100 protein-coding genes, 4 tRNA genes, 1 riboswitch and 3 other annotated features (1 of these 108 only partly in view) are annotated in these 115,343 nt (G+C 30.9%); of the genes, 88 read left to right on the top strand and 16 right to left on the bottom strand.

The window, feature by feature from the left end; genetic code table 11:
- From I4V16_RS10075 to I4V16_RS10090, 4 genes are all read left to right on the top strand, one after another.
- Window positions 1-493, top strand: partial view of a peptidylprolyl isomerase gene (locus I4V16_RS10075; RefSeq protein WP_027098592.1) — the 3' portion only. It extends 29 nt beyond the left edge of the window; 493 of the gene's 522 nt are visible here — the last part of the coding sequence; the start codon falls outside the window, past its left edge; the stop codon is at window positions 491-493.
- 21 nt (window positions 494-514) lie between these two features.
- On the top strand, window positions 515-1,204 hold the full coding sequence (locus tag I4V16_RS10080; RefSeq protein WP_027098591.1) for a helix-turn-helix transcriptional regulator: 690 nt from the start codon (window positions 515-517) through the stop codon (window positions 1,202-1,204).
- 114 nt (window positions 1,205-1,318) lie between these two features.
- A complete protein-coding gene (locus I4V16_RS10085; RefSeq protein ID WP_271805949.1) occupies window positions 1,319-4,912 on the top strand; it encodes a S8 family peptidase in 3,594 nt (1,197 codons plus the stop codon).
- 63 nt (window positions 4,913-4,975) lie between these two features.
- Window positions 4,976-6,352 (top strand): peptidoglycan-binding domain-containing protein, encoded by a 1,377-nt coding sequence (locus I4V16_RS10090; protein ID WP_027098589.1) that lies wholly within the window; start codon window positions 4,976-4,978, stop codon window positions 6,350-6,352.
- A 167-nt stretch (window positions 6,353-6,519) separates the two neighbouring features.
- Here I4V16_RS10090 and I4V16_RS10095 read toward each other — a convergent pair whose 3' ends face one another.
- The gene (locus I4V16_RS10095) at window positions 6,520-7,437 is read right to left on the bottom strand and encodes a radical SAM protein (protein WP_027098588.1); all 918 of its coding nucleotides are present in this window, start codon (window positions 7,435-7,437) and stop codon (window positions 6,520-6,522) included.
- A 64-nt stretch (window positions 7,438-7,501) separates the two neighbouring features.
- Window positions 7,502-8,563, bottom strand: a complete 1,062-nt coding sequence (locus tag I4V16_RS10100; RefSeq protein ID WP_055184287.1) for a hypothetical protein — start codon at window positions 8,561-8,563, stop codon at window positions 7,502-7,504.
- Window positions 8,564-8,693: 130 nt separating this feature from the next.
- Here I4V16_RS10100 and I4V16_RS10105 point away from each other — a divergent pair, with 130 nt between their 5' ends.
- The 6 genes from I4V16_RS10105 (at window position 8,694) to I4V16_RS10130 (ending at window position 15,398) form a co-directional block, all read left to right on the top strand.
- Window positions 8,694-9,767, top strand: coding sequence for a hypothetical protein (locus tag I4V16_RS10105; RefSeq protein ID WP_153061844.1), 1,074 nt, complete (start codon window positions 8,694-8,696; stop codon window positions 9,765-9,767).
- A gap of 237 nt (window positions 9,768-10,004) precedes the next feature.
- Window positions 10,005-11,138 (top strand): ABC transporter ATP-binding protein, encoded by a 1,134-nt coding sequence (locus tag I4V16_RS10110; protein WP_049178100.1) that lies wholly within the window; start codon window positions 10,005-10,007, stop codon window positions 11,136-11,138.
- Window positions 11,131-12,684 (top strand): glycine betaine ABC transporter substrate-binding protein, encoded by a 1,554-nt coding sequence (locus I4V16_RS10115; RefSeq protein WP_111937714.1) that lies wholly within the window; start codon window positions 11,131-11,133, stop codon window positions 12,682-12,684. Before I4V16_RS10110 ends, I4V16_RS10115 begins: the two co-directional genes overlap by 8 nt.
- Window positions 12,685-12,804: 120 nt before the next feature.
- Window positions 12,805-13,731 carry a TIGR01212 family radical SAM protein gene (locus I4V16_RS10120; protein WP_049178102.1) on the top strand — a complete coding sequence of 309 codons (927 nt, stop codon included), beginning with the start codon at window positions 12,805-12,807 and terminating at the stop codon, window positions 13,729-13,731.
- A 21-nt stretch (window positions 13,732-13,752) separates the two neighbouring features.
- A complete protein-coding gene (locus I4V16_RS10125) occupies window positions 13,753-14,463 on the top strand; it encodes a 2-phosphosulfolactate phosphatase family protein (protein WP_099329215.1) in 711 nt (236 codons plus the stop codon).
- 338 nt (window positions 14,464-14,801) lie between these two features.
- A complete protein-coding gene (locus tag I4V16_RS10130) occupies window positions 14,802-15,398 on the top strand; it encodes a DUF1643 domain-containing protein (RefSeq protein WP_099329216.1) in 597 nt (198 codons plus the stop codon).
- A gap of 31 nt (window positions 15,399-15,429) precedes the next feature.
- Here the strand turns inward: I4V16_RS10130 and I4V16_RS10135 are convergent, their stop codons facing one another.
- Window positions 15,430-16,605, bottom strand: coding sequence for a class I SAM-dependent rRNA methyltransferase (locus I4V16_RS10135; protein WP_049178105.1), 1,176 nt, complete (start codon window positions 16,603-16,605; stop codon window positions 15,430-15,432).
- A 179-nt stretch (window positions 16,606-16,784) separates the two neighbouring features.
- Between I4V16_RS10135 and I4V16_RS10140 the strand changes: the two genes are divergently transcribed.
- Entirely contained in the window at window positions 16,785-18,095 is a 1,311-nt protein-coding gene (locus tag I4V16_RS10140) for an aspartate kinase (protein WP_049178106.1), read from the top strand.
- Window positions 18,096-18,235: 140 nt separating this feature from the next.
- Here the strand turns inward: I4V16_RS10140 and I4V16_RS10145 are convergent, their stop codons facing one another.
- Complete coding sequence (locus tag I4V16_RS10145; protein ID WP_049178107.1) at window positions 18,236-18,454, bottom strand: (2Fe-2S)-binding protein; 219 nt, start codon at window positions 18,452-18,454, stop codon at window positions 18,236-18,238.
- A 202-nt stretch (window positions 18,455-18,656) separates the two neighbouring features.
- Window positions 18,657-18,904, top strand: a binding site (T-box leader).
- A 100-nt stretch (window positions 18,905-19,004) separates the two neighbouring features.
- Between I4V16_RS10145 and ileS the strand changes: the two genes are divergently transcribed.
- The 4 genes from ileS to I4V16_RS10165 all read left to right on the top strand — a co-directional run bounded on the left by ileS (window position 19,005) and on the right by I4V16_RS10165 (window position 25,241).
- Window positions 19,005-22,118, top strand: a complete 3,114-nt coding sequence (gene ileS, locus I4V16_RS10150) for an isoleucine--tRNA ligase (protein ID WP_049178109.1) — start codon at window positions 19,005-19,007, stop codon at window positions 22,116-22,118.
- A 193-nt stretch (window positions 22,119-22,311) separates the two neighbouring features.
- Window positions 22,312-23,310 carry a LacI family DNA-binding transcriptional regulator gene (locus I4V16_RS10155; protein WP_049178110.1) on the top strand — a complete coding sequence of 333 codons (999 nt, stop codon included), beginning with the start codon at window positions 22,312-22,314 and terminating at the stop codon, window positions 23,308-23,310.
- Window positions 23,311-23,427: 117 nt separating this feature from the next.
- Complete coding sequence (locus I4V16_RS10160; RefSeq protein WP_049178111.1) at window positions 23,428-23,865, top strand: MarR family transcriptional regulator; 438 nt, start codon at window positions 23,428-23,430, stop codon at window positions 23,863-23,865.
- Between the two features lie 2 nt (window positions 23,866-23,867).
- On the top strand, window positions 23,868-25,241 hold the full coding sequence (locus I4V16_RS10165) for an MATE family efflux transporter (protein WP_049178112.1): 1,374 nt from the start codon (window positions 23,868-23,870) through the stop codon (window positions 25,239-25,241).
- 87 nt (window positions 25,242-25,328) lie between these two features.
- On the opposite strand, the gene I4V16_RS10170 is transcribed toward I4V16_RS10165, so the two are convergent.
- Window positions 25,329-25,514 (bottom strand): hypothetical protein, encoded by a 186-nt coding sequence (locus I4V16_RS10170; protein WP_027098573.1) that lies wholly within the window; start codon window positions 25,512-25,514, stop codon window positions 25,329-25,331.
- 111 nt (window positions 25,515-25,625) lie between these two features.
- Between I4V16_RS10170 and I4V16_RS10175 the strand changes: the two genes are divergently transcribed.
- The 8 genes from I4V16_RS10175 to I4V16_RS10210 all read left to right on the top strand — a co-directional run bounded on the left by I4V16_RS10175 (window position 25,626) and on the right by I4V16_RS10210 (window position 34,652).
- Window positions 25,626-26,201 carry a nucleoside recognition domain-containing protein gene (locus I4V16_RS10175; protein ID WP_049178113.1) on the top strand — a complete coding sequence of 192 codons (576 nt, stop codon included), beginning with the start codon at window positions 25,626-25,628 and terminating at the stop codon, window positions 26,199-26,201.
- 12 nt (window positions 26,202-26,213) lie between these two features.
- Window positions 26,214-26,738: a spore maturation protein gene (locus tag I4V16_RS10180; protein WP_195966674.1), complete on the top strand. Its 525-nt coding sequence runs from the start codon at window positions 26,214-26,216 to the stop codon at window positions 26,736-26,738.
- A gap of 55 nt (window positions 26,739-26,793) precedes the next feature.
- The gene (locus I4V16_RS10185) at window positions 26,794-27,519 is read left to right on the top strand and encodes an ABC transporter ATP-binding protein (RefSeq protein ID WP_049178115.1); all 726 of its coding nucleotides are present in this window, start codon (window positions 26,794-26,796) and stop codon (window positions 27,517-27,519) included.
- Complete coding sequence (locus I4V16_RS10190) at window positions 27,512-29,143, top strand: hypothetical protein (protein WP_049178117.1); 1,632 nt, start codon at window positions 27,512-27,514, stop codon at window positions 29,141-29,143. Before I4V16_RS10185 ends, I4V16_RS10190 begins: the two co-directional genes overlap by 8 nt.
- Before the next feature lie 91 nt (window positions 29,144-29,234).
- Window positions 29,235-30,482, top strand: a complete 1,248-nt coding sequence (locus tag I4V16_RS10195; protein WP_049178118.1) for an aminopeptidase P family protein — start codon at window positions 29,235-29,237, stop codon at window positions 30,480-30,482.
- A 69-nt stretch (window positions 30,483-30,551) separates the two neighbouring features.
- Window positions 30,552-30,878, top strand: coding sequence for a phasin family protein (locus I4V16_RS10200; protein ID WP_049178119.1), 327 nt, complete (start codon window positions 30,552-30,554; stop codon window positions 30,876-30,878).
- Between the two features lie 67 nt (window positions 30,879-30,945).
- Complete coding sequence (locus I4V16_RS10205; RefSeq protein ID WP_049178120.1) at window positions 30,946-32,559, top strand: AarF/ABC1/UbiB kinase family protein; 1,614 nt, start codon at window positions 30,946-30,948, stop codon at window positions 32,557-32,559.
- Window positions 32,560-32,651: 92 nt separating this feature from the next.
- Window positions 32,652-32,826, top strand: a riboswitch (Lysine riboswitch).
- 104 nt (window positions 32,827-32,930) lie between these two features.
- A complete protein-coding gene (locus I4V16_RS10210; RefSeq protein ID WP_049178121.1) occupies window positions 32,931-34,652 on the top strand; it encodes a Na+/H+ antiporter NhaC family protein in 1,722 nt (573 codons plus the stop codon).
- A gap of 105 nt (window positions 34,653-34,757) precedes the next feature.
- On the opposite strand, the gene I4V16_RS10215 is transcribed toward I4V16_RS10210, so the two are convergent.
- The gene (locus tag I4V16_RS10215) at window positions 34,758-35,213 is read right to left on the bottom strand and encodes a DUF5680 domain-containing protein (RefSeq protein ID WP_049178122.1); all 456 of its coding nucleotides are present in this window, start codon (window positions 35,211-35,213) and stop codon (window positions 34,758-34,760) included.
- 97 nt (window positions 35,214-35,310) lie between these two features.
- Window positions 35,311-35,808 carry an FUSC family protein gene (locus tag I4V16_RS10220; RefSeq protein WP_049178124.1) on the bottom strand — a complete coding sequence of 166 codons (498 nt, stop codon included), beginning with the start codon at window positions 35,806-35,808 and terminating at the stop codon, window positions 35,311-35,313.
- Between the two features lie 142 nt (window positions 35,809-35,950).
- Window positions 35,951-36,198 (top strand) — a binding site (T-box leader).
- A 62-nt stretch (window positions 36,199-36,260) separates the two neighbouring features.
- Between I4V16_RS10220 and metG (I4V16_RS10225) the strand changes: the two genes are divergently transcribed.
- The 13 genes from metG (I4V16_RS10225) to I4V16_RS10285 all read left to right on the top strand — a co-directional run bounded on the left by metG (I4V16_RS10225) (window position 36,261) and on the right by I4V16_RS10285 (window position 49,545).
- Entirely contained in the window at window positions 36,261-38,192 is a 1,932-nt protein-coding gene (metG, locus tag I4V16_RS10225; protein WP_049178125.1) for a methionine--tRNA ligase, read from the top strand.
- 149 nt (window positions 38,193-38,341) lie between these two features.
- The gene (gene metG, locus I4V16_RS10230) at window positions 38,342-39,970 is read left to right on the top strand and encodes a methionine--tRNA ligase (RefSeq protein ID WP_049178127.1); all 1,629 of its coding nucleotides are present in this window, start codon (window positions 38,342-38,344) and stop codon (window positions 39,968-39,970) included.
- Between the two features lie 586 nt (window positions 39,971-40,556).
- Window positions 40,557-41,000 (top strand): DUF2383 domain-containing protein, encoded by a 444-nt coding sequence (locus I4V16_RS10235; RefSeq protein ID WP_049178129.1) that lies wholly within the window; start codon window positions 40,557-40,559, stop codon window positions 40,998-41,000.
- A gap of 125 nt (window positions 41,001-41,125) precedes the next feature.
- Window positions 41,126-41,911: a TatD family hydrolase gene (locus tag I4V16_RS10240; RefSeq protein WP_049178130.1), complete on the top strand. Its 786-nt coding sequence runs from the start codon at window positions 41,126-41,128 to the stop codon at window positions 41,909-41,911.
- Window positions 41,912-42,166: 255 nt separating this feature from the next.
- Window positions 42,167-43,213: a 3D domain-containing protein gene (locus tag I4V16_RS10245; protein ID WP_049178131.1), complete on the top strand. Its 1,047-nt coding sequence runs from the start codon at window positions 42,167-42,169 to the stop codon at window positions 43,211-43,213.
- Window positions 43,214-43,321: 108 nt separating this feature from the next.
- Window positions 43,322-43,870 (top strand): ribonuclease M5, encoded by a 549-nt coding sequence (rnmV, locus tag I4V16_RS10250; protein WP_049178133.1) that lies wholly within the window; start codon window positions 43,322-43,324, stop codon window positions 43,868-43,870.
- 3 nt (window positions 43,871-43,873) lie between these two features.
- Complete coding sequence (gene rsmA / locus I4V16_RS10255; RefSeq protein WP_099329221.1) at window positions 43,874-44,722, top strand: 16S rRNA (adenine(1518)-N(6)/adenine(1519)-N(6))-dimethyltransferase RsmA; 849 nt, start codon at window positions 43,874-43,876, stop codon at window positions 44,720-44,722.
- A gap of 120 nt (window positions 44,723-44,842) precedes the next feature.
- Window positions 44,843-46,150, top strand: a complete 1,308-nt coding sequence (locus I4V16_RS10260) for a hypothetical protein (RefSeq protein WP_111938098.1) — start codon at window positions 44,843-44,845, stop codon at window positions 46,148-46,150.
- Between the two features lie 14 nt (window positions 46,151-46,164).
- Window positions 46,165-46,734 (top strand): hypothetical protein, encoded by a 570-nt coding sequence (locus I4V16_RS10265; RefSeq protein WP_049178136.1) that lies wholly within the window; start codon window positions 46,165-46,167, stop codon window positions 46,732-46,734.
- A gap of 97 nt (window positions 46,735-46,831) precedes the next feature.
- On the top strand, window positions 46,832-47,602 hold the full coding sequence (locus I4V16_RS10270) for a prolipoprotein diacylglyceryl transferase (RefSeq protein WP_049178138.1): 771 nt from the start codon (window positions 46,832-46,834) through the stop codon (window positions 47,600-47,602).
- On the top strand, window positions 47,589-48,422 hold the full coding sequence (locus tag I4V16_RS10275; protein ID WP_318552306.1) for a hypothetical protein: 834 nt from the start codon (window positions 47,589-47,591) through the stop codon (window positions 48,420-48,422). Before I4V16_RS10270 ends, I4V16_RS10275 begins: the two co-directional genes overlap by 14 nt.
- Window positions 48,423-48,447: 25 nt before the next feature.
- On the top strand, window positions 48,448-49,284 hold the full coding sequence (locus I4V16_RS10280; protein WP_049178186.1) for an Mrp/NBP35 family ATP-binding protein: 837 nt from the start codon (window positions 48,448-48,450) through the stop codon (window positions 49,282-49,284).
- A gap of 69 nt (window positions 49,285-49,353) precedes the next feature.
- Window positions 49,354-49,545: a ferredoxin gene (locus I4V16_RS10285; protein WP_049178139.1), complete on the top strand. Its 192-nt coding sequence runs from the start codon at window positions 49,354-49,356 to the stop codon at window positions 49,543-49,545.
- 236 nt (window positions 49,546-49,781) lie between these two features.
- Here I4V16_RS10285 and I4V16_RS10290 read toward each other — a convergent pair whose 3' ends face one another.
- The 3 genes from I4V16_RS10290 to I4V16_RS10300 all read right to left on the bottom strand — a co-directional run bounded on the left by I4V16_RS10290 (window position 49,782) and on the right by I4V16_RS10300 (window position 51,345).
- The gene (locus I4V16_RS10290; protein WP_049178140.1) at window positions 49,782-49,979 is read right to left on the bottom strand and encodes a hypothetical protein; all 198 of its coding nucleotides are present in this window, start codon (window positions 49,977-49,979) and stop codon (window positions 49,782-49,784) included.
- Window positions 49,980-50,042: 63 nt separating this feature from the next.
- Window positions 50,043-50,477 carry a PadR family transcriptional regulator gene (locus I4V16_RS10295; RefSeq protein WP_161799081.1) on the bottom strand — a complete coding sequence of 145 codons (435 nt, stop codon included), beginning with the start codon at window positions 50,475-50,477 and terminating at the stop codon, window positions 50,043-50,045.
- Window positions 50,478-50,499: 22 nt separating this feature from the next.
- On the bottom strand, window positions 50,500-51,345 hold the full coding sequence (locus I4V16_RS10300; RefSeq protein WP_049178142.1) for a DegV family protein: 846 nt from the start codon (window positions 51,343-51,345) through the stop codon (window positions 50,500-50,502).
- Window positions 51,346-51,529: 184 nt separating this feature from the next.
- Here I4V16_RS10300 and I4V16_RS10305 point away from each other — a divergent pair, with 184 nt between their 5' ends.
- The gene (locus tag I4V16_RS10305) at window positions 51,530-52,570 is read left to right on the top strand and encodes a diguanylate cyclase (protein ID WP_049178143.1); all 1,041 of its coding nucleotides are present in this window, start codon (window positions 51,530-51,532) and stop codon (window positions 52,568-52,570) included.
- Window positions 52,571-52,602: 32 nt separating this feature from the next.
- On the opposite strand, the gene I4V16_RS10310 is transcribed toward I4V16_RS10305, so the two are convergent.
- The gene (locus I4V16_RS10310; RefSeq protein ID WP_195616986.1) at window positions 52,603-53,589 is read right to left on the bottom strand and encodes a DUF3048 domain-containing protein; all 987 of its coding nucleotides are present in this window, start codon (window positions 53,587-53,589) and stop codon (window positions 52,603-52,605) included.
- A gap of 223 nt (window positions 53,590-53,812) precedes the next feature.
- Between I4V16_RS10310 and nrdD the strand changes: the two genes are divergently transcribed.
- From nrdD to I4V16_RS10370, 13 genes are all read left to right on the top strand, one after another.
- Window positions 53,813-55,924: an anaerobic ribonucleoside-triphosphate reductase gene (gene nrdD / locus I4V16_RS10315; protein ID WP_049178144.1), complete on the top strand. Its 2,112-nt coding sequence runs from the start codon at window positions 53,813-53,815 to the stop codon at window positions 55,922-55,924.
- Window positions 55,925-56,210: 286 nt separating this feature from the next.
- Window positions 56,211-57,374 carry a homocitrate synthase gene (gene nifV, locus I4V16_RS10320; protein WP_195966675.1) on the top strand — a complete coding sequence of 388 codons (1,164 nt, stop codon included), beginning with the start codon at window positions 56,211-56,213 and terminating at the stop codon, window positions 57,372-57,374.
- 29 nt (window positions 57,375-57,403) lie between these two features.
- Window positions 57,404-59,326, top strand: coding sequence for an aconitate hydratase (locus I4V16_RS10325; RefSeq protein ID WP_049178146.1), 1,923 nt, complete (start codon window positions 57,404-57,406; stop codon window positions 59,324-59,326).
- A gap of 70 nt (window positions 59,327-59,396) precedes the next feature.
- Window positions 59,397-59,573 carry a serine hydrolase gene (locus I4V16_RS17330; RefSeq protein ID WP_143759153.1) on the top strand — a complete coding sequence of 59 codons (177 nt, stop codon included), beginning with the start codon at window positions 59,397-59,399 and terminating at the stop codon, window positions 59,571-59,573.
- Between the two features lie 145 nt (window positions 59,574-59,718).
- Window positions 59,719-60,969: an NAD(P)-dependent oxidoreductase gene (locus I4V16_RS10330; protein ID WP_243282798.1), complete on the top strand. Its 1,251-nt coding sequence runs from the start codon at window positions 59,719-59,721 to the stop codon at window positions 60,967-60,969.
- A gap of 103 nt (window positions 60,970-61,072) precedes the next feature.
- Complete coding sequence (locus I4V16_RS10335; protein WP_049178148.1) at window positions 61,073-62,374, top strand: ATP-binding protein; 1,302 nt, start codon at window positions 61,073-61,075, stop codon at window positions 62,372-62,374.
- Window positions 62,375-62,439: 65 nt separating this feature from the next.
- Window positions 62,440-62,949: an anaerobic ribonucleoside-triphosphate reductase activating protein gene (nrdG, locus tag I4V16_RS10340; protein ID WP_099329227.1), complete on the top strand. Its 510-nt coding sequence runs from the start codon at window positions 62,440-62,442 to the stop codon at window positions 62,947-62,949.
- Between the two features lie 31 nt (window positions 62,950-62,980).
- A complete protein-coding gene (locus I4V16_RS10345; protein ID WP_099329228.1) occupies window positions 62,981-63,514 on the top strand; it encodes a carbohydrate-binding protein in 534 nt (177 codons plus the stop codon).
- A 268-nt stretch (window positions 63,515-63,782) separates the two neighbouring features.
- Window positions 63,783-65,522 carry a potassium-transporting ATPase subunit KdpA gene (gene kdpA / locus I4V16_RS10350; RefSeq protein ID WP_195966680.1) on the top strand — a complete coding sequence of 580 codons (1,740 nt, stop codon included), beginning with the start codon at window positions 63,783-63,785 and terminating at the stop codon, window positions 65,520-65,522.
- A gap of 16 nt (window positions 65,523-65,538) precedes the next feature.
- Window positions 65,539-67,602 carry a potassium-transporting ATPase subunit KdpB gene (kdpB, locus tag I4V16_RS10355; protein WP_049178152.1) on the top strand — a complete coding sequence of 688 codons (2,064 nt, stop codon included), beginning with the start codon at window positions 65,539-65,541 and terminating at the stop codon, window positions 67,600-67,602.
- Between the two features lie 12 nt (window positions 67,603-67,614).
- On the top strand, window positions 67,615-68,208 hold the full coding sequence (gene kdpC, locus I4V16_RS10360; protein WP_049178153.1) for a potassium-transporting ATPase subunit KdpC: 594 nt from the start codon (window positions 67,615-67,617) through the stop codon (window positions 68,206-68,208).
- A gap of 15 nt (window positions 68,209-68,223) precedes the next feature.
- Complete coding sequence (locus tag I4V16_RS10365; protein WP_195966677.1) at window positions 68,224-70,941, top strand: sensor histidine kinase KdpD; 2,718 nt, start codon at window positions 68,224-68,226, stop codon at window positions 70,939-70,941.
- Window positions 70,910-71,614 carry a response regulator transcription factor gene (locus I4V16_RS10370; protein WP_080351818.1) on the top strand — a complete coding sequence of 235 codons (705 nt, stop codon included), beginning with the start codon at window positions 70,910-70,912 and terminating at the stop codon, window positions 71,612-71,614. Before I4V16_RS10365 ends, I4V16_RS10370 begins: the two co-directional genes overlap by 32 nt.
- Window positions 71,615-71,774: 160 nt before the next feature.
- Here I4V16_RS10370 and asnS read toward each other — a convergent pair whose 3' ends face one another.
- Window positions 71,775-73,169, bottom strand: coding sequence for an asparagine--tRNA ligase (gene asnS, locus I4V16_RS10375; protein ID WP_111938096.1), 1,395 nt, complete (start codon window positions 73,167-73,169; stop codon window positions 71,775-71,777).
- A gap of 63 nt (window positions 73,170-73,232) precedes the next feature.
- Window positions 73,233-73,471, bottom strand: a binding site (T-box leader).
- An 88-nt stretch (window positions 73,472-73,559) separates the two neighbouring features.
- On the opposite strand from asnS, the gene I4V16_RS10380 reads away from it, so the two are divergent.
- Window positions 73,560-73,982, top strand: a complete 423-nt coding sequence (locus I4V16_RS10380) for a cytochrome b5 domain-containing protein (RefSeq protein WP_053089723.1) — start codon at window positions 73,560-73,562, stop codon at window positions 73,980-73,982.
- A 125-nt stretch (window positions 73,983-74,107) separates the two neighbouring features.
- On the top strand, window positions 74,108-75,058 hold the full coding sequence (locus I4V16_RS10385; RefSeq protein ID WP_207745427.1) for a DUF4178 domain-containing protein: 951 nt from the start codon (window positions 74,108-74,110) through the stop codon (window positions 75,056-75,058).
- 20 nt (window positions 75,059-75,078) lie between these two features.
- On the opposite strand, the gene I4V16_RS10390 is transcribed toward I4V16_RS10385, so the two are convergent.
- Complete coding sequence (locus I4V16_RS10390) at window positions 75,079-75,777, bottom strand: metallophosphoesterase family protein (RefSeq protein WP_111938094.1); 699 nt, start codon at window positions 75,775-75,777, stop codon at window positions 75,079-75,081.
- 115 nt (window positions 75,778-75,892) lie between these two features.
- Between I4V16_RS10390 and I4V16_RS10395 the strand changes: the two genes are divergently transcribed.
- The 4 genes from I4V16_RS10395 to I4V16_RS10410 all read left to right on the top strand — a co-directional run bounded on the left by I4V16_RS10395 (window position 75,893) and on the right by I4V16_RS10410 (window position 79,072).
- Entirely contained in the window at window positions 75,893-76,975 is a 1,083-nt protein-coding gene (locus I4V16_RS10395) for a Xaa-Pro peptidase family protein (protein ID WP_195631483.1), read from the top strand.
- A 101-nt stretch (window positions 76,976-77,076) separates the two neighbouring features.
- Window positions 77,077-77,466, top strand: coding sequence for a GntR family transcriptional regulator (locus I4V16_RS10400; RefSeq protein WP_243282799.1), 390 nt, complete (start codon window positions 77,077-77,079; stop codon window positions 77,464-77,466).
- On the top strand, window positions 77,459-78,331 hold the full coding sequence (locus I4V16_RS10405; protein WP_099330053.1) for an ABC transporter ATP-binding protein: 873 nt from the start codon (window positions 77,459-77,461) through the stop codon (window positions 78,329-78,331). Before I4V16_RS10400 ends, I4V16_RS10405 begins: the two co-directional genes overlap by 8 nt.
- Window positions 78,332-79,072 (top strand): hypothetical protein, encoded by a 741-nt coding sequence (locus tag I4V16_RS10410; protein WP_049178161.1) that lies wholly within the window; start codon window positions 78,332-78,334, stop codon window positions 79,070-79,072. It begins immediately after the preceding gene.
- 157 nt (window positions 79,073-79,229) lie between these two features.
- On the opposite strand, the gene I4V16_RS10415 is transcribed toward I4V16_RS10410, so the two are convergent.
- The 3 genes from I4V16_RS10415 to murC all read right to left on the bottom strand — a co-directional run bounded on the left by I4V16_RS10415 (window position 79,230) and on the right by murC (window position 82,901).
- Entirely contained in the window at window positions 79,230-80,450 is a 1,221-nt protein-coding gene (locus I4V16_RS10415; RefSeq protein WP_049178162.1) for a NupC/NupG family nucleoside CNT transporter, read from the bottom strand.
- A 49-nt stretch (window positions 80,451-80,499) separates the two neighbouring features.
- Entirely contained in the window at window positions 80,500-81,318 is an 819-nt protein-coding gene (locus I4V16_RS10420) for a purine-nucleoside phosphorylase (RefSeq protein WP_049178164.1), read from the bottom strand.
- Window positions 81,319-81,524: 206 nt separating this feature from the next.
- Entirely contained in the window at window positions 81,525-82,901 is a 1,377-nt protein-coding gene (gene murC, locus I4V16_RS10425) for a UDP-N-acetylmuramate--L-alanine ligase (protein ID WP_049178165.1), read from the bottom strand.
- Between the two features lie 204 nt (window positions 82,902-83,105).
- Between murC and purR the strand changes: the two genes are divergently transcribed.
- The 32 genes from purR to lysS all read left to right on the top strand — a co-directional run bounded on the left by purR (window position 83,106) and on the right by lysS (window position 115,303).
- The gene (purR, locus tag I4V16_RS10430; protein WP_099330054.1) at window positions 83,106-83,921 is read left to right on the top strand and encodes a pur operon repressor; all 816 of its coding nucleotides are present in this window, start codon (window positions 83,106-83,108) and stop codon (window positions 83,919-83,921) included.
- A gap of 126 nt (window positions 83,922-84,047) precedes the next feature.
- Window positions 84,048-84,335, top strand: a complete 288-nt coding sequence (gene spoVG / locus I4V16_RS10435; RefSeq protein ID WP_049178168.1) for a septation regulator SpoVG — start codon at window positions 84,048-84,050, stop codon at window positions 84,333-84,335.
- Between the two features lie 267 nt (window positions 84,336-84,602).
- Window positions 84,603-85,970: a bifunctional UDP-N-acetylglucosamine diphosphorylase/glucosamine-1-phosphate N-acetyltransferase GlmU gene (gene glmU / locus I4V16_RS10440; protein WP_049178169.1), complete on the top strand. Its 1,368-nt coding sequence runs from the start codon at window positions 84,603-84,605 to the stop codon at window positions 85,968-85,970.
- Window positions 85,971-86,024: 54 nt separating this feature from the next.
- A complete protein-coding gene (locus I4V16_RS10445) occupies window positions 86,025-86,984 on the top strand; it encodes a ribose-phosphate diphosphokinase (RefSeq protein WP_049178171.1) in 960 nt (319 codons plus the stop codon).
- 191 nt (window positions 86,985-87,175) lie between these two features.
- On the top strand, window positions 87,176-87,862 hold the full coding sequence (locus tag I4V16_RS10450; protein ID WP_049178173.1) for a response regulator transcription factor: 687 nt from the start codon (window positions 87,176-87,178) through the stop codon (window positions 87,860-87,862).
- The gene (locus I4V16_RS10455) at window positions 87,863-89,278 is read left to right on the top strand and encodes a HAMP domain-containing sensor histidine kinase (RefSeq protein WP_049178174.1); all 1,416 of its coding nucleotides are present in this window, start codon (window positions 87,863-87,865) and stop codon (window positions 89,276-89,278) included.
- Between the two features lie 16 nt (window positions 89,279-89,294).
- Window positions 89,295-90,416: a trypsin-like peptidase domain-containing protein gene (locus tag I4V16_RS10460; RefSeq protein WP_111938108.1), complete on the top strand. Its 1,122-nt coding sequence runs from the start codon at window positions 89,295-89,297 to the stop codon at window positions 90,414-90,416.
- Between the two features lie 162 nt (window positions 90,417-90,578).
- Window positions 90,579-91,154 (top strand): aminoacyl-tRNA hydrolase, encoded by a 576-nt coding sequence (gene pth, locus I4V16_RS10465; protein WP_049178176.1) that lies wholly within the window; start codon window positions 90,579-90,581, stop codon window positions 91,152-91,154.
- Between the two features lie 14 nt (window positions 91,155-91,168).
- A complete protein-coding gene (gene mfd / locus I4V16_RS10470) occupies window positions 91,169-94,675 on the top strand; it encodes a transcription-repair coupling factor (RefSeq protein ID WP_195617391.1) in 3,507 nt (1,168 codons plus the stop codon).
- 95 nt (window positions 94,676-94,770) lie between these two features.
- The gene (locus I4V16_RS10475; protein WP_099330055.1) at window positions 94,771-95,784 is read left to right on the top strand and encodes a peptidylprolyl isomerase; all 1,014 of its coding nucleotides are present in this window, start codon (window positions 94,771-94,773) and stop codon (window positions 95,782-95,784) included.
- Between the two features lie 140 nt (window positions 95,785-95,924).
- On the top strand, window positions 95,925-96,482 hold the full coding sequence (spoVT, locus tag I4V16_RS10480) for a stage V sporulation protein T (protein WP_027098509.1): 558 nt from the start codon (window positions 95,925-95,927) through the stop codon (window positions 96,480-96,482).
- A gap of 101 nt (window positions 96,483-96,583) precedes the next feature.
- Entirely contained in the window at window positions 96,584-98,122 is a 1,539-nt protein-coding gene (locus I4V16_RS10485) for a polysaccharide biosynthesis protein (RefSeq protein WP_195966678.1), read from the top strand.
- A gap of 25 nt (window positions 98,123-98,147) precedes the next feature.
- Window positions 98,148-99,599: a nucleoside triphosphate pyrophosphohydrolase gene (gene mazG / locus I4V16_RS10490; RefSeq protein ID WP_049178180.1), complete on the top strand. Its 1,452-nt coding sequence runs from the start codon at window positions 98,148-98,150 to the stop codon at window positions 99,597-99,599.
- Between the two features lie 217 nt (window positions 99,600-99,816).
- A complete protein-coding gene (locus tag I4V16_RS10495; protein WP_027098506.1) occupies window positions 99,817-100,092 on the top strand; it encodes an HU family DNA-binding protein in 276 nt (91 codons plus the stop codon).
- Between the two features lie 58 nt (window positions 100,093-100,150).
- On the top strand, window positions 100,151-100,411 hold the full coding sequence (locus I4V16_RS10500; RefSeq protein WP_027098505.1) for an RNA-binding S4 domain-containing protein: 261 nt from the start codon (window positions 100,151-100,153) through the stop codon (window positions 100,409-100,411).
- Between the two features lie 64 nt (window positions 100,412-100,475).
- On the top strand, window positions 100,476-100,748 hold the full coding sequence (gene yabP / locus I4V16_RS10505; RefSeq protein ID WP_049178181.1) for a sporulation protein YabP: 273 nt from the start codon (window positions 100,476-100,478) through the stop codon (window positions 100,746-100,748).
- Between the two features lie 5 nt (window positions 100,749-100,753).
- A complete protein-coding gene (yabQ, locus tag I4V16_RS10510; protein WP_049178182.1) occupies window positions 100,754-101,146 on the top strand; it encodes a spore cortex biosynthesis protein YabQ in 393 nt (130 codons plus the stop codon).
- Between the two features lie 75 nt (window positions 101,147-101,221).
- Window positions 101,222-101,515: a septum formation initiator family protein gene (locus tag I4V16_RS10515; RefSeq protein WP_049178183.1), complete on the top strand. Its 294-nt coding sequence runs from the start codon at window positions 101,222-101,224 to the stop codon at window positions 101,513-101,515.
- Between the two features lie 57 nt (window positions 101,516-101,572).
- Window positions 101,573-101,980, top strand: coding sequence for a S1 domain-containing RNA-binding protein (locus tag I4V16_RS10520; RefSeq protein WP_049178184.1), 408 nt, complete (start codon window positions 101,573-101,575; stop codon window positions 101,978-101,980).
- A 174-nt stretch (window positions 101,981-102,154) separates the two neighbouring features.
- A tRNA-Leu gene (locus tag I4V16_RS10525) sits at window positions 102,155-102,243 on the top strand.
- Between the two features lie 19 nt (window positions 102,244-102,262).
- A tRNA-Met gene (locus I4V16_RS10530) sits at window positions 102,263-102,338 on the top strand.
- Window positions 102,339-102,344: 6 nt separating this feature from the next.
- Window positions 102,345-102,421: transfer RNA gene (locus I4V16_RS10535), tRNA-Met, on the top strand.
- A gap of 5 nt (window positions 102,422-102,426) precedes the next feature.
- A tRNA-Leu gene (locus I4V16_RS10540) sits at window positions 102,427-102,515 on the top strand.
- A 421-nt stretch (window positions 102,516-102,936) separates the two neighbouring features.
- A complete protein-coding gene (spoIIE, locus tag I4V16_RS10545) occupies window positions 102,937-105,327 on the top strand; it encodes a stage II sporulation protein E (protein WP_049178891.1) in 2,391 nt (796 codons plus the stop codon).
- A gap of 102 nt (window positions 105,328-105,429) precedes the next feature.
- Window positions 105,430-106,824 carry a tRNA lysidine(34) synthetase TilS gene (gene tilS, locus I4V16_RS10550; protein ID WP_318552309.1) on the top strand — a complete coding sequence of 465 codons (1,395 nt, stop codon included), beginning with the start codon at window positions 105,430-105,432 and terminating at the stop codon, window positions 106,822-106,824.
- A 4-nt stretch (window positions 106,825-106,828) separates the two neighbouring features.
- Window positions 106,829-107,368: a hypoxanthine phosphoribosyltransferase gene (gene hpt, locus I4V16_RS10555; RefSeq protein ID WP_049178890.1), complete on the top strand. Its 540-nt coding sequence runs from the start codon at window positions 106,829-106,831 to the stop codon at window positions 107,366-107,368.
- A 73-nt stretch (window positions 107,369-107,441) separates the two neighbouring features.
- Window positions 107,442-109,271 carry an ATP-dependent zinc metalloprotease FtsH gene (ftsH, locus tag I4V16_RS10560; RefSeq protein WP_049178889.1) on the top strand — a complete coding sequence of 610 codons (1,830 nt, stop codon included), beginning with the start codon at window positions 107,442-107,444 and terminating at the stop codon, window positions 109,269-109,271.
- Between the two features lie 198 nt (window positions 109,272-109,469).
- Window positions 109,470-111,137, top strand: coding sequence for a formate--tetrahydrofolate ligase (locus I4V16_RS10565; RefSeq protein ID WP_195542268.1), 1,668 nt, complete (start codon window positions 109,470-109,472; stop codon window positions 111,135-111,137).
- A gap of 142 nt (window positions 111,138-111,279) precedes the next feature.
- The gene (locus I4V16_RS10570) at window positions 111,280-112,059 is read left to right on the top strand and encodes a type III pantothenate kinase (protein ID WP_195572879.1); all 780 of its coding nucleotides are present in this window, start codon (window positions 111,280-111,282) and stop codon (window positions 112,057-112,059) included.
- 5 nt (window positions 112,060-112,064) lie between these two features.
- Window positions 112,065-113,033 carry a tRNA dihydrouridine synthase DusB gene (gene dusB / locus I4V16_RS10575; protein WP_195542269.1) on the top strand — a complete coding sequence of 323 codons (969 nt, stop codon included), beginning with the start codon at window positions 112,065-112,067 and terminating at the stop codon, window positions 113,031-113,033.
- A gap of 262 nt (window positions 113,034-113,295) precedes the next feature.
- Complete coding sequence (greA, locus tag I4V16_RS10580) at window positions 113,296-113,778, top strand: transcription elongation factor GreA (RefSeq protein ID WP_027098493.1); 483 nt, start codon at window positions 113,296-113,298, stop codon at window positions 113,776-113,778.
- A 13-nt stretch (window positions 113,779-113,791) separates the two neighbouring features.
- Window positions 113,792-115,303 carry a lysine--tRNA ligase gene (gene lysS, locus I4V16_RS10585; protein ID WP_195966679.1) on the top strand — a complete coding sequence of 504 codons (1,512 nt, stop codon included), beginning with the start codon at window positions 113,792-113,794 and terminating at the stop codon, window positions 115,301-115,303.
- Window positions 115,304-115,343 lie beyond the last annotated feature (40 nt).

Here is a 115,343-nt window from a genome sequence, read left to right on the forward strand (position 1 = left end):
GGAAAATGGAGGAGTTATGAAGGCAGAACTTTATCCTGAAGTAGCTCCAAATACAGTAAAGAATTTTATAGATTTAATAAATAGAGGATTTTATGATGGCTTAATATTTCACAGAGTAATTCCAGGATTCATGATTCAAGGTGGATGCCCAGAAGGAAATGGTATGGGAGGACCTGGTTATGGAATAAAAGGAGAGTTTAACAGAAATGGATTTAAGAATGATTTAAAACATACTAAAGGTGTTTTATCAATGGCTAGAGCGATGCATCCAGATTCAGCAGGAAGCCAATTCTTTATAATGGTTGAAAATGCACCACACTTAGATGGACAATATGCTGCATTTGGTAAGGTTATAGAAGGTATAGAAGAAGCTGATAAAATTGTAATGACAAAGAGAGACTATAATGATAGACCTTATGAAGATCAAGTTATAAAAAGTATGACAGTTGATACATTTGGTGAAACTTATGGAGAACCTGAAATTATAGAATAAGCATTAGAAGGGAAGATAAAAGTGAGTAGAGTAGGGGAGAAGATCAAGGAAGCAAGAACAAAAGCTGGTCTTACTCAAAAGGCTTTAGGAAAAAAGTTAGGTGTATCTGATAAATTTATTAACGAAGTAGAAATGGGAAGAAGAGTTGCTCAAGAAGGATTCATAGAAAGAGCAGCAAAAATCCTTAATACAGATTTAAATGATATAAGTATGGTTGTAACAGATGAAGCATTAATGGAAGAAAGAAAGATAACAGAAGTTGCTAAAAAGGAGAAGAAGATTAATGCCAAAATACTTGGAGAAACTTCACCTGTGTGGACTGATGCTTTTTCATCTGTAATGAAAAAGGTAATAATATATGACTATAGCTTAAAAAAGGAGTTAGGAAGTAAAGAACTTCCTATATACTCAAATAAGGTAGAAGGATACCCTGCAGATAAAGTTTTATATATAAAAGTAGAAGATAATAGTATGTCTGGATTCAGAATGATGAAGGATGATATAGTATTTGGTCATTTAGTTAAAGAAGTGAGCAACAATGGAATGTTTCTTATAGAGTATGACAATAAAAGAGTTATAAGACAAATAAAGAGTTTAGGTGGGCAAAAGTTATTACTTATAGGTAATGATGGCTCAGCTAAGACAGAAACAATACAAGTGAAAGAAGCTAAAATTATAGCTAAGTTAGAAAGATTAGAAATACAACTTTAGCTTACTTAGATGATATATGTTGGTAACATATATCATCTTTTTTTATATATTGATAGTGGGATTTTATAAATAAAATTATCAGTAATTTTGTGGGGTTGATTTATTATAGAGAATATAAATAATGCAAGTAATTTACTTAAGAATGTGCCTTTAGAATTTTTAGCTAAATTAAATATAACACAAACATTAAATGAGAATCCTCAAGGAGAGGTTGAGGTGACCATTTTATACGGAGAACCATTTGAAGTGGTAAAAACAATAGTAGAGAATATAGGTGGTAGGATTGAAGATTTAGGATATGGGTATGCTATTGTAAATATACCAGCAACTAATGTTGTAAGTTTAGCACAAAATAATGCAATACAATATATAGAATTTCCTAAGAGTATGATTTTAACTGACCAGGGGAGTAATAGAGCAGCTTGCGTGGATAAGACTAGAAATACTTATTCCCTTAGTGGTGAAGGAATAATAATAGGTTTTATTGACTCCGGAATAGACTTTACTCATCCGGGATTTCTAAATGAAGACGGAACTACAAGAATAGAGTATATATATGATTTAACTCAAGACTCAAGTAAGGTTTATGATAAGGCAACTATAAATACTGCATTAAAGTCACAAGATCCATATTCAGTAGTACCTGTAGAAGATTTAACTGGTCACGGTACACATGTAGCTGGTATTGCCTGCGCTGGAGGAAAAATTGATAAAAGATATTATGGTGTTGCGCCCAAAAGTTCAATCATGATGGTGAAAACAGGTAGAGGGTATTTTTCTCTAAGTACAAGTATAATGAGAGGTTTGAAGTTTCTGACTGATAAAAGTAAAGAGTTGAATATGCCTTTGGTTGTTAATATGAGTTTAAGTACAAATGATGGAGCACATGATGGGAGTAGCTTATTAGAATTATATATAGCAACTATAGCTAACCATGAGAAAGTGACTATAATAGTTGCAGCAGGAAATGAAGGGGATGCAGCACATCATGTTGGTGGGATTCTAAAAAGAAGTAATGATATTAATTTTGAAGTTGATGCAGGTGAAATAGCAGTATTTTTAAATTTATATAAGTCTATATTACCAGCGGTGTCAATAGAGATTATAGCACCAACAGGAGTATCATCTGGAGAAATAGTAATAGAAGAAGGATATAAGGAAGGTGTAATTTCCGGAAATAGGTATAGGGTATTCACAACTGGACCTAAACCATTTGATATGACAGGAGAGATATCGGTTTCTTTATATACGGATGCTCAGTATATTATTGAAGGGGTATGGAAAATTGTTTTAAGAGTATTAAATGAATACAATGGAATATTTGATGTATGGCTACCTGTATCAGAGGGATTAAATATAAATACAAAGTTTCTACAACCTAGTATAGATAATACATTAGGTATACCCGCTACAGTAGATAGTGTAATTTCAGTAGGAAGTTATAATTATTTAACAAATAATATTTCTCCGTTTAGTGGCAGAGGAAGAGCTAACATGTATTTTGAAGCAAAACCAGAAATAGTTGCGCCAGGTGAAGGGATTACATCAACAATTCCTAATAGGTCATATGATACAAAGTCAGGAACTTCTATGGCAGCTCCCCACGTTTCAGGAATATGTGCATTAATAATGGAATGGGGAATTGTTAAAGGGAATGATCCTTATTTATTTGGGAACAGAGTAAAATACTTTTTGGTAACTGGAGCAAAGAGAGAAAGAAGAGATGTAGATTATCCAAATACAAGTTGGGGGTATGGGGAGGTTTGTGCATATAATAGTTTGCAACAGATATTGGATGTTTTAAATGTTATTAATGTAAGTAGTTTTAGGGAGAGTAAAATGAATAGGCAACAAGGAAGGTTTGATACTATAGAAGAATATTTGAATTCATATGCGAATTCAGATGAAATAGTTGGTACCTTGGTAGAGTTTGCAAATGAGGAACGTTTTAAAGAGCTTAATAATATGCCAAATACAGAAGTAACAACCATATCGGAAAGTTATGGAATAGTATATACCCCTACAAGTAACATTAAGAATATATATCCGTATATATTTGGAGTTGTAGATGATATAAATCCTCAAATTTTTACGTTAACTGATGAAACTCCAGCTGAGGCAAGTAATGCGTTAAATTATCATACTAATCCATACTTAAGTTTAAATGGAAAAGGCGTATTAATTGGAGTAATAGATACGGGAATAGATTATTTAAACACTGAATTTCAAAAAGAAGATGACACCACTAGAATAGTAAGGATATGGGATCAGACATTAGATAATATAGGGCAAGAGATAAATGGTTTAAAGATGGGTGTAGAGTATACAGAAGAACAAATAAATCAGGCTATAGCTCTTAAAAAGTCTGGAGGTGATCCATATAGTATAGTTGCTACTAAGGATACAAATGGTCATGGAACTATGGTAGCAGGACTTGCAGCAGCAAGAGGTAAAAATCCAGATTTAATAGGTATAGCTCCTAATTCGAGTATAGCAGTTGTTAAGTTAAAGGAAGCAGCTGATATAACACTTGTATCTGCTGGATTAACAACAGAAGGAAGTAATAGATATGGATATGTTAGTATATTGCTTGCATTAAGGTATCTAACTTCTATATCTAGTGAGTTAAATATGCCAACAGTTATGATAATTCCATTAGGAACAAATTATGGTGAACATAGTGGTAGAACTATAGTTAGTGGTGTTATTGATAGGATAGCTGGCACTTTGGGAAATGTCGTTGTTGTAGGAACTGGAAATGAAGGAGATACTGATACCCATACAGAAGGTAATATAAAAAGTTCTGGGAGTACAGAGGTAATTGAATTAAGGGTTGGAAAGAACCAAAATACATTGAATTTTGAAATATGGATAAGGCAACCTAATAGTGCATCAATATCCGTAACATCACCCTCAGGTGAAGTTATAGATAGAATATCTCCAAAGTCTGGAGGTAGAAGAAATATCAAGTTCTTATATGAAGGAACTATAATGTCTATAGATATAGATATGCCTAATGAGGCTACTGGTGATGAAAGAATAGTAATAAGGAGTATATATTTAAAAGAAGGCATATGGAAATTTACCTTATATGGAGAATATGTAGTTGATGGTATGTATTGGGCTTGGTTACCACAAAGAGTTTTATTAGATTCAGACACAAGATTTTTAAAGCCATCTCAGTATACTACTTTAATGTTACCTTCAACAGCTAATTCAGTAATATCTGTAGGTTATTATAACCAAAATAATAATGCTACAGTGGGAGCTTCAGGTAGAGGTTATACTACAGATGGAAGAATAAAGCCAGATGTTGTAGCAGGAGGAATTAATGCACCAATAGTAAGGCCAGGTGGAAGTGTAGGGGTAGCAAGTGGATCTTCAGTTGCTACAGCAATAGTTGGAGGAATATGTGCTTTAATATTGCAGTGGGCTGTAGTCGATAGAAATAAACCTGAAATATATGCTACACAGGTGAAGTCTTATATTATTAGGGGTACACGTATGAGAGGTGGAGATGTTTATCCAAATAGAGAATGGGGATATGGAATTATAGATATGACTGGAATATTGAATGCTATGAGAGGAAATTATGGCGAAAATGTTACTTCAAGGTCATATAGAGAAATATCTTATGGCAATGATATTGTTGATAATAGGTATGAAGAATTTAATATAGGAGGGCTATTTATAAGAAAACCATTATAGCTGTATCACAGATGATTAGTACTAAGCATAATATATGATGAAACAATTTTATAGGAGATATTAATGGCTGATATAGGTCAATTAAAAGTTCAATGCTTTAGAGGAGAAAGCGCAGTACCAATAGATAACTGTAGAGTAACTATAAATCCAACAACTAGTGACCAAGTCCAAAATATAAATGCTCTTGGTAACAAAACTACATCCCCTAACAATCCAAGTGCAAGTAATATCAATACAACATTACTTACAGATTCTTCAGGTTTAACTCAAGTAATAGATTTATCAGCACCACCACTAGATTATTCTCAAGAACCTACTAATAATGTACCTTATAGTCTTTATGATGTTTTGGTAGAAAGGGATGGGTTTAGTCCTGTATCAATAAGAGGGGTACAAGTGTTTCCGCAATCAACAGCCTTACAGAAAGTAAGTCTTCAAGAAAATGCAAATAGATCAAGTAGAGCAGAAATAATTATAATTCAACCCAATACATTAATTGGTAATTTCCCGGCAAAGATACCAGAATCTCCAGATAAACCTCTTCCACCACCTACAGGAGGAGTTGTATTACCAAAACCTGTAGTTCCAGAATTTATAACAGTTCATCAGGGAAGTCCTAATGATGCCTCTGCGCCTAATTATAGAGTTCCGTATAAAGATTATATAAAGAATGTAGCTTCATGTGAAATATACTCTACATGGCCAGAGAGTACAATAAGGGCAAATGTATTTTGTATTATATCATTTACATTAAATAGAATTTATACAGAATGGTATAGAGGAAAAGGGAAGAATTTTGATATAACAAGCTCTACAGCTTATGATCATGCATTTAATTATGGAAGAAATATTTATGATAGTATAAGTGCTATTGTTGATGAAATATTCTCCACTTATATTAGGAGATTTGGAAGAAAACAACCACTATTAACACAGTATTGTGATGGGAAGAATGTAACTTGTCCTCAATGGCTAAGTCAATGGGGTAGTAAGTATCTTGGGGATCAAGGTTATATACCTTATGATATATTAACTTATTATTATGGAAATGATATTGAACTAACAACAGCTGAACAGGTTAGTGGTAGTCCATCTTCATATCCAGGATTTGATTTAACAGTAGGTTCAAATGGGGAGTCTGTTAGACAGATACAAGAATTTTTAAATAGAATTGCACAAAATTATCCTTTAATTCCTAAGGTGGCAGTTGATGGTACTTATGGTGAAGCTACTGCAGAAGCAGTTAGAGTATTTCAAGGAATATTTAATTTACCTAAAACAGGAGTTGTGGATTATGCAACATGGTACAGGATATCTGACATTTATGTAGGCGTAACGAGAATAGCAGAATTAAGAAGTGAAAATATATTTTATCCACCTAACTCCAGAGAAATGATCAGGGGAGGTAATTCTGCACCTTTCTTTAATTATCCAAATTAATAGATATAAAAAAGAAACTCTTACTGTTATGTATGAGTTTCTTTTTCACTGTCTAGAAAATTATAAGATTTTAATTAGCTATAAATCAAGGGAATAGATATTTGTTTTTCTGTGACTTGGAGCTTGCGACGGAACAAGCAAAATAAATATCCATCCAACCTTTCTTATTATTTATCGGATAAGACCCCTTGAAAGTTAAAGTTAGGAACGTATTCAGTTGTATTTGAACCTTCATCTTGAATAAATCCATTAATTACTCCCAATTCACTAGCGTAATTAATTAGTGAATTGTAATGTTTTGGATTTAAAAATTTATTTATTTCTGGATATTTAGATGAGTTATGCATTGGTGTGTATTGATTCATTATGCTTATATAAACATCATCACCAAAAGTAGAATATATTTTATCTATAACTTTCTTAGAATCAAATAATAAGCCAGGAAGCATTAAATGTCTTATAATAACTCCTTTAAGAATTCTACCTTTATCATCAAAGGATGGCTTACCAGTTTGCCTAACCATTTCTTTTAATATGGGAATTATTTCAGATGAATAATCTTTTGCCTTTGAATATTTTATAGAATATTTATCATCAAAATACTTAAAATCTGGAAGATAAACATCTATATATCCATCTAATAACTTGATAGTTTCTAATGTATCATAACCATTAGTATTATAAAGGATAGGTAGTTTTAATCCTTTATATTTAGCTATTTCTATGGCTTCTATTATTTGTGGTACATAGTGGGTAGGCGTAACAAGATTTATATTATTTGCGCCTTTATTTTGAAGTTCTAAGAAAATATCACTAAGTCTATTTATGGTTATTTCAGCACCCTTATATTCTTGACTTATTTCATGGTTCTGACAAAATACACATTTTAAATTACAATGTGAAAAAAATACTGTACCTGAACCATTTTCACAAGATATAGGTGGTTCTTCCCAAAGGTGTAATTCTGCTCTAGCTACAATTAGATTATCATTAGCAGTGCATATACCTAGTTCACCATTTAGTCTATTAACACCACAATGCCTTCGGCATAAATCACATTTTTTTAATAGGTAATCATACTTCATTTAATATCACCTCATAATTTATACTTATTAAATTATAAGACTGATATTAAATACTATCAACTATCTAGTTAGTCATTTCTTTTCTATGTTTAAAATAAAAAATAATACATTGTGTTATGAATATTAAGCTTAAGCATCCAAACATTGGATAAAGAGTAGATATTAAGGCTCCAAATCCAATTTGAGATATTGGTAATGCTATGGCTAAAACTATAACTATACCTAAGTTGAACTTAATTTTAAATGTTTGTTCTAATGTTTTTCCTATAGAGTATACGTCCGAAACTTCTGTTGAGAACATTTCTAATAAAATAATCATTGATAATATAGCTTGTACGATTGGACCAAAGCGTTGAGCTATGAATAATAGTGGTATTTCATACTCGTATATATATGGTTGATTTATTAAAAGCAATGAGTTTATTGCAAGGGATAAGAAAGTTAGTCCTAATGCACCTAATACTATACCTATAATCATAGTTTTTGACTTTTTCATTTTTGTACTAAGAGGAACAAGAACACCTGAACTACATAATATGTTATAGCCTGAATATAGTAATGTAGATATAAAAACACCACTTTTTTTTGCTGGAGCATGAATAATATTATCAATTGTCATTACATCATTACCAAATGCAATATACAAAGTAGTTATTAGGGAAATTGTTAGTATTAAGCCAGGAACTATAAAACTATTTACTTCAATTAATCCCTCAGTTCCTCTAAGTAAAAAGAATAAGGATATACAAAGCATGATTAAAGTTCCTATAATTTTTGGAATACCAAAAAATTGATGTATTAAGGCTCCGCTTCCAGCTAGTATAATTGATGCGCTTGAAATAAAGTATAGCGTAGTAATAATTCCAGTAAGCTTTCCAAAGATATTAGGGCTAATTACTTGCATTACTTCGCTATATGAATTTAATTTATATAAAAGGCTTATTTTTGATATTATAATTCCCATTACTATATACAAAGCTCCACATATAAAAATTCCAATAAAACTTTTGGGCCCAAAGGAAGTGAAAAAGTTAGAGATTTCCTTTCCAGAGGCAAGTCCAGCACCTACGATTGTTCCAATGAATACAACAGCTACTTGAAATATTTTAAGCAATTCTTTTTTCAATTAAAAACCTCCTTTCAAACTTGTTCCTATACTTAATATATAATGTGGAATATTCAAATATTCTTTAGTAAATGTATAAGGGAATTTTTCTTAGGAAAACTAAGAAGGTATAATGAAGGGAGTAATTATTATGAAAAGAATCGTTTCATGTTTTTTATCTAGTGTTTTAATGTTTTCTTTTATAGGATGCTTTGGGAAAAATTTTGATGTAAATTCAGATGTTTTCAATATTAAGAAGGCTGGGGAAATAGCAAGTAATTATATGGAGAATGTAACTAGGGGAAATTTTGATGAAAGCAATAAGATAAGTACAGAAGTAATAAAAGATAATGAAGAAATAAGAAAAATACAAAATGACAATATAAATGGATATAAATTAGATAAGCTTTCAGAAGGAGCAGATCATGCATACTTCACTTATATTGTGGTTAAAGAAGAAAAAGATGAAAGCAGAATTGATTTAGATACAGTTGTAATAAAGGTTGTAAAGAAAGATAAAGAATATTTAGTAGATGAAATTAAATCAACAAATGAAAAACAGGTATATAAAGTTGGAAGTACTTTAAGACTAAGGGATTATGAAATAGGAAAGAGCCAGTTATTATTAAGAATGAAGGACTTACCAAAAGAGGTATATCCTAATAGAGATAATGTAGTAGTAGATAAAGAGAGTGTTCCAGAAGGATCATTTAATAAGATGGGGATAGGCTTTTTGGGAAATAAAGTTGCATTTACAACAACGAACGGTTTAAGAACATTTATAGGTCTAGCCATTGTTGAGGATACTAAGCCTACAGTTGGAGATAATCAAGGTGGAGGAGACGCACCATCCCAAAGTGGTGGAAATGTTGATGAAGCAATTCAAGATGCCTTAGAGATGCCAATATTAAATAAGTTAGTACCCTACGATGTAGTAGATGGATCTATAGTGGAAAAGTTACTTTTTTCAAATGATGATGGAGAACTAATAGTTCAAATTAAAGAAGAGGGTAAAGGAAGTGGAATTAGAATATATAAAAATCCAACAGGAGAATTATTAAAATTAAACTTAAATGAATATTTTCCTGTAGAAAAGTATTCATCAGATGTAGTAAGAATTGATGATAATGGTGTTTTTATTACAGTGAAAGCTATAGGAAGTGATAAGGAGAATGAAGGTACATATAAAATAGATGTGGAAGATTTAAAAGTATTTAAGGAATAGAAGGTAGAAAGTTAATCAATATATTGGTTAACTTTCTTATTTTTTAGCAATCAAGAGTTAAGTTAAAGATTACGTAGGAATACATAGAAGTTTAAGCCCTAATTACAGTAGAAGATGATAAAGATGCATAAAATGGAAGATTAATGGAAATACAAAGGTTTATAAAAAATGGAAAGTATAATATAATTATACTAACAACTTGTTTTTTTTGTATAAGTTGTTAGAGGGAGGGGAAATATGATAGAGTTTAAAGGTATAACTAAGCAGATAGGTGATAAAGTTATATTACATGATATAAATCTTCATATTAAAGATGGTGAATTAGTAGTATTAATTGGGCCAAGTGGCTGTGGTAAAACAACAACATTAAGGATGATTAATAAGTTAATAAAGCCTACAGAAGGATCTATATTCATAAATGGAAATTCAATTGCAAGTGAAGATACTATTCAGCTAAGAAGGCAAATAGGATATGTAATTCAAAATGTAGGATTATTCCCACACATGACAATAAAAGAAAATATAGAATTAATACCTAAGTTAAAAAAGGAGCCATTAGAAAAAATAAATAAAAAGACAATTGAATTATTAGATATGGTTGGACTTAATTCAGATGAGTATATGAATAAGTACCCTGCTCAGTTAAGTGGTGGTCAGCAACAAAGAGTTGGTGTTGCAAGAGCATTTGCGACTGATGCTAACATAATATTAATGGACGAGCCTTTTAGTGCATTAGATCCAATTACACGTAGTTCTTTGCAAGATGAATTACTTACTCTTCATCAAGAATTAAAGAAAACAATAATATTTGTAACTCATGATATGGATGAAGCTATAAAGATAGCAGATAAGATATGTATTATGAATGGAGGAAAGATACAACAGTATGATACTCCTGAAAATATATTAAGAAGACCAGCAAATGAATTTATTAAAGAATTTATAGGAAGTAAGAAAATTTGGGATACGCCTGAATTTATAAAGACAAGGGATATTATGATACAAGACCCTATTAAGGTAAAGCCATTTAGAACTATAGTTCAATCTATTGAAATGATGAAATCGAATAAAGTTGATAGCTTACTTGTAGTAAATAAAGAAAATCAGCTTATAGGTCTTGTTACATTAAAACAAATAAGAAGAGAGATACCATTAGATACAAAGATTGAAAATGTAATGGAAAAAGAGTTGTTATATGTAAAAGATGATGACAACCTAGTAGATGTATTAACAATAATGAATGAAAACTCTGTAGGGTATTTACCTGTAGTTAACGAGAGTAAGGTATTAGTTGGTTTGGTTACTAAGAGTAGCTTGATTTCTGTTTTAAGTCAGCAATACTTAGAAGAGGAGGTAGAAGCTAATGAGTAACTTTTTTAGTTTTATTTTAGAAAGAAAAGAGCAAATATTATCACTATTAGTAGAGCATACGTTTTTAACTATGTTAGCAATTGCTTTAGCTATATTAATAGGAATTCCTTTAGGTATACTTATTACAAATATTAAGCCTCTAAGAAAACCTATATTAGGATTAATAAATACATTGCAAGCAGTACCATCTATGGCTTTATTAGGATTACTTATTCCATTACTTGGAATAGGAACTGTTCCTGCTGTAACTACTGTTGTTTTATATTCTCTTTTGCCAATAGTAAAAAATACTTTTACTGCACTAACTAATATAGATGAAAATATGTTAGAAGCTGCAAGAGGAATGGGATTAACAAAAAGACAAACATTAATTAAGATAAAGATACCAGTCTCTTTGCCGTTAATTATGTCTGGAGTAAGAATATCTGCGGTAACATCAGTTGGGTTAATGACTTTAGCTGCTTTTATAGGGGCTGGAGGGCTAGGATATCTGGTATTTACAGGCGTACAAACAGTAAATAATAATATGATTTTAGCAGGAGCTATACCAGCTTGTATTCTAGCTTTAATTATAGATTTTATATTTGGAAAGATTGAGGTTGCAGTAACTCCTGTTGGACTTTTATCCGATGGAAAGAAAAATAATAATAAGGTTCTTAAGGTAATTGGAGTTATACTAGCTATTTTATTAGTGTTTACAGGTATATCTAATATATTTAGTGGAAAAAAAGGCGATACAATTGTAGTAGGATCAAAAAATTATTCAGAACAATTGATTTTAGCAAATATGGTTGCAGATTTAATAGAAGAAAAAACTGACCTTAATGTAGAAAGAAAGTTAAATTTAGGAGGAAGCTCTGTTGTATCATCAGCTATACAAAAAGGAGAGATTGATATGTATGTTGACTATACAGGATGTTTACTCTTAAATATATTAGGCGAACCATTAATAAGAGATAAAGATGAAATTTATAATAGAAGTAAGGAGTTAATGGAGGAGCGATATAATTTAACATTATTAAATCCTCTTGGTTTTAATAATACTTACACAGTAGCAACAACTAAAGAAATTGCAGATAAATATAATATAAAAAAAATATCTGATTTAGCTAAATATAATAATCAATTTATAATCAGTCCTACAATGGAGTTCGTTAATAGAGATGATGGATTAAATGAATTAAGTAAATTATATGGATTAAAGTTTAAAAGTGTAAAGGCCATGGATGGAAGTCTTAGATATTCAGCCTTAAAAAATGGTGATTGTCAATTTATTGATGCATTCTCTACAGAAGGATTATTAAAGGCTTTTGACTTACAGGTTTTAGAGGATGATAGAGAATTCTTTCCCCCATATAATGCAGTTCCTGTTATAAGAATGGATACTTTAGAAAAATATCCAGAGTTAAAAGAAGTTTTATCTGTATTAGATGAAAAAATAGATGAAGAAACAATGATAGATTTAAATTATAAAGTTGATAAATTAAGTAAGTCTCCTGAAGAGGTAGCTAGGGAGTTTTTGATATCTGAAAACTTAATAGAATAATATATAAATAGCATCAAGTATATTGGTGCTATATTTTTTTGGAAACACTAGGATTTTAAATTTTAAGTTTAATTTGTTATTATAGAAGATGATATGTTATCAAAAGAGGAGGAGATTTCCATGGTGAAAGACTGGGGAGGAAAGAGATATAATAATTTAAATTATTTCCTAAGAAATAAATTTGGGGAGAAAGTATTCAAGATTTCACTTGATGGGGGATTTTCTTGTCCTAATAGAGATGGAACTATTAGCAAAGGTGGATGTTTATTCTGTAGTGAAAGAGGATCGGGAGACTTTGCAGGGGATAGGGACTTTTCTATTGAGAAGCAATTTATAGAGATTAAGGACATGATGAACAAGAAGTGGAAGCAAGGAAAGTATATCGCCTATTTCCAAGCATATACTAATACCTATGCACCTGTAGATGTCCTAAAGAAAAAGTATGAAGAAGCTTTAAGCCAAGAAGGTGTAGTAGCTTTAGCTATAGCTACAAGACCTGATTGTTTAGGAGAAGATGTATTAGATCTTTTGGAAGAGATAAATAAAAAGTATTATGTTTGGGTAGAACTTGGTTTACAGACGTCTAATGATGACGCAGCTAGAAAGATAAATAGAGGATATAATTTAGATGTTTTTGAAGAGGCTATCACTAGATTAAAAAAGAGAAATATAGATTTTGTAGTTCATGCTATATTTGGATTGCCAGGGGAAACGAAGGAAGATATGTTAAAGACAGTGGATTATATTGCTCATAGTGGTGCTCAAGGGATTAAGTTTCATTTATTGCATTTAATGAAAAATACACCTTTAGTTAAAGTTTATGAAGCTGGAGGGTTAGAATTCTTATCTCAAGAGGACTATATTGATTTATTATGTAAATCAGTTTGTATGTTACCACAGGATATGGTTATACATAGACTTACAGGTGATGCACCTAGAGATTTATTAATAGGTCCAATGTGGAGTTTAAAAAAGTGGGAAATTTTAAATGCTATAGATAAAGCATTTATAGATAATGATATTTATCAAGGGAAGACATTTAAATAATTAATTTTTGGGGATGAGATTATGAAAGTAGATATTATTATTTCAGCTGATTATATTAGAAAAGATCTAATTGAAAATAAGGTGGTAGTAGTAATTGATATGCTTAGAGCAACTTCAGTAATTACTACTGCATTAATGAATGGGTGTAAGAAAGTAATTCCAACATTAACAATAGAAGAAGCTCTAAAGTTGAAAGCTTCCATAGGAGAGAAAGAATGTATATTAGGTGGAGAAAGGAAAGCAGTAAAAATAGATGGTTTTGACTTATCTAATTCACCATTAGAATATACAAAAGAAATAGTGGAAGGAAAAACTATAGTAATTACAACTACTAATGGAACAAGAACATTAACTAGCTGTTTAGAAGCTAAAAAGATATTTGTTGCTTGCATGTTAAATGCATCAGCTGTTGCTGAAAAGTTACTTTCATTAAATGAAGATGTTGTGATACTTAATGCAGGCACTAATGGTCAGTTTTCAATGGATGATTTTATTTGTTCAGGCTCTATTATAAAAGATCTTATAGAGAAATGCGATAAGTTAGAGTTAACAGATTTATCAAAGACAGCACTACTTTCTTTTGAAGGTAATCCTAATATTATTGATTTTATTAAAGAAGCAAGGCACTATAATGTGATGATGGGTCTAGGCTTAGAGAATGATATAGGCTATTGTATAAAAAAGGATCTAACAACTATAGTTCCTGAATATAAGGATGGAGAAATAATTTAGCTTAAAAATATAAAGAACTAAAAAGCCCTGGAAACAGGGCTTTTTAAACGTCTAGATCAGTTTAAAAAATTTGGGGTAGAAAAGCCTTATGAATACAGTGCTTGAGTGGTGAAAATATATTAAGACGTTAAAAATAAAAATTATAGTGCCACCACAGAACACCAAAAGCAAGTTTTGGAACCTGTGGCATGGCTGAAAAAAGTGACTTCTTCGCTAAAGCGTGGCGCGTGGCGAAGCCACTTTTTTATTTCACTGAATTTATAAAAACTCATATTATAGGAATAAGTTAAACATTTACAAAGTAATTATTAGTAATATACGATCAAAGGGGAGTAGTAATGTGTAGATGTAAATATCCTAAAATTATAAGTAAAAAAAATATTAATTTAGTTGAGGATGAGCTTGGAGATAGATGTTATAAGACATCATTTACACTTGATAGTGATGGAAAGAATGTTTTAATAATATCAAGAGCACCTAAAGGCATAGAGAGTGATAGTTGTAATAGTGAGTATAGAAGAATAATAAAATATTTAAGCGGCAAAAGTTCAGAGCTTAAAGGTATTAAGAAAATAACAATAGTAAATTTATTTGTATTTTATGAAGTTAATAAAGAGGATTTATTTAGAGAATATTTATTAGAGGGAAAAGAATATGTGGAAGGTAATGATAATGAAGTTATCAATGATAGAATTATACGAGATGAAATAAAGGAAGCAGATTATATATTCTGTGCATGGGGTGAGCCGCCAGAAGGAATGTATGATTTGTATTCAAGTAGGGTAGAAACAGTTTTGAGGATATTAAGGGAAGAAATAATGTCTAGTAAAAATAAGAAGTATGCATTAAAAGTTGGAGAAATTAGTAAAAAAGGATATCCTAAGCACTGCTTAGCATGGTCTTATAAAGATGAGATAAAGAATTTATTAGAGTGAGAGTTTATTTTTAAACTCTCACCCTGAAAAGTTATACAACTTGGAATATAAAGAATTTTAAGTAGTAGCTTTCATCAGAATTCCAAAGTATTGGGTGGTCGGCTGACTGTGTTCTAAATTCTACTTGTCTTAAGATTCTATGGGCATCATGAGCAGCTTCATTTATTGTGGATTTTAACAAATCTTCACTCATGTAGTGAGAACATGAGCAAGTAATGAAGTATCCACCTGGTTTAACCATTTTTAAGCCTCTAAGATTAATTTCTTTGTATCCTCTTTTTGCCCCATTAATTGTATTTCTTGATTTAGTGAATGCTGGAGGATCTAGTATAACAACGTCAAATTGTTTTCCTTCTTTTGACCAAGATGATAAGACATCAAAGGCATTGTGGCATTCAAATTTAACTATATCTTGTAGGTTATTAAGTTCAGAATTTCTAGTTGCACAATCAACAGCATGCTGAGATACATCAATACCTAAAACTGATTTAGCGCCAGCGATACCAGCATTAAGAGCAAATGAACCAGTATGAGTAAAGCAGTCTAGTACATCCTTATCTTTACAGATTCTATGTATTGCAGCCCTATTTTCTTTTTGGTCTAAGAAGAAACCTGTTTTTTGTCCGTTTTCTAAGTCAACTATATATTTAACTCCATTTTCAATAATTTGAACATTAGTATCAAATGGTTCTGTTAAAAATCCTTTAGTTTGTTCTAATCCTTCTATTTCTCTTGTAGCCAAATCGCTTCTTTCATAAACTCCTTTAGCTCCAAAGTCATTTACTAAGATATCAACAATTATATCCCTATATTTATCCATACCTAAAGTTGAAATTTGAATTACATAATAATCTTCAAATTTATCAACAGTAAGACCAGGTAATAAATCAGCCTCTCCAAAGATAAATCTACAAGAGGAGGTATCTATTACAGTTTTTCTGTATTCCCAGGCAGAATCAAATCTCTTTTTAAAGAATTCCCTATTTATTACTTCATCTTTATCTCTTGTCATTATTCTTATAGTTATCTTGCTTCTGTCGTTGATATAACCTTTGCCTATGAAATATCCTTTATGATTATAGACTTCAACTATATCACCATTCTCATAGTCACCATCATATTCATTAATTTCATCTATATATATCCAAGGACGACCATTTTCAGCTTTTTTGTTTTTACCTTTATGTAAATAGAATTTACTATTCATATAAAAAACTCCCTTCATTAAACTCTTTTCGATTATACCAGTAATATTATTATTTTTATAGGGAGTTAAAATAGAAAATAAAAATTTGTTTGCATTACTATTGAAAAGTATGAAAAATTTGGTAGAATAGATTTAAAAATATTTTAAAGTATATTAATAAAAATTGGGGGCAATAAAAAATGAATAAGGTGGTTACAAAGTTTGGTGGAAGTTCTTTAGCAGATGCTTCACAGTTCAAGAAGGTAAAGGAAGTTATCCTTGCAGATGATGCTAGAAGGTATGTAATACCATCAGCACCAGGAAAGAGACATGGGAAAGATACAAAGATAACAGATCTTCTTTATCTTTGTCACATGCATGTTGAGACAGGTATTTCTTTAGAGGATGTATTTAAGCATATAGAGGAGAGATATACTGGAATAGTTAATGATTTGGGGTTAGATCTAGATATAAGCACTTATCTAGATGTAGTAAAAAAAGATATTGAAGACGGTGCATCTAAGGATTATGCAGCTAGTAGAGGAGAATACTTAAATGGTATTATCTTAGCTAATTATTTAGGATATGATTTTGTAGATGCAAAAGAAGTTATATTATTTCATGAAGATGGAACATTAAACAGTGAAGAAACTAATAAAAGATTAAAAGATAAGTTATGCAAAATCGAAAGAGCTGTTATTCCAGGATTTTATGGAGCAGATGAACAAGGTGAAATAATAACCTTTAGCAGAGGTGGATCTGATGTAACAGGTTCTTTAGTTGCTGCAAGTATAAATGCGGATTTATATGAAAATTGGACTGATGTTTCTGGATTTTTAATGGCTGATCCAAGAATAGTTGAAAATCCTAAGACTATAGGTAAAATTACATACAAGGAATTAAGAGAATTATCATATATGGGTGCTTCAGTGCTTCATGAAGAAGCAATATTTCCTGTAAAGGAAGCTGGAATACCAATTAACATAAAAAATACTAATTCACCTGAAGATAAGGGCACTATAATAGTTCAAGATACTGAAAATGAAAAGTGTAAAACTATTACAGGTATTGCAGGTAAGAAGAACTTTACTGTTATATCAATAGAAAAGGCAATGATGAATAATGAATTAGGATTTTGTAGAAAGGTATTATCAATATTAGAAATGAATAATATATCTTTTGAAAATATGCCTGCAGGAATAGACACAGTATGTTTAGTAATAGCAGATTCAGAGCTTAAGAAAAAGAAAGATATAGTTATTGAAGAGATAAGAAGAAGTTGTGATCCGGATTCTATAGTTGTACATCCTAATATGGCTATGATAGCTACAGTTGGTAAAGGTATGGCTAAAAACAAGGGGGTAGCAGCTAAGGTATTTGGAGCCTTAGCAAAAGCTAACATAAACATTAGAATGATTGACCAAGGATCATCAGAGATGAATATATTAGTTGGAATTGAAAATGAAGATTTTGAAAGGGCTATAAAGTCTATATATAGTGCATTTAATTAAATAGTAACATGAGGGACTTCTTAACAGTTGGTTAAGAGGTCTTTTTTAGTTAAAAAACATATAAAAAATAAGCCAATCTGTGGGGAACAGATTGGCTTGGGGAGATATAATCAGTCAACCAATAATATTTGGGGAAATATCTATTGATCGATTGAATGTGCTTCGATTAACTCTTGAATTTTAGGGATACATCTACATCCTTTGCAACCACCTTTTGTAGCACCAGTAGCTTTAGCTACATCATCTACAGTTTTTGCTCCAGATTCTATAGATTCTTTAATTTTGGATCTTGGTATCGCCTTGCAAACACATACTTTTGTGATTTTATCAAGGATTTTCTCATTTATATTATTTTCCATTTAGTTACCTCCTAAGTTGATGACTAAGGAAAATAAGGGGATTAGATAACTTGTTGTTATCTTGACTATATTAAAACATATCAATGGATGAAAGTCAATACTAATTAATAAAAATTATTAGCTAGTAAGAATAAAAAGCGTATAGAAGTAAGTATATTGTAGTAATTGACATTTATTTCAGGAATGGTATATAATAAATAATATAAAAACTGTGATTAGGAAAAGTAATTAAGGTTTCTACTTTCAGAGAGTAACTGGTTGGTGTGAAGTTATATAGTGTCTTAGTGAAAATCACCTAGGAGTTGGAAATTGAACAGCTTTGCTTAGTAGGTATTCCCGTTAGCCAGCGTTAATGGATAGAGCATGATTGTGCTTGAGATAAGTACCCTGAATTTATCATAGGGTATACTTTGCCATAGGTGGTATAGCGAATTCAACTTCGTCCTTTTGGATGGAGTTTTTTTATTTATTAAAAATTAGATATGACTAGATATCTAATAAAAGAGAATAATTAAAATATCTGATTATACACGAGAAAGGAGCAAATAAGATGTACAAAAAAGTTGAACTTTCAAAAGGCTTTGTTGGTATGGAAGAAGAAGTAGCAAGCCTTTGGAAAGAAAAGGATGTTATCAAAAAGAATTTTGATATGAATCAAGATGGTGAATACTTCACTTTCTATGATGGACCTCCAACAGCTAATGGTAAGCCACACGTAGGTCACGTTTTAACAAGAGTTATGAAGGACATAATTCCAAGATATAAGGTAATGAAGGGGTATAAGGTAATTAGAAAAGCCGGTTGGGATACTCACGGGTTACCTGTAGAACTTGAAATAGAAAAGAAACTTGGAATATCAGGTAAGGAACAAATTGAAGAATACGGTGTTGAAAAATTCGTAACAGAATGTAAGGAAAGCGTATTTAAATATGTTTCTATGTGGGAAGAAATGACTAATAAGATTGGTTATTGGGTAGATATGGATGATCCATATGTAACATACCACAATCCATATATAGAATCAGTATGGTGGGCTTTAAAACAAATGTGGGATAAAGGTCTTTTATATGAAGGTCATAAGGTAATGCCTTATTGCCCAAGATGTGGTACTGCATTGTCTTCACACGAAGTTGCTCAAGGATACAAAGATGTTAAGGATTTAACTTGTATTGCTAAATTTAAGGTTGAGGGAGAAGAAAACAAGTACATATTAGCTTGGACAACAACTCCTTGGACATTGCCATCAAACTTAGCTCTATGTATAAATAAGGCTTACACTTATATAGAAGCAAAGGTTGGAGATGAAGTATATATCTTAGCTAAGGATCTTGCTGGTAAGGTTCTTGGAGAAGAATTTGAAATAGTTAGAGAATTTAATGGATCAGAATTACTAGGAACTAAGTATGAACAATTAATGCCGTTTGGAAAAGTTGAAGGTAAAGCTTTTGAAGTTATTCATGGTGATTACGTAACATTAACAGATGGTACTGGTATAGTTCATATTGCTCCAGCTTATGGTGAAGATGATAATCTTGTTGCGAAGGCTAATGGAATCACTTTCATTAACTTAGTTGATAAAGAGGGTAAATTCGTAGAAGAAGTTACTCCATGGGCAGGTAAGTTTGTTAAGAAGTGTGATGAAAGCATTTGTAAGTGGCTTGAAGAAAATAATAAGTTATTTAAGGCGGAAAAGCACCTTCATTCATATCCACACTGCTGGAGATGTGACACTCCACTTCTTTACTATCCAAAGGAGAGCTGGTTCGTTGCAATGAGCACTCTAAGAGATAAGTTATTAGAAAACAATAATAAGATTAACTGGTATCCTGATAACATAAGAACAGGAAGATTCGGTAAATTCTTAGAAAATGTTATTGACTGGGGTATCTCGAGAGATAGATACTGGGGAACTCCGCTTCCAATCTGGGAATGTGAATGTGGTCACAAAGAATGTATAGGAAGCATTGAAGAGTTGAAGAAGAAGGGTATAAATGTACCTGATGGTATAGAATTACACAAACCATATATAGATAATGTTCATTTAAAATGTGAAAAGTGTGGTAAGGAAATGGAAAGAACTAAGGAAGTTATAGATTGTTGGTTCGATTCAGGATCAATGCCATTTGCTCAACTACACTATCCATTTGAAAACAAAGAGTTATTTGAGCAAAACTTCCCGGCTCAATTTATATCAGAAGCTGTTGACCAAACAAGAGGATGGTTCTATACATTATTAGCTATTTCAACTGCTATATTTGATAGAAATCCATTTGAAAATTGTATTGTTTTAGGTCATGTTCTTGATAAGAAGGGATTAAAGATGTCTAAGTCTAAGGGTAACGTTGTTGCTCCTATGGAGGTTTTAGAAAGTCAAGGTGCAGATGCTACAAGATGGCATTTCTACACTGCAAGTGCTCCATGGCTACCAACTAGATTCTCAACTGATGATGTTGGAGAGGCATCAAGAAAGTTCTTAAGTACATTGTGGAATGTATATTCATTCTATGTTTTATATGCAGATATAGATGGATTCAATCCGTTAGAGTACAAAGATTTTGTTTCTGATAATGTTATGGATAAGTGGATAATGTCTAAGTTAAACACTTTAGTTAAGGATGTTGATGCTAAATTAAACTCTTATGACATTACAAATGCTGCTCTTCAAATTGAAGAGTTCACAGATAACTTATCTAACTGGTATGTAAGAAGAAACAGAGCAAGATATTGGTCAGAAGAATTAACTGATGATAAGATTGGTGCATATGTAACTCTATATAGAGTTCTAGTAACTTTATCACAAGTTGCAGCTCCATTTGTACCATTTATCACAGAAGAGATATATCAAAACTTAGTTGTTAATTTAGATTCTTCAGCTGAAGAAAGTATTCACTTATGTAAGTGGCCAACAGTTGATGAAGAAGCTATTAACAGTGAGTTAGAAAAGGAAATGGATTTAGCTTACACAATAGTTAAGTTAGGAAGAAGTGCAAGAAATGGTGCTAATATTAAGAATAGACAGCCACTTTCTCAAATGTTAGTTTCAGTAGCATCACTTCCAGAATACTATGGAGATATTATTAAGGATGAATTAAACATCAAGTCAATTGAATTTGGTGCAGATCTTTCTGAACATGTTAACTTTGAAATAAAGCCTAACTTACCTGTTTTAGGAAGAGCTTATGGAAAAATGATTCCTGCAATAAGAAAAGAAATAGCTTCTAGAAATCAAATGGAATTAGCTCAAAAGATAAATAATGGTGGAGTAGAAGTTATAAATGTAGATGGAACAGAAATAGAACTTAACAAAGAAAACCTACTTGTAACAATGCAAGGTCTTGATGGATATGCCTTTGCAGGTGAAGGTGAAATTGGTGTGGTTCTTGATACTCATATATCAGAAGAATTAAGAGAAGAGGGACACGTAAGAGAAATCATCTCTAAGATTCAAAATATGAGAAAAGAAAGTGGATTCGAAGTTGCTGATAAGATTACATTATATGTAGCTAATAATGATATGTTATTAGATGTTATTAAGAAGTTCGAAGATACAATTAAAAAAGAAACATTAACAGTAGACGTTGTATGCAACGAACAAAACATAGAGTATACTGAATCTACTATTAATGGAGAAAAGCTTAATATGTCTGTTAAAGTAGTAAAATAGAGTAATAAATATTGAAAAGGTTACTATAGAATTTATAGTAACCTTTTGATTTGTTCAAAATTTGTTTTTAAAAAGGGTATTTTAAAAGATTTTTAACAAAAACTATAAATAAAGCAGGGATTTGCTTGTTTTTGGGAGAATATATAGGTTATAATTAAATAATTAAAATATAAGAAATGGGAGTGATGAGTTAATGGCAACTTCTATTAAAGATGTAGCTAAGGAAGCTGGCGTTTCGATTGCAACAGTTTCAAGAGTGCTTAATGATATCGATGTCGTAAATGAAGACACTAAGAAAAAGGTTCTAGATGCCATTAAAAAGTTAGGTTATAGACCGAATATAGTAGCTAGAAGTTTAAAGACTCAAAGAACAAAGACTATAGGAATACTAGTACCAGATATATCAAGTCAGTTTTATCCTGAAATCGTAAGAGGAGCGGAAGACGTTGCTAATATCTATGATTACAATGTTATCTTATGTAATTCAGACTTTGATGTAGAAAAAGAAAAAGAATATTTAAGAGTACTTAAGGAAAAGATGGTTGATGGAGTAATATATATGAGTAGTTCATTAAGTGAAGAAATGCTTGATTTAATTAATGAACTAGACTTAAAAACCATCCTAGTTGAAACTAAGGATAAAGATGGAGTTTTACCAAGTGTAACTATAGATAACATAAATGCATCATATGAGGGTACAAAGTATTTATTAGATAAAGGATTGTCTAAACCAGCATTTATAGGAGTAAAACAAGATACAATGAATGCTTGGGGAGATAGATTTGTAGGGTTTGAAAAAGCATTAGAAGAAGCAGGTATAAATGTTGATGAGGAATTAGTTTACTTCGATAACTTAAAGGTTAAAACTGGTTATGAAGCAGTTGAAAAGTTTATTGGAAGTAATAAGAAGTTTGATTCAATAGTATGTGCATCAGATGAAATAGCAATTGGAGCAATAAATAGGTTAAGAGAAAATGGATATAATGTTCCAGAGGATATAAGTATTATTGGATTTAATAATAACCATGTTTCCTCATATTTTTATCCAAGAATAACTACTATATCTCAACCTAGTTATGACATGGGATCAGTAGCTATGAGAATGTTAATAAAACTTCTAAATAAGAAGGAACTAGAACAAGGTCATTATGTTTTAGACTATCAACTAATACAAAGGGAAAGTACTAAGTAGAAAAGGAAGTAGTGGAAAACACTACTTCTTTTATTTTGAAAAAATAGTTGCTAATACAACTAATTAGTAGTAAAATAGTTGCTGTTGCAACTATTTATAATAAAGTTAGGTGATAATATGGGGAATAAAGAATACGATTCTATAGGGAAATTTGTTTCCCAAATATATAGAAGCGGAAATAGTTTTTTTTCAAAGGCATATGCAAAATATAATATTGGAGCAGGACAATATCAATTTTTAAGAGTTTTATATAAAAAAGAAAGATTAACTCAAGAAGATTTAAGTAATATTTTGAATATAGATAAAGCTACCACAGCTAGAGCTTTGAAGAAACTTGAAGAAGAAGGATACATATATAGAAATAAAAGTTCAGTTGATAAAAGAGCTAATATAATAGTACTTACTGATAAAGCTTTAAGTATAAAAGAAGATTTTTTTGAAGTACATAGACAGTGGGAAGAAAAGATTACTTCAATTTTAACAGAGAATGAAAGAGAATTAACTCTTATATTACTAAAAAAAATAGCATCTAGTGAGACACTAAGGAGGAATTAAGCATGAGAGGACAAGCTAGACTTGGAGAAGAAAAAATATCAAAGTTACTTATGGAGTTTTCCATTCCAGCTATAATAGGTATGGTAGTAAATACCTTATATAATATTGTAGATAGAATGTACATAGGAAACATAAAAGATATTGGTGGATTAGCTTTAACTGGAGTTGGTATAACAATGCCAATAATGACTATAATAATGGCATTTGGAATGTTAATTGGAATAGGAACAAGTGCCAGAATATCTTTAAAACTTGGAGAACATAAAAGAGAAGAGGCTGAAAAGCACTTAGGAAATGCATTTACTTTAATTATTATAGCTAGTGTTTTAATAACTATAATAGGACTTGTATTTATGCATAAAATACTTGGATTATTTGGAGCGAGTGCAGATACTGAAGTTTATGCAAGAGAATATATGCAAATAATATTCTTTGGAACTATATTTAATATGCTAAGTTTTGGATTAAATCATTCAATTAGAAGTGATGGAAGTCCTAAGATAGCTATGTTATCAATGTTAATAGGTGCAGGTACTAATATTATATTAGACCCTATATTTATATTTGTATTTGGAATGGGAGTTAGAGGAGCAGCTATTGCAACTGTAATATCTCAAATAGTTTCAACTATATGGATTTTATATTATTTTACAAAAGGTAAGAGTAATTTAAAAATTAAAAGAGAATATTTATCTTTAGATAAAGCTATAGTTTTGAGTATTTTTTCTATTGGAGTAAGTCCATTTAGTATGCAAATAGCTCAAAGTATAGTTCAAGTGTTGGCTAACAATGCATTAAAGACTTATGGTGGAGATTTAGCTATAGGTGCTATGACTATAATAAATAGTGTAGCTATGATATTTATGATGCCTATATTTGGCTTAAACCAAGGTTCACAACCTATAATAGGATATAATTATGGTGCAGAAAAATATAAGAGAGTTAAGCAGGCTGTAAAGTCCGCAACTATAGTTGCTACTATAATAGTTTCAATTGGATGGATAATTACTCAAGCTGCTCCACACTTATTAATATCAATATTTAATAGAGATGAGCAGTTAGTAGGCATAGCAAGCACAGGTATGAGAATATTCTTATTTATGTTGCCTGTAGTAGGAGCGCAAGTAATAAGTTCTAATTACTTCCAATCTATAGGAAAAGCTAAGATATCTATGTTCTTAAGTTTATTAAGACAAGTAATATTATTAATACCTTGTTTAATAATACTACCAAAGATTTTTGGGTTAACAGGAGTATGGCTTGCAGGAGCTGTTGCTGATGGATTATCATCATTAATCACTTTGATAATCTTCTTTATGTCAGTTAGAAAACTTAAAGATAAAGAAGGAATAGTAGCAAAAGAAGCAGTAATTTAAGTAAATAGAAATAAAATAAAGGATGAAACTTTAGAGTTTCATCCTTTTATTGTACTATAATCATTATTCCTATTAACTATCTTAACCTTATATGATACCTTCACTCTTTAATATATCTTCTAACTTTTTAACCTTCTCGTTTAAAGATTCGAATTTTTCTTTAATGATATCTTTAGATGATCCATCTTCATTAATTACTTTTTCTATATCCTCAACAGTTTTTAAAGCATCTTCTATATCTTGTTGAGCTATCTTTAAGTTAGTTTCTTTCATAAATTAATCTCCTTTAAGCAAAAAAATAGATTGTATATATTAATCCTATCACTACTAAATATTAAGTGCAAGGCATATATTTAATAGAAAACTTAACGTTAGGAGGATAATATGATTAATTATATTTGGTTTATATTAATATTCTTCGGTATACTGGTAGCTATATTTACTGGTAATGGTGCAGAAATATCAACAACTATTGTTGGGTCTGCAGATAGCACGGTGAAATTTATTATTGGGTTAGTTGGAATAATGTGTTTTTGGTGTGGAGTTATGAAGATAGCAGAAAAAAGTGGCTTAACCCAGAAGCTAGCAAGATTAATGAAACCATTATTAAAGTTTTTATTTAAGGATGCAGGAAAGGATGAAAAGGCTCTTGGAGCAATAGTTATGAACTTAACAGCTAATATGATGGGATTGTCAAATGCTGCAACTCCATTTGGAATAAAAGCTATGGAAGAAATGGATAGATTAAATCCTGAAAAAGGTAGGGCTAGCAATGATATGGCTCTTTTTTTAGTTATGAATGCTGCCTGTATTCAGCTTGTACCTTCCACAATAATATCAATAAGAGCAGCAGCAGGTTCTTCAAATCCTGGAGCAATTATTTTGCCTGCAATATTATCAACAGCATCAGCAGCTATTGTTGGTGTAATATGTTGTAAGATTTTGCAGAGATACTTTTAAGGAGGATTATAAATGAGCGATTATATAACAAAAAGTATAATAGGAATTATAGTTCTACTTATTATAGGTTATGGAATGATAAAGGGTGGAAAGGTATATGAATGGTTTGTAGAAGGGGCAAAGGAAGGGCTTCAAGTATGTATGAGAATATTTCCTTACCTTTTGGCTATGATTGTAGCAGTGAATATATTTAAAGCAGCTAATTTATTAGATATATTAAATAAATTATTATCACCCTTAACTAATCTTATAGGATTACCCCAAGAAGTAACACCATTGGTACTAATTAAACCACTATCAGGAAGTGGTGCACAGGGCATATTTGCAAATTTACTTCAGACATATGGACCAGATACACGAATAGGATTAATAGCTTCTGTAATTATGGGAACTACAGAGACTATATTCTATACAGTTACAGTTTATTTTGGGGCAGTAAAGGTGAAGAAAGTAAGACATACTGTATGGGCAGCTGTTTTTGCGGACATGATTGCTATAATTAGTGCTATATTTTTAGTAAATATATTTTTCTTCTAAAATTATGGAAGATATGTAATAAAATTGATAAAATTATTTCTAAGGGGGAGAGATAATGATAAATATTAATCAGATAACTAAGTCTTACAATGGAAAGAACAAAGCTGTAGATAGTTTAAATTTAGAAATAAAAGATGGGGAGATTTACGGGCTACTAGGTCCAAATGGAGCAGGAAAAACTACAACTATTAAGATGATAACAGGTATTATTGCACCTACATCAGGAAATATAACCATAAATAATATTGATATTGTTGAAAATCCTGTTTTGGCAAAAGAGCAGTTTGGTTATGTGCCAGATAGCCCAGATATGTTTTTAAGGTTAACTGGAATGGAATATTTGAATCTTATGGGAGATATATATGGTGTATCAAGTGAAGAGAGAAAATTAAGAATAAAAGATATGTCTGAAAGATTTGAAATGAATTCTGCATTAGGGGATAAGATTCAATCTTACTCACATGGTATGAGACAAAAGATAATAATAATGGGGGTATTACTTCATAGGCCAAAGGTATGGATATTAGATGAACCCATGACAGGGTTAGACCCAAAGTCATCTTTTATATTAAAAGAAATGATGAGAGAGCATGCTGATGAAGGAAATACTGTTCTTTTCTCCACTCATGTATTAGAAGTTGCGGAAAAGATATGTGATAAGGTTGCAATAATTAATAAAGGGCAATTAATTTTCAATGGAACCTTAGAAGATATGAGAGAAGAGTTTAAGGCAAGTGAATCACTAGAAGAAATGTTCTTGGAGCTAACAAGCAATGAATAGACTTAAGGTACTTACAAAATACTTTGTAAGAGATGCCATTCAAGATATGTTTAATGGTTCAAAAATGAAGTCTGGATTTATGGTTTTATTAATGATATTGTTAATTGCCTTTATGTCATTACCACTGATAATTATTGTAGATGTATTATATGAGCCTTTTGTAATAATAGGACAAGAGGGAATGTTGTTATCACTAATATTGCTTATAGGAGCTGTTATAAATTTCTTTTTAGGAATATTTACTATAATGAATACATACTACTTTTCCAATGACATAGAGAACTTTTTACCTATGCCATTTAAGAGTAGTGAAATAGTGTTGAGCAAGTTTATAGCTGTATTAATAAATATGATTTTATATTCCACAATAATAGTAGTTCCTTTATTAGTTTTTGCTCAAAAGTCATCGGCAAGTCCAATGTTTTTTGTTTATATTGTACTTACAGTGATTATTTGTCCTATTTTACCAATGATAATTGCTGCTTTAGTATGTATGCTTTTAATGAGATTTACTAATTTATCTAAGCATAAAGATGCTTTTAGAGCTATATCAGGTAGTCTATCTCTAGTTTTGGTGGTTTTAATAAATATCCTTTCACAAAGAAGTTCAACTTTATTTGAAAGTTCCTCGTCACTTGTTAATATCATTCAAGAAAAAAATAGTCTTATAGGTGCTTTATCTGGAATGTTTATAACAAATAAGTATGCTGCGTACGGTTTGTTATATAATGGTGAGGCTAAGGGGATTTTTTATATGGGTATTTCCATAGCTATTTGTATATTACTGTGTATAGTATATTACGTAGTAGGAGGAAAACTATATTTAAAAGGTATAATAGGAATATCTGAAACTTATAGTAAGAGGGTAGATATATTAAAAGAAAAAAATATAGATAGTATAGTTTCAAAGAAATCTCCAATAAAGTCTCTTGTAATTAGAGATATAAAAATAGTATTTAGAACACCGCAGTTTTTTATAAATTCAATTGTAATGATGTTATATATGCCTATTTTTCTAACTATAATTTATGTGGTTAATGGAAGCTTTACTGATGTTAAAGGTATGATATTGAGTGGTAAATATAACTCTGTCATAATTGCGGGGGCATTTTTATTAGCGGCTTTTTCAATTTGTTCATCTGGTGGAGGTAGAAAGTGTTTGTCCAGAGAAGGAAGCGATTTTGTATTTTCAAAGATAATTCCTATATCTTATAAGGATCAGGCAAAGTCTAAGATAATATCATCTCTGTGTATAAATTCTTTAGTTCCTATACTTATTTGTACACTTTTAGTGTCGTTAAGAGTAGCTTTATCAATAATTTTATTAGGGGTACTATCATCAGTATTTGGAGTTGCAGTAGTAACTTTAATACAGATATTATTTGATTTTATTAATCCTAGTTTGAAGTGGAATGATGAAAAAAATTTATATAAGGATGATGTTGTATCAGTAGTTATGGTATTTGTAATACTGCTTTTAGGAATTGGACTAGTAGCAATGGCTATGAAGGTTGAAAGTTATATAGGCATGTTTTCAATGATTATAGTATTCTCTTTAATATTGATTTGGGGACTTTATAATAAAATAATTAACATGTCAGATGAAGTTTATAAACAAAATTAAATTTGATGGAAGCTTTCTTATGAAAGCTTCTTTTTTTGGCTAATATTAGTAGTATACTATTAATAGATTAGAAGAAAGAAAGGTGACTTATATGATAAAAGAGGTATTCAAAAGAAATAGAGAAAGACTTATGGAAAAGGTAAGTGATAATTCAATAATAATTCTTTTTGCAGGTAATGCACCAAGAAAAAGTGCTGATGAGCAATATCAATTTACTCCTAATAGGAACTTTTACTATTTCACAGGAATTGATGAAGAGGAACATATTTTAGTTTTAACAAAAATAAATGGAGAAATAACTGAAAAATTATTTATTAAAGATATAGATGAGGAAATGGAAAAGTGGGTTGGTAAGAGTATAAGACCTGAAGAGGGAAAACAAATATCAGGAGTTGAAGATGTAGCATTTATAAGTACTTTTAATTTGTTTTTGAATAAGACATTCAATAATTTAGTTGAAGTAAATCTATATTTAGATATAGATAGGGAAGATTTTAATAGTCTAAAAAATATTGTTGGAGAATTTGCAAATGAAGTTAAAGGAAAGTATCCATTTGCAAATATAAGAAATTTAGCACCATTAATTGCACCCTTAAGGTTAATCAAGAGTAAGGAAGAGATTGAAGAGATAAAAAAGGCAATAAATATAACTATTGAAGGTGTAAACAGTTTAATGAAAAACTGTAAAGAAGGAATGAAGGAATATGAATTAGAAGCATATTTTGATTTTGTTTGTAAGAGTAATGGAGTAAAGGATTTTGCATTTAAAACAATAGCTGCTGCAGGTAAAAATGCAACTATATTACATTATGTTGATAATAATTGTGACATAAAAGATGGAGATTTAATTCTATTTGATTTAGGAGCGCAATATAATTATTATAACGGTGATATTTCAAGGACATTCCCTGTAAGTGGAAAATTTAGTGATAGGCAAAAAGAAGTTTATAATGCAGTATTAAGGGTTAACGAGAAGGTTATTAATGAAATAAAACCAGGAGTAGGTTTCCTTGAGTTAAATAAAAAAGCAAAAGAATGGATTGCAGAAGAGTGCATAGCTTTAGGTTTAATAAAGGATGAAGCAGATGTGTCTAATTACTATTGGCATAGTATAGGCCATAGTCTAGGGTTAGATACTCATGATATTGAAGGAAATAATAGAGATGTTATTTTACAAGAAGGAATGGTTTGGACTGTTGAACCTGGAATTTATATAGAAGAAGAAGGTATTGGAATAAGAATAGAAGATGATGTGGTGGTTACATCAGAAGGTGTTGAAGTCTTAACAAAAGATATGATTAAGACTGTAGAAGAAATAGAAGAATTTATGAATAAATAGAGTATATAATTTGGTATTTTAGGGTAAATATAACTTATGGATAATTAAGAAGAAGTTGGAGGTGGTTTTATGGTAAGTGACGCAAAGAATATCTTTTTAGCTGGAGTTGGTGCTGCTGCTTTAACATATGAAAAAGCAACAGATGTAATTTCTCAGTTAGTTGAGAGAGGAAAGCTAACTTTAGAAGAAGGAAAAGAATTATCAGAAGAATTAAAAAGGGATGTAAAAAGTACAGCTAACGGTGCAAAGGAATCTATGTTAGAAAAGGTAAATAATATAAAGCCATTAACTAAAGAAGAATTAAGTGATATCTTAGAAGAAAAAAATTATGCTACAAAGGCTGATGTATTAGAATTGAAAAGAATTATAGAAAAACTAGAGGAAAAGATTAATTAGGAATTTTAAATCCCTTGCTTAATAGATTGTTAAGTAAGGGATTTTATTTAGGGAGTTGAGTTTTTATATGAAATCTAAAGAAAGGTTTCAAGAGATTATAAAGGTTTTTATTTCATATGGTTTTGGATATTTAATTGATAGTAAATTTAATAGTAGTAAAAAATCTCCTGGAAATTTAAGAATGGCATTTGAAGAATTAGGCCCCACCTTTATAAAAATTGGTCAAATATTAAGTACAAGGCCAGATTTGTTACCAGAGGAATATATAAATGAGTTAATAAAGTTACAAGACTCGGCTCCAAAAGAAAGTTATGAGAATATTAGGAGTGTATTTGAAGCGTCCCTTAATAAAAGCATTGAAGAGTGTTTTATATATTTTAGTAAGGAGCCAACAGCATCTGCGTCTATAGCTCAGGTTCATGAAGCCATATTAAATGATGGAAGAGCAGTTATTGTAAAGATTCAAAGACCTGATATATATAATATTATGAAGACTGATATAGATATACTGAAAAAGATAATAAAGTTATCTAAAGGCAGGATTGATATTAATATAGTTGATCCTCTTGCTGTTATAGAGGAATTAGAATCAACTACTGAAAAAGAACTAGATTTTATAGATGAAAGTAAGAGCATAGTTAAGTTTAAAAAAAATAATGAAAATATTACGTCTATATATGCTCCAGATGTTATATTCAGTTTGTGTAGCGAAAAGGTATTAACATTAGAGTATATTAATGGTTTTAAGATAAATAATATGCAAATGATAGAAAAAGAAGGGTATAGCAGCAAAGAAGTTGCAAAGAAATTGGCATTATCATATTGTAAGCAAATATTTGATGATGGCTTTTTTCACGGGGATCCTCATCCAGGAAACTTATTAATATCAAATGGGAAGATATGCTTTATTGATTTTGGTATAGTTGGAGAGCTACATGAAAGTCTAAAAGAATGGCTAAATAAGGCCATGATAGCTGTAGCTACAGGAGATAAGAGTAAGATAGTAGATTTTATTTTAGCAATTGGAATAAAAAGAGGAAAGGTAAATAAAGGGAAATTATATGAAGACGTATCTTATTTGTTTACAACATATTTAAATACATCTCTTAAAAACATAAAGGTAGCTGTATTATTAGAAGAAATGTTTTCTATAGTTCAGAATAACAATATACAGTTTCCTAAGGAGCTTGCAATACTCTTTAGAGGCTTAATAATACTAGAGGGAGTAATTGCAGAAGTGGATCCACAATTAGATGTAATATCGGTGATAACATCCTTTGTTAAAGGAAAAAATAAGATGCTTTTGATTAAAGATATAAATGAAGAAGAGTTAGTATTATCTGCATATTCTTTTTTTAGAGATGCTTCTAGAATTCCTAATAAAGCTGTTGAGGCATTAAGCAGTATATCAGATGGTAGAGCTAAGATTAATTTTAATATTACAGATTTAGAGAATTCGGTAGATCATATAAGTAATATGGTGAACAGATTAGTTGGAGCATTACTTATTTCATCATTAATAATAGCGTCATCTTTAATAATAAGTAATAATGTAGGACCTATATATAAAGGGATATCTTTAATAGGGATAGCAGGATACATTATATCAGCTATATTTGCTATAATTTTATTAATAGCAGTAGTTAGAGAGGGCGGTTTTAGAAGTAAGAAAAAGAAATGAAAAAGTTAATAATTGCTAAAAAATATTAAAAAGACCTTGCAAGTCATTAAGAAGTTATGTATAATTAACCTAAATTATTACAAGTGAATAAGAGAAGAGGTAGAGGCGCGATACTTAATAGTACTGTTGTGGACGTAAGCAGAATGAAGCAATAGGAAAGGAATTATCGCCGAAGTATAGAATTAAAGCTTTAATATTCTAATACTGGGCTTATGCAGAATATGTATAAGACTGTCACAAATATTTTTGTGGTGAGCTATCATTCAGGATTTTTAATGTGTGTGTTTTAAGCCTTGAGTGTTATCTCAAGGCTTTTCCTATTTTTACCTCTAAATCTTTTCACAATTAAAAAAATTTTAGGGGGAATAATTATGAAAAACAGAAGTAGAAACTTAGTACTATTTATGTCTACATTGATATTGGTTTTATTATCATCAACTGTAGCATTTGCAGCAGAGGTTGAACCTGCTGTAGTAAATTCAGAAAGGTTTGGAGTATTAACACTTATACCGCCATTGGTTGCTATAATATTAGCATTTATAACAAAAAACGTTGTCATATCATTATTTATAGGAACACTTTCAGGATGTTTTATGGTACAGCTTGCAGGATATAATGTATTTGGAGCTTTTATACAAGCGTTCTTAGATTTTGTACAAAGAGCATTAAATTCACTTGCTGACCCATGGAATGCAGGTATTGTATTACAGGTATTGGTTATTGGAGGCGTTATTAATTTAATTTCTAAGATGGGTGGAGCTAGAGCTGTAGCTGAAGCACTTGCTAAAATGGCAAAGACACCTAGAAGTACACAAATTGTTACTTGGCTATTAGGGCTATTTGTTTTCTTTGATGATTATGCAAATGCATTAATTGTTGGACCAATAATGAAGCCAGTAGCAGATAAGATGAAGGTATCAAGAGAAAAGTTATCTTTTATAATAGATGCAACAGCTGCACCTATTGCAGGTCTTGCAATAATATCAACATGGATAGGCCTTGAAGTAGGATTAATAGGAGATGCATTTGCTGGAATAGGGCAAAATGTAGATTCATTTGGAGTGTTCTTACAAACTATTCCCTATAGATTCTATAACATTTTAATACTTGCATTTGTAGTTATCTCAGCTATACTTTTAAGAGATTTTGGACCAATGAGAAAGGCTGAAATAAAGGCAAGAAGAGGAGAGCAAGAATTAAAGGATATTGCAATAGATGAAGATACTGCTGAAGAATTTGAAGCAAAGAGTGGAATTAAATTAAGTATATGGAATGCTATAATTCCAATAGGAACATTAATAGTGGCAGCTTTAGCAAGTTTCTATTATAGTGGGTATACTGCAATTATGGCTGGAGAAGATATAGCATTAAAAACTGTGTTAACAGAATCCCCATTTTCATTTACAGCAATACAACAAACTTTCAGTAATGCAGATGCTTCTATAGCATTATTCCAAGCAGCATTATTTGCAAGTATCGTAGCATTAATTTTAGGTGTTTGTAAGAAGATATTTACTATATCAGAAGGTATAGAAATCTGGATAGATGGAATGAAGGGATTAATTATAACTGGGGTTATATTAATACTTGCTTGGTCTTTAAGTTCAGTAATTAAAGAATTAGGTACAGCACAATATCTAGTAACATTACTATCAGATTCATTACCACAATTCTTGTTACCAAGTGTAATATTTATATTTGGAGCTGTAATTTCATTTGCAACAGGAACTGCTTATGGAACAATGGGTATATTAATGCCACTTGCTATTCCTCTAGCACATGCAATTTCACCAGATATGACTTATATTATTATGAGTACAAGTGCTGTATTAACAGGAGCAATATTTGGAGATCATTGTTCACCTATATCAGATACAACAATAATGTCATCAATGGGAGCGGGATGTGATCATATTGCTCACGTTAAGACTCAAATGTGGTATTCATTATTTGTAGCAGTACTTACAATATTATTTGGTTATATTCCAGTTGGTTTAGGGTTACCAGTGTACATTGTATTACCATTATCTATTATAGGGCTTGGCTTATTAATATATTTCATAGGAAGACCTGTAGATGAGGTTGAAGCATAAGTAAAAACATAAAAATATATAAATATAAGAATATATAAATATAAAAATATAAAAAAGAGCGATATTAAGATAATGCTTACCTTAGTATCGCTCTAATTTTATTTACTATCTTATTGTTCCACCATGAAAATCTAATTTAAATATTGGAGTCCCTTTATAAGATATAAACTCTTCACCTTTAAAAGAATCAACCTCTCCGTTCCAAAGACATTGATATTCAAAGTCAGATTTTCTAAAACTCTTTGGTCCTCTATAAGGAGCATCTTCAGAAACTCTAGATAAAGCTTCTGATAAAAAGTCTGAAAAACCACGTGGAATATCATTAGTTAATAATTTTCCAGCATAGTTCATTCCCCAAAAAGACCTTTCATCTTTCCAAATAACTTCTTGACCAATAAACCTTTGTTTACCTATGTGGCTATCTAGGTAGTAATAATCGTATTTTTTGAAAGTAAAATCATCTGAGTTTGGTTTAGAAGATTGAACTTTTTTATTTCGACCATTATAAGAATTTTTCTTTGCTTCTACCAAGAATGCTTTAAATAATGATAAATCACTCATCCCAATACCCCCTAAAAATAAAACCTCTTTTTTCGACTGTTATTTTTATTATATATAAGAAAATATTTACAATCAAGAATATTCTGATAACTATTTGTTAATCTTTAATTTTCTCTACAGGAGGATTTATATATTTATTTATAAATATTGCTATTATTATTCCAATAGAAGTATCAATACTTCTACCTATGGCATAAGAATATGAGGCTGGTCCATCGTAGTTAATCATAATTCCTATAAAAACAATGCAGCAAATGGTAACAGAACCAGGTTTTTTTATTATATTACATAAATAAATTGCTCCAATTACACCTACAGCAGTAACAAGAGAATTTATAGATTGTAGAAATAATATGTTGTCTACTATAAATATAAAAAGCACTCCTATAAGACCTCCAAGAAGAGTACCTATAAGCCTATTTTTACCCATACTAAAAGTACTTTCAACAGTATCTTTCATACATATAACTGCTGCGATACAAGCATAAAAAGGATTCTTATCTCCTGCTAGTTCAAATAAAACCATACATATAAACACTGCTAAAGCAGTTTTAAGGTTTCTATAGCCAACCTTAGGAAATTCAAACCTATTCAATTTATATCTCCCCTTTACTGTTTTAGAATATTATACCATAGTATTAATTTATTTCTTTGACAATTTAGAAAGGAATTTATTGATGTTGGTAACTTTAAAATTATTTGACAGATATTTTTTTTTGATTTATCATAAAATATAAGTAAATACAATGAAGAGAAGAGTAGTAAAGTAGAAAGTCTAAAGAGAGTTAACGTGTGGTGAAAGTTAATGTCAGAGAAGCTTTATGAAGATGGTCTTGGAGTAGAACCTTCGAGCTTAGTTAAGTTAGATGGTTACGGTAGCAACCGTTATATTGCAGAGTGATGATAGTCACTTAGTGAGTTTTTTATCGTGAGATAAAAAAGAAATAGAGTGGTAACACGTAAATAAGTTTATTACGTCTCTATATAGGCAAAATACCTATATAGGGACTTTTTTATTATCAAAAAACAAAAGGAGGAATTTAAAAAATGTGTAAAAAACCATATTATATAACTACACCAATTTACTATCCATCAACTAACCTACATATAGGAAATACCTATACTACAGTTGCTGCAGATGCAATTGCTAGATTTAAAAGATTAACAGGTTATGATGTAATGTTCTTAACAGGAACTGATGAACATGGTCAAAAAATTCAAAGAATAGCTGAAGAAAAGGGAATAACACCTATTGAGCATGTTGATGAAATAGTTGCAGGTATTAAGGACCTTTGGGAAATGATGAATATTAGCTATGATAAGTTCATTAGAACAACTGATGATTATCATGTTAAAGCTGTTCAAGATATCTTTAAAAAGCTATATGACAAAGGTGATATTTATAAGAGTTCTTATGAGGGATTATATTGTACACCATGTGAATCTTTCTGGACTGAAACTCAATTAGTAAATGGAAATTGTCCTGATTGTGGAAGACCAGTAGAAAAATCAAAAGAAGAAGCTTACTTCTTCCAAATGAGTAAGTATGCAGAAAGATTAATAAAGTATATAGAAGAACATCCAGATTTTATTCAACCAGAATCAAGAAAGAATGAAATGTTAAATAACTTCTTAAAGCCAGGATTACAAGATCTTTGTGTGTCAAGAACAAGCTTTGACTGGGGTGTCCCAGTAACATTTGATGAAGATCACGTTGTTTATGTTTGGATAGATGCACTATCTAACTATATTACTGCATTAGGATATGGAAGTGATAACGACGAATTATATAAAAAGTATTGGCCTGCAGATGTACATTTAATAGGTAAGGATATATTAAGATTCCATACTATTTATTGGCCAATTATGTTAATGGCATTAGATTTACCATTACCAAAACAAGTATTTGGACACGGATGGTTACTCGTTGATGGAGGAAAGATGTCTAAATCTAAAGGAAATGTTGTAGATCCAGTAGTTTTAGTTGAAAACTTTGGAGTAGATCCAGTAAGATACTACCTTTTAAGAGAAATTCCGTTTGGATCAGATGGATTATTTAATAATGAAATATTCATAAAGAAGATAAATTCAGACTTATGTAATGATTTAGGAAATCTTTTATCTAGAACTGTTGCAATGGTAGAAAAGTACTTTGATGGCGTAATACCTGCTCCAACAGCTAAGGAAGATATTGATAATGAATTAATAAACTTAGCCCTAGAGACTCCTAAGTTAGTAGAAAAGGCTATTGATGAATTAAGAATTCCAGAAGCTTTAGAAGCTATATTTAACTTAATAGGAAGAGCTAATAAATATATTGATGAAACAACTCCTTGGATATTGGCAAAGCATGAAGACAAGAAAGAAAGACTAGGAACTGTATTATACAACCTAGCTGAAAGCTTAAGATTCTCATCTGTATTATTATCGGCATTCTTACCTGATACAGCTAAGAAGATTAATGAACAATTAAATACTACAGTGGTTGAATGGTCAACACTATCAAGCTTTGATGGAACTGTTGCAGGAACTAAGGTTCATAAAGGTGAAAACTTATTCCCAAGAATAGACATAGATGCAAAACTTGCTGAATTAGAAGCTATTCAAGCAGCTCAAAAGAAAGAAGTGAAAAGAGAAATCCAACCTATTAAAGAAGAAATAACTATAGAGGATTTTGAAAAGTTAGATTTAAGAGTAGTAAAAGTTCTTGCTTGTGAACCAATTAAGGGAGCTAAGAAGTTACTTAAATTAAAAGTTGATTTAGGTGGAGAGGAAAGACAAGTGGTTTCTGGTATAGCAAAATACTATAAGCCAGAAGAATTAGTCGGAAAGTATGTAGTGCTTGTAGCTAATTTAAAACCAGTTAAGTTAAGAGGAGAGCTATCACAAGGAATGATTCTTGCAGCATCTACTGATGATGATAGTTTATTAACACTTGTTAATCCAGGAGAATTGCCAACAGGAAGTGTAGTTAGATAAGAGGGATAATAGAGTAAAAAAGATAATAGAGTTAAGGATAAAACCCAGCCTTTGCTGGGTTTTTAATTAAGGAAATTCTCTTTATGGAATTTCAGTGCTAACCTTTTTATCCATATTATATTTATTATTCTAAGAAGGGGGTTATATTATTGAATGTAATTATAGGGAATGCATGGCCGTATGCTAATGGTCCATTGCACTTAGGAAGAATAGCAGTATTATTACCAGGGGATATCTTGGCTAGATATCATAGGTTAATGGGGGATGAAGTAGTATTTGTATCTGGATGTGACTCCCATGGAACTCCTGTAACAATGAAAGCAAAGGAAGAAGGAATAACACCCTTAGAAGCTTCTAAAAAGTATTATAATGAGTTCTTAAGTTGTTTTAAAAAGCTGAATTTTTCTTTTGATTTATTCACTCAAACTCATACAGAATATCATAGTAGTAGCGTTAAAGATTTTATATTAGAACTATATAATAAAGGATATATATATGAAAAAGATATTGAACAGGTATATTGTGAAGAGTGTGGTGAATTTTTATCTGATAGATATATAGAGGGAAAATGTCCAATTTGCGGAGGAGAGGCGTTAGGCGATCAATGTCTAGAATGCTCTGAGATATTTGAAGCATCAGAAATTTTGAATAAAAAGTGTAAGATATGTGGTTCTGAACCAGTAATTAAAGATACAAGTCATTTGTTTTTTGCATTGTCTAAGTTTGAAAATGATGTGAGAAGATTATATATAAAGCAACAAGGCTGGAGAAAAAATGCTGAAGTAATTACTAAGAGATATCTTGATGAAGGCCTAAGAGATAGGGCTGTAACAAGAGATTTTAATTGGGGAATAGATGTACCATTAAGTGGTTATGAAGATAAGAAAATATATGTTTGGATTGAAGCTGTAATGGGATATTTAACAGCAAGTATGCAAGTTCTTGAAGAACGTGGGGAAGATTATAAGGAATATTGGGACGGTGAAGATAGTAGGGTTTACTTTGTTCATGGTAAAGATAATATTCCATTCCATACAGTTATTTTCCCGGCAATATTATCTGGATTAGGAATAAAAAATCCATCAATTAGAGAGGTTTCTGGAGAGTATTTAAAGCTTGAAGGAAAGAGATTTTCAGCAGCAAAAAATTGGGCAATATGGGTAGATCACATAATTGATAGATATAATTCAGATGCAGTGAGATATTATCTAATATTAAATGGCCCAGAAAATAAAGATTCTGATTTTACATGGAGAGATTTTATAAATACTACTAATAATGACTTAGTAGGGTTATATGGAAATCTTGTAAATAGAACTTTAACCTTTATTAAAAGGAACTTTGGAGGGGAAATTCCAAGTGGAGAAGTACCTAAATCATTGAAAAATGAGATACTTCAGTTATATTTTAGTGTTGGAGATAAAATAGAAGATGGAGAATTTAAAGATGGTTTACAGCAAATAGTTAAAATGATAAGAAAAGCAAATAAAATGTTTGATGAATTTGAACCATGGGTAAAAGTCAAAAAAGATAAGGTGACATGTGGTCAAGATTTGTATGTATGCATACAGTTGATTGCAAATTTATCTAATTTATTAGAACCTTTTATGCCTGAGTCCTCTTCTAAAATAAGGAGCTTTATAGGGTTAAACGAAGCAACTTGGAGTTATGTAGAAATAAAGTCAGGTGAAATAGATGATATTAGTATACTATTTGAAAAAATAGATAAAAAGAATGCAATTGAAGAACTGAACCTGATGAAAGAAGAGAAAAATTAAACAAAAAAATAGGACATCCACAATAGGGGTTTGGGATGTCCTACAAACCAATCTATTTAAGATGGTTATAAGGGGTAAATAATAATGCTTTAACTACTTTACAAGTTATATATTACATTATGAATATGACAAAATAGTGTCAAAAAGAAATATGTTTTGGAAACAAGGTGTTAACAAATATTAATAATTGAAAAGGCCCAGAGTATTTATATAAAGGGGGATAAATACTCTAGGCCTTTTTCAATGGCTAGGAAAATATAAAGTTTTAATTAGCTATAAATCAAAGGCATTATCACAATTTCGTATTAAAAAATATAAAATCAAGGATAATAATTTTATAATTTCCTCACCTTTAGTAGGAGTGGGGTAGATGTTTGTTTCGATGTGACTTGGAGCGTAGTGACGGAACAAGCAGAACAAACATCTACCCCGCCTTTTTCATACATTAAAAATAAGAGAACATAAACTTATATGTCTTAGCTACTATGTATTTAAATATAAACTCAGGATATGACAGTTGTGTGACATAAATAAAAAGTAGTATAAAAGTTTATATTTATATGAAACTATACTTGAGGTGATATTTATGGATAACGATAATGCTAAAGTAATAAAAGAAATGAATAAGTTTTTGAAGGGAATCCACATGGGAGGCAGTACTTTTAAGGATTATATTGAAAGAGCAGAGTCTAAAGAGCTAAAAGATTCTTTAGTGGAAGTTACAGAAACATTTAAGAGACATGAAGAAGCAATAACACATAGAATAGAGCAACTTGGTGGGGATGCCAATGATTCATTAGGAGTAATGGGAATAATGAGCGAGTTTTTTCAAAAGGTTAAACTACTTTCTGCCAATAGCGATAAGGAAATATTAGATAATGCAATAGAAGCAATGAAAGTTGGGATTGATAATGCTAATAAGTTTATCGATGAACATAGTAATCTAGAAAACAGTTTGAAAAGTGATATAGAAGGTGTAGTTAAGGATTATGATAACAGTTTAAGAAAGCTAGAATCTATATCTCTTTAATAAGTTGAAATTGATGAAAATTAGTCTATATAGTAGAGACTTATGAAATAGAGTCAGCTATATAGGCTATTTTTTTGTCAATGGTGTATAATATATAAATAAATTACTAGATAGGATGTGTTTATGTGGAAAATAAATATAGAATTTTTGATAGTCATGCTCATTATGATGATGATTCATTTGACAATGATAGAGAAGAGGTTTTTGCAGAGTTAGTAGAAAATGGGGTTATTGGAATACTAAATTGTTCCTCAACATATGATAGTGTTGGTAAAACTTGTAGGCTTATAGAAGAAAATAATTTTATTTATGGGGCTATAGGTATACATCCAGAGAACGCTAATGAGCTTACAGAAGATAGATTAGAAGAGTTTAGAAGAATTATTAATAAGAATGATAAGATAGTTGCAGTGGGTGAAATTGGATTAGATTACTATTGGGATGAAAATCCACCAAGAGATGTTCAAAAAGATGCATTTAGGGCTCAAATGAAGTTGGCAGAAGATATGAATCTTCCTGTGGTAATACATGATAGGGATGCCCACGCAGATACATTAGAAATTATTAAGGAGTTTCCTAATGTGGTAGGGGTAGTACACTGTTTTTCAGGAAGCGTAGAGTTTGCTAAGGAATGTGTAAAAAGAGGATATTATATTGGAGTTACAGGAGTGATAACATTTAAGAATGCTAAAAAGCTGGTAGAGGTGGTTAAAGAAATACCATTAGATAGGTTATTTGTAGAGACAGATTGTCCTTATATGTCACCTGAGCCTAATAGGGGAAAAAGAAATAGATCAGATTATATAAAATATGTAATAGAAAAGATTGCATTAATAAAAGAAGTAGACCCTATTACAGTTAATGAGACTGTTAATAAAAACTTTTTTAATTTGATAAAATTAAGGAAATAATGTAAAATGAATCTATAATTGAATAAAAATCCAATATAAGGTAATAATTCAAAAAGAGGCTATGTATAATTTAGTAATATCATTTATTTTTAGGAGCCCAATAAGAACAAAAAAGCTATTATAATTATTTTATTATTCTTTTATGCACAAGGTGCATTTTATGTATGTTCATTAGTAGCAAGAGTATGAAATTTGACAATTAGTGCAAATTTGATATATAATTCAAAAGACGCTCTTGCCAAGGGAGGGAAATAAATGGTAGAAAAATTTAAGGAACACTTAAAGAAAAGTTTTTCTAACGGTCCGAAGGCAAAGATTTTGTTAGGATTAACTGCTTTAGCAGTAATTTTAACTATGACAGTTGTCAGCATGAGAAAGACAGTAAATATAAGTATAGACGGAAGTAATGAAACATTTGTCACATATAAAGGGACTGTTAAAGATGTGTTGGAAAATCAAGGCATCGAATTAGGTGCTAAGGATAAAGTACAACCATCCTTAGAATCCAAGGTATCAGAAAACCAAGAAATTACTATTAAGAAAGCTGTACCAGTAAAAGTTGTTATAGCTGGCCAAGAATTAGAGCTAGAAACAGCTGAGGATACAATAGGAGAGATGCTAGTAGCAGAAACAGATATGCTTAAAGAAAAAGGCATAGAATATCAAGAGGGTTATGATATAGTAACACCTTCTGTAGATACTCCAATTAAATCCGACTTAGATGTTCAAGTAGTACAGGTAACAGTAGAGGAAGTTGTTGAGACACAAGTAATTCCATATAGCATTAAGACTACAGTAGATTATACTAAAGACGTATCTGATAAGGTAGTTACTCGTAAGGGCGTTAATGGTGAAAAGGAAGTAACATATAAGATTGTAAAGCATGATGGTGAAGTTGTTTCTAAAGAAGCAGTTAGCCAAAAGCCAATCAAGGCTGCCGAAGATCAATTAGTAGTTAAAGGTGGAGCGTACATTACAGCTAATAGAGGCGGTAATATAGTAGGAAAGAAAAGATTATTTATGGAATCAACAGCATACTCTGGACATGGAAAAACAGCTACAGGAAGAACACCAGTATATAATCCAGGAGGATTAAGTACAATTGCAGTAGACCCAAGAGTTATTCCACTTGGAAGTAAGGTTTGGGTAAAAGGTTATGGCTATGCTATAGCTGCAGATACTGGTGGTGCGATTAAAGGAAATATTATTGATGTTTACTTTAATTCTTCAAGTCAATGTAAAACTTGGGGAAGGAAGTATAACGTTGAAGTATTAGTAATTGCTTATCCAGGTGAATGGTAATTAATTTTAAGAGATAACGGAAAGTTATCTCTTATTTTTTTAGAAATTTGACATAATACATATATATATGTAAATTAAATATAGGTTTAAGTGAAAGGAAGAAACAATTTGATTAAAGAAGTTATAGTTGTAGAAGGAAGAGACGATATAACAGCAGTGAAAAAGGCTGTAGATGCAGAAATTATTGCAACTAGTGGGTTTGGTATAAATGCAAAGATTATAGAAAGAATAAGAGAAGCTCAAAAGAGGAAAGGGGTAATAGTACTTACAGACCCTGACTTTGCTGGAGAAAAGATTAGAAGTATAATATCAAAAAGAGTAAAAGGGGTAAAACATGCATATATTGCCCAAGAAGATGGACTTAAAGATGGGGATATTGGTGTGGAAAATGCTAGTCCAGAAACTATAATCAAAGCACTTGAAAATGCAAAAGTTACACTAGAGGAAAAAAGAGAATTTTTCGATATGAAAGATATGTTTAGATTTAAATTAACAGGAGTTGGAGACTCTAAAAAGAGAAGAATAATACTTGGTAAAGAGTTGGGCATAGGATATGGAAATGCAAATCAAATGATTTCTAGATTAAATAACTATGGCATAACTCCAGAAGAATTTATGGACGCTATTAAAAAAATAGAAGAACAATTAGGAGAATAGTAAATGGATATAAAAGATTATAAAACACAAGACTTAGTAAAGAAATATAATTTTAAGTTCTCAAAAAGTCTAGGTCAAAACTTTTTAATAGATGATTCGGTATTAACTGATATAGTAGAGGGTGCAGAAGTAAATAAAGATGATTTAATAATAGAAATAGGTCCAGGGGTAGGTTCATTAACTGCACAGTTAATAGGTAAGGCAAAGAAAGTTGTGTCAATTGAGTTAGATAATGACTTAATTCCCATACTTCAAGAAGAACTTGGACAGTATGAAAATTTTACACTTATTCATAAGGATGCATTAAAAGTTGATTTTAATGAGATTATTGGTGATGAGAAGAGTGTTAAGTTAGTTGCAAACTTACCTTATTATGTTACTACTCCAATAATAGTTAAATTACTTAAGGATAATTATAATTTTAAGTCTTTAACTATAATGATTCAAAAGGAAGTTGCAGAGAGAATAAATGCAGAGCCTAATTGTAAAGAATATGGTGCCCTATCATTACTTGTTCAATATTATTGTGATACTAAAATAGTAAGAAAGGTATCTCCGGGAAGCTTCATACCAAGACCAAAAGTAGATTCAATAGTAATAAGATTAGATAGGTTATCTGAAAAGAGAGTAGAAGTTAAAGATGAAAAACTTATGTTTGAAATAATTAGAAATGCATTCAATATGAGAAGAAAGACTATGTGGAATGCTGTTAAGTTTTTAGGAATGAAAAAGGAAGATATAGAGAAGGCTTTTGAATTATCGGGTATAGATCAAAAGAGAAGAGGAGAAACTTTATCATTACATGAATTTGCTATATTATCTGATAATATAATTAATATAAGAAATAGTTAATGCTTTATAAGGTAGATGAATACATCTACCTTTATTTTTTTAAGGAATACTTACAAAGGAATAATAAGGACCACTAAGCATATAATGTATTGAAGTAATATATGTGGAGGGAATAGGCGTTTGGCACATAATAAATTGTATAGAAACTTTATAATTTTACAGGAGGATGAGAAAACTCATGCTGCTTCAGGTGAAAAAGCCTTGTCAGGTTATGCAAAAATAGAGGCTAAAGGAGATAAATGCAAGATCTCTTTCTATGCACAAAACTTAAAGAGAGAAGAAAAGTATTCTATTTTACTTATATGTTATAAGAAAGACATGAAGCAAATAGTAGATTTAGGAGTATTGGAGATTAGTGATATAGGAAAAGGAGAAGCCTCTAAAGAGTATTATGTAAATAATATAGCAGGCTTAGATTTTTCTTATGATAAGATTTCTGGTGCAGCAATATGTAAGTATGTAGGCGGAGAACTTACATATTTAATGTATGGATTTATGAATGGCGAGAATGTAGGCGATAGTTGGAAAAAGTGCAAGGTGTTAAAGCATATTGACAAGAACAAAGAGGTTATAGAAGTAAAAGAAGTTAAGGAAGTAAAAAAGGTTGAAGAAGTTAAGTGTGTAGAGCCTGAACATAAAGAGCATCATGAAGAAAAAGAACATAAAGACCATCATGAAGATAAGTGCAAGGACGAAATGAAGGATAAATGCAAGGATGAAGTGAAAGATAAGTGTAAGGATGAAGTGAAAGATAAATGCAAGGATGATGATAAAGACTATCATGAAGAAATTAAAAAGAAAGATAAACATGATGAATGCAAAGAGGATCATCATAAAGAAGAAAAAGAAGAAAAGTGTGAAAATATAAATTATAGTAAACAAAAGTATACAGAAAATATGGGATGTATGGGAGCTTGTAAAAAGAGAGATGCAGTAGAATCAGAAGAGTATAGATTCGATGAGTACGAAGCACAAATAGTAGAAGAAAAGGAATTAGATCCTTATGATTTTGAAATGAGAGGTTCACTAGGTGAATTCTTTGAGAATATTATTAAGGACTTCGAAGAGGTTAAAAATAAGTTTAAGGAAATTAAGTATTGTAAATGGTATAAAGTTAATATTAAGAGTCTAGATGATATGTGCAATATATCTAATTATAATAAATATACAATAGCATATTATCCAATGTTAAACTACTATCCATATATCAAGAAGTATGGCTATTTCATGCTTGGCTATAAATGTGATGAAAAAGGAAACCTAAAGTATATAGTTTATGGGGTTCCTGGAAAGAAGGATAAAGATGAACAACCTTACGCTGGAAAGACAGGTTTTGTTACTTGGATGAGTGGTGACAAAGATAAAGAAGGTTGTTGGTTAATGTTCTACGATTATAAGAATTCAACAGTTGTAGTTCCAATGAAGTAGGATAACCTGATTAAATGAAGAAAAAGCAATTATTAATGACTGCTGTATTGGTAATTCTAGTAATAATATTAATTTTTTCTCAAAGATTCTTTAATAATAATTTTAAACAGGTAGCTTTATTAGATAATGATATAAGCTCCCTAGAGGAATTTTCAATGAAGAATCAGGGATATTCATATTCTATACCAGAAACTTGGGTGGTCAAAGAAAAAGCGGAAAACTCATATAAACTTTATCAAGCAGAGTTTAATAGCGAAGAAAAAAATATAATGGGATATGTAGAATTATTGAGTACTGAAGAAGATGTGAAGGTATTAGCACAAAAAGATATAGACAACCTTGCCCTTAAGCATAGTAATGAGAATATTGAAAATTATAGTTGTAATGGTTACAAAGGAATTAAATTAGAATATACAACTAAGGTAGAGAATGGGTATTCTTTTATAAATACAAATTATTACTTAAGGTTAGGTGATACAAAGGTTGGTAAGTTTGCTTTTACAGCAAAGAAGGGATCATATAAAGATAATATGAATGCTATATATGATGTAATAGTATCAAGCATTAGTGCACAAAAGAAATAAGAATTTGCCATTAATAACTTAAAGTATTATAATTTAAATATTAGGAGAAGCTATTAAGCTTCTCCTAATTTATTAGATTATAAAGTAAGGAGGAGTCATGAGGTTAGTTTTATTTGAAATTTTTGGACATAATGTCTACAGTTATGGTCTTATGATTGCCATAGGTGTAATTGTGGCTGGATATATGTTTACAAAGAGAGCCGAAAAGTTAGGTTATGATGAAGATAAAGTATTTAACTTAATTGTAATAGCTGTTATATGTGGTGTCCTAGGTGGTAAGTTATTATTTATAATAACTGAATTTAAAAATATAATTAAAAATCCGTCTATTTTATTAAATTTTGGTGAGGGCTTTGTTATATATGGAGCTATTATATTAGGGGCATTATCTATATACATTTATTGTAGAAAGAATAAGTGGAATACTGTGAAGATATTTGATTGTGTTGTTCCAGGAGTAGCATTAGCACAAGGATTTGGAAGAATAGGATGTTTTCTAGCAGGATGTTGTTATGGGGCTGAAACCACAGGCAAGTTTGGCGTAATATTCCCAGAAGGAGCTTTAGCGCCAGCAGGGGTATCCTTATATCCAACACAAATATATTCTGCTATTTTTGATTTTGCCTTAGCAGCTTTTCTTATATGGTACTCTAAAAGGAATAGGGTAGACGGACATATTTTCTCCTTATATGTTATTATATATAGTGTAGGAAGATTCCTAGTAGAATTTTTACGAAATGATCCAAGAGGAAATGTTGGAGTTTTATCCACATCACAATTTATAGCTATCTTTACATTTATATTTGGATTAGCTGTATATTTTATTCAAAAACAAAAGGAGAGAAAAAAGGAAAGTGAAGAAGTATAGATTTACTCTAGTGTCCGTATTTATATTTATATGTATGTCTTTAACGGGTTGTGGTCTAATAGATACTGCTTTAGTAAAGGTTGGCTTTAAAAATACTGATTTTGATTATTTACTTCAAAATAAGGTGGATAAAATAATTATTCAAAGCTCAAGAGATGCTGGGTTTAGATTTATTGTAAATGATCAGAGTGCAATACAAAATATATATAAGATACTTTCAAAGGGAAATATTAAGGATGAAAAAACATCCCTTGATCCGGACTATGTATTTGAAATATATATGGGAGATGAAGTTAAGTCCTATAACTATGTAGTTAGCGTAGATGAAAGAGGTGTAGGAAACTTTTATGATGAAAATAACTCTTATCTTGTTTCAAAAAGTCTAGATGATAGTATAACTCAAAATTTATCCTTTATAAGAAAACCAAGAGAATTTGAAGATATTTACTATAATTCTATATTGCAGGTATTAGAATTAAAAAAGGATGAATTATCAAAAGGTGATAATAAGGTAGGTATAGATATAACTGGAGACGTAGATTGTTTAAAATATATGTTTTCTGTTGATTTAAAAAAGTTTGAAAAAAACTTAGATAAAGTTGTTGCTGGTACAAAGTTGATTAATAATAATTCGGAAGAATTTGATACTGTTATAACTGTAAAGAATAAGGGTTATAGTTCAAAGAAATTTAGAACTGTAATAACTGTAGATAATAAAAAGGATAAAGTTTATGAAACCTATTATGTAGTAGGAAATTATGAATATAAGAGCTGGGATATATACATAGGAAACCCAGGAGAAAAACCAGATGAATGGTAATTAATATACAATGGAGGAAGAGGAAATGAGTAGTTGTGATAATTGTCCAAGTAAAGGAACATGTTCTTCACAAGGTACATCAACATGTTCAATTAAAGTTTTACCTAAGTATGGTAATGTAAAGAATGTTATAGGAGTAATTAGCGGTAAAGGTGGAGTTGGTAAATCTACTGTTACAGGAATAATGGCTTCAATGCTTAGAAAGAAAGGTTATTCTGTTGGTGTATTAGATGCAGATATAACAGGACCTTCCATGCCAAGGTTCTTTGGAATAAACCAAAAGAGAGGGCAAATAGTTCCTATTGATGAGAATACAGTTAAGTTTATACCTGTAGAAACTAATTCGGGTATAAAAGTTATGTCTATGAATTTAGTTACACAAGTTGAAGATCAACCTGTTATTTGGAGAGGTCCAGTAATAACTGGGGTTTTAAACCAAATGTATGTAGATACTGAGTGGGGAGATTTAGATTACTTATTAATAGATATGCCTCCAGGAACAGGGGATATAGCTTTAACAGTAATGCAAGATTTCCCTATAAAGGAATTAGTAATTGTATCTACACCTCAAGATATGGTGTCAATGATAGTTAAAAAAGTTGTAATAATGGCCGAGAAGATAGGTATAAAAATAAAAGGTGTAGTTGAAAACATGTCTTACATTACATGTACAGATTGTGATAAAAAAATAAGAGTGTTTAGTAAGAAGTCAGCAGAAGAACATGCTGAATATCTAGGGTTACCATTATTAGGTGAATTGCCAATAGATTTAGACTTTACAGAAGCCTTAGAAGAAGGTAAAGCAGAAGAATATGTAATAGATAGTCCATTATACTCTTTAATTTTTGAAGGATTATATTAGATAAAGTAATAATTTTTTCTTCCTTGGGTAAGCTATGTATGTAAATTCCTATAGGAAGGAGAATGAATAATGAAAGCAGTAGTAGATCAAGATACTTGTATAGGATGTGGATTATGCCCATCTATTTGTGAAGAGGTGTTTGAATTACAAGATGATGGAAAGGCTCATGTAATTGTTGATGAGGTTCCTTCAAATTGTGAAGATGCAGCTGTAGATGCTCAAGCAAGTTGCCCTGTAAGTGCAATTACTTGTGGTGATTAATCAATAAAAAGATGCCAAGAGGCATCTTTTTTTATGTTTAGGAAATTATAAAATTTTAATTCGCTATAAATCAAAGGTATTATTAAAATTCCATATTAAAAAATATAAAATCAAGGATAATAATTTTATAATTTCCTTACCTTCAGTATGAGTGGGGTAGCTATTTATTTTGATGTGACTTGGAGCGTAGCTACGGAACAAGCAAAATAAATAGCCACTCCACCTTTTTATTTTAACTAAAAGAAATCTAGTAATTTTTCATTTGTTAGATTAGTGTTAGAATTATAATTTGTAGGAATTGATATATTAGATAGTGTAATCATATCTCCTACGTTGGAATCCGTAACTTCAGATGATGGAATCGAAATAGTTTCACCATCTTCAAGGCATACAAAAGCTTCTGAAAAGTTCTTATCAATTATTATTCCTCTCATTTTACTACCTCCTTATATTTAGCATGGCAATAAAAAGAAAAGATATACTCATAAAAAGTATATCTAATAAATATCTCGATAAATTATTTTAAAGACTTTTAATGCTTCTTCAATTTTAGGCTTTAAAAGTTGTTTTTTATTTTCAAACTCTAACATTCCTGCTGGGGTTAAAGTATATATCTTTTGAAATTTTTTGTCTAGATCATCCCATTCTCCAATAATTAAATCCTGCTTCTCTAATTTTTTTAGAAGAGGGTAGATACCTCCTGTACTAGGAATCCATAAACCACCAGTTCTTTGACCTATTTTGTGTGATATATCATTTCCGTTTGAAGGGCCAAGACTTAAGATGTAAAGAACATATATAGGGAGAAGTCCTTTTGTAAAGACCTGACCTACAGCTTCCTTTTCTTTCTGAACCTTCTTTAGTTGAGCAACCTTTTGTTTATATTCTTCATACAGTTGTTTTTCTGCAGCTTTTATTTCTTGAGGACTCATAGAGGATAAATCATTCATTAATTTATTCTACCTCTTGAACTATAAAACCTACTAGACCAGGACCAGTATGAACTCCAAGAGCAGGACCAATTGAACCAGTTTCTATATTATTTATATTATCTAAGTCCTTAAAGGAATTGTAAAGATCCTTGCAGTCTTCCTCGGAATGACCATGAAGAACCCAAACATTACATTTACCTTTCTCTAAGTAACTATCTAAGATCTTACGTAACTTTGTAAGAGATTGTTTTCTTCCTCTTACTTTTGCATAAGTATTATAAATACCATCATCACCAACTTCTATAATTGGTTTAAGGCTTAATATTTCTCCTATTGTTCCTGATACCTTACCAATTCTTCCACCTTTTTTTAAGTATTCTAATGTATTAAGTGTAAAATAGCATTGAACCTTAGGTCTTAGGGTTGGTAATATAGATACGATTTCTTCAAATGTTTTTCCTTCTTCAACTAGTTTTGCAGCCTCAATAACTAAGCAACCTTCTGCCATTGTTAAAGTTTTTGTATCAAATACAAATGAAGTTAATTTAGGATGGTCTTCAAGTACTAACCTAATAGAATTACTAGTACCAGAAAGGGCACTAGAAATATTTATGGATATAACATGAGTGTATCCTTCCTTTTCAAATTCATCTAATATCTCATTTATTCTTTCTACATTTGGTAAAGAAGTTGTAGGAATCTCCTTGTGTAAAGAAGAGTATACTTCTTCAGGACTTATATCAACTTTATCCTCATATTCTTTACCTGAATATATTATTCTAAAAGGTGCAACTTTTATATTATATTTTTCTATAATGTCATTTGTTATATCTGAAGCACTATCTGTAATTATACCTATCTTTTGCATATAAAAACCTCCTAATATTTATATAGATAATATATGTAATTTTCTTAAACCTTATCACTATTGATATAGTTAACTATATCAAAAGTGATAAGGTTATTCAATAATAAAATAGGAATTAAAAAACTGTACCAGCATAATAAAAAGTAATATAATTTATATAATACGCTACATAAGTGGAGGAGCTATGAAAAGTGATTTTTTTGTTACTATTTATCTCATTACAGTATTTAGTATTCTAATAGTACAAGCGTTAAAGATAAAAGAGTTAAGGAATAGAATAAATGAATCAGATAGAATAAGAAAAGAAATGTGTATATTAGGTGATAAGATTCAATTAATAAAAACTAAGCAAGAGGTTTATGATTTAATTTTAACAACAGCACTCAATGTTATTCAAAAAGGAAATAAGGGTAGCATATTGATTCAGGAAGAAGATAGATTATTTCATTATAAGACTATAAGGGGATTTAATAGTGATATTAGTTTGAGTCCTTTACCTAAGGAAGAGTTAGCTTTATACAAATATAATGGTTGCAAAGATACTGCTATTTTAAAGTCAAGTTTAGGGCATAAGAACGAGTATATATTAGTTTCTCCAATAAGCTCTGATGGTAAGCTTATAGGGGTTATAAATATATATTCTGGTGAGGGAAGCCATAAATTTACAGAGGAAGATATAAAATTATTAAGATATATAAAGCGTGAGTTCGAAGCAGAAATTAAAAACTTTTTAACGCAAGATAAATTAAAACATATGGCAACTCATGATGAACTAACAGGACTTTATAACAGAAGAAGTTTTAATCAAATATTTGAAGATGAATTAAATGAGGTTAGGAAGAATGGTATAGAAAGTGTTCTTGCAATTATTGACTTAGATAATTTTAAAGTTATAAATGATACATTTGGACACAGAGCTGGTGATGCAGCTTTAGTTAAAATGGCATCTGCAATGAGAAAGTGTCTTGGAGAAAATGATACTTATGCAAGAATGTCAGGGGATGAGTTTGTAATAATATTTAGGAAATCAACTATTGAAGATGTAAAAGAAAAGCTATCTAGAATAAATGATATTCTAGCCATGAGTTCAGAAAATATAAAAATAGGATTTACATATGGATTAGCAACAATAAGTATTGATTCAACTATGAAAAAGAATGAAATATTTTCTTGTGCAGATAGGATGCTATTTATAGAAAAGAGAAAGAAAAAGGTAGGAAGATAGGAAGAATCTCGCAAAAGCGAGATTCTTTTATTTTAATATTTAATGCTAGTTTTATTATCTACAATATGCCAAATAGTTTTACCAGCGGAAAGAGGAAGTTCATTTCCGTTCATATCATATAATTTTGTTTCAGATAGTTCGCTATATTTTCTCCATTTGATATCTAAGATTTTTCCATTACTTAATAGAAGACCATCCCCTTCACCAATTAGGTTTATATCAAGATGCAATCCATCTTCCCCCAACTTTATATCAGTCTTTTGTATTATTACATTGGAGAACTCAAGTGGAGATTCATATGCCATATCCCATGCTTTTTCACCATCCATGTACTTAGTGTAAACATTATTGTTATAAGTGTAGGAAGTATTGTAATGATTATTAATAGTTATTAAAATGTTATCGCATGCTTTATAATCATCCTTCTTGTAATATTCATTGTCAAAGTTAGAGAAGCTTTTAGGTTTTACATTCCAATCATTAGTAGATATAAAACTGCGTATTTTCTCAGATGAGGTATATAGGTTGTGAGGAGCTTTTCTTGTAGAATCTCTCCAAAAGTAATGCTCTTTAGATATCTCGTTTATACTCATTATAGAATTATCTTGTTTAATTTCATTTAATGCATCTAAGGAACCTCCGCAATGGGCAAAAGGTAGCGAGTTTTCTCTAGAAAGTGTTATATAGTAAGGTCTAACACTTCTAACCGGTCCAATTGTAGAGGGTGATTGGCTATGGAATAAAGCCATAAATCTTGGTATACCACCTTCAGCAGAGGTTTCATAAATAATATCTGCTTGTGATAAACCGCTTTGTGGACGAGCAGCTGGTGAGTTTTCTACCATAACCATAAAAGGAGTATTGTTTATAGAAGTTTGATCACATTCTTCTCCTGTATAAGGAAAAGAATATTTGGTTTCCACTACATTAGTAGTATTAACTGCTTCTTTTTTATTGCAACCATAAAGGCAGCTTCCTAGTAAAGTTGTTATTATTATTATAGCTAATCTTTTTCTCATCATTCTCTCCTTAACAAAAATAAAAATAGGTATAGTACTAGTTTATTCATTTATTAGAAAAATAATACAAACAAATAAAAAGTGAAGATAAGTGGACAAATAGTATAGTAAATGAAGGTATTTTGATAAAATTGAAAATTGTGGAATATTGAAGTGTGAGATTTAATAAAGTATAATTATAAAGGTGACAGGCACAATATATTGTATGGAAGGGGAATTGCTAATGCTATATGTAGTTAAGAGAGATGGCAGAACAGTTGAGTTTAATATCGATAAGATATCTAACGCTATAAAGAAGGCAGCTACTGAAGAGGGGGTAAGTTTAAAGACTAGTCAGGTGTTTGACTGTGTGCAAAAGGTTATAAATTACATAGAAATGACAGAGAAAGAAAATATATCTGTAGAAGAAGTTCAAAACTTAGTTGAAAAGGCATTAAGAGATAGTGGCCATGAAAACATTGCTATATCATATTCAACTTATAGAAAAGAGAGAACAAAGGTTAGAGAAATTAAGTCTGATTTAATGAAAGCAATTCAACAAATAGGGTATGAAACAGATAGAGATAATGCCAATGTAGGAAATAATTTTAGTTCTAAACTTTTAAGGATAGCATCTGAATCAAATAAATGGCATACATTAGCTAGTATGCCTAAGAAATTAGCAAAGGCTCATGAAACAGGAGATTTATATTATCACGATTTAGATAGTTATAATTTAACTACAAATTGTCTTCATATTCCTACTAGAGAGGTGTTAGAAAAAGGTTTTAACACAGGATATGGAACAATAAATTCACCTAAAAGAATAGAAACAGCAGCAGAGTTATCATGTATACTTCTACAATCAACGCAAAATGATATGTTTGGAGGTCAATCTCATCCAGATTTTGATAACGATTTAGGTATATTTGTTGAACCAACAAGAAAAGAAATAAAAAAGGAATTAGAGGAATTAGGAGTTCCAAGTGAAAGAATAGAGGGTATATTAGAGAAAAAAGTTACAGAAAGAATACATCAAGCAATGCAAGGTGTTGTGTTTAACCTAAATACTATGCATTCTAGAGCTGGTTCTCAAGTTCCATTTAGTTCTGTTAATATAGGTATTCCTAACAGTGATGATGCAGCTTTAGTGTGTGAAATATTTTTAGAAGAATATGAAAAGGGATTAGGAAAGGGTGAGCAACCTATATTCCCTAATATTATATTTAGAGTAAAAGAGGGAGTTAATAGGGAAGAAGGAGATCCATATTACTATTTATATGAATTAGCTTGCAGAGTAGCAGCTAAAAGGATGAATCCTACTTTTATGAATATTGATGCTGATTTTAATAAGGAATATTATGATAAGGGATATATGCCAGCTACTATGGGATGTAGAACATATCTGATGAAAAATGTTAATGGGGAACCAGGATGTAAAGGAAGAGGAAATATAGCTCCAACAACAATAAACTTACCTAGAATAGGGCTTCAAGCAAAGGGTGATATTGATAAATTCTTTGAATTATTCCAACAGAGAATTGATTTGGCTGAAGAAGCATTAATGCATAGATATGGAATATTAAAGAATCTAAGAGTTAAAGATTTACCTTTTGTTGCAGGACAGCATCTAATGAAAGGTTCAGAAGGGCTTAATGAAGAAGATTCTATAGAGCCAATATTAAAACAAGGAACTTGGGGAATTGGATTTATAGGTTTAGCAGAGACTTTAGTAGCTTTAACAGGAAAACATCATGGGGAAGACCCAACTTCGAGGGAACTTGGTGAGAAGATAATTACATTCCTTAGAAGTAATATAGATAGATTAACTGAAAAAACTCATCTTAACTGGAGTTGTTATGCTACACCAGCAGAAGGACTTTCAGGAAAGTTTATAAAACAAGACCAAAAGATGTTTGGGATTTTAAAGGGAATTACAGATAAAGAATATTATACAAATAGTTATCATATACCTGTTGGTTTCCCAATATCAATTAAAGATAAAATTGATATTGAAGCACCTTACCATAAGCTTTGTAATGGAGGCCATATCAGTTATATAGAGGTAGATGATAATCCCACAGGAGATACAATAAAAGATATAATTGATTATGCATATAAAAATACTAATATAAGTTATCTTGGTGTTAATTTTCATATAAGGTATTGCAAGGATTGTGGAGAAACTTTGCATAACCACGAGTGTGCATGTCCTAAATGTGGAAGTAATGACATACAAGGAATTTCAAGAGTAACAGGATATCTAAGCTTAGATGAAAGATTTGGATCTGGAAAGTCGCATGAAAGAGATGATAGAATAACCCATACAGAATCACACGAGTCCACATATAAGTAGGAAAAGGATGCAATTAAGTTGCATCCTTTTTTATTTGCATAGTGCAATTTTTATAATAAATCTTGCAATAATTAGTAGTATTTTAGTGATAATTTAAAAATATATATAAAATATTGAATTGAAACTATACAAAACTTGCAAAAATCTTTGTTTTTCTATTGTTAATAATAATTTGGTGTGATAGAATAAAATGGTAAAATAGTAAATTGCTATATCCACTGATTTTTTGGGGCTTCATATAGATAATCGAAAGGATATAACAAAGAAATAAGAAAAGGGGGATATTATGCCAGTAAAAGATTTAAAAAATGGAAGACAAATTTATGTGGTAGATACAACTCTTAGAGATGGAGAGCAAACTGCCGGTGTTGTATTTGCTAATGAAGAAAAGTTAGCAATAGCAACAATGTTAAGCGACTTAGGAGTAGACCAATTAGAAGTAGGTATACCAACTATGGGTGGAGATGAAAAAGACGCAATTAAATCCATAGTAAAGAGAAATCTAAAAAGCAGTATAATGGCTTGGAATAGAGCTGTCATATCTGATATAAAAGAGTCTATAGATTGTGGAGTAGATGCTGTAGCTATATCAATATCAGTTTCAGATATTCATATTAAGAATAAGTTAAAGACATCAAGAGAATGGGTACTTGAAAATATGGTTAAGTCTGTAGAATATGCTAAGAAAAATGGATTGTATGTATCCGTTAATGGTGAAGATGCATCAAGAGCTGATAGAGAGTTTTTAATTAAGTTTATGAAGGCTGCAAAGGAAGTTGGTGCAGATAGATTTAGATATTGTGATACAGTTGGGGTAATGGGGCCATTCCAAATAGAAGAAGAAATTAAAGCGCTATATGACAATGCTAAGCTAGATATTGAGATGCATACTCATAATGATTTTGGTATGGCAACTGCAAATGCCATAGCAGGATTAAGAGGTGGCGCTAATCATGTAGGCGTAACAGTTAATGGATTAGGAGAAAGAGCAGGAAATGCAGCTCTTGAAGAAGTGGTTATGGCATTGAAGTTTGTTTATGGCTGCGATGTGGACATGGATACTACAATGTTTAGGGAAATCTCTGAATATGTTTCTAAGGCATCAGGTAGGGTATTACCTATTTGGAAGGCTATAGTAGGAACAAATATGTTTGCTCATGAATCAGGTATTCATGCAGATGGGGCACTAAAGAATCCTAAGAATTATGAAGCTTTTGATCCAAGTGTAGTTGGTCTTGAAAGACAAATAGTAATAGGAAAACATTCAGGTAAGGCAGCTATAGTAAATAAGTTTAAAGAATATAATATAGAACTTACTAATGAAGAAGCTTCAGCTATATTAGAAATGGTTAGATCAACTTCTGTTAGATTAAAGAGAAGTTTATTTGATAAAGAGATTGTTGGGTTATATAAAGAATATAAAAGGCAATTAACAGAAAAAGCTAACTAAATTGCAATAAGCACTAAGGGGGAATTAAGATGGGCGATAATTTAGTATATAAAATATTAAAAAGTCATATTGTTGAAGGTGAGTTAAAGGCAGGAGAACCAATAGCAATTAAAATAGATCAAACTTTAACTCAAGATTCAACAGGAACAATGGCATACTTACAATTAGAAGCAATGGGGATTGATAGAGTAAAAACTAAGAGATCAGTAGCTTTTGTAGATCATAATATGTTACAACAAGGATTTGAAAATGCTGATGATCACAAGTTTATACAAACAGTAGCTTCAAAATATGGTGTGTATTTTTCTAAACCAGGTAATGGAATATGTCACCAAGTATTTTTAGAAAGATTTTCAACACCATCAGAGACGTTAATTGGATCTGATAGCCATACTCCAACCGCTGGTGGAGTTGGTATGCTAGCTATGGGTGCTGGTGGATTAGATGTTGCTTTAGCTATGGGGGGAGGAGCTTATAATATAAATACTCCTAAAGTAGTTAAGGTTAATTTAGAAGGTAAATTAAATAAGATGGTAGCATCTAAGGATATAATATTAGAAGTATTAAGAAAGTTAACTGTAAAAGGTGGAGTTGGAAAGGTATTTGAATATGCTGGTGAAGGTGTTAAGTCACTATCAGTTCCACAAAGAGCTACTATAACAAATATGGGAGCTGAATTAGGAGCAACAACTTCTATTTTCCCAAGTGATGAAAGAACTTTAGAGTTTTTTAAGGCTCAAGGAAGAGAAGAGGATTGGATAGAATTCAAGCCTGATGCAGATGCATTATATGATGAGGAAATAACTATAAACTTAGATGAATTAGTACCGCTAGCTGCAGGTCCTCATAGTCCAGATAATGTTAAAGAAGTAAAAGAATTTGGAAAGATAAAGGTGGACCAAGTAGCAATTGGTAGCTGTACAAATTCCTCATATGAGGATTTAATGAAGGTTGCTAAAATACTAAAGGGAAGAAAGGTTAATCCTAATGTAAGTTTGGTAATAGCTCCTGGATCAAGACAAGTTATGGAGATGATAGCTAGAAATGGGGCATTAGCTGATATTATTAGTGCAGGTGCAAGAATATTAGAAAACTCTTGTGGTCCTTGCATAGGTATGGGACAAGCGCCATCAACAAATGCAGTCTCTTTAAGAACTTTTAATAGAAACTTCTATGGTAGAAGTGGAACCCTATCTGCCAAGGTGTTTTTAGTAAGTCCTGAAACAGCAGCAGTATCTGCAATAACAGGAGTTTTAACAGATCCAACTGAATTAGATGTAGATTTAACAATAGATATGCCTGAAAGATTTTTAATAGATGATTCAATGATATTAGCGCCTGCACCAACAAATGCAGAGGTTGATGTTGTAAGAGGACCAAATATAAAACCATTCCCAGTAAATAAGCAATTAGGGGATAGTATTGAAGGTAAGGTATTAATAAAGGTTGAGGATAATATAACAACAGATCATATAATGCCTTCAAATGCAAAGCTTCTTCCATTTAGATCTAATATTCCATATCTTTCAGAATTTTGTTTTAACACAGTAGATATAGAGTTCCCTAAGAGGGCTAAGGAATATAACGGTGGTTTCATAATTGCAGGTGATAATTATGGACAAGGTTCTTCTAGAGAACATGCTGCATTAGCTCCATTATATCTTGGAGTAAAAGCTGTAATTGCTAAATCATTTGCTAGAATTCATAAAGCTAACTTAATTAATAATGGTATAATTCCTATGGAATTTAAAGAAGAAAGTGATTATAATAGCATAGATTTAGTTGATGATTTAGTTATTGATAATGTAAAGCGCTCTTTAGAAACTGGAACTGTTAAGGTTAAAAATGTTACTAAAGGAATAGAATTTGAAGTTACAGTTAATTTAACAGAAAAAGAAATTGATGTAATTAATGTAGGTGGAAGACTTAATTACGTAAAACATAGCAATTAGTATAATTTTTAATGACTATTGATATTGATACATCCCTTCTCAAATAGACAAGGGATGTATCATATATTCAATGGTCTTTTATTTTTATATAGTTGATAGAGGGAGTCTTCAACAAACAAGTTGGGATAAGGTTATAATATCAAAATATATTTCCGTGAAGGTGGCACATAAGATAGGTATAAATGGTGCATATAATCATGATGTAACTGTTGTATATGCGAACAGACCATATATAAATCTATTATGACCAAGGGAGGGGAGTGATGAGTTCATTCCGCAATTATCTAAGAAAATCTATGATCAAGTAATTAGCTTATAAATATAGTGAAATTTTTACTCTTGTCTTTATTTGTAATATTATATATGATGAAATAACAAACTATTAGATAAGAATGAAGAGAGGTACAAGAGAAATGTTATATTTAGATGAGGCAAATAGATGCTTGTCATGCAAGAATCCAAGATGTAAGCAACATTGTCCTATAAGCACACCAATTCCAGAAGTAATAGGGCTTTATAAGGAAGGAAAGTTAAAGGAAGCAGGAGAAGTTCTATTTAAAAATAATCCATTATCTTTAGTATGTTCAATAGTATGTCCTCATGAAGATCAGTGTAGAGGATATTGTATAAAAGGTATTAAAGATGAACCAGTAAGATTTCATGATATAGAAACAGAAATTTCTACTAAATATTTAGAAGAAATGGAGATAGAAAATACTCCTAAGACAAAGGATAGAGTTGCTATAGTCGGTGGAGGTCCTGCTGGAATAACAATAGCATTTATACTTTCGCAAAAAGGATATAAAGTAACTTTATTTGATGCTCATGAAAAGATTGGTGGAGTTTTAAGGTATGGAATTCCTGAATATAGATTGCCAAATAAAATGATAGATAAAATTGAAGAGAGACTTTTAGATTCAGGTGTAGTAATAAGACCAAATACTTTAATTGGTCCTGTTATAACTATTGATAAACTATTTAGTGATGGATATAAAGCTATATTTATTGGAACAGGAGTATGGAACCCAAAAACTTTAAATATAAAAGGTGAAACATTAGGAAATGTTCATTATGCAATAGATTATTTAAAGTCTCCAAATGTATATAGGCTAGGAAAAAGAGTAGCTGTAATAGGGGCAGGAAATGTAGCTATGGATGCTGCTAGAGTTGCCAAAAGAAATGGTGCTGATGAAGTATATATCCTTTATAGAAAAGGTGAAGAGGATATGCCAGCAACAGGTGATGAAATAAGAGAAGCTAAAGAAGATGATATTAAGTTTAAACATTTTGTAGCTCCTTTAGAGATAACTGAAGAAGGAGTTAAATTAGTTAGAACTGAAAATGTTAAAGGTGAAGATGGAAGAGTACAAACTAAGATATTGGAAGATGAAGAGGAATTCTTTGAGTGTGACTCCACAATAATAGCTGTAAGTCAAGCACCTAAGAATAATATAGTTCCTCATACAGAAAGCTTAGAGACAAATAAATGGGGACTATTAGTAACTGATGAACAAGGGCACACAACTAGAGAGGGTGTATTTGGATCAGGAGATGTAGTAACTGGAGCTAAAACTGTTGTTGAAGCTGTAGCAAATGCAAAGATTGTTGCTAATGCTATAGAAGAGTATTGTACAAAAAATTAGTTTTATAAAAGATTAGAAGGAATTTTACATATGTAAGATTTCCTTCTTTTTTTGTTGTGATAAAATAGTAGTGTATACAAAAAATAGAAAATGGGGGCTGAAAATGAATAAGGAAGAAATTATTAAATTAAATTTAAATTCTCTTTGTGTGTATAAGGGGATATTTGAAGAGAAAGTTGGGGATAAATTTAGGAAGCTTGTTGATAAGTTGTGTGATAACTCTAAGATTGAGGAGTGTGTAAAGGCATATAATGAATTTACATTTGAGTTATTTAAGGTTAATAGGACATTATCATTTAAGGAAGTTATAATAGATGAAATGTTATTAAGCTCAAATCCATTTAATCAATCCTTAAGTAATTTTGGAGAGGTACCTAGTTTTACTGAAGATGGCATATTTAATGAACTGAATTTGTTGTGTGACATAGCAAAGGTTACTAGCAATGATATTAAGAGTATCTTATTAAATAAATTTGATTCAGTAAGTACTATAAATTCGCTTATAGGATGGAATTTAAATGAAGATAAGTACATAGCAAAAACAGAAATGGATATAGAAAGATTAAAGCATATTCTAATGTGTGAAAATAATTGGGGTAATAAAATAGATAAGATAAAAAACTTTCATATAAAGAATGGAACAGGAAGAAGCACAGCTTATAAAGCCTTTGTTTGGGAAAGGTTTAATGATGATAATGAAGGGCACTTAAGAGAAATTTTAGAGCCTGACCCAATAAATATATCTGATTTAATAGGTTATGAAACTCAAAAGAAGGAAATAATCGATAATACAAAGAGTTTTTTAAAGGGTCTTCCTGCAAATAATTTATTATTGTATGGAGCTAGGGGAACCGGAAAATCATCCACAGTAAAAGCTGTACTTAACGAATTTTATATGGATGGATTAAGGTTAATAGAAGTTGATAAAGATCAATTAAGAGATTTTACTAGAATCATTAGGTTGTTAAAAGATAAGAAGCAAAAGTTTATTATTTTTGTTGATGATTTAGTTTTTGATGAAAATGAAGATAGCTACTCTGCTTTAAAGACAATATTAGAAGGAAGAGTAGAAAATAAACCTGATAATATAATAATTTATGCTACAACTAATAGGAGACATTTAATTGTTGAAAAGTTTGCTGATAGGGAAGAGATAAACTCAAAGGATACTATGGAAGAAAAGTTATCTCTATCAGATAGATTTGGTATTACAATTAGTTTCTTTACTCCTGACCAAAAAGAGTTTTTAAAGATTATAGATGGTCTAGTAGCTCTTAGAGGATTGGATGTAGATAAGGAATATGTACATAGAGAAGCCCTAAAGTGGGAAAAGTGGCACAATGGTAGGTCACCAAGATCCGCTACACAATTTATAGATTGGCTAGAAGGATATTTATTTAAATAGATATTGTATGACTATAATTGGTGATATAATATATGTAGAAATATCTATAGAGAGAAGGGGTTTCAGTGGGCAATACCATAAGATTAGCTGGGATAGCATATGAAAGTTTGGTAAATGGGCCTGGAATGAGGAGAGTATTCTTTTCCCAAGGATGTAAGCATAATTGTAAGGGATGTTTCAATCCTGATACTCATAGCTTTGATGGTGGAGAAGAAAAAGACATGGATGAATTAATAAAAGATGTTCTAAGTAATCCAATGATAAAAGGTGTTACATTTAGTGGTGGAGATCCTTTTGAAAGACCAGGAGAGTTTGCATACATGGGTGAAGCTTTTAAGAAGAATGGTCTAAATATATGGAGCTATACAGGATATACCTATGAGTTCATAGTAAGCCATTTTAATGAAAAGCCAGAATGGAGAAGGTTAATTAATACTTTAGATGTATTAGTTGATGGAGAATTTCAGCAAGATAAAAAAGAGGAAGGGTTATTGTTTAAGGGGTCTTCAAATCAAAGAATTATAGATGTTAAAGAGAGCTTAAAGAGAAATCAGGTAGTAATTTGGGAATCATAAAGGTATAGTACTAGAGAGGAGATAGTGGTCAATGAAAAAGAAATTAATAAGTATGATATTAGTGGGATTATCATTAACATTAGTAGGATGTGGGGATAAAAGTACACTTACAGAGGATAAGGTAAATATATCTGCGGATAAAGAAGTAAGTGAAGATGGGAATTATGTAGTTGTAGTAGAATTATGTGAGGGAGTAAAATCTGTAGACTATACACTAACAGAAAATGGTCAGTTAGTATCTTCTAAAGAGGATGTTGATGAAGGGTTAAAAGAAAATATAATGTCAAACAAGGTAAAGGGTGAGTATGAATATGTACTAACAGTTAAAGACGATGAAGGAAATACTGTTACAAAGGAGTTAGCTGTTAAGGTAGATGATAGTTTAGCTGCATCAGCTACTTTGTCAGATAGTAGTATAGTTGAATGGTCTGGAGATGGTATAGAATATGCTGTGGGTGATAAAGTAAGCTATAGTGATAAAAAGTATAAATGCTTACAAGGACATACATCTCAAGATGATTGGAATCCAGTAAGTGCAGCTAGTCTTTGGAAGGAAATAAAATAGTAAATTATACATATTATGAGGATACTAAAAGTATCCTCTTTTTTATTGTCTAGATTAGTTGGAAAAATTTAATTTGCTATAATTTTATCTTTATACAATCTTAATGCTAGTGCTAATAACTCTAACACTATCTTTATATCTTTTTATCTATAATTAACCTCGTAAGAGAGGAGGATGATCTCGTGGGAATTATTATTAACTTTATAGGTATAGTAGCTTTAGTGCTATTTATATATCTTTTTTACATTTTATTAAAGGGGGATAATGAATAATGAACGCAGTATTACAATATGGCCTATACTTAGTTATTCTAATGGTATTAGCAATTCCACTTGGAAAATATATAAGCAAAGTTATGGATGGAGAAAAAGTATTTTTATCTAAAGTATTAGTACCTGTAGAAAATTTTATATATAAAATAATGAGAATAGATAAGAAAGAAGATATGACATGGAAGAAGTATGCTGTATCAGTAGTTTCATTTAGTATATTTGGATTTATAATTTTATTCTTATTAAATATGTTACAGGGAGTTTTGCCACTTAATCCAGAAGGCGTTGATGGCACAACAGCTCACTTGGCATTTAATACAACATCAAGCTTTGTAACTAATACAAACTGGCAAGCCTATTCAGGTGAAAGTGGGTTAAGTTATCTAACTCAAATGCTAGGCTTAACTGTTCAAAACTTTGTATCAGCAGCAACTGGTATTGCAGTACTATTTGCTTTAATTAGAGGTTTTACAAGAGTTAAAGAAAAGGGAATCGGAAGTTTCTGGGTGGACCTAACTAGAAGTATACTATATGTTTTAATACCGCTTTCGATAGTTGTTACCCTTGGATTAGCATCCCAAGGAGTAGTTCAAAATCTTAATTCTTATGAAGAGGTACAATTAGTACAACCAATAGAGTTAGAAGATGGAACTGTAATTACTAAGCAAGTAATACCACAAGGTCCTGCAGCTAGCCAAATAGCTATAAAACAATTGGGTACAAATGGAGGAGGATTCTTTGGAGTTAACTCAGCACATCCATTAGAAAATCCAACAATATTTTCTAATATGTTAGAGATGATTTCATTGCTTCTAATACCAGCAGCTTTATGTTTTTCATTTGGTAGAAGTATAAAAGATAAAAAACAAGGAAGAGCAATATTTTTAGCAATGTTTATTATGTTGGTTGCAGCACTTTCTATTGTTGCGGTAAGTGAAGCCAACGCAACACCTCAGCTTGCTCAATCGGGGAAGGTTGACGTTTCAACGGTAGGACAAGCTGGTGGAAATATGGAAGGAAAAGAAAGCAGGTTTGGTATTGTAACTTCAAGTACTTGGGCTACATTTACTACAGCTGCTTCAAATGGATCAGTTAATTCAATGCATGATAGTTATACTCCGTTAGGAGGTATGATAACAATGCTTCAAATGCAACTTGGAGAAGTTATATTTGGAGGAGTTGGATGTGGTTTATATGGTATGCTTGCATTTGCTATAGTAGCAGTATTTATTGCAGGTCTTATGGTAGGTAGGACACCAGAGTATCTAGGAAAGAAGATAGAGCCTTATGAAATGAAGATGGCAATGTTAGTTTGCCTTGCTACACCAATAGCGATACTTGTTAGTAGTGGAATAGCTTCATTAATTCCTGAAGTAGCAGAAAGTTTGAATAATGGAGGAGCTCATGGATTTTCTGAGATGCTTTATGCTTATTCATCTGCAGGAGGAAATAATGGATCAGCATTTGCTGGATTTGGGGCTAATACACCATTTATAAATATAACAATAGGTATTGTAATGTTATTTGCTAGATTTGTACCATTAATTGGGACACTTGCAATTGCAGGTTCATTGGTTCAAAAGAAGAAAGTAGCAGTTAGTGTAGGAACATTATCAACTCATAATGCTTTGTTTATAGGATTATTAATATTTGTAGTTCTTTTAGTTGGAGCATTAAGTTTTTTCCCTGCGCTTGCGTTAGGTCCAATAGCAGAGTTCTTTCAAATGATTGCGTAGAAGGAGGGAGTAAGATATGAAGAAAGAAAAATCCCTAGTTAATAAAAGTATGATGAAAAGAGCTATTAAGGATTCATTTATTAAGTTAAATCCTAAAGTTCAAATTCAAAATCCAGTAATGTTTATAGTTTATATAGCTTCAATATTATCATCAATATTATATATTATATCTTTATTTGGAATAAAAGATAATTCGCCTAGTTTTATATTAGGAATTGCAATATTACTTTGGTTTACTGTTATCTTTGCTAACTTTGCAGAAGCTATAGCAGAAGGTAGGGGGAAGGCTCAAGCAGATTCCTTACGTGCTTCAAAAAAGGATGTTGTAGCTAGTAAGATAGCTTCTATTACTGATAAATCTAAAGTTACTAAAGTTAATTCATCAGAATTAAGAAAAGGTGATTTAATTATTGTTCATGCTGGAGAACAAATTCCAGCAGATGGTGATGTTATAGAAGGAGCAGCATCAGTAGATGAAAGTGCAATTACAGGTGAATCTGCACCAGTAATTCGTGAAAGTGGAGGGGATAGAAGTGCAGTAACTGGCGGTACGACTGTTACATCAGATTGGATTGTTATTAAGGTTAGTAATGATCCAGGTGAAAGTTTTATGGATAAAATGATAGCTATGGTGGAAGGAGCAGCTAGAAAGAAAACTCCTAATGAAATAGCCCTTCAAATATTACTTGTTGCATTAACAATTATATTTTTAACTGTAACTGTTTCGTTATATTCTTATTCAAAGTTCTCCTTTGTTCAAGCAGGTGTAGAAAATAATACTTCTGTAACAGTGTTACTAGCATTATTAGTATGTTTAGCACCAACAACAATAGGGGCATTGCTATCAGCTATAGGTATTGCAGGAATGAGTAGATTAAATCAAGCCAATGTTTTAGCTATGAGTGGGAGAGCAATAGAGGCTGCTGGAGATGTTGATATTTTAATGTTAGATAAGACAGGAACTATTACATTAGGTAATAGGCAAGCTAGTGAGTTTGTACCTGTTGATGGTATTGATAAAAGAGAATTAGCTGATGCAGCTCAATTAGCATCATTAGCAGATGAAACACCAGAAGGAAGAAGTATAGTTATATTAGCTAAAGAAAAATTTGGAATTAGAGAACGTAATATGACTGAATTAAAAGCTACATTCATACCATTTACAGCTAAAACAAGAATGAGTGGAGTAGATTTCTCTGGAAATGAAGTAAGAAAAGGTGCTGCAGATGCAATTAAGAGATATGTAGAAGAAAAAGGCGGATCATTCTCTAAGGAATGTGATGAAGAAGTAAGAAAAATAGCTAATGTTGGAGGTACTCCATTAGTTGTAGCTAAAAATGGTAGGGTATTAGGAATAGTACATTTAAAAGATATAGTTAAGAAGGGGGTTAAAGAAAAGTTTGCAGATTTAAGAAAGATGGGAATTAAAACAATAATGATTACAGGTGATAACCCCCTTACAGCGGCAGCAATAGCAGCTGAGGCAGGAGTTGATGATTTTTTAGCTGAAGCTACTCCAGAAGGAAAACTTAATATGATTAAAGATTTCCAAAAGCAAGGTCATTTAGTAGCCATGACTGGTGATGGAACAAATGATGCACCAGCATTAGCACAAGCTGATGTGGCAGTTGCTATGAATACTGGTACTCAAGCTGCTAAAGAAGCAGGAAATATGGTGGATTTGGACTCATCTCCAACTAAGCTAATTGATATTGTTCGTATAGGTAAGCAGTTACTTATGACTAGAGGTGCTCTAACTACTTTTAGTATTGCAAATGATATTGCTAAATACTTTGCAATAATACCACCGTTATTTATTGGACTTTATCCTCAATTAGATAAATTAAACATAATGAGATTAGCAAGTCCAGAAAGTGCAATCTTCTCTGCTGTTATATATAATGCTTTAATTATAGTAGCCTTAATACCTCTTGCATTAAAGGGTGTTAAATATAGAGAAGTTCCAGCGAGTAAGCTTTTATCAAGAAATTTATTGGTTTATGGAGTTGGAGGAATTATAGCTCCATTTATTGCAATTAAGATTATTGATGTAATTATTACAGTCCTTGGAATAGTATAGGAGGTAGTTATAATGAAGGTAGCAAAAAAGGCTTTTATTTGCATAATAGTGTTTACGGTAATTTGTGGGTTAGTATACCCTTTAGTAATGACAGGAATCTCACAAGTATTATTTAAAGATAAAGCAAATGGTAGTATTATAGAAGTTGATGGAAAGAAGTATGGTAGTGTTTTATTAGCGCAACAATTTACAGGTGATGAATATTTATGGGGGCGTATAATGAATATTGATACAGAAACTTTTACTGATGATGATGGAAACGCGTTAATGTATGCAACTCCATCAAATTTAAGTCCAGCAAGTGAAGAATATGAAGCGCTTGTAAAAGAAAGAGTTGAAAGGATTAGAAAGACTAATCCAACTGTGAAAGAAGAGGCTATTCCTGTTGATTTAGTAACATGTTCAGGTAGTGGATTAGATCCTCATATATCAGTTGCTGCTGCTCAATATCAAGTTGAGAGAATAGCTAAAGCACGTAATTTAGATACTGAAGAAGTAGAAGAAATAATTGATAAATATACTAAAGGAAGAATGCTTGGGATATTTGGTGAAGAAGTGGTTAATGTTTTAGAAGTTAATCTTGCTTTAGATGGAATATTAGAATAGAGAGGTATAGATTATATGGGAGAAGTTCGGCCAAATCCTGAAACCTTATTAAGGAAGGTTAATAACTCTGAGCTACAAGATAAAAGAGGAAAGTTAAAAATATTTTTTGGTTATGCAGCAGGTGTTGGAAAAACATATGCAATGCTAGATTCTGCTCATGCAGCTAAAAAATCAGGTATAGATGTAGTTGTTGGGTATGTTGAACCTCATACTAGGCCTGAGACATTGGCTTTATTAGAAGGGTTGGAATTACTTCCAACCCTAAAAGTTGATTATAGAAATATAAAGTTGAATGAGTTTGATTTAGACGGAGCATTAAAAAGAAATCCTAAGCTTGTTATTGTTGATGAGTTAGCGCATACAAATGCAAAAGGATTAAGGCATAAAAAAAGATATAGTGATATTGAAGAATTATTGGATGCAGGAATTGATGTTTATACTACAGTTAACGTTCAACATATAGAAAGTCTAAATGATATAGTTGCATCAATTACTCACATAACAGTGAAAGAAAGAGTCCCAGATAGAATATTTAATGAGGCATTTCAGGTAGAACTTATAGATATAGATCCTTCAGATTTAATAAATAGATTAAATGAAGGAAAAATATATAGCAATATGCAAGCAAAAAGAGCTTTAAATAACTTTTTTATTAGAGAGAATTTAGCTGCCCTTCGTGAGATAGCATTAAGGCAAACAGCAGATAGAGTTAATAAAGAGGTAAGTATAAATAAGGTTTGTGGAGAAAATGTTTATCATACAAATGAACATATATTAGTATGTTTAAGTTCCTCTCCATCTAATTCAAAAGTTATTAGAACAGCTGCAAGAATGGCAGAAGCTTTTCATGGGAAATTTACAGCTTTGTTTGTAGAAACCACTTATTCAAAAGAGTTAGGTTCAAAGAATATAGAGAGACTTAGAAATAATTTAAAATTAGCAGAAGATTTAGGAGCAGTTATAGAAACTGTTTATGGAGATGATGTTCCTTATCAAGTTGCAGAATTCTCTAAAGTAAGTGGAATATCAAAAATTATTATTGGGAGAAGCGAAAGAAGAAGAAATATATTCGCAAGTAAAATTGGAGTTGTAGATAGGCTTATAGAATTAGCTCCAGATATAGATATATATGTGATTCCAGATAAAGAATCCCGTCTATATAATCCAAAAAGAAAATATATAAAGCAGATAGAATTATCAGCAATAGATACGTTAAAGACTGCAGTAGTATTAACATTCTGTGCAATGTTAGGACAGTTGTTTTTTAAAGCAGGATTTGGAGAAGCCAATATTATTACAATATTTATACTTGGTGTTCTTGTTATTTCTAATCAAACAAGAGGAAGATTTTATGGTGCTATTTCATCATTTATAGGAGTAATGAGTTTTAACTTTTTATTTACAGAACCAAGATTTACTTTTAATGCCGATGATCCAGGTTATATAGTTACATTCTTTATAATGCTTATAGCGGCATTTGTTACGAGTACATTGACGACTAAAGTAAAATCTCAAGCTAATTTATCTGCAATAATAGCATACAGGACTAATGTATTATTGGATTTAAGTAGAGATTTAGAAAGGTGCAATGATATAGATAGCATTATATTATGTGCGCAAGAGAAGATATATAAGTTACTTAAAGAACCAGTAGTTATTTATACAGTAGAGGATGAAAAAATAAGTAAAGTTTATAATTATAAAGATGAAGATGGAATAGAATTAGAAGAAAAGTTTATAGGGGTAGATGAACAAGCTGTTGTTAGTTGGGTAATAAAGAATAAGAGAAGAGCAGGAGCTAATACAGATACTCTTCCAGGAGCAAAGCTAATGTATACTCCCTTAGTTGGAGAGAAAAAAGTAATGGCAGTTGTAGGAATTGTTATTAACTCAGATAAGAGAATAGACAGTGGTGAAAAATCATTGTTTGCTGCATTATTAAATCAGATATCATTTGCGATAGAAAAGTTTTTATTAAATGAATCACAAAAAAAAGTGTTGATGCAAGCAGAAAATGAGAGATTTAGAGCAAATCTTTTAAGAGCAGTATCTCATGATTTAAGAACACCTCTCACAAGTATATCAGGAAGTGCAAATTCCATATTATCTAACAGTTTTGATGAAGAAACAAAGAGAAAATTAATTTTGGATATATATGATGACTCTTTATGGTTAATTAATTTAGTAGAAAATTTATTGTCAGTATCAAGAATAGATAATGGAAATGTAAATTTACGAACTGAGCCTCAACTTGTGGAGGAAATAATAAATGAGGCATTACAACATGCTAATAGAAGGTTAGTTGAATATAAGATTAATGTAAATTTACAAAATGAACTATTAATGGTTAATGTAGATGTTAGATTAATAGTTCAAGTTGTAATAAATATAGTAGATAATGCTATAAAGTACACAGATGAAGGTTCAGAAATAACTATAAATGCATTTGTAAGAGGTAAAAAGGTAGTAATAGAAGTAGCTGATAATGGAAGTGGAATAAGTGAGCAAGATAAGAAATGTATCTTTGATATGTTCTTTACTGTGAATGGAAATAGAGGAGATAGCAGAAGGGGCTTAGGTTTAGGGTTAGCACTGTGTAAATCTATAATAAATGCACATGGAGGAAAAATATATGTTAAGGATAATAAACCGAAAGGAACGATAATGGGGTTCACATTAGATTTAGTGGAGGTAAGGAATAATGAAGACATCAATTTTAGTAGTAGAGGATGATAAGGCAATAAGAAACTTTATTAGTGCTACACTAGAAGTACATTCTTATGATTGCTATACAGCAGAAAATGGCGAACAAGCTATTTTGTTAGCTACATCTAAAAGGCCAGATATAATAATTTTAGATTTAGGATTACCTGATATCGATGGAGGAGAGATTATAAAAAAGGTTAGAATGTGGTCAAACTGTCCAATAATTGTAGTAAGTGCTAGAAGCGAGGATAAAGATAAGATTGAGGCATTAGACTCAGGTGCTGATGATTACCTAACTAAGCCTTTTAGTGTTGATGAACTTTTAGCAAGAATTAGAGTTGCTATAAGAAAAATGAATTATGATAATACAAAAAATAACGAAAGTACAGAATTTATTAATGGAGGATTAAAAGTAGATTATGTATCAGGCTGTGTTTTTGTAGATGGAGAGGAGACTCATTTAACGCCTATAGAATTTAAGCTTATCTGTTTATTAGCTAAAAATGTAGGAAAAGTTCTTACTCATAAATACATATTAAAAGAGATATGGCAAAGTTCATTAGATAGTGATATACCGTCATTAAGAGTTTTTATGGCTACATTAAGAAAGAAGATTGAGAAAGGCAAAGAAACAGGAAGCTATATCCAGACTCATATTGGAGTAGGTTACAGATTAGTAAGACTTCAGGATGGGGAATAAATTAGAGGATGAAAAGTATAAAATCAAAAATATATTTAATTTTAGTTGGGTTTATTTTTTAACTATTATAAATAGTCTTGTACTTATTAATTATTATAATAAGATTTAAAAGTTGATTTGGGATAATAAAAAGGTACCTATATAAGGTACCTTTTCTATATTAGAAATCAGATTGTCCTGTAGTTCTTGGGAATGGTATAACGTCTCTTATATTGCTCATACCAGTGATGTACATGATTAGTCTTTCAAATCCAAGACCAAAACCAGCATGTTTAGTTTCTCCATATTTTCTAAGTTCTAAATACCACCAGTAATCTTCTTCATTAAGACCTAATTCAGCCATTCTGCTCTTTAAAACATCAAGTCTTTCTTCTCTTTGACTTCCTCCAATGATTTCACCTATTCCAGGAACTAAACAGTCAGTTGCTGCAACAGTTTTTCCATCATCATTTAATCTCATGTAGAATGCTTTAATGTCTTTTGGGTAATCAGTAACGAATACTGGCTTCTTAAAGTATTCTTCAGTTAAATATCTTTCATGTTCAGTTTGAAGGTCTATACCCCATTCTACGTCATATTCAAAAGCTTTGCCGCAGCTTTTTAATATTTCAACAGCTTCTGTATAAGTAACTTTACCGAAGTCTGAAGAAACTACATGGTTAAGTCTTTCTAATAATCCCTTATCAACAAATTGATTAAAGAATGCCATTTCTTCTGGACATTCATCCATAACATACTTGATTACATACTTTAACATATCTTCTGCAAGTTCCATATCATCTTGTAAATCTGCAAAAGCTATTTCAGGTTCTACCATCCAGAATTCAGCAGCATGTCTTGCTGTGTTTGAGTTTTCAGCTCTAAATGTAGGACCAAAAGTATAAACATTTCTAAATGCAAGAGCAAAAGTTTCAGCATTTAATTGTCCTGAAACTGTAAGGTTAGTTTCTTTACCAAAGAAATCTTCCTTAAAGTCTATAGCACCTTCTTCAGTTTTTGGGATGTTGTGTAAGTCAAGAGTAGTTACTCTAAACATTTCACCAGCACCTTCACAGTCACTACCTGTTAATATTGGAGTGTTAGTGTAAACAAAACCTTGTTCTTGGAAGAACTTATGAATAGCATAAGCTGCAACTGAACGAACTCTGAATACTGCTGAGAAAGCGTTACTTCTTGGTCTTAAGTGAGCTATTGTTCTTAAATACTCAAAAGTATGTCTTTTCTTTTGTAGTGGGTAATCAGAGTCTGATAAACCTTCAATAATAACTTCCTTTGCATGAATTTCAAATGGTTGCTTAGCTTCAGGAGTTTCAACTAGAGTACCTATAACAGTTATTGATGAACTAATAGGTAACTTAGAAACTTCCTTAAAGTTTTCTAGTTTGTTATCAAAAACTACTTGAATGTTTTTAAAGAATGATCCATCATTAACTTCTATAAAACCAAAAGCATTTGAAGCTCTTAAAGTTCTAATCCATCCTGAAATTGTAATGTCTTTTGATAAATATTCACTTGTGTTTCTATAAAGTGATTTTACTAATGTTGATTTGTTCATTTCATACCTCCCGTTAATATTAATAGTTATTTTATCCTAAAAATAAAAAAACTTTCATCCTATTATCAGGACGAAAGTAAAATTCGCGGTACCACCTAATTTGCTATAAATAGCCACCTCAATAGACACTATATAATGTCTTCCAACTGTAACGTGTTGGCTACGTCTAAGTCTACTTGTTATAAAACTTTCGGTTAGAAACTCGGAGATGTTCTTCATCATTAGGCTTCGTATAAGGCTTACACCATCCCTTATTCGCTAAGACTACTTCCTAAGATTACTCTTCTCGTCATAGTTAATAAAATATAATAACTAGATTTTACAATACTTTTCTAACAAATGCAACTTATCTATCATACATTATTATAGATTATGATTTTGGAGGAATATATGAACCAAGAAAAATTGTTATTAAAGAAGTTTAATAGACTAAATTACTTAAAGGGGGTATTAGTGTCCAGAAGTGAAGAAGACAGAGAAGCTATAATAGAGGAAATAAAAGATATTATAGATGATATTGAGTTAATTATTAATGATTCTAATGAATCTGAAAATAATGAAGAAGTAGCTGGATATAGATCAGGTAAAGAATTTACTCTAGAAGAGTTAGAAGGATTTAATGGAAGGAATGGAAATAGTGCATATGTAGCTGTAGATGGAACTATATATGATGTTACTGAAAGTTCTTTTTGGAGGAGTGGTAATCATTTTGGAGTGCAAGCCGGAAAGGATTTAACTGAGCAGTTCTATTCATGTCACTCCAACAATTTAGAGTCTATGAGAGGTATAAAGATAGTTGGCATACTTAAGTAATAACTAGAGTATAAAAAAGAGTAGTGAACAAAAATTAGATTCATTGCTCTTTTTTGTGTGCTTATTATCCGTTATGGTAAAATATAGGAGAGGTGAGTGGGGTGTTCTTTAGAACTGATTCTAAATTGAAAATTGATGATGATAATTATAGAGTTATTGGGGCAACTACATTTTCAAATATGAATGCTAAAGAAAAATGGGCAGAATATATATTGGAAAATGTAGATGATAATAAAGTATGTTGGCTAGAAGTAAATGAGGATTATAAAGAATACATATTATTTCAAAATAGAGAGTTTTTTAATAAAATTGACCATGATAAATTATTTAGTAATAATTTTATTTTATATAGCTCAGGGACAGCAGAAATAGTGGTTAATACGGGACTTTCTAATAGAAGTAATGGAGATGAAATAAAGTATAGAAGGTTTCAAAATGAGTTTATAGGAAGAGTTATAGAATATAAGGGATGGAATGATGAAGAAGAATATTCAATAGGAGAATTTATAAATGAAAATAGAATAAGTGCACCAACTAATAATGTAAAAACAGATTTTGATGGTTTAAAAGATGAAGATGGAATGTATGATAATATATATGAATTAAATGTTGTAGAAAACTCTGGTGAAGAAAGATTTAGAAAAACTTCATATTTTATCTTTGCTATTTGCCTAGTGCTTATTTTAATATTTCTAGGGATTAAGTTTATTGGAGTAATGAGGGGAGAAACCCTTGATAATGTAGTTAGGTTTGATGAAAGTTTTACCTACAAGACATCCTTAAGTGATGGAGATAACTTAGCTAATGTATATAGGTCATCAGAGATATTAGAAAAAACAAAAGATATTATATTAAATAAGGCTAGTGTAAATTATAAAACTAAAGACATAGAAACTGGCACTATAGTACTTATGAATGATAAAGAATTTTGTATTATTTATACTGGTACCTTAGGAGAGGTATTAATACAAGTAAGCAGTAGAAAATACGATATTAATGCAGGAATCTATGATTCATCTAAAGAAGTTTCTAATTACTATGAAACAATATATTATACAGTAGTTAATGAAGAATAAAGGAAGGTAATTACCTTCCTTTATTCTCGTCCTTCTTCAAAACTTCTTACTAACTCAGCAGGGAAGTTTAACATTTGCATATCTTTTACGATTCTTTTATATTCATAAGAAACGTGTCTTATTTTTCCTTTTATATTACCATCTTTATCGACGTCTAAAATACAATATGTTGAGTCAGGTGACCCTATTTTGGGTTTTCCTACGCTACCGTCATTAACAAATAACTTGCTATTGTATTCCTTTATTGATGGAAGATGTGTATGTGCACAAACTAAAACATCTTCTTCTAAAGAGTTCATAATATTAATTGTGTTATCTGAATCCTCTAAAAGATATTCATTAATAGAATTGTTACTTCCGTGAACAAATTTTATTCTCTTACCATTAAAATCTAGAGTAATATTCGTAGGAAGATTATCTAGATAATATCTATTTTCTGCTCTTAATTCTTCAACAGTCCAAGGAAGAGAGAAAGAGTTAATTGCTGTGTCTCTAATATAAGTGTATGCTCCATCTACTACAGAAGCGTCATAATTACCTTTTATACATAGTATGTTTTTTCTTCTAATCATAGAAACAACTTCATTTGGATGAGGTCCATATCCAACTAAATCTCCAAGGCATATAATAGTGTCTACCTTTTGATCATCTAAGTCCTCCAAAACTCTCATAAGTGCATAAATGTTTCCGTGTATATCTGATATAATTCCTATCTTCATTTAAATTCCTCCAATACACTTTATATATAAGTAATTATAGCATAAAGAAATAGATATTATAATTAATGTGATGTAATATAAGAATAAAGTAATTAATATTTTAGGAGTGAAACAAATGAAAGAAAATAGAGTAAATAAAGTGCTAGAAAAAATGAAAAATGAGGGATTAAAACAAATTTTAGTTTCAGCACCTCCAGCAATGTTTTATTTGACAGGGAAATGGTTTCATCCGGGAGAGAGAATGGTTACTCTTTTACTAAAGACAAATGGAGAACATAAGCTTATAGTTAATAAGTTATTTCCTGTAGAAGAGGAGTTAGGTGTAGATTTAGTTTGGTATGAGGATACAGATAAGCCAGTAGAAATATTAGCATCATTCTTAGATAAAAGTGAAAAGATTGGTGTAGATAAGAACTGGCCAGCTCATTTCTTAATTTCTTTAATGGATATGAATGCTGCAAGTGGATATGTAAATGCCTCTCCAATTATTGATAGATTAAGGATGATTAAAGATGAGGAAGAAAAAGAGTTAATGTTCATATCTTCTGAAAAAAATGATAGAGTAATTGAAAAGTTAATAAGTGAATTAGAAGAAGGAAAAACTGAGAAGTATTATGCAGAACGTGTAAAAGAACTTTATGAAGATGAAGGTGTATTTGAATTCTCCTTTTCACCTATAGTTGCATTTAGTCCTAATGGAGCAGATCCTCATCATGGAACAGATAATACTGTATTGAAAAAAGGTCAAAGTGTAGTAATTGATATTGGGGGAGTATATAAATCTTATTGCTCAGATATGACTAGGACAGTATTCTTTGGATGTGAACCAAGTGAAGAAGATAGAGAAGTTTATGAAGTGGTTAAAAATGCCAATATAAATGCAATATCTATAGTTAAGGAAGGAGTAAAATTTTCTGATATAGATAAAGCTGCGAGAGATTATATAGAATCAAAAGGGTATGGAAAGTATTTTACTCATAGAACTGGTCATAGTATAGGAATAGAGGATCATGATTTTGGTGATGTTAGCTCAGTCAACCATGAAGAAGTAAAAGAGGGAATGATTTTTTCTATAGAACCAGGAATATATATTCCTGGAAGAATAGGAGTAAGAATAGAGGACTTAGTTATGGTTACTAAGGATGGATGTAAAGTTTTAAACTCTGTAACAAAAGATTTATTAGTAATAGAAAAATAGGCTTAAAAGAACTGTATTTACACAGTTCTTTTATTTTATGGAAAAAATGCTTGATAATAAAATTAGGAAGTGTTATGGTTAATTACATAAGCAACTAACCAATGAAGTGCGGAGGTGAAAATATGTTTGAGTTTAATGATGAATTTCCGATTTATATACAAATAGCTAATACCATAGAAGATGGAATTCTAAATGGGATATATGAAGAAGAGGAACAAGTCCCTTCTACAACAGAAATATCTGTGACATATAAAATAAACCCAGCAACTGTAGGAAAGGGATACAACCTATTAGTTGGAGAGAATATTATTTATAAAAAGAGAGGTGTAGGTATGTTTGTTTGTAGTGGGGCAAAAGAGAAGTTAAAGGAAAAAAGAAGAGCAACTTTTTTTGATAATTATGTATCTAAGTTAATAGAAGAAGGAAAAAGATTGGGAATAACAAGTGATGAGGTAATAGAAATGATAAAAGGGGGGCTAAGAAATGAGTAATATTAAAATATCAGGCTTAGTAAAGAAATATGGATCAAATAAGGTCTTAGATAATATAGCTTTAGAATTTGAAGAAGGAAAGATTTATGGGCTTCTAGGGAGAAATGGAGCTGGAAAAACAACCCTTTTAAATTGTATAACAAATAGGGTTTTTTATAATTCCGGGGAAATAATTGTAGACGGAGAAAGCACTATAGAAAATGATGTGGCACTTTCTAAGATATATTTTATGACAGAACGAAATTTATTACCCACTGAATATAAGGTTAAAGATATATTTAAGTGGACAAAAGAATTTTACAAAAACTTTGATATGGATTATGCAAAGGAGTTGAGCAAACTATTTGAGCTAAATATAAATATGAAGTTGAGAAGTTTATCTACAGGATATAATTCAATCTGTAAGATTATTATAACCTTAGCATCTAATGCAGAAGTGCTTATATTTGATGAGCCAGTTTTAGGTTTGGATGCAAATCATAGAGAATTATTTTACTCAGAGTTATTAAAGGTTTATGAAAAAAATGAAAGTACTATAATTATTTCAACTCATATAATTGAAGAAATATCTGACCTTATAGAGGATGTAGTTATTATTAAGGACGGAAAGGTATTAAAGAGTAATTCTGTAGAATCATTAATTTCTGAATGTTATGCGGTATCAGGGAAGAGTGATAAGATTGATGAGTATGTAAAAGATAAAAAGATAATAGCAGAAGAGGTTCTTGGTGGCTTTAAAAAAGTTACTATAGAAGGCAAGAGAAGTGATGAAGATAGTATAAAAGTTAAGGAATTAGATTTAGAAATATCAAAAGTTGAGCTTCAAAAGCTATTTGTAAATTTAACAAGTAAGGGGGAAGTATAGGTGGATAAAGCAAAAAAGGTATGCAAGTATCAAATAGAAACATTTATTAAACCAACTATAATATATTATTTAATATTTATAGCAGTAATAGTTGTATTATCTATATTAGCTAGAAGTAGTGAAGGGAATTTTATGTCCTCAGGTTTAGAATTAAGTACGTGGATTTTTATTTTTGTAATGGCTTTAAATTCATTTAAAAGTCCTTTCTACTTTTCACAGGCTAATAATGTTTCTAGAAAAAGTTTTTATTTAGGAACACTTTTTTACTCCGTTGTAGTTTCATTGGTGATTCCTGTGATAGATATTATAATCAACAGGATCTATAATTTATTTGTAGAGTGTCCAATGAACTATGATATGATTTATGGGAAAGTTAGAGCTACAGCTTTTTTAGAAGGTGTAACATTTAAGGTTGATAATAGCGTTAAATCTCTTTTAGAAAATTATTTGTTTTTAGTTGGAGTATTATTAGTTATATTTTCTATAGGGTTATTAATTACTACAGTATTATTTAGATTAAACAAGATTGGTAAATATATTGCAGGAGGAAGCCTAGCAACTTTTGCAATAGCATCTAGTTTTATTCCAGAAGCTTTTTGGATTAATGTAGGAGAGATACTTTCAAAGATATTTGGATATGAAAGTAGAAATGTTTATCTTGGAGTAACTACTCTTATTGTAATATCTTCAATCTGTTTTATGATTAATTATATTCTACAAAGAAAAGCTGAAGCACAATAATGCCAAATATATAAATATAACAATATATAAATATGACAATAAAAAAATATATAAATATAACAATAAAAAAATATATAAATATGTAGGTAAAATCAGAGTTGATGAAGTTGGAATAAATAACAAAGCGAGTATTAGTAAAATAATACTCGCTTTGTTATTAGAATAATATTCCTGCTATTGTAGCTGTTAAACAAGTTGCTAATGCACCACCAAGTAATGCCTTAAAACCTAGTTTAGCAATTGTTCCTTTTTTGTTTGGTGCCATAGCTCCTATACCACCAATTTGAATTGCAACTGAACTAATGTTAGCAAATCCGCAAAGTGCATAAGTCATAATTAAAATTGTTTTTTCTTGTAGTACTCCGCTTGCTGATAGAGCTGAAAGATCAGAGTAAGCAACGAATTCATTAATCATAACCTTTTGACCTAATAAGCTACCAGCTGCTGATAAATCTCCAGTTGGTACCCCCATTACAAATGCTAGTGGGGAGAAAAGTTTACCTAAGATCCAGTTTAAACTTAATTCAGGGAAACCAAATAATCCACCAACTAAACCAATTAAGTAATTAAATAGAGCAATAAGTGCAACGAAGGCTAATAGCATTGCAGCAACATTAAGAGCTAACATTAAACCATCACTAGCACCATTTGCAGCAGCTTCAACCACATTTGAAGCAGTCTTTTCAACTTCAATATTAGTTATATCCTTTGTTTCAGGTTCTTCCGTTTCTGGAACTAGCATTTTTGCTAAAACAAGTCCAGCTGGTGCTGCCATTATACTAGCAGCTAGAAGGTGACCTGCATTAATCCCCATTGCTACATATCCAGCCATAACACCACCGGCAACAGTTGCCATACCACCAACCATAATAGCCGTCATTTCTGATTTAGTCATAGAGCTTATATAAGGTCTAACTAATAAAGGTGCTTCTGTTTGACCTAAGAATATATTACCAACTGCACTAAGTGTTTCTGCTCCTGATGTACCAAGTAATTTACATATTCCCTTAGCTATAAACTTAACTATAGCTTGCATTATTCCTAAGTAATAAAGAATTCCCATTAAAGCTGAAAAGAATATAATTGTAGGTAATACATTTAAAGCAAATATTGAACCAAAAGTAGCTTGATCTGTAAGGTTACCAAATAAGAATGTAGTACCTTCAGCTGTAAAATCAAGAATTCTTGTTATAAATCCACTAGCAGCTTCAAATGCTTTTCTACCAAATGGAACTTTTAATATAATTAAAGCAAATATTATTTGTAGTCCTAATCCTGTAGCTACAAGTCTCCAATTAATCTTTTTCTTATTTTCTGAAAATAAATAAGCTATTCCTAAAATAACTATAACGCCTAAAATTCCAATAAATCTGTCCAATTTAATTTCTCCTTTGTTATGCTAAAATTTTATCATTTGTTTGTGTTTTTTATAATCTTTCGATTAAAGATGTCATAAGATTTATAAAATTATTTTTTGCCATATTTGAAGTTTCTATAACTTCTTCATGATTTAAAGGTTGATCTAAAATTCCTGCAGCCATATTTGTTAAACAAGATATTCCTACAACATTCATACCAGAATGTTTAGCAATTATAACTTCTGGAACTGTAGACATACCAACAGCATCAGCCCCCATAACCCTAACCATTCTTATTTCTGCAGGAGTCTCATAGGTAGGACCACTCATCATGGCATATACTCCTTCTTTAATATCAAGACCTTGAGATGACGCAACGTCTTTTACTAATGATACTAGATTTTTATTATAAGCTTCTGACATATCAGGGAACCTAACTCCAAATGAATCAAGATTTCTACCTATTAGTGGATTTGAACCAGAAAGATTTATATGATCAGTTATTATCATAAGGTCTCCTGGATTAAATGATGTATTTACGGCACCTGCTGCATTAGTAACAACTAATGTTTTTACGCCAAGAAGCTTCATAACTCTTACTGGAAAAGTGACGTCAGTCATGCTATATCCTTCATAAAAGTGAAATCTTCCTTGCATGGCAACAACTATTTTTCCTTTAAGTTTACCAATAACTAGACGTCCTGCATGCCCTTCAACAGTTGAAACTGGGAAGTTTGGTAAGCTACTATAATCATAGTATTCAGCGTCTTCAATACTATCAGCCAATGAACCTAATCCAGAGCCAAGTATTAGCCCTATTTCAGGGGTATATTTACTCTTTTTTTGGATAAATTCTACGGCGGTTTTGATATTGTTTAATAAATCCATAAAAATCACTCCTACTTATATTTTGTTATAAATTATTAATTTTATAAGTCTAATTTTAAATAACTACTATAGCTTATAAAAAAGATGAAGATTTTTCAATGATAAATAAAGGATTTTTATATAAATTATGAGAGGAAAATTTAGGGTATAACAAAAGACATTATCTAAAATAATAATATTTCAGATAATGTCTTTAAATTTTTGATCTATTTTGCTAGCAATTTATCTCCAACAATAACTACATCTCCTGCACCTACTGTTAAGATAATGTCTCCACTTTTTGCTTTTGACTTTAATATATTAGCAGCTTCTTCATGAGAGTGAGCATTAGTACATTTAATTCCTCTAGCTCTTATTGCATCACCTAGTTCATCTGATGAGACTAGGCCTGTATCTGCTTCTCTTGCAGCATATATATCCATTAGAATAAGCTCGTCACAATTATCGAAAGCTGTTGTAAATTCATCAAATAAAGTTTTTGTTCTAGTATATGTGTGTGGTTGGAATACACAATAAACTTTATTATGATCAACTTTTTGAGCTGTATTTAATGTGGCTTTTATTTCAACTGGATGATGTGCATAGTCATCTATAATTGTTATGCCATTAACTTCGCCCTTATATTCGAATCTTTTATGAGCACCCTTGCATTTCTTTAGGCCAGATATTATTTTATCACTTGGAATGTTAAATATTAAGCCTGTAGATATAGCTGAAAGAGCATTTAATACATTGTGTTTTCCTGGGTTTGATAAGGAAACTTCGAATAACTCCGTATCTTTTTCATAGACAGTAAATGTTGCACAACCTTTATTATCATAAGAAATGTTCTTAGCAACGATATCTTCATTATCAAAGCCATAGCTTATAGTATTACATTCTGCTTTATCTAATATAGCTTTTACTCTTTCGTCTCCCCCGTATCCTATTAAGTATCCATCTTTAGGTATTAGATGAGAGAATTTTTCAAATGTTTCTGCTATATGATTTATATCTTTGTAGTAATCTAAGTGGTCTGCATCTATGTTAAGAATTATTCCTACGTATGGAAAGAATCTTAAAAATGAAGCTTTATATTCACATGCTTCAGTAATAAAATACTCACTTTGACCAATTCTATAATTACCATTAATGATATCTAAATCTCCACCTACTAAAATAGTAGGGTCTAGATCTCCTTCAAGGGTTATATGTGAAATCATAGATGTACATGTAGTTTTGCCATGAGTACCAGCAACAGCTACATTATATTTATGACCCTTCATTATTAATCCCAAAAATTCTGCCCTATCCATTAATATTAAGTTTTGCTTCTTAGCCTCTATAATTTCAGGATTGCTGTCAGGAATTGCTGCTGTATATACTACTAAGTCAACGTCAACTAAGTTCTTACTATCATGACCTATGTATATTTGTGCACCTTTTTTTCTAAGTTTATCAAGAATTGCAGACTCCTTAGAATCAGAACCTGAAACCTTATATCCGTTATTTAATAAAACAGCGGCTAACCCACTCATACTGATTCCACCAATTCCAATGAAGTGGATTTTCATATGTTTATCTTTTATAAAATCAAATGACAAGTTATCATCCCCTTTTTCTTAGTACATTTATAATTATATACAAATTTTATAAAATGAACACACATTAGGGTAAAAAAATACCATTCTACAAAATTAGTGTTTAAAAGCTATTGATATTGGTAAAGATATGGAATAGAATATGAATATTAGGAGTTGTTTATAATTGGATAATTCGTGTAATTATGAAAAATGTAGGTGATATAAATGGAAAAGTTAAGCAGAAATAGTAGGGTTGTAGCTATTACAAAGTTATTATTAGAAAACCCTAATAAAATCTTAGGATTAAATCAATTTTCGGATTTATTAAATGCAGCAAAATCAACAATAAGTGAAGATATAGTTATAATAAGAGAGTTACTAGAAAAACTTGAAATGGGAAAAGTTGAAACAATTTCTGGAGCAGCTGGTGGAATAAAGTTTATTCCTATTATAGGGTATGAAAAAGGAAACAAATTTGCTTTAGAATTATGTGATTTACTTAAGGATGACGGAAGAGTTATTGCAGGTAACTTTATATATGTTACTGATGTTATGTACAATCCTCAAATTATAGGTAAAGCAGGAGTAATATTATCATCATGTTTCAAAAACATGGATATAGATTACGTAATAACAGTGGAAACAAAGGGGATACCTCTTGCATATGAAGTTGCTAGGAACTTAGGAGTTCAACTTGTTATAGCAAGAAGAGATACTCAAGTTACTGAAGGCCCTACAGTAACTATAAACTATGTATCTGGAACAAGTGGAAGACTACAACAAATGTCCCTATCTAAGAGATCTATGAAGCCATCAAGTAAGTGTATTTTTATTGATGACTTTATGAAGGGTGGAGGAACTGCTCAAGGAATTAAAGACTTACTAAAAGAATTTGACAGTGAATTAGTTGGAATAGGAGTTCTTATAGACAATAAGCAAGTAGAGAAAAAATTAGTTGATGATTATGTTTCTATTGTAGAACTAAATTCAGTAGATAAATCTTCAATAATAGAAGTACAACCATCAGAAATGTTTTCTTAATAAATCAATGTTTTAGTGGAAATATAATGCAAAACTAAATTTTCTAAATTTATTTTGAATAAAAAGAGGAATTTGGGAGGAAATGGAGAATTATATTACCATTAAGGCAACTGGAGGTGTAGTGCAGTGCAAATCACAGATGTTAGAATCAGAAAGATTACTACTGACGGGAAAATGAAAGCTATAGTTTCCGTTACTTTTGATAATGAATTCGTTGTACACGATATTAAGATTATTGAAGGTCAAAATGGATTATTTATTGCTATGCCAAGTAGGAAGACACCAGATGGGGAGTTTAAGGATATAGCGCATCCTATAAACACAGACACTAGAGAGAAGATTCAAGGTTCTATATTAGATGCTTATGAAAAGGCGCTTAATGAAGAAACAACTGAAGAATCAGTGAGTGAATAATTTATTTACTAAAATAAAAGGAAGTAGTACTTCCTTTTATTTTTTTTACTATCTAGGAAAGTAAAAGAATTTAATTTGCTTTTCTGTCACTTGGAGCTTGCGACGGAACAAGCAAAATAAATATCAACCCATCTTTTTTTGATTTTATAGAATTGTGCAAAAATTTGCGAAAGGTTGAAATGATATAGTTATTCAAATATAATAAAGTAAGTATATATAGTTTACTTAGTTATTTTATAGAATAAAAGAAAGTTTTGAGGTGGTATTGTGTATAAATGTGCTCTTATTCTAGCAGCTGGTCAAGGAAAGAGAATTAAATCAGATATTCCAAAGGTATTACACAAAGTTTGTGGAAAAGAAATGGTGAATCATGTTATAGACAACATGAGGAAAGCTTGCATACAAGATGTTAATGTAATTGTAGGAAAAGGTGCAGAGCTAGTAAAAGAAGGCACAAAAAGTAGATGTGTATCTTACTCATTACAAGAAGAGCAATTAGGAACTGGTCATGCTGTAAAGTGTGCTAAGAGTTTCTTAGAAGGAAAAGATGGTGTTGTTGCAATATTTGCAGGAGATGCACCGCTAACTAAGGTAGAGACTATAGAAAGATTAATGAATGAACATATAGAGAAAAACAATTCTGCAACTTTATTATCTGCTTTTGTAGATGATCCTACTGGATACGGTAGAATTATAAGAAATGGAGACGAAGTTGTAAAAATTGTAGAACATAAAGACTGTAACGAAGAAGAGCTAAAGGTTAATGAAATGAATGCAGCAATGTACTGCTTTGATATAAAAGAACTTTTATCTTCATTAGATAAGCTTTCTAACAATAATTCACAAGGTGAATATTATTTAACTGATGTTATTGGAATACTAAAAGAAGCTGGTAAGAGAGTTGGTGCTGTAGTAGCTGATTATGAAGATACTATAGGGGTAAACTCAAGAGTTCAATTAGCAGAAGCTGAAGAAATATTAAGAAGCAGAATAAATAATATGCATTTAGAAAATGGTGTGACATTAATAGATCCAAAGACTACTTATATAGGAACAGACGTTGAAATAGGAAAGGATACTATTATATATCCTAACAATATAATTGAAGGAAAAACAGTTATAAAAGAAAACTGTACTATTCTACAAAATTGTAGAATAAAAGATAGTATTATAGAAAGTGGAGTTGAAGTCCAAGCATCAGTAGTATTAGAAAGTAAAATTGGAGAGAATACTACAGTTGGGCCATTTGCATATATTAGACCAGAAACTAGTATTGGTAATAATGCTAGAATAGGTGATTTTGTAGAAATAAAGAAATCAACTATTGGCAATGGAACTAAGGTATCTCACTTAACATACATAGGTGATGCAGAAGTGGGAAGTGGATGCAACTTTGGTTGTGGAACTGTTGTTGTAAATTATGATGGGAAAGAAAAGCACAAAACTGTTATAGGTGATAATAGCTTTATAGGTTGCAATACTAATTTAGTATCGCCAGTAAAGGTTGGAGATAATACTTATATAGCTGCAGGCTCAACTATAACTTCTGAAGTAAAAGAAGGAGATCTTGCTATAGCTAGAGCTAAGCAAAGAAATATTGAAGGTTGGGTTAAAAAGAAGGGTTTAATAAAATAATATAGATTATACCAAAAACTAAAGAGTACTAATTTTAAGGAGGTCCTCAAATATATGCTAACTCATGGCAAAAATATAAAAGTTTTTACTGGAAATTCACATCCTGAATTGGCAAATGAAATTGCTAAGATACTAGGTGTACCAATGGGTGCGTCAAAAGTATCAACATTTAGTGATGGAGAAATATCTGTTGATATTAATGAAACTGTAAGAGGTGCTGATGTATTCATAGTACAATCTACTTGTTCACCAGTTAATAATAACTTAATGGAATTGTTAATAATGATAGATGCATTTAAAAGAGCATCAGCAGGTAGAATAAATGCGGTTATTCCTTATTACGGATATGCTAGACAAGATAGAAAGGCTAAATCAAGAGATCCTATAACTGCGAAGTTAGTTGCAGACCTTTTAACAGCTGCAGGAGCAGATAGAGTTTTAACTATGGATTTACATGCTTCTCAAATACAAGGATATTTTAATATCCCTGTAGATCACTTAATGGGAGCGCCAATATTATCTAAGCACTTTGTTGAAAAAGGATTAGCTGATCAAGATGATGTTGTAGTAGTTTCACCTGATTTAGGAAGTGTGACTAGAGCAAGAAAGTTTGCTGATAGATTACATGCCCCAATAGCTATAATCGATAAGAGAAGACCAAAGGCTAATGTTTCAGAAATAATGAATATAATCGGCGAAGTTGAAGGTAAGAGGTGTATTCTTATTGATGATATGATAGATACTGCTGGAACAATAGCAAATGCTGCAAATGCACTTAAGGATTTAGGAGCAACTGCTGTTTATGCATGTTGTACACATGGAGTTCTTTCAGGACCTGCTTTTGAAAGAATCAATAATTCTGCAATAGAGGAATTAGTAATGCTAAATACTATTAATTTACCAGAAAATGTAGAAACAGATAAGATAACGTCTCTTTCAGTAGCACCTATTTTTGCAGAAGCTATTAAGAGAATATATGATGATGAACCAATAAGTAAGTTATTCGAAGAATAAATACATAATTAAGAAGTGTTCTAATTGATGTCTTGTATCAATTAGAACACTTTTTTGTCTTTAGGAATTTATAGTATGGTCAGGTATGCTTTCCGGTGAATAATTTGTAACATTTGTATCTAAAGTATATATATTTATTCGAAATAGTGATAAATTTATAGTTAGAGTTAATAAGAAGGAGAGGATTATTCATGGATGGCAAGTTAGGCAAGGTATTAGTAGTAGATGATGATGACAATATTTGCGAAGTACTTAATATGTACTTAAAGAGTTCTGGATATGATACAAGAGTAGTTTATGATGGGAAAAGAGCCCAAGAAGAATTTATAAATTACAAACCAGACTTAGTAATACTAGATGTTATGATACCTAGCGTTGATGGTATTGATGTATTAAAGTGGATAAGAAGAGAAGGAAGTGCTCCTGTAATAATGCTAACAGCAAAGGGAGATACATTTGATAAGGTTTTAGCGTTAGAGCTTGGGGCAGATGATTATGTTGTAAAACCTTTTGAGCCTAAGGAGTTAATGGCTAGAGTTAAAGCTGTAATGAGAAGATATTCTATTGATAGTACAAATAAAGAAGTATTACATTTTAGTGAATTAATAGTAGATGCTAATTCGTATAAAGTTGAATATAAGGGGGTAGAGGTTAAGATGCCTCCTAAAGAATTTGAACTACTGTATTATTTAGCATCTAATAAAAATAAAGTATTCACTAGAGAACAACTTTTATGTGAAGTATGGGGGTATGATTACCCAGGAGATTCTAGAACAGTAGACGTTCACGTTAAGAGACTTAGGGAAAAACTTAGCGGAGGAGATGAGTGGCAAATAGAAACTGTATGGGGAGTAGGGTATAAGTTTGAGGTGAAGTAGATGAAAAGAAAGGGATTAGTATACAAGCTCATAATAACATTTTCTTCTATCTTAGCTTTAATACTAATAACACTTGCATTGGTACTTTCCTTATGGTTTAAGAATTACTTTTTTAGGCAAAAGATACAGGAGTTAGATAGGCAAAGTAAAGTTATATCTGATTCTGTTCTTTCCTATCTTAATGGGAAAGAGAATTCAAAGGAAGATGAACTAAAGGATTGTATAAGTTTTATTGGCAATTCTATGGATGTTGATATATTGATAACTGACAATATTGGGTATGTATATGAAGTATCTAGTGATAAGTTCATAGAAAACAAGTATACGAATATAGGCGTATCACAAAAAAATATGGATAAATTAAAAAGTGGTTTAGCCATTGAACGCGGTGGCAGGGAAATTATGAAGACATCATCACATACTTATCTAAAACCTATATTTCAGGATAACTATTTTCGTGGAATTATAGTAATGATAACACCGGAACAGAGTATAAGAAGTGGATTAAATCGTGTATATGAAATCGTTTGGTTGTCTGCTATAGTTGCTGTAATAGTAGCTGCAATAATAATATATTATTTTGCAAGAAGAATGATAATAAATCCACTTAATGAAATAAATATAGCTGCTAGAAGATTAGCCAAGGGAGATGTAGGAAAAAGGGTAAAGATAACCTCAAATGACGAAATAGGAGAACTTGCAAATTCCTTCAATGTTATGGCAGAAGCTATTGAGGAATCAGACAAGAATAGAAGAGATTTTATATCTAATGTTTCTCATGAATTAAGGTCGCCAATAACTTCAATAAAGGGGTTTGTAGCGGGGATATTAGATGGAGTTATACCTAAAGATAAGGAAAATTACTATCTAAATATTGTTTATGATGAAATAAAGAGGTTGTCTAGATTAGTTAGCGATTTATTAGATATATCTGCCATGGAAGAAGGAAAGTTCAAACTTAATATGGTTGAATTTGATATTAACATATTGATAAAGCAGTGTATTGCTAATTTTGATGGGAAAATAAGAAATAAAGGGGTTAATGTTGAGGTTACTTTTGGGAGAGAACATGAATTTGTATATGCAGATAGAGATAGGCTAATACAAGTATTAACTAATATAATTGATAATGCTATAAAGTATAGTAATGATGATGGATGCATAAAAATTACAACTAATGATAAGGGAAGCAAGGTATATGTAAGTGTATTTAACAATGGCCCTTTATTAAAATCTGAGGAACTAGCAAGGATATGGGATAGATTTTATAAGTCTGATAAGGCAAGAATTAATAAAGAAAGTACAGGTTTAGGACTTCCTATAGTAAGGTTAATATTAGCACAGCATGGAGAAGATATTTGGGTTAACAATGAAAAAGATGGAGTAAGATTTACATTTACTATATCTAAGATATAGTTTCTGGAGGGGTTTTATGAGTGACGAAGAAAATGGGAATAGAAATCAAGAAAATGATCCGCAAATACATTTTAGAAAAAGAGTAAGATACTTTAGAATTAAAAATATAGTTATAACTTTATGTTTTATACTTATTGCGGTGATAAGTGGAGCAATATCTGCAAAAGTTATAATTCAAAAAACTTTTTCAAAAGAAAATGTTTTAAATAATATAAAGCAAAATTATGAGATGAATAGGGATTACTTGCAAAAAAGATTTTCTGAAGCAATAGAGAAAGCATCATATTCTCTGGTTAGCATTTCAAATGAGGCGAATAAACTTTCATATAATACATATTCAGAAGAAAATGTAACAGGAATAGCAATAAGAAAAGAAGGATACATAATTACTAGTTATGCAAGGGTTAAAAATTTCAAGGATATTTATGTAAATGTGACAGCGCCAGGTATTAAGCCAACAAAAGGTGATTTAGTAGCCTATGATAAAGCCGCAGATATAGCATTGATAAAAATAGATTACGATAATTTAGTACCAATAGAAATAGAGGAATACAACAATTATAAAGAAGGGGAATTTATTGTATCAATAGGGAATACTATGTCAGATAGTTATGTAGGTATATCTTTGCCTGGGGTAATAACATCAATGAATGATAACGTAAAGGATAATGAAGGAAATGTATATTCAATAGTACAAACTAATACAGTTCTTAATAAGTTTAATGACGGTGGAGTAATATGTAATATGGACGGTAAGTTAATTGCCATGAATAGTAAGTTTATAGATGATAAGTTTGGTGATGATGCTTTAAGTTTCTCTATAAGTGGAAATGAAATTAGTCATATAGTAGAAAGATTAATAGGTAATACCGATATATTAGGAATAAATAGGGGAATTGCCTTGAGTGAAAAACAAGAAAATGTTAAAGGCGTATATGTTGCTACTGTAAAAGCTGGAGGAATTGCAGATAAGGCTGGAATAACTCCTACTGATATAATAATTGATATAAGTGGAGTTGAAGTTGATAAACCGGAAGATATATATAAATTAGTTAAGGATAAAAATCCTGGTGATATTGTTAAAGGCACTATACTTCATGATGGAATAGAAACTAATATAGAGTTGATTATGGAATAAAAAGAGACTTAAAGGTCTCTTTTATTTTTAGATATTTTGTAAAGATTAAAAATAAAGTATCTTAGTTACTTTTTTATTTTTATTATAATTGCATATTTTAATAGTATAATATTATTTAGTATAATTATTTAAGATGATAATTGAAACAAAAGGAGAATAGATATGTTTTTAATAGTTGGACTAGGAAATCCAGGGAAAGAATATGAAAATACAAGACATAATATTGGTTTTGATGCTATAGATAAAATTGCTGGAAAGTATAATATAGAATTAAATAGGATAAAATTTAAAGGTGTCTATGGAGAAGGATTCATAGGCGGTGAAAAGGTTATACTTTTAAAGCCTACAACATATATGAATTTAAGTGGAGAAAGTTTAAGAGCAATAATGGATTTCTATAAACTTTCTAATGAAGATGTTTTAGTGCTTTATGATGATATAAGTTTAGAAGTTGGAAGAATAAGAATAAGGGAAAAAGGTAGTGCAGGTGGACATAATGGTATAAAAAGCATAATTGCTCATTTAGGCTCTGATATTTTCTCTAGAATAAAAATAGGGGTAGGACAACCTAAATCTGATCTAGTTAATCATGTATTAGGAAAGTTCTCTAAAGAAGAGAGGGAAGTATTAGAAGAAACTTTAAATGCTGTTACTGATTCAGTAGAGGTAGTAATTAAGGCCGATACTAAAGAGGCAATGAATAAGTTTAATGGATTTATACCAAATAAGAAGATTTAAGGATGGTGCGTAAAATGAGGTTGAGAGGGTTAATGGAACCCTTAATAAGTAGTGAAGAATTTATTGAGTTGGAATCATATATAAAAGGTGATAAGCATCCTATAGAGATTGAAGGATTATCGGAATCAGGTAAATCCTATGTGATAAATGGAATATATGAAGTTAGTGATAAGCCTGTTGTTATAATAACTAATAGCGATATGGAAGCTAAGAATTTATATGAAGACTTAAATTTATATTTAAGCAATGTATATTACTTCCCGGCTAAAGAAATAGTGTTTTATAATGTTGATGCAATTTCAGGAGACTTAAGATGGGCAAGGCTAAATGTAATAAAAGAAATATTATCAAATAATAAAAATATAATAGTAACATCGATTGATGCATTTGCAGCTAGATATACTCCAAAAAATCTCTTTATAACACATACTGTTAGTATTAATGTGGGTGATGAAGTTGATTTTAAGGAGTTATCTAAGATACTTGTTGAAGCAGGGTATGATAGAGTTGATGTTGTAGAAGGAAAAGGAGAGTTCTCACTTCGTGGAGGACTCTTAGACTTGTTCCCTACAAATTCTATATATCCATATAGAATTGAATTGTTTGGTGATGAAATAGATTCTATAAGAACTTTTAATACAGAATCTCAAAGAAGTATTGAGAAAGTAAATAGTATTGAAGTGTTCCCTGCAAAAGAAATTATAATAGATGATGAAATTATAGATTATGCATTAAATAACATTAAAGAAGAATTAGACTTAACATTAAAGAATAATAAGGATAAAGAAAGAGGTATTAAGCTAAATACTGTTATTTCTAAGAATTTAGAAGAGTTAAGAGAAATTCATGATTTTGAAACTATAGATAGTTATTTACCGTTATTTTACAAAAAGAGTGAGAGCTTATTTGACTACTTAGAAGATTATATATTTGTGCTTGATGACAAGGTAAGGTCCCTAGGTAAGTTAGACAGTACTTACTTAGAGTTTAATGAAAATTATTCTATTTTTCTTCAAAGGGGGGATATACTACCTTCTCAAGGGAAGCTCCTACTTGAGAAAGAAGAACTTATTGAGTTATTAGAAGAAAAGATAAATATTACTATGGATGCAATTAATAAGGGTGGTGAATTCTTATCACCTATAAGGAAGATCGAAATTAATTCTGCTATTTTGCATCATTATCAAGGGCAATTAGACTTGCTAATTGAAGATATTTTAAAGAAGAAAAAAGATGGATATAGAACAGTTATATTATCAGGTACGCGAGTTAGAGGTGAAAGGCTTGTCTCTACACTTAGAGAGAGGGGAATAGAGAGTAGTTATAGGGATAATATTGAATCTATAGCCTTAGGAGAAGTCGTTATAACATTTGGAAACCTATTAAAGGGATTTGAGTGCCCTAAATATAGAACTTGCGTAATATCAGACAAAGAAGTGTTCGGAGAAGCTAAAAGGAAGCTTTCTAAAACAAAAAGTAAGAGCAAAGGTGTATCTAAAATAAAAAGTTTTGCTGAATTAAAACCTGGAGATTATGTAGTACATGTTAACCATGGAATAGGTGTATATAAGGGTATTAAACAAATAGAGGTTAGTGGACATAAGAGAGATTATCTAGATATTGTATATGATAAAGGTGATAAGTTATATGTGCCTGTTGACCAATTAGATTTAGTCCAAAAGTATATTGGAAGTGAGGGGAAATCCCCTAAAGTAAATAAACTAGGTGGAGCAGAGTGGCAAAAAGCTAAGAGTAAAGTTAAAAAATCTATCAACGAAATTGCAGAGGATTTAGTAAAGCTTTATGCTGCAAGAGCTTCAGTTAAGGGATATAAATATTCAAAAGATACAGAATGGCAAATGCAGTTTGAGGATGAATTCCCATTCCAAGAGACGCCTGACCAGCTATCATCAATAGAAGAAATCAAGAAGGATATGGAATCAGATAAACCAATGGATAGATTACTTTGTGGTGATGTTGGATATGGAAAAACAGAGGTTGCTTTAAGAGCAGCATTTAAAGCTGTAATGGAAGGGAAACAAGTAGCATTTCTTGTTCCTACTACAATATTAGCCGAGCAGCATTATAAAAATATGATTAAGAGATTTTCTGATTTTCCAATTAAGATAGATATGATAAGCAGATTTAGAACTGCTAAAGAACAAAAAAGTACTTTACAATCTGTAAAAGAGGGGAATGTAGATATTTTAGTTGGAACCCATAGATTAGTTTCTAAAGATATAGTATTTAAAGACCTAGGGTTATTAATAGTAGATGAGGAGCAAAGATTTGGTGTTGCACAAAAAGAGAAGATTAAGAACTTAAAGAAGAATGTAGATGTTCTTACTTTAAGCGCTACTCCTATTCCGAGAACATTACATATGTCTTTAACTGGTGTTAGGGATATATCTGTAATAGAGACACCACCAGAGGAACGTTATCCTATACAAACCTATGTTGTTGAGCAGAATGATCAACTAATTAGAGATGCAATTATGAGAGAAATAGGTAGAGGTGGTCAAGTATACTTTGTATACAATAGGGTAGAGGATATTGAAAAAATAGCTAACTACATTAAAAATCTTGTCCCTGAAAGTAGAGTTGGAATAGCCCATGGACAAATGACAGAAAGACAATTAGAAAAAGAAATGCTAGATTTTATGGCTAATGAATATAATGTACTTGTATGTACAACTATAATTGAAACTGGAATTGACATTCAGAATGTAAATACAATTATTATATATGATGCAGATAAAATGGGATTATCTCAGTTATATCAATTAAGAGGAAGAGTTGGTCGTTCTAATAGAATAGCATATGCTTACCTATTATATACAAAGGATAAAGTTTTAACTGAGGTTGCAGAAAAAAGGCTAAAAGCTCTTAAAGACTTTACTGAGTTAGGTTCAGGTTTTAAGATAGCTATGAGGGACCTTGAAATTAGAGGTGCTGGAAACATGATGGGATCTGCACAGCATGGACATATGGCTGCTATAGGATATGACTTATATTGTAGAATGCTAGAAGATACAGTGAAACTAATTAAGGGTGATATTGATAAAGAACCTATAGAGACAACAGTTGATTTAAAAGTTGATGCATATATCCCATCATCATATATAGAAGATGAGATGCAAAAAATAGAAGTGTATAAGAAGATTGCAGCTATAGAAAGTATAGACGAGTATATGGATATAAAAGAGGAATTAGAGGATAGGTATTCAGATATTCCAGACCCTGTTTATAACTTAATGGATATTGCGTATATAAAGAGTAGAGCTAAGTTATTATCCATAGAAGAAATAAAAGAATCTGGAAATGATGTTATCTTTAGATTCCAAGCAGGAGACAGTAATTACGAGAAGATATTTAAAGTAATAATAGAGAAGTATAAAGATAGTATAATGCTGAAGTTTGGGGAAATACCATCCTTTATATTTAAGTTAAAGGACCAAAAGAAAGAAAATATGTTAGCTTTCTTTAAAGAGATGTTAGAAAATTTAATAAAAAATAAATAAATACACAAGGTTTTTGTATTTGAATTGACACATTATTATTGTATACTTATACTGTATAAATTTTACTTAATAAAGAGAAAAGTGAGGGAATAGCTTTGAATAAGATAAAAAGGTATGTGACTATGGCTGTGGCCGGTATTATGATGTTTTCTTTAGCTGGATGTAATATGATAGAAAAAACACCAGAAGCTAAAAGAAAGGTTGTCTTAGCTAAAGTTGGCGATGAGAAGATTACAAGAGGTGACTTGGATAACTCTATGAGAGGAATGCTTAATGCGTTAGAGGAGAAGTATGGAAAAGACTTTGAAAATAACGCTGATTTAGTTGATGGATTAAAAGAAGAGAGACAAAACGAGTTAGATTTTATGGTACTTAGAGCTTTGCTTGTACAATATGGTAAAGATAATAACTTGCTTATGAGCGATGAAGAAGCCCAAAAGAAACTTGATGAACAAATACAAACTTTAATAAAAGTAGCAGGAAGTAAAGAAGCTTATGAAAAAGAAATAACATCATCTTATGGAATGACAGTAGAAGAATATGAAGCGTTCCTTAAGGAAATAGTTATTGCAAGTGATGTTAATGACAAGTTAAGAGAAGAAGTTAGTAAAGATATAACAGTTTCGGATGAAGAGATAAGTGAATATTATGAAAAGAATAAGGCATCAAAATATACAACAAAAGCAGGTGCTGATACTTATAATATATTATTAGATTCTGAACAAAAGGCTAAGGAAGTAAGAGCTCAAATTAAAAATCTAGATGATTTTAAAAAGCAAGCAGATACTTATAACACAGATTCTACAAAAGGCAAAGGTGGATATTTAGGCTGGGTAGAATATGAAAATAGCGGAATGGTGGAAGAGTTTGATGCAGCATTTAAGAAGCTAAAGAATGGAGAAATATCTCAACCAGTAAAATCTGAATTTGGATGGCACTTAATAACTGTTGCAAATGTTCAAGGAGAAGAGAAAGTAAAAACTCTAGAGGAAGTTAAAAAAGAAGTTAGTGAAGCTATTAAATCAGAGAAAGTAACTGAAGCTTATAATAAAAAGATTGAAGAGTTAAAGAAAGAGTACAATGTAAAAACTTATACTGATAGATTTTAATAGATAGGAAAAGTAGGGAAATTAATCCCTACTTTTTTTTATTTATATAAATATTGGCTATATGTGAATAAAATTTCTAAGAAGTCAAATAATAATAGTGCTACAAATTAATTAGTTTTTTAAGGAGGTCAATTTTAATAATGAAAGCTACAGGAATTGTAAGACGTATTGATGATTTAGGTAGAGTTGTTATACCAAAAGAAATAAGAAGAACTTTAAGAATTAGAGAAGGGGATCCATTAGAGATATTTACAGATAGAGAAGGTGGAGTAATATTAAAGAAATATTCTCCAATTGGAGAATTAACAGATTTCTCAAAGGAATATGCAGAAAGCTTACAACAAGCTATAGGACATATCGTTTTAATATCTGATAAGGATGCTTTCATATCTGCTAGTGGTGGGCCAAAGAAAGATTACATAGAAAGAAAAATAAGCAATGAGTTAGAAAAGATAATGGATGATAGAAAAACAGTTCTTCTTGGAGAAGGAGGAGATAAAATAATTCCATTACATAATGATGATGATGGAGCAGAAGAAAAATATGTTTCACAAGTTATTTCTCCTATAATAGCAGAAGGAGATGCTATAGGTGCTGTAGTCATATTATCTAAGCAAGCGGGAGAAAAATTAGGCGAATTAGAAATAAAGTTAGCAGAAACTGCTTCTGCGTTCCTTGGAAAGCAAATGGAACAGTAATCTTTTTATATCCTGAATAAAAATAATGTAAATAAACAGTAATAATACCTCTAAGCTTGAAATAAAAATAATTAGTACCATGTAAAGTTTGGAGGTATTTTATGAAAAAACAATCTTTAATAAAAGGTAGCCTTATATTAGGTATAGCTGGAATATTAACAAGGTTCTTAGGGCTATTTTTTAGATGGCCATTAGTTATGTTAATTGGAGATGAAGGGATAGGATATTACCAATTATCGTATCCGTTATATATGTTTTTTGTTGCAATGGCATCAGGTGTTCCTATAGCTATGTCTAAACTAATATCTGAAAGAAATGCAGTTGGAGATGTTAAGGGTGGATTTGAAATAGTAAAAGAATCATCTATGCTTATGCTTATTCTTGGGACAGGCACATCCTTTATATTATTTCTTTTTGCACGTCCAATTATGAGTATTTTAGAATGGAGACCAGAAGCATATTATTCACTTATAGGAATTTCATTTGCACCATTCATAATTTCTATTATGACTGTATTTAGAGGTTATTTTCAAGGTTTGCAAAATATGACTCCATCAGCAATATCTCAAATTTTAGAGCAAATTGGTAGAGTTATAGTTGGAGTTGGGCTAGCAATAGTATTAAGACCAAGAGGTATTGAATACTCAGCAGGTGGAGCAGCATTTGGAGCAGCTGCTGGAGGGCTTATAGGAAGTATTTATTTAGGTTTTAAATATATGCGAGTTAAAAAGAGTTATGGAATAAAAAAGATAAAAAGCAACCCTGAGGTGTTAAATAGAATATTAAAAATGGCTATACCAATCTCGCTAGGGGCTACTGTTGGCTCTATAATGAGTTTAATTGATTCTATACTAGTACCACAAAGGTTGAATAGTGCGGGATTTTCCAGTCAACAAGCAACTATATTATATGGACAATTAACAGGTAAAGCATCTGTTATCGTAAATATTCCACTAACTTTATCTATGGCTCTTTGTACATCTTTAATTCCTATAATTGCAGAGTGCTATTTTTTAAGAAAACAAGGAGAAGTAAGAAATAAGATTAATTTATCATTGAAACTTTCATCAGTTATAGCAGTACCGTGTTTTTTTGGACTTTTCTTTATGGCAGAGCCTATAATGAAGTTTATATTTCCTGGAAGATTTGATGGGGTAGATATTCTAAAATACTTATCTATATCTATACCATTTATCATAGTAACTCAAACAACTACGTCCATATTACAAGGAGTTGGATCATATATTCTTCCTGTAATAAATTTATTTATTGGATGTATTGTAAAAGTAATATTAACAGTAGTTTTAGTGGCTATTCCAGAGTTAAATATATATGGAGCTGTAATTGCATCTATAGGAGCTTATATAGTGTCTACGGTACTTAACTTGATTACCATGAAGGTTAAGCTTGGAAGTAATATAGAACTGTATAATAATTTTATAAAGCCAGGATATGCTGCTAGTTTAATGATTGTAGTAGTAATATTAACATATAACTTTTTATATAGAAATACATTGAGTAATAGTATATCATGCTTACTATCTATATCTTTAGGTGCTATAATATATGGCATAGGTATATTTGCGCTAAGAGTATTTAGTGTGGATGATGTAAGAAATAGGATAAGAAAGAAAGCTTAATAATATATAAAAAGGAGAGAATCTAATGATCAAGATAGTTGGATTAGGGCCTGGAGCACCAGAAGCATTGACTATAGGGGCTGTAGATGCTATTAGAAAAAGTGATAATGTATATTTTAGAACAGAGAAGCATCCTACAGTAGAATATATAAAAGAACAAGGAATTAATTTTAAAACTTGTGATTATTTTTATGAAAGTTCAGAAAGCTTTGATGAAGTGTATAAAAGAATTTCAGAAAGTATAATAGAAGAATACAATAAAACTGGAGAGCTGGTTTATGCAGTTCCAGGACATCCTTTAGTGGCTGAAAAATCAGTGTTTAACTTGATTGAGTTATGTGAGAAAGCATCAATTGAATATACTATCTTACCAGCTGTTAGTTTCATAGATGCAATGATGGATAGATTAAAGATAGATCCTATAAATGGATTAAAGGTTATAGATGCATTTGATATAAAGAATCAAGTTCTAGATAAGAGAATAGGAACAATAATAACTCAGGTATACAATCAATTGATAGCTTCAGAAGTTAAACTAGCATTAACAGAATACTATGATGATGAGACTGAAATTATATATTGTAGGGCAGCAGGTATAGAGGGAGAAGAAAGCATAAGAAAGATACCTTTATACGAGTTAGATATGCAAGAGGACATAGATTATTTAACATCGGTATATATTCCTAAGGATTTGAATAATAAAAAGGATATATATGATTTAATTCAGGTAATAGATACATTAAGGGGCGAGGATGGTTGCCCATGGGATAGGGAGCAAACTCATGAGACTATAAAAAAAGCTATTATAGAAGAAAGTTATGAAGTGGCTGATGCAATAAATAAGGAAGATGATAATGCTTTAATCGAGGAACTTGGTGATGTATTACTACAAGTTGTTTTTCACTCAGCAATAGGAAAAGAAGATGGATATTTTAACTTCAATGATATAGTAGAGGGTATTTGTAACAAGATGGTATATAGACATCCACATGTATTTGGGGATAGCCATATGAGTACATCAAGTGAAGTTTTATTAGAATGGGAAGAGCTTAAAAAGAAAGAAAAGAGCATTGAAAGTGTAACAGAAGATTTAGAAGGTATAGCAAAAGCACTTCCAGCATTAATAAGAGCTGAAAAGATACAAAGGAAGGCAAGTAAAGTAGGATTTGACTGGGATGAAGTAGAAGAAGCTATAAAAAAAGTAAGAGAAGAGATAAATGAATTAATTGAAGTATATAATGGTGAAAATAAGGCAAAAATAGTAGAAGAAGTTGGAGATTTGATTTTTGCTTGTGTAAATGTAAGTAGGTTTTTAAAAGTGGATAGTGAAGAAGCTTTAAATTTAACAAGTGATAAATTTATTCGAAGATTTAATTATATCGAAACAAAGGCAAAATCCATGAATATAAAATTAGAAGAAATGACATTAGAAGATATGGATAAGTTATGGGAAGAGGCAAAAAAACTAGAAAAATAACCTATCAGAGAAGGAATTTATATATTTGTGGAGAATAATATAGTTTATTAGTGCTATACCACGTATAAGCATACAGTTATGTATCATTTGGCTAACTATACAGAAAATACAAAAAATGTATAGACGAGTTAAAAAAGAGGTTATATAATAAGGTAATGTAAGTATAGTACATAAGAGCAGTTAGAAATAGTAACTGTATTTTAAGGAGGATGTAATCGTGAATAAATCAGAATTAATCGCTAGCATGGCTGAAAAGTCAAAATTAACTAAGAAGGATGCTGAAGTTGCTTTAAAGGCTTTCATAGAAAGCGTTGAAGAAGCTTTAGAAAAGGGAGAAAAGGTTCAATTAGTTGGATTTGGTACTTTCGAAACTAGAGAAAGAGCAGCTAGAGAAGGAAGAAACCCAAGAACTAAAGAAGTTATAAAAATAGCAGCATCAACAGTTCCTGTATTTAAGGCTGGTAAAGAATTCAAAGAAAAAGTTAATAAGTAATTAATAAGAACCCGAGATTTCTCGGGTTCTTTTAGAATAAAAAAAGGAGAAATTAATAGTGAGATTAGATAAATATCTTAAAGTATCAAGAATAATAAAAAGAAGAACAGTTGCAAAAGAAGCTTGTGAAAGTGGAAGAGTTACTATTAATGGTAAGGTTGCTAAGCCATCTACAGATGTAAAAGAAGATGACATAATAGAAATAAGTTTTGCAAATAAAGTATTAAAAGCAAAGATAATAAACATAGCTCAACATGTAAAGAAGGAAGTAGCAAAAGATATGTACATAATTATAGAAGGAGAAGAAGATAAAGAGTAGTAAATTAGAATAAAGAACTTTTCTTATTCATATATTTTATTAGAATGTTTAGGAGGAGAAGTGTATGGAAGAAGAAAGAAAAAGTTCTTTATCTTTAGAGGATAGAAAAAAACTTACATTATCAGGAGTGTTGGAAGTAGTTAACTTTGATGATGAAAAAATATCTTTAAATACTATATTGGGGAATCTTGCTATTAAAGGTGAGGGGTTAAAAATGAATAAGCTTGATGTTCAAAATGGAGATGTGATTATTATAGGATACATATCATCTATGATTTATAGCGGTAAAGATGGTAAGAAGAGTAAAGAAAGTATAATTAAAAAGATTTTTAAGTAGGAATTATGCCGTTACAGTTAAATGTTCAAGTTGATATAGTAATATACAGTTTGCTAGCTGGTGTTTTGACAGGAATACTTTTTGATGCATATAGATTAATAAGAGGTTATAAGATTCCAAAAGTAATAGTAGTTGTGGAAGACTTATTATTTTGGGCATTATGTGCATTAGTAGTATTTACTTTTTTATTATATACAAATTATGCTTTTCTAGGTCCATATGTATATGTGTTTATTGGAATAGCAATTGCATTTTATATCAAGTTCATAAGTCCCCATATATTAAAAACAGAGAGAACCATAGGAAGAAAATTCTCAAAATCATTAAGAGTGAGTGCTAAGAACTTTATTTATCCATTCAAGATATTTATGTCAAAAATGGGAAATAAAAATAAATAACTATAGAAAAACTACTTGAATAAAGTAACTATAGTGATTACAATATATTTATAGAATTTGAATGAGGTGCTATGGATGAAAAGGAGGTTAACTATAAAAAACTTAATATTAGTAGTGCTTGTTGCAGTTTTCCTTTTTAGTTTTGTTAGGCAAGAAAAAGCTATGAGAAGAATTGAAAAAGAGAGAGTTGCAAAGGAAGCTCAATTGGAGTCTTTAAAGAATAAACAAGAGAGACTGCAAGAGGAGCATGATAAAGCACAGTCTAATGAGTATCTAGAGCAGTTGGCGAGGGAAAGACTTAATATGATAAAGAAAGGTGAAACCTCTGTAGAACAACAAAAGAAAGCTGACTCAAATTCTCAAAATTAGGTTATTATATTAATAACATACATTATTTATTTATATTTAAGGAGGAGTCTTATAAACATGACCTTGGCGACAGGAAACATATTAGAAGGAACAGTGGTAAACATCACAAATTTTGGAGCCTTTGTGGAGGTAGAAGGAAAAACTGGATTAGTTCATATATCTGAAGTAGCAGACTCATTTGTAAAGGATATTAGACAACATTTAAATGAACAAGATAAAGTTAAAGTTAAAGTTATTTCCATTGATGATAACGGAAAAATTAGTTTATCAATAAAGCAAGCTAATGTTCAAAAGAAGTCAGTTAGACCTGCTGAATTTGATTGGGGAACTGATAAATCAAGCAAGCCTAATGCTGCAAATTTTGAAGATAAGATATCAAAGTTTTTAAAAGATAGCGAAGAAAAAATGCAAGATGTAAAAAAACATCAAGAGTTCAAAGGTAAGAATAGTAAAAATAGATCGTAAGATATTGTTTATATAATTAATATAAATTAATAAAACAAGCGCTCTAATTTAGGTAGGGTGCTTGTTTTTATTATTTAATTAAATAATAAAAAAAAGAATGTAAAAAGATGTTGACAGTATATTAATCATGCTTTATAATAAGTCTTGTCGTTGAGAACGGCATATGAAAGCTAAGCCGAAGTGGCGGAACTGGCAGACGCACAGGACTTAAAATCCTGCGGTGGTTAAACACCGTACCGGTTCGATTCCGGTCTTCGGCACCAATCTTTCATAATATAATATCGCGGGGTGGAGCAGTTGGTAGCTCGTCGGGCTCATAACCCGAAGGTCGTAGGTTCAAGTCCTGCCCCCGCAACCATAACGTGGCGGAATAGCTCAGTTGGCTAGAGCATTCGGTTCATACCCGAAGGGTCGTAGGTTCAAGTCCTATTTCCGCTACCAAGTGTGCCGAAGTGGCGGAACTGGCAGACGCACAGGACTTAAAATCCTGCGGTGGTTAAACACCGTACCGGTTCGATTCCGGTCTTCGGCACCAAAAAGATCTAAGATATTCTTAGGTCTTTTTTTTTTATATTAGAAATTTTAAGATAGGGTTAAATTCATAATAGTTAAACTATATTGTGATTTATCATATAAAGATTAATTCTATGAAAATGGGAATAAAAATATTCCTATCAACTTCTATCAATAAAATACAAAGATGTTTTATTAATGACAAAATTTAAAAAACCGTATAATCCTTTAGGGATAAGGTATAGACTTGTTTAATAAGAAAAATTGATAAATAAGTCTAGATTAATAAATTAAGTAAATTGGAGATAAAAAAAAGAAAAGTAAGAATAATAAAGGTAAATGTCCTACGAAAAAATAAAATTAGAACCAATAAGTGACATATATCGAAAGGTGGATGGTGATATAATTTATTTACAATTTATGTAAATAAGGAGAGGTGACTTATGCAGTATGGACTAAAGGTGGAAAATTATAAGAGGGTTAATGATAAGAAAAGCGTTTTGGTAAATGAAAGAGAAAACATTTTAAGTTATCTGACTATATTATTAGCATCAATTTTAATTAGTAGAGTTACGTTGCTTTTAAATAGAGGGGACATAAGTGGAATGGCTCCATTTGGTATAGCGTTTTTAATATCCATAGGAACTTTAAAAGATATAAAGAAGTATTTAATAGCTAGTGTTGGAGTTGTTATGGGGTATATGACTATATTAAATAGTGTAGGGGACAGATATACAAATGTAGTAGTATCAGCTGTGGTTCTATTTGTATATATAACAAGCTATATGTTAGAGAAAAGAATTAAAGATACTCAGTTTTTTATAGCTGCATTTATAGGGTTTGTTTTTTGTGGCTTTTTTATAAATAAGTATACATTAGGAGTTAACATAACATTAGCGTTGATAAATACTATAATTGTAGTTCCTATATCATTTGTTCTTAGGTATGGGATTAAGTGTTTGGAAGAGTTTAAAGATAATTATTTATTTACAATAGAAGAAGTGATTAGTGCTGGGATACTTATATGTTTGATAATTTCTGGTATAGGAAATGTGAGTATATTAAACATTGAAGTAAGAAATATAATATCATATTTATTGGTTTTGGTTATAGCCTATGCTGGTGGAGGAACTTATGGTGCAGCTATGGGTGTAACAATAGGTGTTATAGTTGGATTAAGTTCCGGAGATATGATACTAGGTGTAGCAATGTATAGCTCCATAGGATTAATAGCTGGGGTGTTTAAGGATACTGGGAGAATGTTTTCATTTTTAGCATATTTTATTATGTATATAGCTCTAGCGCTATATTCTGATAATTTATATATAGCATCAGTAGTTGAAGTGATAATTTCGGGAATGATTTATATTGCTATCCCTAAAAGAGTGTATGATAAAGTTGAATTAGAGTTAAATTGTGATAGAAAAACTGATAGCATAAATAGTGTGGCATTAGATGAAATTAGGGAAGAAATATTTAATAAGGTAAAGCAAGTGAAAATTGTATTTAATTCTGTATCGGATGCTCTTAAGGTACCTAGGGGAAATACTAATCTTGTTTTTAACAAGAAGGGTACAGAACTAACAGAAAATTTGGTAGATAGGGTTTGTGCTGGATGTGTGAGAAGGGAAATATGTTGGAATCGTGAATTTACTTCTACATTTAACTCTTTTCAAACCTTATTGGAAAACTGTGAAGGAAAAAAGATGAGTTTTCCAGGAGCTTTAGAGAAAAAGTGTAAAAAGAAGTTTGAGTTAATAAAGGGAGCGGAAAAGATTATTGATAATTCCAAGGGCGAAGAGGCTTTAAAGGGGAAGTTGGAAGAAGGTAGAATGATGATAGCTTCTCATATTGATAATATGTCTAAGTCTGTTGATAAGGTTTTGTTAGATCTTAATAAAGAAGTGGAAGTTGATTATGAGATAAAAAAGTTAATTAAGAAGGCCTTCGGTAAAGTTTCTATTGAATATAAAAAAGTATTTTGTTATCGAGATGTTGATGGAAGAAGTAAAATTAAGATTACTATGAACAATTGTTGTGGTAGTAAGTATTGCTATAAAAAGATTTTGCCTATAATAACTAATGTGATGAGAAAACCTATGACTATATCGGGAGAAGGGTGTTGTATAAATCCTAAAGACAATGAATGCAGTGTGATATTTGAAGAAATGCCTAAGTTTTTTGTAAGGTCATATGGTGCTGTAAAATCCAAAGATGGAGAAGAATATAGCGGAGATTCTTATAGCTTTGGAAAAAGCGTAGGTGGATCATATGTAACTATACTAAGCGATGGTATGGGTTCAGGGCCTGATGCTGGAAGAGAAAGTAATACAACTGTTTCCTTGGTAGAACAATTCTTAGAGGCTGGATTGTCTAAAGAAACAGCAGTTGAAATGATTAATTCTATAGTTGCTTTAAAATTTGATGAGGACGAAAAATTTTCTACACTAGACTTGAATGTTGTGGATCTATATTCTGGAAAGGTAGACTTCGTAAAGATTGGTGCAGTGGCAAGTTTTATAAAACGTAATAATTCTGTTGAAGTTGTAGAAAGTAATATGCCGCCTTTTGGGTTGTTAGATAGTATGGACTTAGATGAAGTTAGAACTAATGTAAGTAATGGAGATCTAATTATTACATTAAGTGATGGTGTTTTGGATATAGATAAGAAAAATGTTGGTGTATATAGTTGGATGAAAGAGTTTCTAGAAGGTGCATCAAAAGACCCTAAACAGTTGGCTGAAGATATTATAAATAAGTCTAAAGAATTAAGCGGTGGTATATGTAATGATGATATGACTGTGGTTGTGTCTAAGGTATATTCTATGTACTAATTTTTAAGGGTTAAATAGCGGACTGATAAGGTCTGCTATTTTAATTTTTTGAATATAAAGGTAAAATAGTAGGTATAGTATTTTTTAAAGAGGTATTAATTGATGAAGATGGAGAAACGAGTATTAGAATATATATTGGAAAATGAATTGCTACAAGAAAAAGAAAAGGTTGTTGTGGGGGTGTCAGGAGGGCCTGATTCTATATGCTTATTAGAAGTATTATATAGGCTAAAAAGTCAGCTGGAGATAGAGCTGGTTGTAGCTCATATTAATCACATGCTAAGAGGAGAAGAGGCTAATGAAGATGAAAAGTATGTAAATAACTTTTGTATGGAGAGAGGTATAGAAGTTTACTCCAAGAGAATAAATATAAATGAATTTGCGAAAGAACAAAGAATGTCAACTGAAACTGCAGGTAGAGAAGCTAGATATGAATTTTTTAGAGAAGTTATGAAGAAAACTAATTCTAATAAAATTGCTACTGCTCATAATGCAAATGATCAAGTTGAAACTATATTTATGAGAATTATGAGAGGCACTGGATTAGAAGGATTAACAGGAATTCCGGTGAAGAGAGATAGTATATATATAAGACCAATTTTGTTTTTGCAAAGAGAAGAAATAGAATGGTATTGCGAAAAAAATAATTTAAATCCAAGAATTGATAAAAGTAATATGGAACGTGATTATAGTAGAAATAAAATAAGATTAGATATAATTCCGTACATGAAAGAAAATTTTAATTCGGATGTAGTAAAAGTTATAAACAGGATGGCAGATACTCTGAAAGAAGATAATGAGTTAATAGAGAGCGTTATAGATGAGTTCTTTCTTAAGTATTGTAAAGTTGAAAAAAACTATATTATTATAAGAAGTGATATTGTTGATTGTAAAAGTGTAATAATAAATAGGGTTATTAGGAGGGCCACTTCTATTATAAGTGGTAGTGGGTATAATATAGAAGCTAAGCATATTGTTGGCGTAAAAAAACTTTTACAGCTAGGAACTAATAAACGAGTAGATTTACCAAACGGTTTATATGCAGAGAATGTTTATGGAGATATTTATATAAGAAAGGTAGAAAGTGAAGGAGATAAATACTGCGAAGAGATAGTAATTAACAAAGTGGATATAGAAAGTGAATTTAGTTTTGGAGCGTATTCTATTAAGTTTGAAGTTTTAGAAAATGTAAAAAATATAAAGTTTGCAGATAATAGTTTTATAAAGTATTTTAATTATGATAAAATTAATGGTAATATTATCATTAGAACCAGAAAAAATGGAGATAAAATGACCCCGTTGGGAATGAATGGTAGGAAGAAAATAAAAGATATATTTATAGATAGTAAGGTTTCGGTGACTCAACGAGATGTAGTGCCTATTATTCAATTTGATGATGAGGTTGCTTGGTTAGTAGGTTTAAAGGTATCTAATGAATATAAAGTAACAAAAGAAACTAAAAAGTTACTAAAAATAACTGTAATGGAAAGGAATTAAGAGGATGAGGGAAGATGTTAAAGAAATACTATTTAGTGAAGAACAAATTAGTGATAAGGTAAAGGAACTTGCAGATAGAATTAGTCGCGATTATAAAGATAAGAACTTATTAGTAGTTGGTGTGTTAAAAGGATCAGTCTTATATGCAGCTGAATTAATAAAGAATATTACAGTTCCATGTGAAATTGATTTTATGGCTGTATCTAGTTATGGGAACTCTACTGAAACATCAGGTGTTGTTAGAATATTAAAAGATTTAGACCACAGTATAGAAGGGAAAGATATTTTAATAGTAGAGGATATAGTTGATAGTGGAGTAACATTAGATTATTTGTTGAAGTATTTGAAAGCTAGAAAGGCAAATAGTATAAACATAACTACATTATTAAATAAAGAAGCAAGAAGAAAAGTAGATATTGATGTGAAATATGTTGGGTTTGAAGTCCCTGATGAATTCATAGTTGGATATGGAATAGATTATGCAGAAAAGTATAGAAATCTACCTTTTATAGGAATATTAAAACCAGAGGTATATGAAAGATAGAATATAAATATAATTGTATAAAAAAATAGCGTATGTTAAAATTTAAAATAACTAGAAGAGAGGGGGGCTTTGAATGGCGAATAAAAAGAATTCAAGCTCAGCTTTATGGATAATAGTACTATTTGTTCTGGTATTTGCTGCTTTTACTATTTGGCAAACTAAAGGAACAACAGATAGCATTCCATTTAGCTTATTTCAAGAAAAGTGGAAAAGTAACGAAATTGAGAGTATAGTAATAAGACAAGATAAGATGCAAGTTCAAGGTAAAACTCGAGATAACAAGATATTTACTACGAATGCTCCAGATGAGATGATAAACTCATTATTAAAAGATAGCCCAAGAAGTGATGTTAAAATTGAATATGAAGCTCCATCTAATAATGTAGCGTGGTTAAGTATAATACCTGTGGTGTTATTAGTGGTTCTGTTTTTAGTATTTTTATTTGTATTTACACAACAGTCTCAAGGTGGAGGCGGAGGAAGAGGAGTAATGAACTTTGGAAAAAGTAGGGCTAAAATAGCCTCTCCTGATGCTAAAAAAGTAACTTTTAAGGATGTTGCAGGGGCTGATGAAGAAAAAGCTGAATTAGAGGAAATCGTTGATTTCTTAAAGCTTCCTGCTAAGTATATAGAAATGGGAGCAAGAATTCCTAAAGGAGTGCTACTAGTTGGTCCTCCTGGTACAGGTAAGACATTATTAGCGAAAGCTATAGCTGGGGAAGCTGGAGTTCCGTTCTTTAGCATATCTGGTTCTGACTTTGTTGAAATGTTTGTAGGTGTTGGAGCTTCTAGAGTTAGAGATTTATTCCAAGAAGCTAAAAAGAATGCACCATGTATTGTGTTTATAGATGAAATTGATGCAGTAGGTAGACAAAGAGGTGCTGGATTAGGTGGCGGTCATGATGAAAGAGAACAAACTTTAAATCAGTTACTTGTTGAAATGGATGGATTTGGAGTTAATGAAGGAATAATAATGATAGCTGCAACTAATAGACCTGATATTCTAGATCCTGCTCTATTAAGACCAGGAAGATTTGATAGACAAATTGTTGTAGGAGCACCGGATGTAAAGGGAAGAGAAGAAATTTTAAAGGTTCATACAAAGAAGAAGCCTCTTAGCGAAGATGTTAATCTTGAAGTGTTAGCAAAGAGAACTCCAGGATTTAGTGGGGCTGACCTAGAAAATCTTTCAAACGAAGCAGCTTTACTATCTGTAAGAAGAAGTAAAAAGCAAATTGGAATGCTTGAGATGGAAGAAGCTATTACAAGAGTAATAGCTGGACCTGAAAAGAAGAGTAGAGTTATAAGTGAACATGATAGAAAATTAACTGCCTATCATGAGGCAGGTCATGCTGTTGTCATGAGATTATTGCCTAATGCAGACCCTGTTCATGAAATATCTATAATACCAAGAGGTAGAGCTGGTGGTTATACAATGCATCTTCCAACAGAAGATAGAGCTTATACATCAAAATCTAGACTTAAAGATGAGATGGTAGGGTTGTTAGGTGGAAGAGTAGCTGAACACCTAATTTTAGGAGATATAAGTACAGGAGCTAAAAACGATATTGATAGAGCTAGTGATATTGCAAGAAGTATGGTAATGGAATATGGTATGAGTGATAAGATTGGTACTATATCATATGGATCAGACCAAAATGAAGTTTTCTTGGGTAGAGATCTAGGAAGAGGAAGAAATTTTAGTGAAGAAATTGGAGCTAAAATTGACAAGGAAATTAAATCTTTAATAGATGAAGCTTATAATAAAGCTGAAACTTTACTGAAAGAAAATATAGAAAAACTTCATGCTGTTGCAGGTGCTTTATTAGAAAAAGAAAAGCTTGAAGGTCAAGAATTCTTAAAAATATTTGATAATGCTAATAAAACAGATAATTTAGCATAATAAAAAGTGTCGAGTTTATCGGCACTTTTTATATTATGCGAAAATTAAATTTTTAATAACAATATAAAATCATAAAATCAAGGGGTGAAGACGAACAATAATACAAAGGAATGATTAAATGTACGAAAAATATTTCAAAAAAATACAGTCAATGGTATAATCTTAATATGAACTTTATAATAAGGAGGAAAAATAGTAGTGAAAAGTGATATTCAAATAGCTCAAGAAGCTAAAATGGAACCTATTATAAAAATTGCGCAAAAATTAAATTTAACAGAAGATGATATAGAATTATATGGTAAGTATAAGTGTAAAATAGGATTAGATGTATTAAATAATAACAAATCTAAAGAGGGAAAATTAGTACTTGTTACAGCAATAAATCCAACACCAGCCGGTGAAGGAAAGTCCACAGTTACAGTGGGACTTGGTCAAGCGTTGTGTAAAAAAGGGAGAAATGCAGTTATTGCGTTAAGAGAACCTTCTTTAGGTCCTGTTTTTGGCATAAAAGGAGGAGCAGCTGGAGGGGGATATTCTCAAGTTGTTCCCATGGAGGATATAAATTTACATTTTACTGGAGATATGCATGCCATAACAGCAACAAATAACTTATTATGTGCAGCTATAGATAATCACATACATCAAGGAAACCTTTTAAGAATTGATTCGAGAAGAATTGTCTTTAAAAGAGTTATGGATATGAATGATAGAGCGCTTAGAAATGTAATTGTGGGGATGGGCGGTAAAGTAAACGGATTTGTAAGAGAAGATGGGTTTATGATAACTGTTGCATCAGAAATAATGGCGATTCTTTGTTTAGCTTCTGATTTAAGTGACTTAAAGAAAAGAATGGGTGAGATTGTTGTAGCTTATGATTTAGATGGAAATCCGGTTTATGCTAAACAATTAGAAGTTGAAGGGGCTATGGCATTATTAATGAAGGATGCAATAAAACCTAACTTAGTTCAAACTTTAGAAAATACTCCTGCTATAATACATGGAGGGCCTTTTGCGAACATTGCCCATGGATGTAATTCAGTTATAGCTACTAAGTTAGCATTAAAGCTTGGTGATATAGTTGTTACAGAGGCTGGATTTGGAGCAGACCTAGGTGCAGAAAAGTTTTTAGATATAAAGTGTAGATATGGCGGGTTAAATCCAAATTGTGTAGTGGTTGTTGCTACTATTAGAGCTTTAAAACATCATGGTGGAGTTTCAAAAGAGGAATTAAGTATACCTAATGTTGAGGCTTTATCAAAAGGAATAGTTAATTTAGAAAAACAAATTGAAAATATTAAGAAGTATAATGTTCCTGTTGTTGTGGCTATAAATAGGTTTTTAACAGATAGTGATGATGAAGTTAAGTTTATAAAAGATTATTGCAATAATCTTGGTGTTAAAGTGGCTCTTTCTGATGTTTGGGCAAAAGGAGGAGAAGGTGGCTTAGAATTAGCTGATATAGTAGAAGATGTTCTGGAAAATGAAAAGTCTAATTTTAAACCAATATACAATGTTGAAAAAAGTATAGAAGAAAAAGTATTAACAATAGCTAAAGAGATATATGGAGCAGACGGGGTTCAATACAGTGTAGCAGCAAAGAGGCAAATAAAAGAACTAGAGAAGTTTGGATTAGATAAGCTTCCTATATGTATGGCAAAAACTCAATACTCTTTATCAGATAATCCATCATTATTAGGTAGACCAAGTGGGTTTGATATAACTGTAAAGGAAGTCAAAGTTTCAAATGGTGCAGGGTTTATAGTGGTATTAACAGGAGATGTAATGACAATGCCAGGTTTGCCAAAGGTTCCCGCTGCAAATAAAATGGATATATTAGAAAATGGAGAGATAGTAGGGTTATTCTAGTGGTAAGTAATGTTTATGGACTTTTAATATACTTGACAAATTATGTTGACTTGCTAAAATTATATTGTTAAATTTAAGTTATTTTACTGAAATAAAGGCAGCTTCTAATAGCTGCTTTTAATTATATTAAAGGGGTGCTTTTATGATTTTACTTGTTGATGTTGGTAACACTAATATAGTACTTGGTGTACATAAAGATAATGAGTATATAGCAAGTTGGCGTATTTCAACTGATCCTAATAAAACATCGGATGAATACGGAATACAAGTTATGCAATTATTTTCCCAAAATAATTTAGATGCAAAAGAAGTTAAGGGAATAATTATATCATCAGTTGTTCCTAATATTATGCATTCTTTAGAGAATATGATAAGAAAGTGTTTTTCTATTGAGCCTATAATAGTAGGTCCTGGAATAAAAACTGGAATAAATATTAAATATGATAATCCTAAAGAGGTTGGGGCGGATAGAATAGTAAATGCTGTTGCAGCATGTGAAAGACATAAAAGACCTGTCATAATAATAGACTTTGGTACTGCAACAACTTTTTGTGCATTAACAAGGAATGGAGACTACTTAGGCGGATGCATTGTGCCAGGAATAAAGATATCATCTGATGCTTTGTTTGAAAGAGCTGCTAAGTTACCTAGAGTTGAGTTGGAGTTACCAGAACAACTAATTTGTAAAAATACTATTTCTAGTATGCAAGCAGGTATATTATATGGTTATATTGGTCAAGTTGAATATATAGTGTCTAAAATGAAAAACGAAATGATGAGAAAAAATAGCGAGGAACCATATGTAATTGCAACAGGTGGTTTGGCTAAGTTAATATTTAAAGAAACTGATGCAATAGATGAAGTAGATGATGATTTAACATTAGAAGGTTTAAAAATACTATATTATAAAAACAAGGAGTAATTAAGATGAAAATAAGTAATCTGGTCTTTGATAACAATGTATTTTTAGCACCTATGGCCGGGGTTACTGATATTTCCTTTAGGGGATTATGCAAAGAAATGGGATGTGGATTAGTAACAACAGAAATGGTTAGTGCAAAAGCATTACACTATGGAAGTGAAAACACACAAAGCCTTTTAAGAATAGCAGAAGAGGAAAAGCCTGTAGCTGCACAAATTTTTGGTAGAGATCCAGAGATAATGGCAGAGGTTGTTGAAAAATATTTTAACAATAGAAACGATATTTGTATTATAGACGTAAATATGGGGTGTCCAGCGCCAAAAATAACTAAAAATGGTGAAGGGTCAGCTTTGATGAAGGAACCTGAATTAGCAGCTGAAATAATAAGAGCTTTGAAAAAAGTATCTAACAAACCAGTTACGGCTAAATTTAGAATGGGTTACGATGAAACATGTATAAATGCAGTGGAGTTTGCTAAAAAGTTAGAAGATGCTGGAGTTGATTCAGTAACTGTTCATGGAAGAACCAAGAAACAAATGTATGAAGGAAAGGCTAATTGGGATATCATAAGACAAGTGAAAGATGCTGTTTCTATACCTGTATTAGGAAATGGAGATGTATTTACAGCAGAAGATGCATTAAAGTTAAAAGAAGTTTCCAATTGTGATGGAATCGTTGTTGCAAGAGGTGCAATGGGAAATCCATGGATATTTAAGCAAATAGAAAGAAAGCTTAAAGGTGAAGATGATTTAATAATCACACATAAGGATAGAGTTGAAATGTGCTTAAGACATTATGAGCTTGCAATAAAATATGATGGAGAGTACAAGGCTGTAAGAGAGATGAGAAAACATGCGTCTTGGTATATTAAAGGTCTGCCAGGTTGTACGGATATAAAAAATCATATGAATACACTAGATAATAGTGAAGAAGTGATTGAAATATTAAGAAAATATAGAGATCAGTTATCATAAATTTAGTTATTAAAATATAAATTTAGAAAATAGGAATTAAATTTATATAAAATGATATAATATTTAAACAGATATTGTTTAAATATACGGGTATTAATCGTAACAATTAGGTTATATAATGTTATTATATAACTTGAGTGGTAAGAGTGGGATACCCTTAATTATCATTTATTGACATATTATATTGGCTGATTTATAATATGTTAAATACTTTTAGGAATTAATAAAACCAACCTGCCAGGTTGATAAAGGGGAGTATAATATGAGTGAAACTAAAAAATTTCTTATGACGTATGAAGGTGTAAAAAAGCTAGAAGATGAATTAGAATATTTAAAAGCAGTAAAAAGAAAAGAAATAACTGAAAAAATAAAAGTGGCTTTAGGGTATGGAGACTTAAGTGAAAACTCTGAATATGATGAAGCTAAAAATGAGCAAGCTTTTACAGAAGGAAGAATTCTTCAACTAGAAAATATGTTAAAGAATGCTGAAGTTGTTGATGAGTCAGAAATACCAACAGATACTGTTTCTGTGGGTTCAATAGTAAAGGTAAAAGATTATGATTTTGATGAAGAAGTTGAGTACACTATAGTTGGTTCAGCTGAAGCAGATCCAATGAACTTTAGGATATCTAATGAATCACCAGTTGGAAAAGGGTTAATTGGTAAAAAAGTTGGGGATGTTGTAGAGGTTAATGTACCAGATGGAGTTTCAAAATTTGAGGTACTTGATATAAGAAGAGCATAACGGAGGGATGTAAATGTCAACTGAGGAAATGAATATTCAAGAATTAGAATCTCAGTTCAGTGAACAAGAAAGATTAAGAAGAGAGAAACTAGCTGAATTAAAGAGTGAAGGAAAGGACCCATTTGATGTATATAAGGTTGATAGAACTCATACATCAGAACAAGTAAAGTCTAACTTCGAAGATTTAGAAGGTAAAGAAGTTACTGTTGCAGGTAGAATAATGTCTAAGAGGGGACAAGGAAAGGTTGTTTTCTCTGATGTGCATGATAGAGACGGAAAAATCCAATTATTCATTAAGATTGATGAAGTTGGGGAAGAACAGTTAAAATCATATAAAACATTTGACTTAGGAGATATGGTAGAGGCTACAGGAGAAGTTTTTAAAACTAGAACCGAAGAAATATCTATAAAAGTTAAGAGTTTTCAATTAATTTGTAAGTCTTTAAAGCCATTACCAGAAAAGTGGCATGGATTAAAAGACCCAGATTTAAGATATAGACAAAGAGAAGTAGATCTTATAACTAACCCAGAAGTAAAGGATACTTTTATTAAGAGAAGTCAAATTATAAGAGGAATAAGAGAGTTCTTAGATAATAGAGGATTTTTAGAAGTTGAAACACCAATACTATCTCCTATAGCAGGTGGGGCAGCAGCTAGACCATTTATAACACATCATAATACATTAGATATTGATATGTATCTTAGAATTGCTACTGAGCTTTATTTAAAGAGACTTATTGTTGGTGGATTTGAAAAAGTTTATGATATGGGTAAGAACTTTAGAAATGAAGGTATGTCTGTAAGACATAACCCTGAATTTACTATGATAGAGTTATATGAAGCTTATTCTGATTATAATGATATGATGAAAATTATGGAAAACTTAGCGGCATATGTTTGCGAAAAAGTAAATGGTACAACTAAGGTTATGTACCAAGGAACAGAAATAGACTTTAAGCCACCATGGAGAAGAATAACTATGGTTGATGCTGTTAAGGAATATGCAGGAATAGATTTTAATGCTATTGCATCTGATGAAGAGGCACAAGCTATTGCAAAGGAAAAGCATTTAGAATTCCCTAAGCCATTAAACACTGTAACAAAGGGTGAAGTGTTAAATGCTCTTTATGAAGAGTTTGCTGAACAACACATGATACAACCTACATTTGTTATGGATTACCCAGTAGAGATTTCACCTCTTACAAAGAAAAAGAGAGGGAACGAAATGTTTACTGAAAGATTTGAGGGATTTGTATTTGGAAGAGAAATCTGTAATGCGTATTCTGAATTAAATGATCCAATAGTTCAAAGAGAAAGATTTGAACAACAAGCTAAAGAAAGAGAACTTGGAGATGATGAGGCGTATATGATTGATGAAGAATTCATGAGCGCTTTAGAAACAGGTATGCCTCCAACTGGTGGATTAGGATTTGGTGTTGATAGATTAATAATGTTCTTAACTGATGCACCATCAATAAGAGACGTATTATTATTCCCAACAATGAAACCACAAACAAATAATTAACATAAAAAAGGAGTTAATTCGATTAACTCCTTTTTCTTTT

Source organism: Clostridium sp. 1001283B150210_160208_E6 (assembly GCF_015669365.1).
GTDB classification, from domain to species: domain Bacteria; phylum Bacillota; class Clostridia; order Clostridiales; family Clostridiaceae; genus Clostridium; species Clostridium paraputrificum.

Bases quoted from the DNA above. Each gene is read 5' to 3' on its own strand.
- I4V16_RS10170 (WP_027098573.1), bottom strand. From the start codon at position 25,514: ATGAAAGAAACTAACTTAAAGATAGCTCAACAAGATATAGAAGATGCT.
- I4V16_RS10485 (WP_195966678.1), top strand. From the start codon at position 96,584: ATGAAAAAACAATCTTTAATAAAAGGTAGCCTTATATTAGGTATAGCT.
- I4V16_RS10520 (WP_049178184.1), top strand. From the start codon at position 101,573: ATGACCTTGGCGACAGGAAACATATTAGAAGGAACAGTGGTAAACATC.
- I4V16_RS10300 (WP_049178142.1), bottom strand. From the start codon at position 51,345: ATGCAAAAGATAGGTATAATTACAGATAGTGCTTCAGATATAACAAAT.
- I4V16_RS10365 (WP_195966677.1), top strand. From the start codon at position 68,224: ATGGGAGAAGTTCGGCCAAATCCTGAAACCTTATTAAGGAAGGTTAAT.
- I4V16_RS10330 (WP_243282798.1), top strand. From the start codon at position 59,719: ATGAAGAGAGGTACAAGAGAAATGTTATATTTAGATGAGGCAAATAGA.
- I4V16_RS10200 (WP_049178119.1), top strand. From the start codon at position 30,552: ATGGTAAGTGACGCAAAGAATATCTTTTTAGCTGGAGTTGGTGCTGCT.
- I4V16_RS10155 (WP_049178110.1), top strand. From the start codon at position 22,312: ATGGCAACTTCTATTAAAGATGTAGCTAAGGAAGCTGGCGTTTCGATT.
- I4V16_RS10195 (WP_049178118.1), top strand. From the start codon at position 29,235: ATGATAAAAGAGGTATTCAAAAGAAATAGAGAAAGACTTATGGAAAAG.
- I4V16_RS10325 (WP_049178146.1), top strand. From the start codon at position 57,404: ATGGGCGATAATTTAGTATATAAAATATTAAAAAGTCATATTGTTGAA.
- I4V16_RS10215 (WP_049178122.1), bottom strand. From the start codon at position 35,213: ATGAGTGATTTATCATTATTTAAAGCATTCTTGGTAGAAGCAAAGAAA.
- I4V16_RS10380 (WP_053089723.1), top strand. From the start codon at position 73,560: ATGAACCAAGAAAAATTGTTATTAAAGAAGTTTAATAGACTAAATTAC.
- ftsH (WP_049178889.1), top strand. From the start codon at position 107,442: ATGGCGAATAAAAAGAATTCAAGCTCAGCTTTATGGATAATAGTACTA.
- I4V16_RS10445 (WP_049178171.1), top strand. From the start codon at position 86,025: ATGCTAACTCATGGCAAAAATATAAAAGTTTTTACTGGAAATTCACAT.
- I4V16_RS10185 (WP_049178115.1), top strand. From the start codon at position 26,794: ATGATAAATATTAATCAGATAACTAAGTCTTACAATGGAAAGAACAAA.
- kdpB (WP_049178152.1), top strand. From the start codon at position 65,539: ATGAAGAAAGAAAAATCCCTAGTTAATAAAAGTATGATGAAAAGAGCT.
- I4V16_RS10460 (WP_111938108.1), top strand. From the start codon at position 89,295: ATGAGTGACGAAGAAAATGGGAATAGAAATCAAGAAAATGATCCGCAA.
- I4V16_RS10095 (WP_027098588.1), bottom strand. From the start codon at position 7,437: ATGAAGTATGATTACCTATTAAAAAAATGTGATTTATGCCGAAGGCAT.
- I4V16_RS10450 (WP_049178173.1), top strand. From the start codon at position 87,176: ATGGATGGCAAGTTAGGCAAGGTATTAGTAGTAGATGATGATGACAAT.
- I4V16_RS10295 (WP_161799081.1), bottom strand. From the start codon at position 50,477: ATGAGTCCTCAAGAAATAAAAGCTGCAGAAAAACAACTGTATGAAGAA.
- I4V16_RS10130 (WP_099329216.1), top strand. From the start codon at position 14,802: ATGTGTAGATGTAAATATCCTAAAATTATAAGTAAAAAAAATATTAAT.
- I4V16_RS10370 (WP_080351818.1), top strand. From the start codon at position 70,910: ATGAAGACATCAATTTTAGTAGTAGAGGATGATAAGGCAATAAGAAAC.
- nrdD (WP_049178144.1), top strand. From the start codon at position 53,813: ATGCTATATGTAGTTAAGAGAGATGGCAGAACAGTTGAGTTTAATATC.
- I4V16_RS10105 (WP_153061844.1), top strand. From the start codon at position 8,694: ATGAAAAGAATCGTTTCATGTTTTTTATCTAGTGTTTTAATGTTTTCT.
- I4V16_RS10090 (WP_027098589.1), top strand. From the start codon at position 4,976: ATGGCTGATATAGGTCAATTAAAAGTTCAATGCTTTAGAGGAGAAAGC.
- I4V16_RS10280 (WP_049178186.1), top strand. From the start codon at position 48,448: ATGAGTAGTTGTGATAATTGTCCAAGTAAAGGAACATGTTCTTCACAA.
- I4V16_RS10145 (WP_049178107.1), bottom strand. From the start codon at position 18,454: ATGGAAAATAATATAAATGAGAAAATCCTTGATAAAATCACAAAAGTA.
- kdpC (WP_049178153.1), top strand. From the start codon at position 67,615: ATGAAGGTAGCAAAAAAGGCTTTTATTTGCATAATAGTGTTTACGGTA.
- I4V16_RS10310 (WP_195616986.1), bottom strand. From the start codon at position 53,589: ATGAGAAAAAGATTAGCTATAATAATAATAACAACTTTACTAGGAAGC.
- I4V16_RS10190 (WP_049178117.1), top strand. From the start codon at position 27,512: ATGAATAGACTTAAGGTACTTACAAAATACTTTGTAAGAGATGCCATT.
- I4V16_RS10140 (WP_049178106.1), top strand. From the start codon at position 16,785: ATGAATAAGGTGGTTACAAAGTTTGGTGGAAGTTCTTTAGCAGATGCT.
- I4V16_RS10180 (WP_195966674.1), top strand. From the start codon at position 26,214: ATGAGCGATTATATAACAAAAAGTATAATAGGAATTATAGTTCTACTT.
- purR (WP_099330054.1), top strand. From the start codon at position 83,106: ATGGAAAAGTTAAGCAGAAATAGTAGGGTTGTAGCTATTACAAAGTTA.
- I4V16_RS10335 (WP_049178148.1), top strand. From the start codon at position 61,073: ATGAATAAGGAAGAAATTATTAAATTAAATTTAAATTCTCTTTGTGTG.
- lysS (WP_195966679.1), top strand. From the start codon at position 113,792: ATGTCAACTGAGGAAATGAATATTCAAGAATTAGAATCTCAGTTCAGT.
- yabP (WP_049178181.1), top strand. From the start codon at position 100,476: ATGGAAGAAGAAAGAAAAAGTTCTTTATCTTTAGAGGATAGAAAAAAA.
- I4V16_RS17330 (WP_143759153.1), top strand. From the start codon at position 59,397: ATGGTCTTTTATTTTTATATAGTTGATAGAGGGAGTCTTCAACAAACA.
- metG (WP_049178125.1), top strand. From the start codon at position 36,261: ATGTGTAAAAAACCATATTATATAACTACACCAATTTACTATCCATCA.
- rsmA (WP_099329221.1), top strand. From the start codon at position 43,874: ATGGATATAAAAGATTATAAAACACAAGACTTAGTAAAGAAATATAAT.
- I4V16_RS10270 (WP_049178138.1), top strand. From the start codon at position 46,832: ATGAGGTTAGTTTTATTTGAAATTTTTGGACATAATGTCTACAGTTAT.
- I4V16_RS10405 (WP_099330053.1), top strand. From the start codon at position 77,459: ATGAGTAATATTAAAATATCAGGCTTAGTAAAGAAATATGGATCAAAT.
- I4V16_RS10160 (WP_049178111.1), top strand. From the start codon at position 23,428: ATGGGGAATAAAGAATACGATTCTATAGGGAAATTTGTTTCCCAAATA.
- ileS (WP_049178109.1), top strand. From the start codon at position 19,005: ATGTACAAAAAAGTTGAACTTTCAAAAGGCTTTGTTGGTATGGAAGAA.
- I4V16_RS10120 (WP_049178102.1), top strand. From the start codon at position 12,805: ATGGTGAAAGACTGGGGAGGAAAGAGATATAATAATTTAAATTATTTC.
- I4V16_RS10210 (WP_049178121.1), top strand. From the start codon at position 32,931: ATGAAAAACAGAAGTAGAAACTTAGTACTATTTATGTCTACATTGATA.
- hpt (WP_049178890.1), top strand. From the start codon at position 106,829: ATGAGGGAAGATGTTAAAGAAATACTATTTAGTGAAGAACAAATTAGT.
- I4V16_RS10245 (WP_049178131.1), top strand. From the start codon at position 42,167: ATGGTAGAAAAATTTAAGGAACACTTAAAGAAAAGTTTTTCTAACGGT.
- asnS (WP_111938096.1), bottom strand. From the start codon at position 73,169: ATGAACAAATCAACATTAGTAAAATCACTTTATAGAAACACAAGTGAA.
- I4V16_RS10125 (WP_099329215.1), top strand. From the start codon at position 13,753: ATGAAAGTAGATATTATTATTTCAGCTGATTATATTAGAAAAGATCTA.
- I4V16_RS10515 (WP_049178183.1), top strand. From the start codon at position 101,222: ATGAAAAGGAGGTTAACTATAAAAAACTTAATATTAGTAGTGCTTGTT.
- I4V16_RS10135 (WP_049178105.1), bottom strand. From the start codon at position 16,605: ATGAATAGTAAATTCTATTTACATAAAGGTAAAAACAAAAAAGCTGAA.
- nifV (WP_195966675.1), top strand. From the start codon at position 56,211: ATGCCAGTAAAAGATTTAAAAAATGGAAGACAAATTTATGTGGTAGAT.
- I4V16_RS10290 (WP_049178140.1), bottom strand. From the start codon at position 49,979: ATGAGAGGAATAATAATTGATAAGAACTTTTCAGAAGCTTTTGTATGC.
- greA (WP_027098493.1), top strand. From the start codon at position 113,296: ATGAGTGAAACTAAAAAATTTCTTATGACGTATGAAGGTGTAAAAAAG.
- spoIIE (WP_049178891.1), top strand. From the start codon at position 102,937: ATGCAGTATGGACTAAAGGTGGAAAATTATAAGAGGGTTAATGATAAG.
- pth (WP_049178176.1), top strand. From the start codon at position 90,579: ATGTTTTTAATAGTTGGACTAGGAAATCCAGGGAAAGAATATGAAAAT.
- I4V16_RS10285 (WP_049178139.1), top strand. From the start codon at position 49,354: ATGAAAGCAGTAGTAGATCAAGATACTTGTATAGGATGTGGATTATGC.
- I4V16_RS10165 (WP_049178112.1), top strand. From the start codon at position 23,868: ATGAGAGGACAAGCTAGACTTGGAGAAGAAAAAATATCAAAGTTACTT.
- I4V16_RS10570 (WP_195572879.1), top strand. From the start codon at position 111,280: ATGATTTTACTTGTTGATGTTGGTAACACTAATATAGTACTTGGTGTA.
- spoVT (WP_027098509.1), top strand. From the start codon at position 95,925: ATGAAAGCTACAGGAATTGTAAGACGTATTGATGATTTAGGTAGAGTT.
- I4V16_RS10115 (WP_111937714.1), top strand. From the start codon at position 11,131: ATGAGTAACTTTTTTAGTTTTATTTTAGAAAGAAAAGAGCAAATATTA.
- I4V16_RS10110 (WP_049178100.1), top strand. From the start codon at position 10,005: ATGATAGAGTTTAAAGGTATAACTAAGCAGATAGGTGATAAAGTTATA.
- yabQ (WP_049178182.1), top strand. From the start codon at position 100,754: ATGCCGTTACAGTTAAATGTTCAAGTTGATATAGTAATATACAGTTTG.
- I4V16_RS10390 (WP_111938094.1), bottom strand. From the start codon at position 75,777: ATGAAGATAGGAATTATATCAGATATACACGGAAACATTTATGCACTT.
- I4V16_RS10305 (WP_049178143.1), top strand. From the start codon at position 51,530: ATGAAAAGTGATTTTTTTGTTACTATTTATCTCATTACAGTATTTAGT.
- I4V16_RS10235 (WP_049178129.1), top strand. From the start codon at position 40,557: ATGGATAACGATAATGCTAAAGTAATAAAAGAAATGAATAAGTTTTTG.
- I4V16_RS10205 (WP_049178120.1), top strand. From the start codon at position 30,946: ATGAAATCTAAAGAAAGGTTTCAAGAGATTATAAAGGTTTTTATTTCA.
- dusB (WP_195542269.1), top strand. From the start codon at position 112,065: ATGAAAATAAGTAATCTGGTCTTTGATAACAATGTATTTTTAGCACCT.
- I4V16_RS10175 (WP_049178113.1), top strand. From the start codon at position 25,626: ATGATTAATTATATTTGGTTTATATTAATATTCTTCGGTATACTGGTA.
- I4V16_RS10400 (WP_243282799.1), top strand. From the start codon at position 77,077: ATGAAGTGCGGAGGTGAAAATATGTTTGAGTTTAATGATGAATTTCCG.
- mazG (WP_049178180.1), top strand. From the start codon at position 98,148: ATGATCAAGATAGTTGGATTAGGGCCTGGAGCACCAGAAGCATTGACT.
- I4V16_RS10455 (WP_049178174.1), top strand. From the start codon at position 87,863: ATGAAAAGAAAGGGATTAGTATACAAGCTCATAATAACATTTTCTTCT.
- I4V16_RS10345 (WP_099329228.1), top strand. From the start codon at position 62,981: ATGAAAAAGAAATTAATAAGTATGATATTAGTGGGATTATCATTAACA.
- I4V16_RS10395 (WP_195631483.1), top strand. From the start codon at position 75,893: ATGAAAGAAAATAGAGTAAATAAAGTGCTAGAAAAAATGAAAAATGAG.
- I4V16_RS10420 (WP_049178164.1), bottom strand. From the start codon at position 81,318: ATGGATTTATTAAACAATATCAAAACCGCCGTAGAATTTATCCAAAAA.
- mfd (WP_195617391.1), top strand. From the start codon at position 91,169: ATGAGGTTGAGAGGGTTAATGGAACCCTTAATAAGTAGTGAAGAATTT.
- I4V16_RS10265 (WP_049178136.1), top strand. From the start codon at position 46,165: ATGAAGAAAAAGCAATTATTAATGACTGCTGTATTGGTAATTCTAGTA.
- tilS (WP_318552309.1), top strand. From the start codon at position 105,430: ATGAAGATGGAGAAACGAGTATTAGAATATATATTGGAAAATGAATTG.